The following is a 115,343-nucleotide window of genomic DNA, read 5'->3' as shown; positions in this document are numbered from 1 at the left end:
GGCCCGGCGGGCCAGACCGTCTATGGCGGGCTGCGCGGCGATATCTTCAGCATGATCGGCACCGCCATTCCGCAGTTCCTTCCGCCCTCGGCGTCCCGCTCGGTGGGGCTCAAGGAGACGGCCTGAGCCGCTGTCGGCTCCCCCTGGGGCATGCGCCGGCCACGGCGCAACTGCGCGCCTCCGCCGGCGAGCCGCCCGGCCGCCGCATATCGAGCCTCGGATTGCTTCGTTCCCGCCGCACCGGGGCTCGCGTACGCTCCTCGCAGTGACATCCTGGCCATGCCTCCGCAGCGGCGGTGGCTGACGCCCTTCCCTGCGGAGAACCCCATGAGCGTCGATTTCATCGGCATGATCCAGAGCCGCAAGCAGTCCGAGATCCACCCTGCCGCCGGCGCGGCGGTGGACCGCGATTATGTGCGGGCCTTCGCCCGGGCCCATGAGCAGGCCGGCTTCGACCGCATCCTCGTTCCCCATCATTCCACCGGCCCGTCCGCCACCCTGACGGTCTCGTATGCGGCCGCGGTCACCGAGCGCATCCATTTCATGCTGGCGCACCGGCCCGGCTTCACCGCCCCCACGCTCGCGGCGCGGCAGATCGCCACGCTCGACCAGTTCAGCGGCGGCCGGCTCGGCGTCCACTTCATCTCCGGCGGCTCCGACGACGAGCAGCAGCGCGATGGCGACTATCTCGGGCATGACGAACGCTATGCCCGCACCGACGAATACCTCGGCATCCTGCGCCGCATCTGGACCGAGGACCGGCCCTTCGACCATGAAGGCCGCTACTACCGCTTCCGCCAGGGCTTCTCGGAAGTCAAGCCGGCCCAGGCGCCACACGTTCCGGTCTATTTCGGCGGCGCCTCGGAGGCAGCCATCGCGGTCGCCGGCAAGCACGCCGACGTCTATGCCCTGTGGGGCGAATCGCTGGAACAGGTGCGCGAGCTGACCACGCGCGTGCGCCAGGCGGCCGCGCAGCATGGCCGCACGGTGCGTTTCTCGGTGTCCTTGCGGCCCGTGCTGGCGGCGACCGAGGCCAAGGCCTGGGCGCGTGCCGACAGCATTCTCGAACGCACCCGCGCGCTGCGCGCGCAACTGGGCCAGGGCCGCGGCGGCCCGCTGCAGAGCGAAGGCGCGCGCCGCCTGCTGGCGGCCGCCGAGCGGGGCGACCGTGTCGACCAGCGCCTGTGGACCGCGGTCGCGCGGGAGACCGGGGGCCGCTCCAACTCCACCGGCCTGGTCGGCACGCCCGAACAGGTGGCCGAGGCGCTGCTGGCCTACTACGACCTCGGCGTCACCACCTTCCTGATCCGCGGCTTCGATCCGCTGGAAGATGCCGTCGACTACGGGCGCGAACTGATTCCGCGCGTGCGCGAACTGGTGGCCCGGCGCGCCGGCGCCGCCCCGGCGGCGCGCGCCGCCTGAGCCGGCCCGAAGCCCAACGCGCTTGCCGAAGCCGACGGGATGCGCCAACACCAATCGCCAGGCACACGGTCTTGGCTCCCTCTCCCCGCACGGGGAGTGGGTTGGGGAGAGGGGTGGTTCAGCAAGGCGCCACACCCAAGCGAAGCCAACGGTGTAGTCCAGCACGCGAGCACAGAGACGAAGCCGATGGTGTGAATCCACCCGCCACGGTCAGCCAGCGCCTGCCCTCACCCCCCGGCCCCGCCGTACCCCTCGTCTACCCCTCGTCTACCGCTATTCGCCCGCGCTTCCTCCACCTCCGGCGGACTTGTCCGTCGCGCCTCGCTTGCCGGCCGGCATCAGCTGCGTGCGGAAGAAGCGCACCACCTCGGCGTTGAAGGCGCGGTGGAAGGCCGCGCGGTCGAAACCGGCGCCGTCGCGGCAGAGTTCCGGCATGGCCCCGGCCTGGGCAGGGGCGCACGGGGCGAGGAAGCTGAAGTGCCCGGAACCGGCGGCGAGATGGAACTCGGGCGCGGTCGGCAGGCCATCGCGGATGCCGGCCACGCCGGCCGGCGTCACGCCGTCGCCGCCCAGGGCCGAGGACCACAGCTGGATCGGCACCGTGACGCCGCGCAGCCCGGCCGGCGTGAACAGCGCGACCGGATCGACGATCACCGCGGCACGGATACGCCCGCCGGCATCGGGCGGCGCCGGCACGGGGCGCTCCATCTCCCGGCAGAACGGCAGGCCGGGGCGCTCGGCACAGAACGCCTGGCCGAGCCGGAAGTCCGGCACCGCACCCAGCGCCACCAGGCCGGTGTAGCCGCCGCGCGAAAAACCGAACAGGCCGAGCGCCGGCACATCGAGGCGGCCGCGCTCCTCCCACTGTCCGCTCAGGTAATCGATCAGCCGCCGCAGGTCCTGCGGACGCGTGAGGAAGGAAGACAGGCGGAGCTGCGCGCTGGTGTCCCGGTAGTTGTCGCCCGGATGATCGATGGCCGCCACCACGAAGCCGGCGTCGGCCAGCGCCGCGGCGGTGTCGTGGTGGCCGAGGCGGGAGCCACCGGTGCCGTGCGAGATGACGATCCAGGGCAGGTGCTCGCCGCGCAGCGGACAGTCCTTGACCGCCTGGATGACCAGCGGCGCCAGCGTCAGCGGCGCGGCGGGCTGCGCGCAGGGATACCACAGGGCACCCTGCAAGGCCGGGCCGGCGGCATCGGCGGGCACCTCGAACCAGCGCAGGCCGGCGGCGCGCGCCGGTGACGCGAGGACGCACAGCACGGCAAGGCCGAGGCAGAGGCGGAGAAGATGCCGGCGGATCGGGGACATGGGCATAGGCATGGACATGGCAGTCGAAGCGGAACTCACGGTCGGAGAAGACAAGAAGAAGCAAAGGCAAAGGCATCAGCGGGATCGGCGCCGCGGCGCTGCGTCAGGCGCCAGGCGTCATGCCAGCGCACGCAGCGGGATCATCAGCTCGGTCACGCGCGCCTGCGGCGGGGTGTCCTGCGGCCTCGACAGGTAGCGCTCCAGCGTCGGCCGGTGGTCGGGCTCATAGCCGCTGCCGGGCAGCCAGAGCCCGTACAGCGCGGTGATGGTGGCGTCGATCTGCGTGTAGGGGCCCACCAGCCGGTGCACCGCATAGAGGCCGCCCGGCAGCGCCAGCGCCTCGGTCGGTGCCGGCGGCGGTCCGGCGAGTCCGCCCGCGGCGACGTAGTAGCGGAAACCGGGCGGCGCCTCGGCGTCGCCATAGGACAGGCCCAGCCAGGCGGCCGCCTCGCGCGCGCCGAGCAGCCGGCGCAGGCGGCGGTGCGTGTGGGGGATGGTGGCGGGCGGGCCGTGGTGCGGCAGCGCGCACAGGTCCTGCGGCGCCACCGTCTCCAGGCGCACCGACGGCACCGTGCCGCCATAGCCGGCCAGCTTGTCGCGGAAGGCCCGCGGCGAGGTGCCGGCATAGCTGCGGAAAGCCCGCGAGAATGCCTGCGGGCTGTCGTAGCCTGCCTCCAGCGCCACCGCCGTGACCGGGCGCCGTCCCAGGCCGAGCGCGCGGGAGGCGCACGCCAGGCGCAGGCGGCGGATGGTGGCGGCGACGGTTTCGCCGGTCACGCTGCGGTAGATGCGGTGGAAATGGAACGGCGAGAAATGCGCCAGTGCAGCGAGGTCTTCGAGCCGATGCGGGTCCATCGGCGCGCGCACGATCGCGGCGAGCACGCGGGCGATGCGCTCGCGATAGACGTCTTCCGGGCGGGCTGGATTCATGGCGCCGAGTATGGCACGGCGGCCCGCACCGGACTTAGCCGGGCTTGCTGAGTTGCGGTGGTGGCAGCAGTTTCGCGAAGGCCGGGAGGGCGCCGCCCCGCCCTCCCCTGCCATGGTGCAGCCGTGGTACGGCCTGGGTGCCGCCGTCAGGCCACCGCTACGTCCCGGCCAGGCCGGCGTCAGTCCTGCCCTGGCTGCAGCCGGTTGTGCAGCCGGTTGAAGGCGCACAGCGTGGCCAGCACCGACGCCGTGGTAGTGCTCTCGTGGATGCCGACGCCGAAGCGGCTGCCGGCCACGTCCGGGCTCGCCATCTCCACGATGGCGATCGCGCGGGCATCGGCGCCCGAGCCGAGCGCATGCTGCTCGTAGTGGTCGATGCGCACCGGCGCCGGCAGCGCGGCCACGGCGGCGTCGATGGGGCCGTTGCCCTCGCCGGACAGGGCCACCGCCGGGCCATCTCCGCCCTCGGCGAGCCGCAGTTCGATGCGGTTGCCCGCCGGCGCGGCGTGCAGCGCGTGCGAGAGATAGCGGTAGGCGCCCTGCTCCAGCGGCGCCTGGTAGGTGGCCACGAACAGCTTCCAGATGTCCTCGCTGCTCAGCTCGGTCTCGCTGGCGTCCGCGTGGCGCTGCACCACGGCGCTGAACTCCACCTGCATGCGGCGCGGCATGGCGATGCCGCGGTCGCGCTCCAGCAGGTAGGCGATGCCGCCCTTGCCCGACTGGCTGTTGACGCGCACGATGCTGTCGTAGGTGCGGCCCAGGTCCTTGGGATCGATCGGCAGGTAGGGCACGCGCCAGATGCCGTGCGGATCCTGCGCGGCGAAGCCCTTGGCGATGGCGTCCTGGTGCGAGCCGGAGAAGGCGGTGAAGACCAGGTCGCCGACATAGGGGTGGCGCGGATGGATCGGCAGCGCGGTGCAGGCCTCGACGATGCGCGCCACCCCGGCGATATCCGAGAAGTCGAGCCCGGGCGGGACGCCCTGGGTGTACAGGTTGAGGGCCAGGGTGACAAGATCCAGGTTGCCGCTGCGCTCACCGTTGCCGAACAGGCAGCCCTCGACGCGGTCGGCGCCGGCCATCAGTGCCAGCTCCGCGCAGGCCACGCCGGTGCCGCGGTCGTTATGGGGGTGGACCGACAGCACGAGATGCTCGCGCCGGTCCAGGCGCCGGTGCATCCACTCGATCTGGTCGGCGAAGACGTTCGGCGTGGACACCTCGACCGTGGTCGGCAGGTTGATGATCATCGGCCGGCCGGGACCGGCGTCCCAGGCGGCGATGGCCGCATTGCAGACCTCCAGCGAGACCTCCAGTTCGGCCATGCAGAACGTTTCCGGCGAGTACTGCAGCACCCACTCGGTTTCCGGGTGCGCGGCGGTCAACGCCTTGAACAGGCGCACGTGGTGCTCCACCATGGCGACGATCTGCGGCACGCTCATGCCGAACACGATCTCGCGCCAGGCCGGCGCGATGGCGTTGTAGAAATGCACGATGGCCCGGCGCGCGCCGGCCACGCTGCGCACCGTCTCGCGGATCAGGTCCTCGCGCAGCTGCGTGATCACCATCGGCGTGACGTCGGCCGGAATGCGCCCGCCGTCGACCAGGCCGCGCACGATGTCGAAGTCGGTCTGCGAGGCCGCGGGGAAGCCGAGCTCGATCTCCTTGAAGCCGATGCGCACCAGTTCCTCGAACAGGCGCAGCTTGCGTTCGCGGTTCATCGGTTCGAACAGGGCCTGGTTGCCATCGCGCAGGTCGGTGGAGAGCCAGGCGGGGGCCCGGGTGATGGTGCGCGACGGCCACTGGCGGTCGCTCAGGTCGACGGCCGGGAACGGACGGTACTTGGTATGCGGTTGAGCAAGCATGGGGATCTCGAACAGGAAATGCAGGGAATGCAGGTTGGACGGGTCTGTCCTGATTCCCCTGCTTGCAGCAAGCTGTTCGAGATCGGGGTCAGGGGGAATCAGGACCGGTCATGGCGCGCACGTGCGCGCCCAGACCCCGATGTAGGGGCAGGTGCGGCAGCACATTGCGTAGTAGCCGGAAAGCGCGCATGACGGAAAAGGCAGGGTTCTGGAAAAGCGGATACGGCAAGTGTACGATGGCCGCCGCTGACTTTCTCCATCGAGAGCGACAATTGCTGTATGAAAATGGACAGTCCTGAACGGACCGACGCGACGGCATGACCGCAGCCGCCCCGAACCTCGCCGCCGTATCGTTCGATCCGGCCCTGTACGATGCGGCCTCCTCCCCGCTCACCGGGGTCGCGGCCGACTATCCGGCGGGCGCCGAGACGCCCTTCCACCGCCACGCCCGCTGCCAGCTGGTCTACGCGGTGGAAGGCGTGATGGTGGTGGAGGCCGCGACCGGCCGCTGGGTGGTGCCGCCCACCACGGCGGTCTGGCTGGGACCGGACGTCGAACACCGCTTGCTGATGCGCGGCCCGGTCCGCGTGCGCAGCGTCTTCGTCGCCGCCGATGCCGCCGGCGGCCTGCCCGCGGCGGAATGCGTGATCCACGTCTCGCCCTTGCTGCGGGAACTGATCTCGGAGATTGCCCACCTCGGCCTGGAGGTCTGCGCCACGCGGCGCGGCAGGTTGCTGGCGGCCCTGCTGCGGGAGGAACTGCGGCGCCCGCAGGCGCTGCCCTTCCACCTGCCGTGGCCGGCCGATGCGCGCATCGCCGCGATCTGCGCCGAGCTGAGCGGCAATCCGGCGCACCCTTTCCACGCCGCCGACTGGGCCGCCTCGCTGGCGATGAGCGAGAAGACCTTCCACCGCCATTTCCACAGGCACACCGGGCTGAGCTTCGGCCGCTGGCGGCAGCAGGCCCGGCTGCTGCTCGCGCTCGATCACCTGCTGCGCGGCGAGCCGATCCTGCCGGTCGCGCTGCGCTGCGGCTACGAGAGCCATAGCGCCTTCACGCTCGCTTTCCGCAAGCAGTTCGGCATGCCGCCTTCCAGGTTCCTGCCGGCCGGCTGAACGCCGGCCAGGGCTGCCCGCCCCGCCTGGACGGGCCTCGCGCCACATGCTGGCGCGGGGGAGACGCCGTCCGCCGCGTCATTCGAAACGCACCGGCGCCCGGCTGCGCTTGCGCCGGGGCAATCGACTACTCGCCGGTGCGCACCCGGAAGCCGAGCCCCGGCGATACCACCGTGGTGTCGCCGTCTTGCAGCGCGACCGTTTCGAGGCTGCCGTTCGCCATCGATTCGGCCGCGAACTCGGCAATATCGCGCAAGCGCGAGGCGGGGACGCCGCTGGCGCTGAGCCGCGCCTCCAGTTCCGCGGCATCGGCATCGGCGAGCACCGCCGACAGCGCGGCCTTCAGCGCCGCCGGGTCCAGCGAGCGCACGAAGGCAGGCAATGCGCCGCCGTCCAGCGGCGGGTTGAACAAGGCCGGATCCTTTGCCAGATGAGCCAGGCCCAGTGCCTCCAGCAAGGCCAGCAGCTGCCGTGGCGTGTTCGCGCCGATGGCGAGCCAGCCATCGCGCGTGCGGAAGAAGTCGGCGGAGGGGCTGCCCGAGTAGCCCTGGTTTCCCTGCCGGGGTGGCGTGGTGCCGTGCGTGAGCGCAGCGCAGGTCATGGGGTACATCAATTGCATGCCGGCGCCGGCCATGGAGATATCGAGCAGCATGCCGCGCCCGGTGCGCTCGCTTTCGCGCACGCCGGCGAGGATGGCAAAGGCGGCCAGCAGGCCGGTGGCGGAATCGATCACCGGGAAGCCGGTCTTGATCGGCGGATCGCCCTCGTTGCCCGCCATGAAGGCCATGCCGGTGGCGGCCTGCACCACATGATCGTAGGCGGGGCGCTTCTGCCATGCCTTCGCGCCGCGCCCGAAGCCGGAGATGCTGCAGTAGACCACGCGCGGGTTGCGTTCGCGCACGGCCTCGAAGCCCAGGCCGAAGCGTTCGAGCACGCCCGGCCGCAGGTTGTCGACAAAGACGTGGCAGGAGGCGGCCAGCTCGCGCGCCCGGCGCCGTCCGTCTTCGCTGGAGAGATCGAGGGCCAGCGAGGACTTGCCGGCGTTCAGCGCGACGAAGCCGTCGCGGCTGCCACCGGCGCGGCGCATGACGTCGCCGCCATTGGCGTTTTCGATCTTGGTGACATCGGCGCCGAGCCGGGACAGCAGGAAGGTGGCAAAAGGGCCGGCGATGACGTGCGAGAAATCGACGACGCGCAGGCCGGCGAGCGGCGCGAATGCCGAGGCTTCGGTGGACGGGGTAGCGCAGGTGTTTCGCATGGCAGCCTCATTCGATCGTGATGTGGTTCTTGTCGATCACCTGCCGCATCCTGGCGGTTTCCTCGGTGACCAGGCGGGAGAAGTCCTCCGGGGTCGGGCTCGGCTCGACGAGCGACCCCGTCTCGGCATAGAAGCGTCGCAGCCCGGGATCCGCGAGCGCCTTGAGCAAGGCGGCATGCAGGCGCGCCACCAAAGGCCTGGGCAGGTTCGGCGGAGCCCAGATGCCGCTCCATGCGTCCAGCGCCAGGCCGGTGCGGCCGAGCGCTTCATTCAGCGTGGGGACCTGGGGCAGCGTGGCCAGCCGCTGCGCCGAGGTCACGGCGAGCGCCCGCACCTTGCCATTGGCGATCTGCGGCAGCGCGGTGGTCGCCACGGGAAAGCCGAACTGGGTATCGCCCTTGATCAGCGACGGGACGATTTCCACCGAGCCCTTGTAAGGGATGTGCACCACGTCGATGCCGCTCGCCGACGCGAACGCCGCGCCCGAGATATGCGCAGCCGAGCCGATGCCGCCCGACGCGTAGTTGAGCGTGCCGGGGAAGCGCCGTGCGGCGGCCACCAGGTCGGCCACCTTGCGATATGGCGAATGGCTGCTGACCACGAGCACGGCCGGGGCGATACCGATGCGCGTCACATGGGTGAATGCGGCGGGATCGAACTTGACCCCCGGCTGCAACAGCTTCTGCGCGACGTGGGTCGAGGCGCCCAGCAGCAAGGTATAGCCGTCCGCCGGCTGCTGTGCCACGGATTCGGCGGCAAGGATCCCTCCCGCGCCGACCTTGTTCTCGACGACGACAGGCTGGCCCAGTTCCCTGCCCAGCACCTCGGCGAGCTTGCGCGCCTGGATATCCGGGCCGCCGCCGGGGGCGTAGGGAACCACCAGCCGGATCGGGCGGGTGGGATAGTCCTGCGCGGCCAGGGCAAAGGCCGGCAGGCCTGACGCTGCCGCGACGGGCAGCATCAGCAGGGTCCTCAGCATCCGGCGACGCGCACGGCGGGTCGATGCAGGCATCTCAGGTCTCCTCTATGGTTTCGCCCGATTGTCGCGTCGCCCGGATATTCAGGACAATTATCCAGTTCTGATGAATCCATCACAGCTGGTTATGGCAAAGACTTCGCCCACCGCCCTGCCTCAACGGCTCGACCGCCTGCGCATCCGCCATCTGCGGCTGCTGGACCTGGTGGCGCACACGGGTTCGCTGACCGCGGCCGCCGAGCGGATGCACATCAGCCAGCCGGCGGTGACCAAGATGCTCCAGGAGCTGGAACAGGCCTTCGCTTGCACGCTGATCGAACGCACCACCCGCGGCGGCCGCCTGAGCCCGGCTGGCGAGCGCGCCCTCGAGCGCCTGCGCATCGCGCTGGGCGCGCTGGATATCGCCAGGGAAGCACTGGCGGAGCGGCCGGAAGTCCCGCTGGTCAGGATGGGCGTACTGCCGCTGGTCGGGGTCAATGTCCTCCCGAAGCTGGTCGCCTCGCTGAGCCGGCAAGGCATCCTGCCGCGGCTGCAGCTGCGGGAACACACCGTCAGCGGACTGCTCGGCATGCTCGCCGGGGGCGAGCTCGACTGCGTGGTGGGGCGGCTGGAAGCCGGCCATGCCGGGCAGTCCCTGGAGCGGCTGCGCATCATGCCACTGTGGGACGAGCACCTGGCGATCGCCTGTGCCCCGGACCATCCGCTGGCCAGGCGCCGCGACGTGAGCCTGCCGGCGCTGCGTGACAGTCCATGGATACTGCCGCCGCGCGGCACCCATACGCGGGAAATATTCGAACAGCCGTTTCTCGACAGCGGACAGTTGCCGCCGGTGCCGCATATCGAATCGATTTCATTCCACAGCAGCCTGTCGATGGTGGCCGCGAGCGGCTTCCTGGCCGTGGCGCCGGACAGCGCCGTGTCGCACTACAGCGCGATGTCGCTGGTGTGCAAGGTACGCCTGCGCACACCATTCGCCTCCGGCCGCATGGTGTTCATCACCCACCGGGATCCGGCGGCATCCCCGGCCGTCACCTTGCTTGCCAAGGCACTGGCGGAAGTGGGAAGTCCCTGATCCCGGACCGCATGCCGCAGCAATCGGCCCCTCACTCCATACCCCACGCTCACGGCTGCTGAAGGCTGGCCCGGCGCCTCACGCCGGGCTCCTTTCCCATCACATCTCTTGCGCACACTCGGCAGCGGGCCGCATACCGGCATCGGCTGAGCGCCGACGCCTCCCGCAGCGCCTCTCAAGAAAGGCGCCGGCCGGCCGTAAATCGCTCCTGTCAGCAATGTATGGGAAAGAAGACCTGGGGCCAGGGCGGCGGCCGCGTCAGGGCACGGCCTGCGGCAGCAGCGCGGGCCATTTGTCGGCCCAGCAGCAGGTGTGCGTAGCGCCTTCCACGACCTCGACCGGCGGCCGCTTGCCGGCCGGGAAGCGCGCCGCGAAGGCGGCCGCGAGCTCGGGCGTGACGTTGCTGTCCTCGGCGCCAACCAGGTGGTATTGCGGGATGTCCTGCAGCGCGCGCCAGGCGTCGCCGGGATCGAGCGATCCCGTCAGCGGTGCCAGTTCGTGCTGCTGCGCCCACTGGCGTGGCGCGAGGTTGCCGGCAACGGTCACCAGGCGCACGACGTCGTGGCGGCGGGCGGCCACCAGCGCAGCCACGGCGCCGCCGCCGGAATAGCCGACCAGCACGAGACGGCGCGCCTGCAAGCGTTGCATCAAGGCATCGATAGCCTCGCTGGTAGCGGCGACCACGGCGTCGGCGAAACGCCGGTCCGTCCAGAAGGCGGGTTCGCAGCCTCGGCGCTCCGCTGCCTCGACGTACTGGCACGGCCGCGCCAGGTAGACGGCCGTGCCGCGGTCGTGCCGCAGCGCCAGTTCGAGCGCGAGCGGACGCAGCGGGGTCGGGTCGTCGGAAGGACGGGAGGGGCTGAGCCAGGCCAGGCCGTCCCCTTCGATATAGACGGCCAGGGTCTCGCCCGGCCGGGCCGGAGACGGGGCATAGGCCGCCAGCACGAACTCGCGCGTGGCCAGCCGCAGCGGGCGCCAGCCGTGCGCCAGCGCCATGGCGTCGGCGCTGGCGCGGCGGGCGTCGGGAGAGAAATTCGTACAAGCCAGCAGGGGGAGCGCAGCCAGCAGGACAAGGAACCGTATCCGGAAGCGAGACGCCGCCGCGCAGGTGCAGGCGGCCAGGCCGCGAAGAGTGCCATGCATCGTGAGGATTCCGCGCCGGAGCGGATGGTGACAGGGGACCAGCCCGACTGCTGAAAAACGACCAGGAACAACGAACAAGAACAAACCACAAGAACGAACCACAAGACCCGCGTCCGTGGCGGCAGCCCGCGGGACGCGGCCGCAGTGTAGCGCACCGACCTTGCGCCGAGCCAGGCGCGGCACGCGCATCCTACAGGACCCGCAAGCATGCGATCCCATCGCCATCGAATTCTGAACCTGCACCACAACCCGCAAACTGGCGCCCGCCCCCTCTCCGCACGGACGGCCGCCTCCCACCTGCCGCCTTCCGTGCCGCGCGCCACGACCACCGCCGTCCTGCTCGCCGTCGGTGCATGCGGCGCGCTCGCCGCGGCGCCGGCATCGGCCACCATCAGTTGCGTCCCGACCCTGTCGGGCACGTACAACAGTACCTGCTACGTCTATTCCGGCACCAGCCTCAGCGTGCTGGCTCCCGGCGGCCTGATCAGCGTCGCGGGCGGCCCCGCCGTGGTGGCCAGCCTGTCGCTGGGCCCGGCCGTGACCCTGATCGACAACCAGGGCACGATCCAGAGCACCGGCAGCGCGGTTGTCGGCGGTCCCGGCGGCGCCGCGGTGGGCATCAGCCTCAGCGGGCAAAGCGCGAGCATGCCCGTGGTGACCACCCTGACCAACGAAGCCGGCGGCGTGATCAGCGCGACCGGCGGCGCGGCTTTGCCCGCACCGATGCCGATCGGGTACGCCGGCGGCAACGCTACCGGCATCGCGCTGAGCAACGGGCACGTGGGAACCATGACCAACGGTGGCTCGATCTCCGCCACCGGCGGCGCCGGCGCGGCCGGCATCACCGGGGGCGGAGCGGGCGGGCAAGGCATCGGCATCGATATCCAGTCCGCCAGCGTCGACAGCCTGAGCAACCAGGGTGCCGCCAGCGCCATCTCGGCAAGCGGCGGCGCCGCCGCCCCGGCGATGGTGCCTGCCCCGGGCGGCCTTGCCGCCGGTATCCGTGTCGGCTCCGGCAGTACCGTCGGCTCGATCCAGAACGACGGCAGCATCACCGCGACCGGCGGGGCCGGCGCGGCAATCGTCCCTTTCCCGCCGACCAGCGGCACGGCCTACGGCATCGATATCGAGAACAGCACGGTCACGGGCGCCATCACCAACAACGGCACGATCTCCGCCTCGTCGGCCAACGGCCGCGCGGTCGGCATCAACCTGGTCGGCAGCACCGTGGACGCGATCTCGATCCCGGCCGGCGGCACCATCAATGCTGCCACCGCCATCTACATCGATCCGGCCAGCACCGTCACCCACGGCATCAACCTCGGCGGCACCCTGAACGGCGCCGTCGAACTCAACAATGCCACCCTGAACCTGCAAGGCAGCAGCGCCGCCATCAGCGGCGCGGTGCATGGCGCCAGCGCCTCGGTGGTCAACGTCCAGGGCACCTTCACCTCGGCCAACAGCTTCGACGTCGGCAGTTTCAACGTCGCCGGTGGCGCGACGTTCAACATGGCCAACCCGGTCACGGTGTCCGCCGGCCTCACCAACGCGGGCACGCTCGCGGTTGCACCCGGCACCACGGCGACCATCAACGGCAACTATGTGCAGGCCGCCAGCGGCGTGTTCCAGACCGGCATCGGCAACGACGGCTCCTACGGCAAGCTGGTGGTGACCGGCACCGCGGACCTGTCGGCCAGCAACAAGCTCCAGGTCAACGTGGCCGGCGCGCCGAGCCTGGTCGCCGGCACCACGGTGCAGCGCAGCGTGCTCTCGGCCGGCAGCCTGGTCGCCGGTCCCGCCCTGACGGTGTCCGACAACAGCGCCCTGTTCGACTTCCTCGCCACCCGTAACGGCAATGCGGTCGACCTGTGCGTCGTGCGCTCCGGCGCCGCCTCGTGCACCGACGCGCCGGCGGGCGGCGGCGATGCCACCCCGGACACGCCGGCCGCGCCCGGCCACGCCATCACGGTGGTGAGCAGTGTGCTCAGCAACCAGAACACGCCGGCGCTCGGGGCCGCGCGCGTGTTCGACGCCCTGATCGCCCAGGGCGCCGCGGCGCCCGCGGCGATGGCCTCGGTGATCACCGCGCTGGGCACGCTGCCGACCGAGCAGGCCGTGTCCGACGCCGTCAAGCAGACTCTGCCCCTGCTGACCGGCGGCATGGCCAGCGTCAATACGGCGGCCATGCACGCCACCAACCGGGTGATCCAGTCGCGCCAGGAAGCCAACCGCGGCCTCTCCTCCGGCGATGACTTCGTCACCGACAAGCAGCTCTGGTTCAAGCCGGTGGGTTCCTGGGCCAAGCAGGGCGACCGCGACGGCGTATCGGGCTACAGCGCCAGCACCTACGGCATGCTGCTCGGCGCCGACCGCTCGCTCGGCGACAAGACCCGCGTGGGCGCCGCCTTCTCCTACATGCACAGCCGCATCGACGGCAATTCGGCGGCGGCCAGCCAGAGCGGCAGTGTCGACGGCTACCGCCTGATCGGCTACGGCAGCTACAGCCTCGATGCCCGCACCGACGTCAGCGTGCAGGCGGACGTCGGCACCGGACACAACCAGGGCCAGCGCAGCATCGCCTTCGGCGGCCTGAACAACCGTGCCTCGTCCAGCTACGACAGCTGGAACACCCACTTCGGCATCGGCATCGGCCGCATCATCGACCTGGCCTCGAAGACCACCCTGACGCCCTCGCTGCGTGCCGACTACACCTTCTTCCAGGACGCCGCCTACACCGAATCGGGTGCCGACGCGCTGAACCTGGCGGTCGGCAGGAACTCGACGCGCGAGCTGATCCTGTCCACCGACTTCCGCCTGAACCAGGCCATCACCGACAAGGCCTCGTTCACCGCGAACCTGGGCCTCGGCTACGATGCGCTCGCCAGCCGGTCGTCGGTCACGGCGGCCTTCGTCGGCGGCGGCGGACAGTTCGTCACGCCCGGCCTGCCGCCGGCACGCTGGCTGATGCGGGGCGGCGTGGGCTTCCTGCTGGTCAACAGCAAGGCCATGGAGTTCAGTGTCCGCTACGATGCCGAGGTTCGCGACCGCTTCACCAACCAGACCGCCTCGCTCAAGCTGCGCATGCCGTTCTGATGCGAAGCGGATGACGCCATGACGACGACGCCATGACGTCGCGCCGGCACGCGCGGGGCAAGCGCAGGACCGCCCGGTTTCCTGCCACCGCCGCGCGCGTGCCGGCGAGCGATGCTGGCCTTGGCCAGAGCAATCCACCGACAATTCCACCCATGGCTGCTACTCCCGACAGCGCGGCGCCGGCGGGCACCGATCCCGGCGCGGCGCGCTTCGCCACCCTGTCCGCACGCTTGCGGCAAAGCGGACCGATCGCGCCCGACGATATCCGCCTCTGGTGCCAGCTCGGCCTCGAACTCGGCCACGCGGCCGAGGTACGGCACGCCTGCGAAAGCCTGCTGGCGGCACCGGCGGTCCACCCTGCCCTGCGCCCGTACTGGCTCCATTTCCTCGGCACCGCCCTGCTGCACCAGCAGCAGATCGAGGCCGGCGCCCAGGCGCAACGGCTGGCGCTCGATGCGCTGTGCGTGGCGCCCCTGGTCTACAACCCGCCGCCGGCGGCACGACGGCTGGAGGATCCGCGCGTCGAGGGCGTGCTGTGGGAGGCCCTGGCGCAACTCGCGGCGGGCGGCGTGCACGCCTTTGCCCACGCCGGCACCCTGCTCGGGCTGGTGCGCGAAGGCCGCCTGCTGCCTTTCGACAAGGATCTCGACCTGGGCCTGCCGGTGCAGGAGTTGCCGGCCGCGCGCGCGATCCTGCTGCGCCACGGCTGGCAGCCGGTGCCGCAGCGTTTCGCCATCGACAACCTGGCCAGCTACGCCCACCCGCGGCTGGAGGTGGTGCTGGACCTGTGCGGCCTGTGCGATGCGCCGGACGGCAACGGCCTGCTGGGCGGCTTCTGGACCGCGGGCGGATCGCCGCCCGCCCGGCAGCGCGTCACGCGCTTCCCCGGCCCGCTCCACCTCGTGCCGCACAAGGGTCCGGCCGGCCCGGTGTGGCGCCTGTCGCATGCGGAGTCCTGGCTGGCGGCGTTCTATGGCAAGGATTGGCGCACGCCGGACCCCGACTTCGACACCATCATCGGCGCGCACAACCTGCTCGGCTTCTCGGCCCTGACGCAGTGGTACGCCTACGCGCGCATCACCGGCGCCTGGCTCAATGGCTATTGGGAGAAGGCCTTGCGCCTGACCCGGCTGGTGCTGGAGCGCCATACCCCGGAAGACGGCCTGCTGCTGCACATCGCCGGTCACCTGCGGACGGCGCTGGCGGCCCTGCCCGCGCGCGCCTGAGCCTGCGGGCTGCCCGCCGCGAACCGCGAACCACGAACCTGCGATTTGCAGATTGCCGGCGGCGGCTAGCCGCCGCGTTGCGCGACGGCCTCGAGCAGGTCCAGGTAGCGCACCGCCGAATTCTCGTTATCGAAGCCCGCCGGCAGCACCAGGCGCCGTCCGTGCAGGCGCGCCAGCGGGCGCGACAGCACGGCGGACTCCGGCCGCAGCGCCAGCGCCGCTGTCGACGGCGTGCCGGCTTCGAGCGCGTACAGGCCGCGCAGCGGGCCGGTGCTGCAGGCCGCCTGCAAGGCATCCAGCAATGCCGCCGCCGCGGCCGGGCGCGCGAGTTCGAAGCGGAAGTCGATCAACGATGGTCCGGTGTACGGGATCAGCACATAGTCCACGTGAAAGCGCTCTGCCGCCAGGAAAGGCAACAGCCGCGGCCCCTCGGTCTGCAAGGTGCAGGGCCGCCGCACCGGGTGCGGGTGGCCCGCCAGCCGGTGCGGCGGCACATTGTGGATGACGCCGACCTCGGCCTCCGCCACGCCGTAGCGGGCATGCAGCCAGGCGGCCAGCGGCACGAAGGCGTTGACGGTGCAGGAGCCATAGGAGAGGACGGCGGCGCGGCGATCGAAGTGCTCGTGGTTGTAGCCGAACACCAGCGTCTGGTCGGCCCCCGGGCAGGTGGCCGAGACGATCACGCGGCGCGTCCGGCCGCGCAGGAAGGCGCGCGCCGCCTCGCCGCTGGCGAAATCGCCGGAGCATTCCAGCCACCAGTCGGCCCGGCCCAGCCAGGGCGAGCCGGCGGCCGGGCCATGCCAGTAGGCCAGGCGCAGCGGCTGGCGGCCGGGCAGGTCGAGGCGCAAGGCCCCGTCCTCGGCAGCGATGCGGCAATCGGCGAAGGAGACCTTGGCGTCCTGCTGCAGCAGGGCCGCGGCGGACGCCAGGCTGTGGTGGGCGTCCTGGATGGCGACGATGTCGATGCCGCCATCCGGCCGGTCGAGCCAGGCGCGCAGCAGATGCAGGCCGAAGCGGCCGAGTCCGTGCAGCACCGCCGACACGGGGCGCGAGGAAGTCCTGGCCAGCACCCTGCGCTCCGCCTAGGAATGCGAGCTTGCGCGGATGCGCTCGCGCAGCACCGTGGTGGAGACGGTTTCCGTGCGCGGGGTCCAGGTCAGGCCGATGCCCAGCGCGGCCAGGCGCGACGCCAGCCGCTGCCAGCGCGCCGAGTCGCGCCAGTCCTCGCCGATGAAGACATGGTCGACGCGCAGCGCGGTCAGCCACTGCACCGCGTCTTCGGTCTCGTCGAGGCTGCCCGGCTGCAGCGACACCTCGTCCAGCCAGCCAAGCCCGCGCAGGATCTCCATCCGCTCCAGTTCCGGCATCGCCGCCGGCCGGCCCTTCTTGGCCAGCACGGTGGCATCGCGCGTGACCAGTGCGGTCAGCGAACGGCAGCGCGCCCGCGCGAACTGCAGGTAGCGCAGGTGGCCGACGTGGAACAGGTCGAAGACGCCGACGGCCAGGCCGCGGGCGGGCAGTCCCTGGTCGGTGCTGACGGGGATCGAAGTGGCTGTCATATGGCTGGGCTGCGTGGCGCCGCCGGCCGCGCAGCGTGTGCGGGCCAGGTCGGGAGTCGGGTCGGCGCCGATTGTACGGCCGGGGACGGCCGTTCTACGGCCCGAATTGGCGGCAGGAAACCACGCTGACCGGGCGATTGGCCGCCCGGCATGCCATCCGGATCAGGCCAGCGCGGCGGCCGGCGCGCCGGCGGGGAGCGGATTCTCCGCTGCGGCGCCCGCGTCCAGCAGCGAGCGCACCGCCGCGTGCATCTGCTCGACACCGATCGTGTCGATGGCCGGCCCCGCATGCACGATGGCATGCGGCACCCCCAGCGGATGCCAGCGCTGGTACTTCTCGGGACGCGCCTCGAACATGGCCACGGTCGGGATGCGCAGTGCCGAAGCGAGGTGGACGGGCGCCGAGTCGGCCGAGATGACCAGGTCGAGGTGGCGCATGGCACCGATCAGTTCATCGACGCCGGCCGGCGCCAGCCAGCAGTGCGCGGACGCGGCCGGTTCGGCGCTGTGCGGGTCGGCCCGGTCGCGGAACAAGGTCACGTCGTAGTGCGGCTGCAGGCGGTCCGCCAGTTCCTGCCAGCGCTGCAGCGGCCAGCGCCGCTCCTGCGCCTTGTTGGAGACGAACATGCCGGCCTTCGGCTTCTGCCCTGCGGGCAGCCGGGCCCGCATGGCCTCGACCTGGGCCGGATCCGGATAGACCACGGGCCGCAGTTCACCAGCCGCCACCGGTCCCAGTTCCGGCAGCAGGGCGAAGCCGGACAGGGCTTCGTGCTGCAGGCGGACCTTGGCCAGGTCGCCGGGGCGGCGGTCATCGAAGCCCGTTTCCTTGGTGTGCCAGCGGCAGTCGCGGATGCCCAGCAGCCGGATGAACTTGATGGTGCTGGTGTGCTGGGCGCCGTTCGGCACGATGGCCAGGTCGAAGCGCTGGCGCCGGAGGCGATGGATCAGCGCCAGCCGGTCGACGATGGAGGCGAAGCGGCCGCTGCGCTCGTTCTGGCTGCGCTGGCGGCTGAAGACATAGGTGTGGACACGGCTGACGTCCGGATTGCGGTCCAGGACCTGGCGGTTGTAGCGGTTGGCCAGCACGTGGATCTCGGCCTGCGGCCATTTCTGCTTGAGGGCGCGCAGCAGAGGCGTGGTGCACACCATGTCGCCCAGGAAATCGAGCCTGGCGACCAGGATCTTCTTCATCGGAGAGAGTTCGCTTTGAGTTCTGGCGCATCATTGCCGCTGCGCGCTCGGCGGGAGGGACACCCAGGGTAACGGCAAATGCATCCGGAACCTGACAACGCGCGTTCGCGGCAAATGGCTGACATCTGACGAGGACTTGTCTGAATTACGGACGCCAGCAGCCTAACACGGCGGATGCCGGTTCTGCCGCAATGGCAGCGCAATCCGGCCGCCGATACCCTACGCCGGCAATGTGACAGCCGGAGGCACGCCGTGCCAGACGCCTGGCCGGGCGGGCGCCGCCCCGGAGTCGGCGCCGTCATCTTCAGTCAACTTCTCTGAAATTAAATGATTCAGACGGCTTTTTCGTCCATTCTCATTGCTCCGCCCGGCTCCGGGGTGCCGCCCGTGGACGGCGCTGCGCCGGCCGCGCCGGCCCTTGTTTCCCCGCCCGCTGCCGCATCGACCGGTTCCACCGTGACTCCCACCGTCAGTTGCTGGTCCGCGCCGCCGCCCAGCACCACCCCCCGCAGCGGAGCGACGTCGGCATAGTCGCGGCCCACCGACAGCATCACGTAGTCGTCGCCGGGGGCGCGGTCGTTGGTGGGATCGAGCTGCAGCCATCCGCCGTCTTCGGGCCAGGCCGGGTCGTAGACCTCGACCCAGGCATGCGAGGCGTCGGCGCCGATCAGGCGCGGCTGGCCGGGCGGCGGCTGGGTCAGCAGGTAGCCGCTGACATAGCGTGCGGCCAGGCCCAGCGAGCGCATCGCGCCGATCATCACATGGGCGAAGTCCTGGCATACCCCCTGGCGCAGCGCGAGGGCATCGAGCGCCGTCGTGTTGACGTTGGTGCTGTCGGGTTTGTAGGCGAAGTCGGCGTGGATGCGCCGCATCAGTTCCCATGCCGCCTGCACCAGCGGCCGCCCCGGGCTGAAGCTCGCCGCCGCATAGCGCGCCAGTTCCGCGTGGCAAGCCACATGGGGCGAGGCGAAGACGAACTCGCTGGCCGGGTCGTAGGGCTGCCCGGCGCGATAGCGGAAGCACTCGCGCACCTGCTCCCAGGTGCTCGCCTGCCCGGCCGCCGGCGCCGCCACGGCCGGCGGCGGCGCGCCGCGCTTGCCGGCCGCCAGCCGCGACGGGGTCACACGCACCACGCTGCGGCTGCGCACGAACAGCACGTCGTGCGGCTGGTTGAGCGCGAACGAGATGCGCTGGTTGCCGAAGCCGTCACGTTCCGTGCGCAGTCCCTCCGGCTTCGGCTCGACCTCCAGCGAGAACGATTCGGTGTGCTGGCGCGCGGTGTCCAGCGGCTGCAGGCGCGCCTGGTGCTGGGCCGATTCGACGCGGGCGGCGTATTGGTAGCGGGTGTCGTGAGTCACGCGCAGCAGGCGCGGCGCCGCTGCGGCCGCCGGCTCCTGCGCTGGCGCCCCCCCCTGCGTGCGCGCTCCCCCTTGCCGTCTGCCCCGCCGTGGCGTCTTGCCCGCCGTGCTGCCGTTCACCCCCATAGTGCCCTGCCCGCCTCCCTGACATGACTGAAATAGCGCTCCCCGATCCGGTTCGACAGCTCCCAGGCCGCCTCGCTGCTTTCGCGCAGGCGCGCCAGCAGGAAGGCGTGGCGTCCCTGCGCGTCGGTCTCGCACAGCGCCTGCAGCGGCCAGCCGCCGATTTCCGGAATGCCGTCGGCCAGTTCCGACAGCGCGTCGCGCTCGTTGCGGTCGACCTTCGACAGGCGCCCGCGCAGGGTCTGCTCGACCCAGGCCAGCGAACGCGGGTTGTCCTTGTCCAGCAGCACCAGCGACAGCAGCGGCGCGACGTCGAAACAGCGCTGGAAGCGCGAGCGGAAGGTGATCGCGCTGTCGAACAGCTCCAGCACCAGTTCGAAGGCATCCGGCTTTTCGATGGCGCCGTCCTCGAAGGCGAACAGCAGCACGCGGCTGAGGAACTCGATGCGGTCGATCTGCCGCCCGATCGACAGCAGCCGCCAGCCGTCGTCGCGCGTCATGTTGTCGACCTGCGCGCCGGTGATGGAAGACAGCAGCAGGTTGAGCCGCTCCAGCATCTGCAGCGCATCGGCGTCGCGCTCCTCGGCGGATTCCCCGGCGGTGGCGTGGGCTTCCAGCAGTTGCGCGGCGTCGTCGATCAGGCGCCACTGTTCGCGTGAGAGCCGCTCGCGGATCGCCGCCGCCGCGCTGCGCATGCCGGACAGGCAGGTGGCGATGCCGACGCCGCTGCCGGTGCCCAGCGTCAGCGCGTCGGACATGGCCTGCTCGAAGGCGTTCGGCGCCTCGGCGGCATGCGGAGTCTCGGGCGGCACCAGGCCGCTGTCGCGGCACAGCGCGTCGATCAGGTGCAGGTGGGCCGGGCTTTCGACGTCGTCCTCGCCACGCAGCCGCTCGAGCGCGGCCAGCCCCAGGCGCGTCAGGTTGGCCGCGCGTTCGGTGTAGCGGCCCAGCCAGAACAGGTTCTCGGCGGCGCGGCTGGAAATCGTGCGCTGCCGCTCGACCAGGTCCTCGGGGCCCAGATGGGTCTGCAGCAGCGTGGTCGGATCGACCACGCCGTCGGTCATGACCCAGGCGTCGACGGTGCTGCCGCCGCGCGGCATCGGCGCGTTGAACAGCGCCTCGCGGCTGCCGACGCGGGCCAGCCCGCCCGGCAGCACGCGCCAGGAGCCGGCGCCGTCGACCAGGGCGAACACGCGCAGCAGCAGCGGGCGCGGCACGATGCGCGCGCCGCCGTCCCCGCCCTGGGCGCGGCCGGCCCAGGTCGGCGCCTGCGACAGCGGCAGGTCGGCCTGGATGGTGTAGTGCGCCGGCTGCGCGGCGATGCGGGCGCGCCAGTCGGCGAGCTGCTGTGGCGTCAACCGCGCGCCGATGACCGGGTCGAAGCTGCCACCGGCCTGCACGCTGGCCGGATAGGTCGGCCGGATGATGCTGCGCCCGAGCAGGGGCAGCGCCTCGTTGCAGGCGGCCTGCTCGCCGCACCACCAGGAATGCACCGCCGGCAGCGCCAGCGTCTCGCCCAGCAGCGCCTGCGCCAGTCCGGGCAGGAAGCCCAGCACGCCGGGCGACTCCAGGAAGCCGGAACCGGGCACGTTGGCCAGCAGTACATTGCCGGCGCGCACCGCCTGCAGCAGGCCGGGCACGCCCAGCACGGAATCGGAGCGCAGCTCGAGCGGATCCAGCCAGTCGTCGTCGACGCGGCGCAGGATGCCGTGCACCGGCTCCAGGCCGCGCAGCGTCTTCAGGTAGACGTGGTTGTCGCGCGCGGTCAGGTCGCCGCCCTCGACCAGCGTCAGGCCCAGGTAGCGCGCCAGGTACGCATGCTCGAAATAGGTGGCGGCGTAGGGGCCGGGCGTGAGCAGCACGATGCGCGCGTTGCGCCCCGCCGGGGACATCTCCTGCAGGCTTTCCAGCAGCGCGCGGTAGCTGGCGGCAAGGCGCTGCACGCGCAGGCCGCGGAAGGCGCGCGGGAACAGCCGCGAGACGATCACGCGGTTCTCGAGCAGGTAGCCGAGGCCGGACGGGCCCTGGGTGTGCTGGGCCAGCAGGCACCACTGGCCGTCGGGGCCGCGCGCCAGGTCGAAGGCCGCCACGTGCAGCCAGGTGTCGCCGGCGACGCGGGCGCCGCACATGGGCCGCAGGTAGCCCGGATGGCCGGTGACCAGCGCCGGCGGCAGCAGGCCGCGGCGCAGCACCTCCTGCGGGCCGTAGACGTCACGCAGGACGGCGTTGAGCAGGCGCATGCGCTGCAGCACGCCGTGCTCGATCACGCTCCAGTCCTGCGCGCCGAGGATCAGCGGCAGCAGGTCGAGCGACCACGGCGGCGTGGCCGCGCCCTGCTTCTGCGTGTCATGGAGCTGGTAGGCCAGCGCGTTCTCGCGCATGCGCCGCTGCAGCGCGTCGGCGCGGCGGTCGAGGTCGGCGAAGCCGACACTGCCCAGCCAGTTGAAGAACTCGCGCCAGGCAGGCGCGAGCGCGGCCGATTGCAGCACGGCGGCGGCGCCGCGCATCTCGTCGTAGCGGCCCGCCACCGCGGGCGCCGCCAGCGCGGCGCCCAGTTCGGCGGCGTCGGCACCGCTGTCGAACAGCGTCGGCGGTGTCTGTGGCGAAGGCGGCGTCTGTGCGGCGTCACCCATGGCCGGGGAGTCTTGGGAAATAGGAATCACGATATCGCTTCTGCCCGGGGCGGCCGGCAGGCGCGCGGATCTGCGCCCGGCCCGCGCCGCCCCTCGCGCATCCTATCATCGGGCGGCCGCACCGGCGCCGCGCCGGGTGCGCCCGCCCACGCCGCGGTGCCGGTGGTGGCCGCCATCAGGTCCGCCGCAGGTCCAGGGTGAAGGGGAACTCCCGGCTCGGCTGGGCGCGCGCCACGCGCATCCGGCCCGGCGTGTGCCCGAGCGCGGCGAAGCGCGCCAGCCGGCGGCTCTCCGCTTCATAGGCATTGACCGGGAAGGTGTCGTAGTTGCGCCCGCCCGGATGCGCGACGTAGTAGCGGCAGCCGGCCAGCGAGCGCTCCATCCAGGTATCGACGATGTCGAAGGTCAGCGGGGCATGCACGCCGATGGTCGGATGCAGCGCCGAGGCCGGCGACCATGCCTTGTAGCGCACCCCGGCCACGTATTCGCCGACCGTGCCGGTCGGCTGCAGCGGCAGCGGCGCGCCGTTCACCGTGACCACGTGGCGGTTGTCGTTGAGACCGGTGACGTGGACCTCCAGCCGCTCCAGCGAGGAATCGACATAGCGCACCGTGCCGCCGGCCGCCCCCTCCTCGCCCATCACGTGCCACGGCTCCAGCGCGCCGCGCAGGGTCAGTTGCATGCCGCGTGCCGACACCTCGCCATAGCGCGGGAAGCGGAACTCGAAATGCGGGCCGAACCAGGCCGGGTCGAAGGCGAAGCCGGCCTCGCCCATTTCCTCCAGCACGTCGTCGAAATCCATGCGCAGGAAGGTGGGCAGCATGAAGCGGTCATGCAGCTCGGTGCCCCAGCGCGTCAGCGGCGTGGTGTAGGGGGCGTGCCAGAAACGCGCCACCAGCGCGCGCAGCAGCAACTGCTGCACGATGCTCATGCGCGCATGCGGGGGCATCTCGAAGGCCCGCAGTTCCAGCAGCCCCAGGCGGCCGGTGGCGGAATCCGGCGAGTAGAGCTTGTCGATGCAGAACTCGCTGCGGTGGGTGTTGCCGGTGACGTCGATCAGGATGTTGCGCAGTACCCGGTCGACCAGCCACGGTGGCATGTCCTGGCCGTACAGCAGCTTGTTGCGGTGGATCTCGGCGAAGGCCACGTCGAGCTCGTAGACCTGGTCGTTGCGCGCCTCGTCCACCCGCGGCGCCTGGCTGGTCGGGCCGATGAAGAGCCCGGAGAACAGGTAGGACAGCGAGGGATGGTTGTGCCAGTAGCCGATCAGGCTGGCCAGCAGGTCGGGCCGGCGCAGGAAGGGGCTGTCGGCCGGCGTGGCGCCGCCCAGCACGAAGTGGTTGCCGCCGCCGGTGCCGACATGGCGGCCGTCGACCATGAACTTCTCGCTCGACAGGCGCGACAGCCAGGCGGCGTCGTAGAGGAACTCGGTGTGCTGCACCAGCTCGGCGAAGTCGTGCGCCGGATGGATGTTGACCTCGATCACGCCCGGGTCGGGGGTGACCTGCAGCATCTTCAGGCGCGCGTCGCGCGGCGGCGGGTAGCCTTCCAGCACCAGCTTGACACCCTGCGCCGCGGCGGTCTGCTCGATCGCGCAGAGCAGGTCGAGGTAGTCGTCCAGCAGCGCCAGCGGCGGCATGAAGACATAGAGCACGCCTTGGCGCGCCTCCACGCACAAGGCAGTGCGGGTGATCCAGGCGGCCGACTCGAAGCGGTCGGGGAAGCGGTCGGCGGCCGCGTGCGACGGCGGCGCCGAGGCGGCCGCCCCGCCGCTGCCGTCGCGGCCGGGGGCCGCGCGCAGCCGCGGCGGCTGCAGCGCCAGCGGCGCCGGACCGCCGGCCGCCGCCGCATAGGCATAGGCGGGGAATGGATAGCCGGCCTGCGCGGCCACGCCGGCACCGGCATGGCGTGCACGCAGCGCGGCCGCGCTCGGCAGCGGCTCCGCCGGCGCAAAGGGATCGCGCTCGACCAGGTAGGGGTAGTCGGCCCGGCTGACCCACGGCAGCGAGTCGAGCGGCAGGCGGTAGCCCATCGGCGAGTCGCCCGGCATCAGGTACATGCGCTCGTCGCGGAAGAACCAGGGCCCGGTCTCCCAGCGGCTGCCGGCCAGCGCCGCGGCCCCCTCGCTGACCTTGATCGGCAGCACGTGCCCGACCACCGTGTCGAGCTTCTGCCCGAACACCTTGCGCAGCCGCGCGCGCTCCATTTCGTCGTCGAGGCGCGCGTCGAACGGGTCGACATTGACCGGCAGGCGGCGTTCCCGCCACAGGTAGTACCAGACATCCTCGTAGCCGGCCTGGATGTAATCGGTGGCCAGGCCGAGGCGCTGCGCCAGCGCGCGCAGGAAGCGCTCGCCGTCGGCGCTGGTGCAGGTGCCCGGCTCGCGCTCGTCGGCGAAGCGCGCGGGGTCGAGCCAGGCCGGCTCGCCGTCGGCACGCCAGAACACCGACAGCGCCCAGCGTGGCAGCTGTTCACCCGGATACCACTTGCCCTGGCCGAAATGCAGGAAGCCGCCGTCGCCGTACTCGGCGCGCAGCTTCTGCACCAGCGCGGTGGCATAGCCGCGCTTGGTGGGCCCGAGGGCGTCGGTGTTCCACTCGGCGCCTTCGCGGTCGTCGATCGAGACGAAGGTCGGCTCGCCGCCCTGGGTCAGGCGCACGTCGCCGCTCACCAGCGCCTCGTCGACCTGGCCACCGAGCTCCAGCACCTGCTGCCATTGTTCCTCGGTATAGGGCTTGGTGACGCGCGGCGACTCGTAGATGCGGGTGACGCGCATCTCGTGCTCGAACTCCACCTCGCATTCATCGATCAGCCCGTCCACCGGCGCCGCGCTGCTGGGATGCGGCGTACAGGCAAGCGGAATATGCCCCTCGCCCGCCAGCAGGCCCGAGGTGGGGTCGAGCCCGATCCAGCCGGCGCCCGGCAGGTAGACCTCGCACCAGGCATGCAGGTCGGTGAAGTCGACCTCGGTGCCGCTGGGACCGTCGAGCGACTTCACGTCCGGCGTGAGCTGGATCAGGTAGCCGGAGACGAAGCGGGCCGCCAGCCCGAGGTGGCGGCACAACTGCACCAGCAGCCAGCCGCTGTCCCGGCAGGAGCCGGAGGCGAGCTGCAGCGTCTGCTCCGGCGTCTGCACGCCCGGCTCCATCCGCACCAGGTAGCGGATGTCGTGCTGCAGCCGCTGGTTCAGCGCCACCAGGAAATCGATGGTGCGGGCGGGCTCGCGGTCGATGCTGTCGAGGTAGGCACGGAACGCTGGCGCCCCCCCCGTCGCGGAATCGCAGGCCAGGTACGGTGCCAGCTCCTGCCGCTGGGCCTCGTCGTAGCGGAACGGGAAGGTCTGCGCGCTCTCTTCGAGGAAGAAGTCGAAGGGGTTGTAGACGGACATCTCCGCCACCAGGTCGACGGTGATCTCCAGGCTGCGTGTCGGCTCCGGGAACACCAGCCGGGCCATGTAGTTGGCGAAGGGGTCCTGCTGCCAGTTGACGAAATGCTGCGCCGGCTCGACGCGCAGCGAGTACGACAGGATCGGCGTGCGGCAGTGCGGGGCGGGCCGCAGGCGCACGACCTGGGGCCCGAGGCGGACGGAGCGGTCGTAGCGGTAGCGGGTGACGTGGTGGAGCGCGACGTGAATGGGCATAGCGTGGCCGTGCGTTACGGAAGATCGGAAAGGCGGACGGTCAAACGTTCAAACTGGCAAACAGGTAAGCGGGTACGCAGGTAAAGGGTCGTTGGGGGCAAGCGGCCAGGCAAGGGGCCGGTCCCTCCGCCGTCCGCCGGAGCGGGCAGCGGAGCGCCGGCGGCTCAGACCAGTTCGGGCGCCGGGATCACACTGATCTCGACACCGACCGCCCGCGCGCCCGGCCCCATCACCGGCATGGCATCGCGGTAGTCGAGCCCGGCCGCGATGCGCACATAGCGCTCGTCGGGACAACGGTTCAGGAAGGGGTCGAAGCCGACCCAGCCCAGTCCTTCGACAAAGGCTTCCGCCCAGGCGTGGGCCGAGGGCGGCTGCGCCACCGCCGCCGCCGGCCGCTGCCGTGCGGGCGCCTCGCCGGCGGCATCCCGCGTGGCGGGCGGCGTGCCGCCCGTTTCCGCCTCGTCCTCATCCTCGACCGCGACCTCGCCGTCCTGCTCCGCCGGCTGCCGCCGGCCGGCCTCGGCGGCTGCTTCCAGCGCACCGGCGGGCAGCCGCAGGGATTCCGCCAGGCGGCGCGCCGGGCTGTCGGTCATCAGGTAGCCCGAGATGAAACGGGCCGGGATCTTGAGCGCGCGCGCCGCGGCGATGAACACGTGCGCGTAGTCGCGGCTCGAGCCTTCGCCGCTGGCCAGCGCCGCCTCGGCATCGGCCGGCGCCTCGGCGGCACGCTCCGGCGTGTAGGCAACGCGGCCGTGGATGGCCGTCATCAGCCAGTGCAGCACTTCGAGGCCCGGCGTTTCGCCCGGCACCTCGGCGGCCAGCGCGGCGACCGCGTCGCCGGCACGGGTCAGCTCGGTCTCGCGCTCGAACAGCCAGGGCGGGGCATAGGAATCGCCCTGCCCCAGCACGCCGGCGCAGTCGTGGGTCTCGACCACGCCGGCGGCGACGATCACGACCTCGGGCTTGTCGCCTTCGTGCCGCACCAGGTCGGTCTGGTTGCCCAGCCCGTCCGCATAGGTCAGCATCGGCTCGATGCCGTCGATGGTGACCTGCCACGCTCGCACCGTCTGGCCCGGGCCGCTCTGCGGCCGCAGGTGCAGGCGTTGCAGCGCGTAGGCTGCGTGGTCGTCGAGCTGGAAGCGCGAGATATGGCGGATGGCAAGGCGCATGATGGGATCTCAGTCGAAGTTGTACGCGTTGGCGATCTCGATGCCGAGGCTGTTGTTGCGGTGGATGAAGTCCGTCAGGAATTCATGCAGGCCGCTCTTGAAGATCCGTTCGACGGTGCTGTCGGCCAGCGTGCGCTGGATCCTGGCAGCCGTTTCATGACAAGCGTGCGTGAGGCCGTAGTCGTCGGCCAGGTGCTGCAGGCTGGTGACCACGCGGCCGCAGGCGAAGCGCAGGGAACGCGGCATGCGGCCGTTGAGGATGAGATAGTCGGCGATGTGGATGGGCTTGTACTGCACGTCATAGACCCAGCGGTAGGAACGGTGCGCGGCGACGGAGCGCAGGATGGCCTCCCACTGATAATTGTCGAGGATGGTGCCGACATGCGACACCGACGGCAGCAGCAGGTGGTACTTGACGTCGAGGATGCGCGCGGTGTTGTCGGCGCGCTCGATGAAGGCGCCGATCTGCGCGAAGTCGAAGATCTCGTTGCGCAGCATGGTGCTGTAGAAGCTGCCCACGATCAGCGCGGTCTCGCGCTTGATGCGGTCCAGCAGCGCCGGCAGCTCGCTCTGCACCAGCGGCTGGGCCAGCCCGCGCCTGAGCTCCAGCCAGGCGCAATTGATGCTCTCCCAGGTCTCCCGCGTCAGCGCCGTGCGCACCATGCGCGCATTGGCGCGTGCGTGCTCGATGCAAGACAGCACGCTGGAACCGTTGTCGCGGTCGCGCAGCAGGAAGTCGATCGCGCTCTCCACCGAGAACTGCTCGTACTTCTGCCGGTATCCTTCGTCGGCGCCGGAGCTGACCAGCACCGACGACCATTCCGCCGGTGCGTCGTCGGCGCGCGTAAGGGCCATGCGCAGGCCCACGTCGACGATGCGCGCTGTGTTCTCCGCGCGCTCGATGTAGCGGTACATCCAATAGAGTCCGCTTGCCGTCCGTCCAAGAAGCATATCTCTTCCATTCCGATCGTTATCGTTGGCGGGGCGCCGCGCGGGCGCCCGCACTCCTTGCGTGCGATGTGCGGTGCGATGTACGCCTGCGCTCAGTCGGCCAGGACCCAGGTGTCCTTGGTTCCTCCTCCCTGGCTGGAGTTGACCACCAGCGAGCCCTCCTTGAGCGCGACGCGCGTGAGGCCGCCGGGGGTGATGCGGATGCGGTCCGAGACCAGCACGAAGGGGCGCAGGTCGACGTGGCGCGGTGCCAGCCCCCGCTCGGTCAGGATGGGCGTGGTCGACAGCGCCAGCGTGGGCTGGGCGATGTAGTTCGACGGGCGCGCGCGCAGCTTGGCGGCGAAGGCCTCGCGCTCCGCGCGCGAGGCAGCCGGGCCGACCAGCATGCCGTAGCCGCCGGAGCCGTGCACTTCCTTGACCACCAGCTCTTCCAGGTGCTCCAGCACGTATTGCAGGCTGTCGGCCTCGGCGCAGCGCCAGGTCGGCACGTTTTCCAGCAGCGCGGCGCGTCCGGTATAGAACTCGACGATGTCCGGCATGTAGGAGTAGATCGCCTTGTCGTCGGCGATGCCGGTGCCCGGCGCGTTGGCGATGGTGATATTGCCGGCGCGGTACACGTCCATGATGCCGGGCACGCCGAGCACCGAGTCGGCGCGGAAGGTCAGCGGATCGAGGAAGGCATCGTCGAGGCGCCGGTAGAGCACGTCGATCGGCTGGAAGCCTTCGGTGGTGCGCATGGCGACGCGGCCGTCGATCACCTGCAGGTCGCGCCCCTCGACCAGGTGCACGCCCATCTGGTCGGCCAGGAAGGCATGCTCGTAGTAGGCGGAGTTATGGATGCCCGGCGTCAGCACCGCCACCGTCGGGTTGTCGGCATTGCCGCCCGGCGGGCAGACCGCGGCCAGCGACTGGCGCAGCATCTGCGGGTAGTTCTCCACCGAGCGCACCTTGACCTGCTGGAACAGCTCCGGGAAGAGCTGCATCATGGTCTCGCGGTTCTCCAGCATATAGGACACGCCAGAGGGCGTGCGCGCATTGTCTTCCAGCACGTAGAACTGGTTCTCGGCGGTGCGCACGATGTCGACGCCGATGATGTGCGTATAGACATTGCCAGGCGGCCGGAAGTCGATCATCTCCGGCAGGAAGGCACCGTTCTGCGCGATCAGGTGCTTCGGCACGATGCCGGCGCGCACGATCTCCTGCCGGTGGTAGATGTCGTCGAGGAAGGCATTGAGCGCCATCACGCGCTGCTCGATGCCCTGCGACAGCCGGGTCCACTCCTGCCCCGACAGGATGCGGGGCACGATATCGAACGGAATCAGCCGTTCGGCGGCTTCTTCATCGCCATAGACAGCGAAGGTGATACCCGTGCGGCGGAATACGTTCTCCGCCTCCAGGGCCTTGCTGGCGAGGCTCGCGGGATCCTGTACGTCGAGCCATCGCTTCAGGCGCTCGTAAGGCGCCCGCACCAAGTCGCCGGATTGCAGCATCTCATCGAATGGCTTCATTGCGTCTCTCCTTCTTATTGGACGCGGCATCGTCTGTGCCGGGCCGGCGTAAAGAGGCTTGAGCAAGGAGCATGCCTTGTCCGCCGCCCGCCGGCGCCGCCGACCGGCACCACGATGCTTCGCTGCGCACCAGATCCGTGCATCCGGGACGCGTCGACGCGGGCGCCTGGCGGCGGGCAAGCGCAGTGCCGGCGGGCATGGCTTCCGGGCGGTGGCGCGGGCGCGGCGGATGCACGCCTCGATGGGCGAGCTTAACGCGGAACCGTGACCATGCGATGGCAGCCCGTAATGCAGCCCGTATGCATCCCGCTATGCAGCCCGCTATCCCTCGGGTGGTGCAACAGGCACACATGGCGGGGCGCCGGCCTCGGCGGTGGCAGGCTGCGGCATGCAGCGGTTGCGTCCCAGTGCCTTGGCGCGGTAGAGCTGGGCGTCGGCCTCCGCGGCCAACGCCTCCATATAGGTATCGTCGCCGGGGCGCGGTGTGCCGGCGGCGCCACCGATGCTGACGGTCAGCATGCCGACAGGGCTGCGCGCGTGCGGAAGGGCCAGCGCCTGGATGGCACGGCGGATGTTCTCCGCCACCACGCCTGCGCTGGCGAGGTCGGTGTCGGGCAGCACCACGCAGAACTCCTCGCCGCCGTAGCGGGCGGCCAGGTCGCCCGGCCGGCGCACATTGGCGCGCACGCACTCGGCGACCGCGCGCAGGGCGCTGTCCCCGCGCAGGTGGCCGTAGTGGTCGTTGTAGGCCTTGAAATGGTCGACATCGACCATCAGCACGGCGATCGAGTGCTGCCCGCGCGCGGCGCGCCGCGTCTCCTGGGCCAGCCGCTCGTCGAGGGCGCGCCGGTTCGCCAGGCCGGTCAGCCCGTCCGTGGCCGCGAGCTCGGCATGCCGGCGCTGCTCCGCCAGCCGTCCTTCGAGCTGCCTGGCGAACAGACAGGCCGTCGCCAGCGTGGCGAGGTTGAACAGGACGCCGAGTACGCCGATCGCCCAGGCCCTGGCCTTCCAGCTGGCATAGATGTCCCCGGTGGCCGCCCCGACGGCGACGAACAGCGGGTAGGCGCCGATGCGGCGGTAGACGTAGAGGCGCTCGACGCCGTCGCGCACGGAGCGTCCGAGGTAGATCCCTTGCGTGTTCCTGGCCAGCATGTCCGCCTGCACGCTGCGCGTCGCGGCGGGACTGTCCAGCGGGATCGCCGGACGGCGCGCGACCACGCTGCCGTCGGCATACAGCAGCGCCACCGTGCCATGGGTGCCCAGGGACATGCGCGCGAACAGCCGGTCGAAATAGCTCAGGCGCAGGCCGCCGACCACCACGCCGGCGAACTGCCCGCCGGCATCCTTCAGACCCAGGCTGAGCGCGATGGCGGGGCCGAATCCGGTGCGCACCTGGAACGGCTTGCTGACGTAAAGGCCCTTGGCCTGCCCGCGCGCATGGACCAGGAAATAGTCGCGGTCGCCGAAATGGAGCGGGCGCGGCGGCTCCGCCCTGGAGTCCAGGATGGCCTGGCCCTGCCGGTCCGATACCAGGATGGACCCGAGATCCTCGGCGCGGATCATGCCGCCGAACAGCGCCATGCGGCGCACGTGGTCGGACAGCGTCGCCACCTCGGGATCCGCCAGCCGCTGTGCCACGGTCTCCAGCGCCGCGCTATAAAGGTCGAGATTGCGCGTGACGTCGTACTCGATGACTTCCGTCATGTTCGACGCCGCCTCCCGGGCCCGCTCGAAGGCATCCACACGCATTTCGTAGAGGGAGATGGCCGCCCCGGCCGTGACGGCGAGCGAGAAGGACAGGGCGACGCCGATCAGCCGCTTGGGCTTGTTGACAATCGGTTTCAGCATGCAGCTCGGGGGGGTTGGCACGACACGCGTCCGGCGAGGGCCGCGTCTGCCGGAGAGCTTACCACCGCACTCCGCGGCCCGGCCCCGCCGCCGGCGCCTCCCCCACCGAAGCAGGATGCCGCGAGTTCGGGGCGCAGGCCGGCGCACGGCATCGCGGACCTACGCACCAGGATCGATCTGCCCCGGCCCTCCGGCCGCGCTTCGGTGCATCGGCGCGCGCAGCACGGTGCGTGCCGGGCGGTGTCAGCGCCATGCCGCGGGACGTGCGCGCACCGTCCGCACGCCACGCCGGCTTGCCGCTTCTACACGCGCCCGCCGGGCGCAGCGGCAGGCGGCTCAAGGCCCTCCGGGGCGCTGGGACCAGTGCGAGGCGGCGTGCCCGGCATCGCACAGCCTCCTCCGCATCCTCTGCGTACCGCTGGCGGCACACGCCGCCGATCTCAATTTCGCCAGCTGGGGCGGTGCCTACCAGAATGCGATCCGCGCGGCATGGCTCAAGCCCTTCGCACAGGAAAGCGGCATCCATGTCCATGAGGACACCGCGATCCGCAGGTGGCCAAGATCCGCGCCATGATCGACACCAGGTCGGTGTCATGGGACGTGGTGACCGAGAACAGCGCGCGCCTGGCGCGCGGCATCAAGCAATGCCGGCGCTGCCCGCCGCCAGGGTTTCAGTGCGCGTACACCGCCTCCCAGTCGCGGAAGCCCTTGACCTCGATCGGGTTGCCGAAGGGATCGGTGAAGAACATGGTCCACTGTTCGCCCGGCTCGCCTTCGAAACGCACCTGCGGCGCGAGCACGAAGTCGGTGCCGGCCGCCTGCAGGCGCGCCGCCAGTGCCTGCCAGTCAGGCAGCAGCAGGATGATGCCGAAGTGCGGCATCGGCACCAGCGCGTCGCCGACGTGGCCGGTGCGCGCGGTCTGGAAAGGCTGGCCCAGGTGCAGCGAGATCTGGTGGCCGAAGAAGTCGAAGTCGACCCAGGTCTCGGTGCTGCGGCCTTCGCGGCAGCCCAGCACGTCACCGTAGAAGCGGCGTGCCTCGGTGAGATCGGTGACGTTGAAGGCGAGATGGAAGACGGATTGCATGCTGGAGGATCCTCGTTCTGGTTGTCGGATAGGTGATCGGATGGCTTGTCGACCGGTGGCCGGAACAATGGTCGGATGCGCTGCGGCCCGGGCGCGCCGCGTTTGGCATGGGATTATGGACGATGCGCGGCCCCGCCAGCATCGCCGAGCTGCGGCGCAAGACCCGCATGTTCTCGCTCAAGCGGCTGGAGCGCCGGCTGGAGCCGGTCTGCCGCGAACACCTCGCCATGATCGATGCGCTCTCGCGCGGCGACACCGCCGATGCCGCGGCGCGCACGGCCGGGCACGTCGACAATATCCGCGCTTCCAGCTTCCATCCTGGCCAAGCTGTCGCGCTGGTAGCCAGTCATCGGACGCCGGCAGCCGTCGCTGCGCCGGTCCCATCCATTGCATACCCCTCCAAACGGGGGTAAAACAAGCAATTTCGCGCCCGGCTCTTACCATCGTTTGCCATTCCTTACCGTTCCGGCGCCGAGGTGGTGCAACGGAAGTGGCACATGCCGCTAGAATGCCGTGCATGGCCGAGACCGGGCGGCACCGCGCACGTACCGGATCGACCTCTCGCCCGGCAGCCGCAAGCCGGGCGAGCAGAACAGACGCGCCAACGCGCGCACAAATACGGGTCAACGGAAATTCGGGAATACGGGGACGGGAGCCATCGTGTTGCTTTGCACCGGCCAGGCTCTGGCGCTCGGGAATCCAGCGGTCGCGCTGATCTTCTCCTCATGCTGTCTGGTGGCGTGGGCCTGCCAGCGCACGCACCGCTATCTGCTGTCGGTGTGCGCTGCCTTCTTCCTCTACGGACTGGCCGCCACCTCCCAGGTATTCTGGCCGCCGCGCGACTTCGCCTGGAACACCATGCCCGCGGGCCTGCTCTATGCCTGCAGCACGGTACTGCTGCAACGGGGCATGCTGTTGCGCGCCGGGGCACGCTTCGATGCGGTGCCGGTGCTGGCGGTGGCGCTGCTGCAGCTTGCCGCCCTGGCCTATTTCCACTTCATCGATCCCCACGTGGTGGCGCGCACCTACATCCACAACGGTGCCGCAGCCCTGGTCCTGCTGAGCGGCGCGGCCCGGCTCGGCAAGCTGCGCCATGGCCGTCAGGTCGACCGCGTGCTGTACTGGATCTTCCTGCTGTTCGCCTTCAGCTTCGTGCCGCGCCTGGTGCTGAACCTGTTGTCACCGATCGGGAAGGATCCCTGCGCCTTCAGCCAGGCGCCGTACTGGCTCTTCTTCCTGTTGGGCCAGGCTCTGCTCAATGTGGCGCTGTCATTGGCCATCTTCGCGGCAGCGGTGTCCGACGTCTTCGATGCGCTGCGCAGCGAGCGCGACACCGACGCCTTGACCCAACTGCGCAACCGCCGCGGCTTCGAGAACCTGGCGCGGCAGGCCATCCCGCCGCGCGGCGGCCGGCCGCTGAGCCTGGTGCTGGCCGACATCGATCACTTCAAGCGCATCAACGATGCCTACGGCCACACCGCCGGCGATGCCGTGCTGGCGGGCTTCGGCGCGGTCATCGCCCAATGCGTGCGCCAGCGCGACGTCGCCGCCCGCATCGGCGGAGAGGAGTTCGCCGTGCTGCTGGCGGACACCGACGCCGCGGGCGCCGGCAGCCTGGCCGAGCGGCTGCGCCGCGCGTTCGAAACCATGCCGTGGCCCATGCTGCCGGCGTCGGAGCGCGTGACGGCCAGCTTCGGCGTGGCCGCGCTCGAGGACGGCGAAGGACTGGATGCGCTGCTCAAGCGCACCGACGCCCTGCTCTACGCGGCCAAGCGCGGCGGCCGCAACGCTGTCGCCTCGACGCTCGATGCGGCGCCGGGCACCTTGGCTCACTCGAGCGGATAGACGCCCCGGTATTCGGGCATCGTCACGGGCCAGCCTAGTTCGTGTTCGATGCGCTGGCGCAGCGCATCGGCGCCATCCGGCTCGCCATGGACGATGAAGGTGCGCCGCGGTGCCCTGGCGAAGCCGCGCAGCCAGGCCAGGATCTCGTCGGCATCGGCATGCGCGGACAGGCTGGTCAACTGCTCGACATTGGCGTTGATGGGCACTTCCTTGCCGTGGATGCGCAGCAAGCGGGCGCCGCCGGCCAGCGCCGCCCCGCGCGTGCCGCCGGCCTGGAAGCCTGACAGCAGGATGCAGTTGCGCGGGTCCGGCCCGAAAGCCTCCAGGTGATGCAGGATGCGTCCGCCGGTCGCCATGCCGCTGCCGGCCAGGATGATCTTGGCGGCGCGATTCTCGTTCAGGCGGATCGACTCTTCCACGCTGCGCACATAGATGGGCAGCGAGCAGGCCGCATTGCATTCGGCCCGGCCGATGCGCAGTTCGTCCTGATGCAGCCAGAACACCTGGGTGGCGTCGCGCGCCATCGGGCTGTTCAGGTAGACCGGCACGTCGGGCAGGCGGCCCTGCACTTGCAGGCGGTGGAGGCAGTACAGCAGGCTCTGCGCGCGCCCGACCGCGAAGGTCGGGATCAGCAGCGTGCCGCCCTGGGCGGCGGTGCGCTCGACGATGCGCGAGATGGTGTCGAGCGGGTCCTCGGTACTGTGCTGGCGGTTGCCGTAGGTGGATTCGACCAGCAGGCAGTCGCCTTCGCCCACGGTCTCCGGCGCCTGCATCACCACGTCGTGCTGGCGGCCGAGGTCGCCGGAGAACACCAGGCGCCGGCCGTCGACGTGGAGCACGACGATGGCGGCGCCGATGATGTGGCCGGCATGGCGGAATTCCACCTCGATCCCCCGTGCGACGGGAAAGCGCGCGCCGAATCCGGTCGGCTGCAGATGCCGCAGCGCGCGCGCGGCGTCGGCCATACCATACAGTGCCAGCGCCGGCTTGTGCTTGGAGTAGCCGTGCCGGTTGGCGTCGTGCGCGTCTTCCTCGGCCAGCCGCGCACTGTCTGCCAGCAGGATCTCGCACAGCCGTGCCGTGCCTTCGGTGCAGTAGACACGTCCGCGGAAACCCCGGCGCACCAGCAACGGCAGGTAGCCGCTGTGGTCCAGGTGGGCATGGGTCAGCACCACCGCGTCCAGGCTCGCAGGGTCGAGCGGCAGCGGGTCCCAGTTGCGCAGGCGCAGCGCCTTGTAGCCCTGGAACAGGCCGCAGTCGATCATGACGCGGCGATCACCCGCTTCCAGCACATACTTCGAGCCGGTCACGGTATCGGTGGCACCGAGGAAGCGGAGTTGCATCGCCATCCGTGCGAAGGGAGGCCGCGGCGGTCAGGCCGGCGCCAGGCTCAGGCCTCGTGCGGCGACAGCCAGGCGCGCCGTGCGCCGCCGTCCGCCTGCGCGGCGGCCGCGATCTGGCCGACGAAGCCATCCAGCATCTCGCGCGCCTCGCCCGTCTGCACCTGGCGTTGCAGCAGGGCCAGCACCGGCTGCGGCACCTTGCCGCTCAGCCGCGCCACTTCCTCGATGGCGTTGAAAGCGCCGCGCGAGGCCATCAGGCAGACCACCGCGAGCCGTCCCTGCACGCGCCCCTGGTCGGCGAGGAAACTGCGCATCGGCGCGGCCAGCCGGCCGATCCAGATCGGCGTGAGCAGCACCACCTGGTCATAAGCCGCGAGCGGCCGGCCGTCGTAGGCGTAGGCGACATGGCGTTGCAGCAGGTTATCGACCACGCAGCGCACGTCTCCCGCCAGGCCGGCGCGGCTGCGCACGTCACGCACCTCATGGACCTCGGCGCCGAGTTGGGCCGCCAGCTGCTCGGCCACCTGGCGCGTGGTACCGGTGCGCGAGTAGAAGACGATGACGGTGTTTTCCATGTCTGTCCTGCCTTGCCGAAGCGTTGGATAAGTGGCCGCAACGCGGGTGGCTGCAACCGGCGCGCGGCCCGGGACGGGCGGAACCTTACCTGCGCGGCGCGCACCTTGCCGATAGTCTAGGCATTGCGCCCGGCACGAGCTTGATACACATCAAGCCGGCCGACGCCCCCGCACCTCGCCGCACCTTGCCGCGTAGCTTGTGGCATTCCCCTCTTTCTTCGGGCTGGCGGCGCCTTCTGCCGCGATCCGCGCCTTGCCACGCCGTGCGGTGCCGCTCCTTGGCAATGAAATTGATACGTATCAATCCGCCGCCGGCCACACTGCCTAGAATGAGTCATTCCTTACCACGCGGCCCGCGCCCTCCGGGGCATGCGGCCATGCGCCACGGCGGCATCGCCGCCGCGCAATGCCCCGTCCACGTCGCCAAGCCAACCAGGAGGCCTCCATGGCAAATCCCAACGACATTCCCTTGGAAGTATTCCGCACCGGCATGCAGGCTGCGCTACGCGGCACCCTGCTGATGCTGGAGCGCCAGCAGCGCCTGCTGGCGTTCCAGCTCAAGGCGGTCGACCAGGCCATCGCCGGCTCGAAGGAAATCGTCAACGAGGTATCGCACGCCGGCACCGTCGCCGACCTGGCGGCGCTGCCGGCGGCGCTGATGCGCCAGCAGACCGAGCAGTACACGCGCCTCTGCGAGGAATACACGGCGCTGGCCAGCCACAACCAGGCCGAACTGGCCGAGCATCTGCGCGAAGCCGGCGATAGCTGGCAGAAACTGCAGGGCAATGCCACCGCCGGCCCGCAGTTCGCGATGCCGATGCCCGCGCCGGTGCAGGAGTGGTTCGACCGCTTCGGCCAGTTCAATTCGGTGCTGACCAATGCCTTCCTGCAGCCGAACGCGGCGCATGGCAACGGCGCGGCCGGCCACGAAGCGGCGGCGCGCGCAAGGAGCCGCCGTGGCGAATGAGCGGAATGCGCGTATCGCCCTGGTGACGGGCGGCATGGGCGGCCTCGGCGAGGCCATCGCCGCCCGCCTGCATGCCGCCGGCCACCGCGTCATCGTGACCCACTCGCCCGGCAACGATCACGTGCAGGCGTGGCTGGACGGCCAGCGCGCGGAGGGCCGCGACTTCGCCGCCTTCGGTGTCGACGTGGCCGACTATGACGACTGCCAGCGCTGCGCCAGCGAGATCCTGGCGCGCTTCGGCACGGTCGACATCCTCGTCAACAATGCCGGCATCACGCGCGACCGGACCTTCAAGCGCATGGAGAAGGCGGAGTGGGACGACGTGCTGCGCACCGACCTGGATTCGGTCTTCCATATGACCAAGCCCTTCACCGACGGCATGAGCACACGCGGCTGGGGACGGATCATCAATATCTCTTCGGTCAACGGTTCCAAGGGTGCCTTCGGCCAGGCCAACTACGCCGCGGCCAAGGCGGGCATGCATGGCTTCACGAAATCCCTGGCGCTGGAACTGGCCGGCAAGGGGGTGACCGTCAACACGGTGTCACCGGGCTACCTGGCGACCAAGATGGTGACCGATGTGCCGGCCGAGATCCTGCAGGCCAAGATCCTGCCGCAGATCCCGGTCGGGCGCCTGGGGCGCCCGGACGAAGTGGCGGCGTTGATCGCCTACCTGTGCTCCGATGACGCCGGTTACGTGACCGGCGCCAATATCGCCATCAACGGCGGCCAGCATATGCAATGACCGCACGCGCCGGCATCTCGCCGGCGCAAGCGCTTGTCCGCCCGGGCGGGCCCCGCCGGTCTTGACGGGCATCAATGTGCCAGCCGCCCGATCACCTAACCTTGGGGCACGGGGATGCCCCGCCCCCAACAACCTGCCCGTTTCCTGGAGACTTGCCATGTACCAGCGCATCCTGCTTGCCGTCGACGGCAGCCGTTCCTCGGATCTGGCCCTGAGCCAGGCCATCACGGTCGCCAAGGCCACCGGCGCCGAGGTCGAGGCGATCTTCATCGCCGACAACAGCGATCTGTTCTTCGACGTCGGCTACTTCGACCCGTCCAAGATCATGGACAGCATCATGGCTGCCGGCAACGAAGCGCTGTCGGCTGCCGCGGCGCGCCTTGCCGCCGAGGGCGTGCGCCACAGCACCAGGCTGATCGACAAGCCGGTGGGTCCCGGCATGATTTCCGACACCATCATCCAGGAGGCTGTGCGCTGGGATGCCGACCTGCTGGTGCTCGGCACCCACGGCCGACGCGGCGTGAAGCGCCTGGTGATGGGCAGCGTGGCCGAAGGCGTACTGCACAAGAGCGGCAAGCCCGTGCTGCTGATCCGCAGCGAAGCCCCCGACTGAGCGCAGCGCGCCGGCGGCGGACAGTCCCGCGAGCCGGGGCCGGCCGCCGTTCGGCCGTCAGTTCGGAAAATCGCCCGGCTCGAGCCAGCGCGCGATATAGCGGCCCATGGCCTCGAGCAGCACATCCGAGGTCAGCCCCGACGCGCCCGCCAGCGCCGGACAGATCACCCAGGTGGTGCCGTCGGCCTCGAACAGGCGCAAGGTCTTGGCCAGGTCGGCGGGCTGCAGCACGTAGTCGCGTGCGCTGGCGCGCTCGAGGCCGAAGGCGCGCACATAATCCTCACGGTGCCGCTCGCCCAGGCAGACCACGAGCTTGGGCCGCCAGCGTCGCCGGATCTCGCTGATGAAGCGGAAACGCCCGCCGTTGCGGCAGCGCTCCAGGTAGCGCTGCTTGGGCACGAGTTCGGGCTGTCCGCGGAAGGCCTTCGACCAGGGCTGGTCGCCGACCAGATGAGCCGGCAACGGGAACAGGCTCAGCTTGAATTCGGCGCCACCCGGTGCATAGAGATGGTTGGCGTAGTAGTCCTGCCAACTGCTGATTTCTCGGGACGGGCCCAGGACCTGGGTGCGCGCGGCGCACATGATGCGCGCCACCTTCTGGTGCGACTGCCAGCGTTCCATGGCTTCGCGGTTAGTCGCGCGGAATGCGGCATCCCATGCGCCGGGATGCCGCCGTGGAATCAGCGGTGCCAGCAGCGATTCGGTCCAGGGATGCGGTGTGCTATCGCAAAACCAGATCGCCGCAGCGGGATTACCCCCTTCCATACCCACATAAGAAGCAAAATAAACATCCAATTGCTCACCAGAGAATATTATCTTCTGTTCTATTTCCATACCTTTTACCGCTTGGTGGAACTTGAGATGCCCTCGCATCGGAACCCAAGGCCCCGGCTGCGCCGCGGGCGGTGAGATACCCGCAAATGCATCGGCACAACAATGATGGGTAGAACGGCAACAAGAACAAGCAGCATTCGCTGGCAATCCCAAACTCCGCGATATCCGCAGTGCGCCCTGGCGGGGGCGGCGGCAGGCCGCGCCGGAAATCCCTTCGCCGATGGCGGGGAAAGCCTGGAACCAGTCGATCCGCATCGGTGAATCCCAGGGAGGACGGCGCCGGACCGCTGCCGGCGCGGGACCAGGATCCGAATCGACTGATCGCGTAACGGATCGCGTATGCGCGAAACACTTGCTAGGCGGTCGAAGATTCTGCGTGAGAATAGATTTCATCGCTCCCCTCTTTTGGGGGATCGATGCCCGCACCTTTTCCCTTCTCAAGCGGGGTAGGTCAGCGAGAGAATGCGCACGAGACAAGACGGCGTCGATCCGTGCCAATGCCGCCCGCAGCGCGTAGCGGCAGTCTTCCGCGCGGTCTTCGCGCACCAGGTGAGAAAGGTGCGATCACCGCGAAAAAAGAGGGTGTAGGCGCGGGGAGTGCCTACACCCTACCGGGAAGTAGCAAGGGGTCAACGCTTGCTGGTGTGGATTATTGAGTGCCGGGGAATCCGGCGTTACCCTGCTTCGGTAGGTGCCACGCTTTGGTGGGGAAAAGTTCTCGCGCGCGCACCCGTCGCGCCCGCGCTGCGGCGGGCCCGCCAGCCCGAGGGAGCGCGGGCCGCCGTCCCGGCACGCGGCACGGCAGCGGCCCTGCCCCTGTGCCTGTCACACGCCGGTCATGATGCGGGAGGCCAGACGCGCCTGCCCATCCGCAGGGGCGACGCCGATGATGGCGGTGGGACGCCGGTGCCCCGCATCATAAGTTCGTGGACCCCGGACGTCAGCCCCCGGCGATCTCGGCCAGCTCGCGCCCCAGCGCGCCGCCCGCGGGATCGGCGCACAGCGCCAGCATCTGCTCGTCGGTGTAGCCCCAATCGCGCGCATTCTCGAAGGCCAGCACGCTGTCGTTGCCGTCGATCAGCTCGATGCGCTCCGCCGGCAGCGGTGCCGCGTCGGCGATCGAGTGGAAGACGATGGCGCCCGGCTGCAGCGGTGCCGCGGGGTTCTGCTCACACACGACGGCCAGCCGGTTCGACGCCAGGCGCAGCACGGTGCCGACCGGATAGATGCCGACCGAGCGTGCAAAGGCCTGGAAGGCGGTACGGTCGAACAAGGTATCGACCCGCACCGCGATGTACTCCATCGCGCGGGCCGGAGACCAGGCCTGGTGGCCGGGATGGTTGGAGGTCAGCGAATCGTAGGTGTCGCAGACCGCGGCAATCTTGGCGTGCAGGCTGATCTCATGGGCGGCTAGGCCAAAAGGATAACCCCGGCCGTCGACCCGCTCGTGGTGATGGATGCAGACGTCGAGCGGGATGTGGGTGTAGAGCCGCGCCTCGTTGAGGATGCGGTAGCCTGCGGATGGATGGCGGCGCATGGTCTCCTCCTCGGCCGCCGTCATCGCCGCGGTCTTGTTCAGGATGGTGTCCGGCACGGCGACCTTGCCGATGTCGTGCACCAGTCCGCCCAGGCCGAGCTGGCGCACTTCGGCATCCGGCAGGCCCAGCGCGCGGCCGGTGGCGATCATCAGGGCGCAGACGGCGAAGGAGTGCAGATAGGTGTAGTCATGCCTGGTCTTGAGCCGGGCGAGCGCGATCAGCGCCTGCGCGTGGCGCGACAGCGAACTGGAGGCCGAATCGACCAGCAGCAGCGCGCCGCTCACTTCCATCACCTTGCCCATGCGCGCCGCGGCGAACATGGAGCCGACCACGGACTTGCCGTTGGCGACGATCTCGCGTGCCCGCGCCAGTTCGGCTTCCAGTGGCACCGCCCTGCTCTCGCCGCCCGTCACCGGCGCCGTCACCGGCGTCGGCGGTGGCGGTGGCGGTGCTTCGGCGGCCGTCACGTTGCGCCCCTTGAGGATATCGATCCAGACGTCCTGCACGCCCGCGCCGACGATCTGCTGGATCTGATCTTCCTCGGTGATCAGGAAGCGCGAGCGCCAGAATGGATGGTTGATCCACGGGCCGCCGAGCCTGGCGACGAACATCCCGACCCCCAACTGCTCCGCCCTGATCCGTTTCAGCATGCATGCTCCCCTAGGCTATCTGCTGGCAAACCGGCATTTCATGTGGTTTTCGCCGGTCTCGATTAACGGCAGGATGCATGCGGTCTTTAGCCTCGCAAGCGCGGCGGCGCGGTGGGGCGCGGCACTTCAAGCGGTAACGTGCCGCAGCGGCTCCAGCCGCGTCCGGCGGGCTCCGGCAGGATGCCCTGGCGCCGATGCCTGTCGGCGCCTTCGCCGAGCGCCAGCGCGCCGATCGCACGCACTACGGCGCCTTCATCCGCCAGGCCTGCGTCACGGTGGATGGAAGCGGCCTGAGAGGGCCCGCGCCGCCACCCCCGCTGCGGCGCCGACGGCACTCCGGTGCCGGAACGCCGCGCCGGCGCCTTGTCAAGGCGCTCTGCACAATGTCCGTTCGCCGGCCTCGGGCATTGGACCGGCAGGCGGCGGCGGCGCTACAATCGGCCGCCCTGAGATTGGATAGCCCGCTGACCCACCATGTCCGGAACCTATACGCTCGTCGGTATCGCCCGCGCCAAGGCCAACCGCCGGGAAGTGCTGGTCGACAAGCTGACCTCGATGCGCCAGCGCGGGGCCAGCGAACCCGGTTGCCTGCGCTACCACGTCGGCCAGGACGCGGAAGACCACGAAGTCTTCGTGCTCTACATGGTGTGGGATTCCAAGCGGGCGCTCGAATCCCACCTGAACAGCGAGTATGTGCGTGACTTCCACGCCATGCGCGACGACTACCTGGATGGCGACATCCATTTCCGCTGGCTGCAGGCCGCCTGAGGCAGGCCCGCCCGCCGCGCGCCGCCTTTCCTCCGCACGTCGTCTCTCCCAGGCACCCGCCCGCGCCACCTCGCCCTTGTCAAGGCCCGGTCCGCCGCCTATCACACACTGAGGACGGCGCGCATCGGGCGTGCCCGGGAGTGCATCATGGGCGTCAGGGACGGCTTCGTCGGCACCATCGGCAATACACCGCTGATCCGCTTGGCAAGCCTCAGCGCCGAGACCGGCTGCGATATCCTCGGCAAGGCGGAATTCCTCAATCCGGGCGGCTCGGTCAAGGACCGCGCCGCGCTCTACATCCTGCGCGACGCCGAGCACCGCGGCACGCTGCGCCCCGGCGGCACCGTGGTGGAAGGCACGGCCGGCAATACCGGCATCGGCCTGGCCCACCTCTGCGCGGCGCGCGGCTACCGCTGCATCGTGGTGATTCCCGACACCCAGTCGCCGGAGAAGATGGCGCGGCTGCGCCTGCTCGGCGCCGAGGTGCGGGCCGTGCCGGCCAAGCCCTATGCCGACCCCGACAACTACCAGAAGATCGCCGGGCGGCTCGCAGCGCAGATCGAGAACGCCATCTGGGCCAACCAGTTTGACAACCTGGCCAACCGCCAGGCCCACTACGAGACCACCGGTCCCGAGATCTGGCAGGCCACCGCCGGCCACCTGCACGCCTTTGTCTGCGCCACCGGCACCGGCGGCACCCTGGCCGGCGTGGCGCGCTACCTGAAGGAGCGCAGCCCGCATGTGCGCATCGTGCTGGCCGACCCCCATGGCAGCGGGCTCTACCACTACGTCAAGCACCACGAAATCAAGGTCGAAGGCAGCTCGATCACCGAGGGCATCGGCTCGAGCCGCGTCACCGCCAACCTGGAGGGCACGCCGATCGACGACGCCATCCGCGTCGACGACCGCGCCTGCGTGGACATGGTCTATCGGCTGCTGCGCGAGGAAGGCCTGTTCGTCGGCGGCTCGTCTGGCATCAATGTGGCGGCGGCGGTGGCGCTGGCGCGCCAGATGGGGCCCGGCCACACCATCGTGACCCTGCTGTGCGACCGTGGCGACCTGTACTTCGGCCGCCTGTTCAATGCCGAATGGCTGGCCGCGAAGGGCCTCGAGCCGCCGCCGGCCAGCGGGGCCGCGCCGGATTGGTGAGTCAGCGGTCCAGGCAGCCTAGGCAGCCTCGTCCGCCGGCGCGTCGCGCAGGCGGCGCCAGAGCGTGGTCGGGCTGATGCCGAGCAGGTGGCAGGCCTGCGTGCGATTGCCGCCGCACTGGGCCAGCACCTGGCGGATATGCTCGGCCTGGCTGGCGCGCGCCACGCCCGCCAGCGACTGCGGCGGCGCCTGCCGTTGACGCTCCACCCGCGCGGGCGCGGCGGGCGGCAGCGCCTCGACCGGCACGGCGGGCGCGGCGGCGCCGGACCGGGCGGCCACGTCCACCCCGGCGAACAGTTCGGGCACCGCGCCCTGCAGCTCATGCAACAGTTCGCCGGCCGCCAGGCGGCGGCCGCCGACCAGGACGGCGATGCGCTCGGTCACGTTCTCCAGCTCACGGATATTGCCCGGCCAGCCGTAGTGCGCCAGGCGCGCCCGCACCGGCGCGGGCAGCGCGCCCGGATGCGCCAGGCCCAGGCGCTCCTGGGCACGGCGGTACAGCAGTTCCGCCAGTTCGGGCAGGTCGCCGGCACGCGCGCGCAGCGGCGGCATCTCGATGCGCAGGATATTGAGCCGGTAGTACAAGTCCTGGCGGAAGCCCCCTTCCCGCACCATCGCGGCCAGGTCGCGGTGGGTGGCGGCGATCACCCGCACATTGACCGGCACCGGCTCCAGCCCGCCGATCGGCAGCACCTGCTTTTCCTGCAGCACGCGCAGCAGCCTCGTCTGCAGCGAAGGCGGCATGTCGCCCACCTCGTCCAGAAAGAGCGTGCCGTTGTGGGCCGACTCGAACAGGCCGGCCTTGCCGCCGCGCCGCGCGCCGGTGAAAGCGCCCTCCTCGTAGCCGAACAGCTCGCTTTCGAGCAAGGCTTCCGGAAAGGCCGCGCAGTTGACCGCGACGAAGGGAAAGGCACGGCGCGGGCTGGCATCGTGCATGCCTTGCGCCAGCACTTCCTTGCCGGTGCCGCTTTCGCCGCCGATCAGCACGGTGGAGTCGACCACCGCGTAGCGGCGCGCCAGCTCGCGCAGGTGCTGCATGGCGGCCGAGGCGCCGGCCAGGTCGTCAAGGCTGTAGCGCACGCCGACCGGCCGCGCGCGGTTGCGCGAGCGCAGGTTGCGGTCGACCCGCTGGATCGCATTGGCATCCTGGATGGTCAGCACCGCGCCGGTCACCCCGCCCTCGCCGGCGATGGGGATGCGGTTGACCACCACCATCTTGTCGCCGAGCTTGTGGATGGCCTCCAGCTCCTTTTCGCCGCTGTGCATCACACCGTCCAGCGACAAGCCCGGCGCCAGCAGCTGCAGCCGGCGTCCCACCGCGTTGCCGGCCGGCGTGCCGAGGAAACGCTCCATGGCCGGGTTGAAGGACTGGATGCGCCCTTCCGCGTCGACCGCGGCCACGCCTTCGTTCAGGTGCGCCAGGATGGTGTTGACATAGTCGCGACGGGCCGCCTCGATGCGGCGCAGCCGGGCAGCCTCGATGGCATCTTCCAGCGCACCGCGCACCGATACCCCCGAGTACAGGAACACGCCCACCAGGCCGTGCTTGTCAGCCAGGTCGGTGACCAGGCCGGGCCCCACCACCACCTTGATGCCTTCCTGGCGCAGGGCCTTGACGCGCGCCGTGGCGTCGTCTTCGGTCAGGTAGGTGTAGGCCGGGATCGAGAGCGAGAAGGCGCGCACGAACTCGTCGACCTCGGCGTAGGTCGAGGCATGCGTCACCAGCGCCACCTGGGGCGAGATGCGGCGGGCCGTGGCCAGCGCGCTCATCACATCGAATCCGGTCACCTTGACCAGCACCACCGGCACGTCGACGTGCTGGCGCAGGTAGGCGCCGTTGGAGCCGCCCGCCACCACCGCGTCGAGCCGGCCCTCGCGTGCCTCGCGGACGATGGCGCTGGCGGCGGCCTCGTAGCCCTTGCCGACGATGCGGAACTCGGCCCGGCCGGCATAGGCGGGGATCAGGTCGGCGAAGGCGCGCGACAGGCGGCTGATGCCGATGGCCCAGATGCGCGGGCGGGCGTTGGGGGGAAGGATGCTGCTCATGGCGGGTCCGGAAGGCGGCTGCATGCGGCCATTGTCCGCCTTGCCCTCCGGCATTTCAATATTGAAATGCAAATTTCCAGCTTGCAATGCCGGAGATGGCATCCGCGCTCGCCCGGAGCGTCCCGCGAGCCCACCCGCAATGGCGCCAACCCAGCACCGGCAAGGGCTGGCGGGTATTCCCGCAGCGCCGTGGACGGCCCTGGCACAGGCTTTGCGCTAGATGGGTGTCTCGCCGAGATTCGTACATATCGTTCCGTCCCAATAGGCAACCCAGGCAACCGCCCATGACTTTCACCGCTTCCGAACTGGCCCGCTCCGCCGGCGCCCGCTTCCGCCAGGCCCTGGCCGACGAGCAGCCGCTGCAGATCGTCGGCACCATCAATGCCAACCACGCCCTGCTGGCCAAGCGCGCCGGCTACCGCGCCATCTACCTGTCGGGCGGCGGCGTGGCCGCGGGCTCGCTGGGACTGCCCGATCTCGGCATTTCCGGCCTGGACGATGTGCTGACCGATGTGCGCCGCATCACCGATGTGTGCGATACGCCGCTGCTGGTCGACGTCGACACCGGCTTCGGCTCCTCGGCCTTCAACGTGGCGCGCACCACCCGCTCCCTGATCAAGGCGGGCGCCGGCGCCATGCACATCGAGGACCAGGTCGGCGCCAAGCGCTGCGGCCACCGTCCCAACAAGGAAATCGTCAGCCAGGGCGAGATGGTCGACCGCATCAAGGCCGCCGTCGACGCCCGCACCGACCCCAACTTCGTCATCATGGCCCGCACCGACGCGCTCGCCGTGGAAGGCCTGGACAAGGCCATCGAGCGCGCCGTGGCCTGCGTGGAAGCCGGCGCCGACGCCATCTTCCCGGAAGCCATGACCGAGCTGGGCATGTACCGGCAGTTCGTCGAGGCGGTGAAGGTGCCGGTGCTGGCCAACCTGACCGAGTTCGGCGCCACGCCGCTGTTCACCGTGGACGACCTGCGCGGCGTCGGCATCGCCATGGCGCTCTACCCGCTGTCGGCCTTCCGTGCCATGAACAAGGCCGCCGAGAACGTCTTCCTGGCCATCCGCCGCGACGGCACCCAGAAAAACGTGGTCGACACCATGCAGACGCGCGCTGAACTGTACGAGAGCATCGGCTACCATGCTTTCGAGCAGAAGCTCGACGCCCTGTTCGCCCAAGGCAAGGCCAAGTAAGCTCTCATATCCGCTTGTATCCGCTCCGGGGGGCCGGCGTGCCGCGCGATGGCGCGGCGGCGGTTCCCGGACGATTCCCGCACCAGACATTCCCGCACCAGGAAACCAAGGAGACCCACAACATGTCCGAAGCGCAACCGCAAGTCGCTCCGAAGCCCAAGAAGTCCGTGGCCCTGTCCGGCGTGACCGCCGGCAACACCGCGCTGTGCACGGTCGGCCGCAGCGGCAACGACCTGCACTACCGCGGCTACGACATCCTCGACATCGCCGATGCCTGCGAATTCGAGGAGATCGCCCACCTGCTGGTGCACGGCAAGCTGCCCACCAAGGCCGAGCTGCGCGCCTACAAGACCAAGCTCAAGGCCCTGCGCGGCCTGCCCGCCAACGTCAAGGCCGCCCTCGAATGGGTGCCCGCCAGCGCCCACCCGATGGACGTGATGCGCACCGGCGTGTCCGTGCTCGGCACCGTGCTGCCCGAGAAGGACGACCACAACTCCCCCGACGCGCGCGACATCGCCGACCGCCTGATGGCCAGCCTCGGCTCGATGCTGCTGTACTGGTACCACTACAGCCACAACGGCCGCCGCATCGAGGTCGAGACCGACGACGACTCCATCGGCGCCCACTTCCTGCACCTGCTGCACGGCGAGAAGCCCTCGGCCCTGTGGGAGCGCGCCATGCACACCTCGCTGATCCTGTACGCGGAGCACGAGTTCAACGCCTCGACCTTCACCGGCCGCGTCATCGCCGGCACCGGCTCGGACATGTACTCGTCGATCTGCGGCGCCATCGGCGCGCTGCGCGGCCCGAAGCACGGCGGCGCCAACGAAGTGGCCTTCGAGATCCAGAAGCGCTACGACACCCCCGACGAGGCCCAGGCCGACATCACGCGCCGCGTGGAGAACAAGGAAGTGGTGATCGGCTTCGGCCACCCGGTGTACACCATCGGCGACCCGCGCAACAAGGTCATCAAGGAAGTCGCGCGCAATCTGTCCAAGGACGCCGGCTCGATGAAGATGTTCGACATCGCCGAGCGCCTGGAGACCGTGATGTGGGACATCAAGAAGATGTTCCCCAACCTGGACTGGTTCAGCGCCGTCAGCTACCACATGATGGGCGTGCCCACCGCCATGTTCACCCCGCTGTTCGTCATCGCGCGCACCTCGGGCTGGGCCGCGCACATCATCGAGCAGCGCATCGACAACAAGATCATCCGCCCCAGCGCCAACTACACCGGGCCGGATAACCTCAAGTTCGTGCCGATCGAGAAGCGCTGATACGCAGCCAGGCCGACCCGGCGCCATGCCGGGCCGGCCCTCGGGCCACCGGTCACCGCACTGCACCCTCCCCACGCCATGAATACTGCAAACCGCAAACCTCTGCCGGGCACCAAGCTGGACTTCTTCGACGCGCGCGCCGCGGTCGAGGCAATCCAGCCGGGTGCCTACGACAAACTGCCCTACACCTCGCGCGTGCTGGCCGAGAACCTCGTGCGCCGCTGCGATCCGGCCACGTTGACCGATTCGCTGAAGCAGCTGATCGAGCGCCGCCGCGACCTCGATTTCCCCTGGTTCCCCGCCCGCGTGGTGTGCCATGACATCCTCGGCCAGACCGCGCTGGTCGACCTGGCCGGCCTGCGCGACGCCATCGCCGACCAGGGCGGCGATCCCGCCAAGGTCAACCCGGTGGTGCCGGTGCAGCTCATCGTCGACCACTCGCTGGCGGTGGAATGCGGCGGCTTCGACCCCGATGCCTTCGCCAAGAACCGCGCCATCGAGGACCGCCGCAACGAAGACCGCTTCGACTTCATCAACTGGACCAAGAAGGCCTTCCAGAACGTCGACGTGATCCCCCCGGGCAACGGCATCATGCACCAGATCAACCTGGAGAAGATGTCTCCGGTGATCCAGGCGCAGAACGGCGTGGCCTACCCCGACACCTGCGTCGGCACCGACAGCCACACCCCGCACGTGGACGCGCTGGGCGTGATCGCCATCGGCGTGGGCGGCCTGGAAGCCGAGAACGTGATGCTGGGCCGCGCCTCGTGGATGCGCCTGCCCGACATCGTCGGCGTCGAGCTGAGCGGCCGCCGCCAGCCCGGCATCACCGCCACCGACATCGTGCTGGCCCTGACCGAGTTCCTGCGCAAGGAAAAAGTGGTCGGCGCCTACCTCGAATTCCGCGGCGAAGGCGCCGCCAGCCTGACCCTGGGCGACCGCGCCACCATCTCCAACATGGCGCCCGAGTATGGCGCCACCGCCGCGATGTTCTTCATCGACGGCCAGACCCTCGACTACCTGCGCCTGACCGGCCGCGACGACGAACAGGTCAAGCTGGTCGAGACCTACGCCAGGACCGCCGGCCTGTGGGCCGACACGCTCAAGGACGCCGAGTACGAGCGCGTGCTCAAGTTCGACCTGTCGAGCGTGGTGCGCAACATGGCCGGCCCGTCCAATCCGCACAAGCGCCTGCCCACCTCCGACCTGGCCGCGCGCGGCATCGCCGGCAAGTGGGAGGAAGTGCCGGGGCAGATGCCCGACGGCGCCGTCATCATCGCCGCCATCACCAGCTGCACCAACACCAGCAACCCGCGCAACGTGATCGCCGCCGGCCTGCTGGCGCGCAATGCCAAGGCACGCGGCCTGGCGCGCAAGCCCTGGGTCAAGAGCTCGCTCGCGCCCGGCTCGAAGGCGGTGCAGCTCTACCTGGAAGAAGCCGACCTGCTGCCCGACCTGGAGGCGCTCGGCTTCGGCATCGTCGCCTTTGCCTGCACTACCTGCAACGGCATGTCGGGCGCGCTGGACCCCAAGATCCAGCAGGAGATCATCGAGCGCGACCTGTACGCCACCGCGGTGCTGTCCGGCAACCGCAACTTCGATGGCCGCATCCACCCGTATGCCAAGCAGGCCTTCCTGGCCTCGCCGCCGCTGGTGGTCGCCTACGCCATCGCCGGCACCATCCGCTTCGACATCGAGCAGGACGTGCTGGGCACCGACCAGGACGGCAAGCCGGTCTACCTGAAGGACATCTGGCCGAGCGACGAGGAAATCGACGCCATCGTCGCGCGCAGCGTCAAGCCGGAGCAGTTCCGCAAGGTCTACGACCCGATGTTCAGCTTCGCCGTCGAGTCCGGCCCGCAGACCAGCCCGCTGTACGACTGGCGCGCGCAGAGCACCTATATCCGCCGCCCCCCGTACTGGGAAGGCGCGCTGGCCGGCGAGCGCACGCTGCAGGGCCTGCGCCCGCTGGCGGTGCTGGGCGACAACATCACCACCGACCACCTGTCGCCGTCCAACGCCATCCTGGCCAACAGCGCGGCCGGCGAGTACCTGGCCAGGATGGGCCTGCCGGAGGAGGACTTCAACTCCTACGCGACCCACCGCGGCGACCACCTCACGGCACAGCGCGCGACCTTCGCCAACCCGACCCTGATCAATGAAATGGCCGTGGTCGACGGCCAGGTCAAGAAGGGTTCGCTGGCGCGCATCGAGCCGGAAGGCAAGGTGGTGCGCATGTGGGAGGCCATCGAGACCTACATGGACCGCAAGCAGCCGCTGATCATCATCGCCGGCGCGGACTATGGCCAGGGCTCCTCGCGCGACTGGGCCGCCAAGGGCGTGCGCCTGGCCGGCGTGGAAGCCATCGTGGCGGAAGGCTTCGAGCGCATCCACCGCACCAACCTGATCGGCATGGGCGTGCTGCCGCTGGAGTTCAAGCCGGGCGTGAACCGCCTGACGCTGGGCCTGGACGGCACCGAGACCTACGACGTGATCGGCGCGCGCAAGCCGCGCGCGGACCTGACCCTGGTCATCCACCGCAAGAACGGCGAGCGCGTCGAAGTGCCGGTGACCTGCCGCCTGGACAGCGACGAAGAAGTCTCGATCTACGAAGCCGGCGGCGTGCTGCAGCGCTTCGCGCAGGACTTCCTCGAGTCTTCCAAGGCCGCGGCCTGAGCATGCGCATGCGCCGGGACCGCGCCGGCGCGCAGGCGCCACTCCAGGCGCTGGCGCAGGCATCATTGCGCGCGTCATCCCAGGCGTAATCTATCGGGCGGTGCGGCAACGCACCGCCCGTTTTTCCAGGATACCCATTCCATGGCCCACGTACCCCAGATCAAGATTCCCGCCACCTACATCCGCGGCGGCACCAGCAAGGGCGTGTTCTTCCGCCTGCAGGACCTGCCCGAGGCAGCCCAGGTGCCCGGCCCGGCACGCGACAAACTGCTGATGCGCGTGATCGGCAGCCCCGATCCCTACGGCAAGCAGATCGACGGCATGGGCGCCGCCACCTCCAGCACCAGCAAGACGGTGATCATCGCCAAGAGCAGCCGGCCCGATCACGACGTCGACTACCTGTTCGGCCAGGTCGCCATCGACCAGCCCTTCGTCGACTGGAGCGGCAACTGCGGCAACCTGTCCGCCGCGGTCGGCCCCTTCGCCATCAGCGCCGGCCTGGTCGACCCTGCCCGCATCCCGCACAACGGCGTCGCCACCGTGCGCATCTGGCAGGCCAATATCGGCAAGACCATCATCGGCCACGTGCCCATCACCAATGGCGAAGTGCAGGAAACCGGCGACTTCGAACTCGACGGCGTGACCTTCCCCGCCGCCGAGGTGCAGCTCGAGTTCATGGACCCGGCCGCCGAGGAAGAAGGCGCCGGCGGCGCCATGTTCCCCACCGGCAAGCTGGTCGACGACCTCGAAGTGCCCGGCGTGGGCACCTTCAAGGCCACCATGATCAACGCCGGCATCCCGACCATCTTCCTCGAAGCCGAAGCGATCGGCTACCAGGGCACCGAGTTGCAGGACGACATCAACGGCGACGCCAAGGCACTGGCCCGCTTCGAGACCATCCGCGCCTGGGGCGCGGTGCGCATGGGCCTGATCCAGGACATCAGCGAAGCGGCCAAGCGCCAGCACACGCCCAAGGTCGCCTTCGTCTCCAAGCCCAAGGACTACACCGCCTCCAGCGGCAAGCGCGTGGCCGCCGGCGACGTCGACCTGCTGGTGCGCGCGCTGTCGATGGGCAAGCTGCACCACGCCATGATGGGCACCGCCGCCGTCGCCATCGGCACCGCTGCCGCCATCCCCGGCACGCTGGTCAACCTCGCCGCCGGCGGCGGCGAGCGCAACGCGGTGCGCTTCGGCCACCCCTCCGGCACGCTGCGCGTGGGCGCGGAAGCCAGCCAGGTCGACGGCGAATGGGTCGTGACCAAGGCCATCATGAGCCGCAGCGCGCGCGTGCTGATGGAAGGCTGGGTGCGCGTGCCGGGCGACGCGTTCTAAGCGATTGCCCATGGCGCACCGGCCCCTGTTGCGGGCCGGTGCCGCACCGCCCCTGCCCCGGGGCGGAATCGCGAGGCGCCAGAATCGAAGCTGCCGGCATGCAAGGTGCCGGCGGCTGGGGCGCCTTCGCTGCACCGGCATGTCTCGTATGCCCGCACAGCTTCCTTCCTCACCGTTGCCTCGGCATCACCGCCCCTCGCAAGACGAAACGTCTGCTGTCTCCCCCATTAAATCAGCAATCGATCCCGCCGCCCTGCGCTTCCCGGCACGTTGAGGCCAGACGGCACACTCTGTTGCAGAAAATCAGACGCAGCTGATTCACAGCCTCCCGGTTGCCCGCCTGTAATGACAGGCCAGTCAACCAGACAAGGGAGGTTCCGATGGGGTTTTCCTTCCCGCGCCTAGTTTCGGGGCGCAACGCACTGCTGCGCATCTTCGCCGTCCTCGCGCTTCTGATGGCCGTCACCGCTGCGCGTGCCGAGGACACCTGCTTTGCCCTCTATCCGCTCTCGGGCGCCATCCCGGGTTCGCGAAATTGTCCCCTGGACGTCGCCGGCAACACGCCGGTCGGGATGGGCAGCTACCATTGCCCGAACCGGCGGGAGCTCATCGACCAGTACTGCGGTGCGCCTGCGGCTGGCGACACGGAATCGAGCTGCCCCGTGGCCGACCCGGTCTATCCGGCCAGCGGGGTGGTCACGCTTACCGAAACAGACTTCACCAGCGGTAGCGACGTGCCGCTGCGGTTTACGCGCACCTTCCGCTCCGCGCCCTATGTCCGCCCGCAGAGCGGGTTCGGGCCGAACTGGATGCATCCGTGGCAGCGCCAGCTCGGGCTGTCAAGGGCAACGTCGAATCCCGCGCGAGTCCAAGCCTATCGGCCGGATGGCAAGCGCGCGACGTTCGAACAGGCCGGCGGCGCGTGGCGTACCAGCGGCGGGGAGCCGCTGACGCTCTCTCCGGCCGCGGGCGGAGGCGGCTGGTCACTGTACGACCGCATCAGCGGAGAGACCGAATCCTATACGGCCTCCGGCCGGCTTGAGTCGGTCACGGACGGCGCCGGGCGCACCACCACACTGCAGTACAGCAATACCTCGCCGGGCCTGTTGGTCGCCTTGACTGACGGGTTCGGCGTCACGCTGCAATTCACCTACGACGGCCAGAACCGGCTGGCACAGATGACCAGCCCTGGTGGCGCGGCCACGCGCTATGGCTATGACTCACGCGGCAATCTCGTCACGGTGACTTGGCCGGATGGCTATGTGCGGCGCTTCGAATATGGCGATGCCCGCTTCCCCTATGTGCTGACCGGCGTCATCGATGAGAGCGGCCTGCGCATCGCCAGCTATACGTACGACATGCAGGGCCGCGCCATCGCGGTCAGCCACCCGGACAGTGCTCGCAACGTCCAGTTCAGCTATGGCCATGGCACCACGACGCTGACCGACAGCCGCAGCAGCACGACGCTCCGCTTCAGCAAGATCGCCGGACAGCTGCGCCCGACCGGCAGCAGCGCAAGCAGCGGCGAAACCACCCGTACGGTGTACGACACGGCAGGCCGCATCACCAGCGAGACCGATGCCGGTGGCGCCCGCACTGACTACCAATACGATGCCCTCGGCCGTGTCATCACCCAGGTCTACACCAGCGCGACCGATGGAGCGCGGCGCACCAGCTTCCAGTACGCGCAGGCGGGCAGCGACCGTCCGGCGCTGATCGCCGCACCGGGCGCCTTGCGCGCCTATGCCTATGACGAGCAGGGTCGCCTGGGTGGCTTCAGCGACCTGGCGACGGATGATCCGACCGGGGCGAAGGGATTCGGCGCGCAGTCCACCGGGTCCAAGACGACGCTCGGATGGTCCTACGATGCCAACGGCCGCGTTTCATCCCAGCTAGACGCAGCTAACGACGCGTGGACCAAGTACTCCGTATTCCGGTACGACGAAGCAGGGAACCTGCGTCTACTGCATGAGCGCCAGCCTTCGGAATTCTGGCCCATCCGTGTCCTGTCCAGGGATGCGGCGCAGCGCATCACGCACCTGCTCAACGGCTTCGATGACGAAGTCCGCCTTGCCTACGATGCGCGTGGCCGCGTCAGCCAGTTCCAGTATTTCGGACTCGGCTACAAGCTGACGGTGGACTATGCGTTCGCACCGGATGGGCGCGTGGTGTCGCGTAAGGCGATGGTCTCCCTCAAGGGGGGGCCGCCGCAGCCCGTGTCGCGCGAGGCGCTGGATGGCTGGTTCTGGCAACCACTAGACGACCGGCATCCAGCCCGGGCGCCACCGCTCCTTCAACGGGACGGGCTGCAACGGGAGCGCCCGACGGAAGCCGGACTTGACCCGGTATGCCTCGAGTGCATGGTTCCAGGCCTGCGCCCGATCGTCGGCGCCGCCTGGGGCATCGCCGCAATGGCGGGCAGCAAGTGCAAGCCGGCGCCGAACAAGGGGTTCGAGGTCAATTGGGGGCGGAATGCCAATCAGATCAATCACACATACCGCCACCTTGATGCGAAAGGTATCCCCAGAGAACCGGTCAAGCGAGCGATCGAGAAAGACCTGGAGGAAAATGGACATCAGTTACCGATCGGCGGCGACGGGAAGACCTTCACGGTTTTAGTCGACGGCATTCCGATCGAGTATTCGTCGTATAGACCTTCAGCAGGTGAGATTCGTGTCGGATCGATACGACCACCGCGCCAATGAAGCTGACCTGATATGTCACAACCTAGACCTCTAGCTCCGCACGAATTTGCCTTACTGGACTTCCTGATCGAAGTCTGCGAGCCCTTATACGGAAAGCGAACGTTGCAATGGCGAGCACAGATCAAAACCTGCCGAGTACGTGAAATTGGAGATCCCTACTATCTTGCGGTCGTTCATGATGAAGCAACTGAGAAAAGCGGTTGCGACGCCATCACCCTCGGACGGGATCTGATTGCGGTGGATCAGGGCGTGCCAGTCCTCATCTATGCGACTCTGATGAAGACGCCAACCGACTACCTGATCGATGTCTTCGATATCGATCGAATGGACGGGCGCCCACTCACGGCCTATCCGAAGCCGGGCGATAGCCTGATGATCATGGAAGCGGGCAAGCGTGTCGGCGGGGCAGACTGGAGTCGCTTCTATCAGGACACTGTTCTCGCCCCACCCCGCAAGCTGCTTTGATTCAGACGTTGCCCGATTGACATGACAAGCCGTGGCAGACCACGCGGACGCACGCTCTTGCCGAGGAAGCCAGGGACCGCACCTCCGGAATCCCCGCGGGTCCGCGTCGGCTCTATCCGACTACCTCTGTCTCAGGAATCTGAATGGCACTTTCTCGCCCCCTGGCTCCCCACGAGCGCGCCCTGTTGGACTTCCTGATTGAAGTCTGCGAGCCCCTATACGGGAAGCGGACGCTGCAATGGCGAGCACCGATCAAAACCTGCCGAGTACGTGAAATTGGAGATTCCTACTATCTTGCGGTCGTTCATGATGAAGCAACTGAGAAAAGCGGCTGCGACGCCATCACGCTCGGACGGGATCTGATCGCCCTGGATCAGGGCATACCAGTCCTCATCTATGCGATCCTGATGAAGACGCCCACGGCCTACCTGATCGATATCTTTGATATCGATCGAATGGACGGGCGCCCACTCACTGCGTATCCGAAGCCTGGGAATACGCTCATGATCATGGAAGAGGGCAAGCGTGTTGGCGGGGCGGACTGGCGCCACGCTTATCCGGAGTACGATCGCCCTCCACCACGCAAGCTGATATGAAGGTGTTCAAGATTCGCCATCTCTGAAAGGACGGCCACGCAGCAAAGGTATGAGTTTTGGGAGATCCTTCCCGATGGCTCCCCCCGCGTATCCATCGAAAGCGTTCTCGAAGACTGGGAAGGATTTCGTCTGCTGCTGCGCAACCATGAGATCGACCGCATCCTGCGTCTTGCCTTCGCATCGCCCGCGGCCTATCAGCGACGTGACGAGAGCGATCTCGACGGCGAAGCCGCCCGGTCCACTGGACTCGGCCGCGGCTGCTTCTATCGCGTTCGACAATCTGAATATCTCGCTCGCTTCGCCGCGGATACCTGTCGGCAGTTCGACGGCTTGCAGCACTTCGCCGTCATCACCGAGACACTGTGTGTCGACGTGCTTGCTGTCGGCGAGCCGACGGTCGAGGCTCTTTGAGTCGCCGCAGGCGCCCACACGACTCTCTGGAATCAGACCTGCCGCCACCGCGAATCCTTCCACCACCTCCCTAGGCTCGACAGGACTGCTCGCTATTGGCCAGGAGTTGCGATAGATAGCCTTGGGCTCGGCTCGCTTTGACGAAGCCTCGCCCTGTCCTCATCGAAGCCCGTTGCCAGGTAAACCGGTGCGCGGTATCCCGCTGTGCGCCGCACAACAGCGGTTCGAGGCCGTCCGGCACGGCGAGGCGGAAGCAGGGATCGCTCATGGCGCGATGGGATCGAATGACGGGCCGCCGCCGACGCGACCGGCGCGCCGACAGTCGGCGCCGCGCCCACGGGCGCGACAATCCCCGCCGACATCTTTACGGGAAAACCCCGTGTTACCAAATGTCGACACATTTGCCCCTGCTCCCGTATAGTTCCGGCTCCGCGCGGACCGGCTCCTGTAAGACAGGCCGGAGTGCGGTTTGCCCAGACCGATAGTCGACGCGGACGGCCACCCACAAGGTGCCGCCGCGCATGCCTATACGAGGAGAATCATGAAGCGTTTTACCCGTTTCACCCGTCTCACCACCCTCAGCGCCCTGCTGCTGGCCGCCGGCCTGAACGCCGGCACCGCGCAGGCGCAACTGGCCCCGGCCGCTGCCACGACCGCGCCGGCCAGTGCGCAGAGCGAAGCCCGCAAGGCCAATATCGTCATCATCGGCACCGGCGGCACCATCGCCGGCGCCGGCGCCTCGGCCACCAATACCGCTGCCTACCAGTCGGCCGTGGTTCCGGTCGACAAGATCATCGCTTCGGTGCCGGAGATCAGCAAGGTCGCCAACGTGAAGGGCGAGCAGATCTTCCAGATCGGTTCGGAGAGCTTCAACAACGAGCGCCTGCTGAAGCTGGGCAAGCGCGTCTCCGAGCTGCTCAAGCAGCCGGACGTGGACGGTATCGTGATCACCCACGGCACCGACACCATCGAGGAGACCGCCTATTTCCTCAACCTGACGCTGAAGAGCGACAAGCCCGTGGTGGTGGTCGGCTCGATGCGCCCGGGCACGGCACTGGGCGCCGACGGCGCGCTCAACCTGTATGACGCGGTGCTGGTCGCTTCGAACCCGGATTCGCGCGGCAAGGGCACGCTGGTGGTGCTGAACGACGAGATCCATACCGGCCGCGACGTCACCAAGAGCAATACTTTCAAGACCGAGACCTTCCGCTCGCCGTTCGGCCCGCTGGGCTACGTGGTCGAGGGCCGCACCCTGTTCTTCCGCCTGCCGGCGCGTCCGCACACCATGCAGACCGAGTTCGACATCGACAAGCTGGACAAGCTGCCCGAAGTCGCCATCGTCTACGCCTACGGCAACGTGAACCCGGCCAGCGTCGACGCGGCCGTCAAGAACGGCGCCAAGGCCATCGTCTTCGCGGCCACCGGCAATGGCAGCGTGGGCGACTACATGGTCGAGCCGCTCAAGGCCGCGCGTGCCAAGGGCGTGCAGATCGTGCGCGCCTCGCGCACCGGCAGCGGCGTGGTGATCCGCAATGCCGAGCAGCCGGACGACAAGTACGACTGGATCGTCACCGACGACCAGCTGCCGCAGAAGGCCCGCATCCTGATGGCGCTGGCGCTGACCAAGACCAACGATCCGAAGGAACTGCAGAAGATCCTGTGGAAGTACTGATCGTAGCGGCCGCCCTCGCCTGCCTCGAGGGCGGCTGGCGGGCCTGAGGCCAGGCCCCGGCGCAGGCCGGACATGGCCGCGAACGCTTGCTGACTGATAGCCGTTCGCGGCCGACTGCCCCCATCCGGGACAGCCGGTGACGGCCACCGGCGCCATTCGCGCCCGGAGAGCGGCCGATGCCCGCTCTAACAGTGTCCCAACCTTCCCCAAGCTTCCCCAAAACCCGGCCTGATCCTGCCCTGCCTTGTCTGTGAGCCCCGGCGTAGCCGTTTCCGATGTGTTGAAAAAAGCCTGGCCGTTAATTGCTTAATATGCGAAATCGAGAGGCTCCGAGCGGTGGCCGCCGAGCGGAGGCCACGCGGGCGTCGGGTTAGAACAGCACGCTGCCCATCAGCGCCTTCGCCACCAGTTCGCCGTCGCTGCCGCCCGCATGGACCGTTATATCGGTGGCGACCTGCTTGCGGCCACGGCGCAGCACCCGCGCGATCGCCAGCAGGTCGGTGCCGCGCGCTGGCGCCAGGTACTGCAGCGCCAGCGAACTGGTCGCCCCGCCCTGCAGCGTCCCGGCATCGGCGCCGGAGCCGGCCGCGGCGGCGCCGCAGATGTCCACCAGCGTGGCGATCACGCCGCCGTGCACGGTATCGCCATGGGTGACGAGGTCGGCATGGAACGGCAGCAGCAGTTCCACGTGGTCGATTTCCAGCCGGTGCAGCCGCACGCCCAGGGCGCGCGCCACCGGCGAGCCCAGCAGGACGGTGTCGACCACGGAGCGGATGCGGTCGTCGACGGCTGGCGCGGCATCGATCGCGGCGGAATCGTGGGGCATGTGTGTCTCCAGGTTGGCTTGGCGGATGGCTACAGCCTAGGCCTGCCCCGAACTGCTCTCAATTACCCGCGAAGTCATCCCGCCGGACGGCGCGGACCGGTGCCCCTGGCCGCGCCTGGCTCGGGCTTGTCCTGCCCTGCGCGAGGCGGCCCCTGACGCCGGGGCACGTATAATGTGCCCCCGATCCACTCCGGCACCCGCCCTCCCCGTCTTCCGCATGCCGTCCGACTCACAAGATCTCCAGCCGCTTTCCCCCGTCGCTCCGCACGCCGCGGGTGACGAGCAGTTGTTCGACCGGCCGGACAGTCCGTGCATCGGCATCTGCTCGACCCTGTTCGACGAGATCTGCCAGGGCTGCGGACGGACCGCCGCCGAGGTCAGCAACTGGGTCTTCCTGAGCGACGGGGAAAAGCAGGTGGTGTGGGAGCGCATCACGCGTGAGGGCACCGCACGGCGCTTCCGCCCGCGCTGAGCCGGCTCCGTCGCCGCGCCCCCCTGCGCGCGGCGGCCCGGCCGGCGCCCAGCTGCGCGCTGGCACCGTCATCGTGCCGAAAACGGTATGCGCCACCGCCGGATGCGGCAGAATCCTGCCAGTGGGAAACGGCATAGACGCCGCCCGGTGGTGCCACCGGCGTCGACGCCGGCCGGCATGCGGGAGCGCCGTTCCGGCAGGGCCCGCGGCGCGCACCGCTTGTTGAACGCCCGCCGTTCCGTGCCAGCCGCCCACGCACCATGACCAAGCGGCACCGAGCGAGTGCCTGCCGGAGACCACGATGATCCAGCACCCTGCCGGCCCGGCCGTTGGTGAAACCTCGCGCGAGCTGCGGCTTGCCGCGAGTGTCAGCCGCCTGCTGCTGCCGCTCTACCGCCTGGCCCTGCACGAGCCGATCGGTGCCTTCGAACGGCAGGTGCTGGGCTTGTTGCGCGAGTTCATCGATTTCGACAGCGCCTGGCTGGGCTGTTCGACCCTCACGCCGGGCGGGCCGTCGCTGCACAGCAGCCAGACGCTGGACACCGCGCCGGACTTCGTGGCCGAGTGGGAGCAATGCAAGGCCGACGACCCGCTGGTCGCGCTCGCCGCAGGGCCTGGCGGGCATGCCGGACATGCCGGCCACGCGGTCGCGCTGTGCGTGCGCCACGCGCCCCTGCCGGCGCCGATGCGGATCCTGTGCGCGCGCCAACGCATCCGCCACGTGCTGTGCGGCGCGCAGGTCGCGCTGCCGGCGCGCCGCGCCACGCATCTGTCGCTCTACCGCGCGCCGGGCCGCCGGCCCTACGCCGAACGCGATGTGCGCCTGGTGGCTTGCGTGATCGGCCACCTGGACGCCGCGCTCGACCACAATCGCCAATGCCGCCTGCGTGCCATGCGCGCCGTGCACGATACGGCCGCGGTGCCACAGGCGGCAGCGCTGGCGGATGCCTGGGGCCGCATCCTGCATGCGGATGCCAGCTTCCTCGCGCAATTGCAGCAGGCGTGGCCGGGGTGGCACGGGGCCGCCCTGCCAGAGCCGCTGCGGCTGCGGTTGCAGCCGGGCACCGGCGGCCACCTGGCCAACGCGCGCATCCGGCTCAGCTGGGAGCCGGAAGGCGACCTGCTGCTGATGCGCGCCAGTCCACCGGCGCCCGGCGACCTGCTGGCACCGCGCGAGCTGGCGGTGGCGCGCCTGTTCGGCAGCGGGCTGTCGCACAAGGAAGTCGCGCGCCGGCTCGGCATCGCGCCGACCACGGTCAGGCACCACCTGCGCCAGGCCTACGCCAAGCTGGAGGTATCGGACAAGGGCGCCCTCGCCTCGCGCCTGCTGGGCTGACCGCCGCCGCTGCGCCGGCCGGGCCGGCCCTCCCTCCTCCAATTGAACGGTAGGCGCCCTCGCGCCGCGCTGCTTCAATGCCTGCGGCGGCCGCACCGGCCCGCTCACGACAACGACTGGAGGCGACACCCAATGCAAATCAGCGACTACGCAAGCCTGGACGCGACCGCGCTCGCGCAGCAGATCCGTGCCGGACATGTGTCCGCAAGCGAAGTCATGGAAGCGGCGCGGGCCGCGGCCCGGCAGCTCAATCCAGCGCTCAACGCCCTGATCGACATCTTCCCCGCCGCGCTGGAACATGCGAGCGAGGGCCCCTTCGCCGGCGTCCCCTTCCTGCTCAAGGACCTGGTGCTGCATGCGCGCGGCATTCCCTGCGACAGCGGTTCGCGCATGACGGGCGGGGGCATCGTCCCGGCCACCGATTCCGAGCTGATGGCGCGCTTCCGCCGCGCCGGCTTCGCTGCCTTCGCCCGCACCGCCACGCCGGAGTTCGGCTTCAATGCCACCACCGAATGCCGCTTGCACGGCCCCACCCGCAATCCTTGGGAACCCGGGCACAGCGCGGGCGGCTCCAGCGGTGGCGCGGCCGCCGCCGTGGCCGCCGGCATCGTCCCGGTGGCGCACGCCAATGACGGTGGCGGCTCGATCCGCATCCCGGCGGCCGCCTGCGGGCTGGTCGGTCTCAAACCCTCGCGCGGGCGCACGCCCGCCGGGCCCGACTACGGCCTGCCCCTGCTGGGCCTGGGCATCGAGTTCGTGCTGACGCGCACCGTGCGCGACTGCGCCGCGGTCCTCGATGCCGTGAGCGGACCTGACAGCGGCGCGCCGTTCCGCATCGAAGCACCGGCGCTGCCCTACGCGGACGCCATTGCCGCCCCGTTGCGGCGCCTGCGCGTCGCCGTCTCGACGCGCTTCCCGGGCAGCGCCGAAACCCACCCCGATTGCATTGCCGCCACGCTGCAAGCGGCGCGTACCCTGGAATCGATGGGCCACCACGTGGAGTTCGCCAGCCCGGAGTACTGTGCGGAATCACTGGCCAGCGCCAACCGGACGGCCTGGACGTCGTTCCTGGCCGCCGCGGCGCTAGGCACCGGCCAGGCCATCGGCCGGCCCTACGACGGCAGCGGCGTGGAAGCCTGCACGCGCGCCTGCATCGAGCACGGCCTGGCACTGAAGGCGCTCGACCTGGAACTGGCCCTGGCCGGCATGAACGCCGTTTCTCGCGCGCTCGGCGGCTTCTTCGAGCGCTACGACCTGCTGGTCACCCCCGTCACGCGCGTGCCGACCGTGCCGCTCGGCTACCTGGACCAGGACGATGCCACGCTCGATGCGCGCGGCTGGTGTGACAAGGTGTTCGACTACTGCCCCTTCACGCCCTTGTTCAATGTCACCGGCACGCCGGCGCTGTCGCTGCCGCTCGGCATGTCGGGCGGGCTGCCGCTCGGCGTGCAGTTTGCCGCGCCGATGTGCGATGAAGCCACGCTGCTGCAGGTGGCGGCCGCGCTGGAACAGGCGATGCCTTGGCGCGAGCGCCGTCCGCGCCTGTATGCCGCCTGAGCGCCGCCTGAGCGCTGCGCGAGCGCAGCCTGGGGCCGCCTGGGCGCCAGGCAATCGGCGCCAGGCAGGCCGCGGCGCGCACGCGCCAGGTCAGCGGCGCGCCTCCGGCTTGAGGATCAAGGTATCGAAGGCCGTGCTGCCGCGCTTGAACTGGCCGGGGTCCAGCGAGATGTACTGCACCGCTGCCCACTTGTCGGTCCAGTCGCGATAGTGCCGCGACAGCACATTGCCCGACTGGCCGGTCGAATCGATGAAACGCGCCGCGCCCAGGTCGGACAGGTCGTAGATGGCGCGCAGGCTCGCCGCGTGCACGCTCTCGAAGGGCGCAGCCTCGTTGCGCAGGCTGTGGCGGCCGACATTGACCGTATAGGTGTCGCCGCCGGTCGGCACCTTGATATCGAACAGGTCGGCCAGGTAGGGCACCTTGCCGAACGGCCGGTGTTCGGCGCGCGCCGTATGCGCGATGCCCCATTGCCAGCGCTCCGGCTTGTCGCCGTAGCGCCGGTCCAGATCGTCGATCGCGCGCTGCCAGGCGGTCGAGATCGCGTCGTCGCAGCTCTGCCTCTCGGGACTGGCGACGGCATCGCACCAGAACGCGCCCAGGCCTTCCGGATCGCGCAGGATATTGAGCGTGGCCTGCTGCACGTTGCGTTGCTCCCACAGGCGGCGGAACAGGGCCTGGCCTACCTTGTCCTCGAACAGCACGCGCGACAGCTCGCGCATCCAGGCCGTCGCCACCAGCGGCTCGGCACGGTCCGCCTGCATGTCGCCATCCCATTTGCGCAGCGCGTCCAGCAGCGCGCGTTCGCGCGGCACGCGCCAGGCATCGGTGGCCGCGCGCGAGGCCAGCAGCAGCGGCAGCGCATCGCGCACCGCCAGCGAGACCTGGTCCTTCTGGATCGCCGCGAAGCTGTCAGGCGTATGCCGCGCGGTGGCATCGAGCAGCGTGCGGATGCGCTGGGCGCGGTAGGGCACGGTCCATTCGCTGGTGATGAAGTACGGATAGTCCGGCTCGACGATCTTCTGGTTGGCGGTGACGATCACGCCCTCGGGCGGGTTGTAGCGCCGCGGCAGCTTGTCGAAGGGGATGAAGCCGACCCAGTCATAGCGCGGGTCCCATCCCGGTGCCGGCGCCAGCCCATGCAGGTCGTTGTCGGGCCGGCGGATCGGCACCCGTCCCGGCGCGATGAAGCCGATATTGCCGTCCACGTCGGCATAGACGATGTTCTGCTGCGGCGAGTGGAAGTCGCGCAGCGCATTGACGAAGCCGTTCCAGTCGCTGGCGGTATTGATGGCAAGGCCGGCCTGCAGCGTGCGGTCGTCCGGGCGCAGCGCGGTCCACTGCATGGCCACCACGAACTGAGCGCCCAGCGGCGCCGCGGCCGTGGCCAGCGGCTCGGCCACGTCGGAGATCACCGGGCCGTGGCGCGACGTGCGCACGGTCAGCACGACATCCGCCGCGCCCTTCACGTGGATCACTTCCTGCCGCTTGTCGAACTCGGCCCAGCCGGTCGGAGTCTGGTAGCGGCCCGGGTCCCCCGGCTGGACGTGTTCGATATAAAGGTCCTGCACGTCCGGCGCGGTATTGGTGAAGCCCCAGGCAATGCGCTGGTTGTGGCCCAGCACCACCACCGGGGCCCCGGGCAGCGTGGCCCCGCTGACGTCGAGGCCGGGCGCGCGCAGCTGGGCCAGGTACCACAGGGCGGGCGCCTGCAGGCCGAGATGCGGGTCATTGGCCAGCAGCGGCTTGCCCGAACGCGTGTGGGCGCCGGACACCACCCAGTTGTTCGATCCCATCCCCTCCACGAAGCCGGCCGGCGCGCGCGCGACCACCGACGCCATGGCGCTCTGCAGCGGCGCCAGGCGGCGGTACAGCGCACCGTAGTCGAGCGTGCGCAGCGGCGCCTCGCCGGGATAGGGGGCCAGCAGTTCATTGATGCGCGAGACCGGCAAGGCCTGCGACAGCCCCATGCGCAGGACTTCCTGCGTCCAGTTGGCGCCCAGGTCCCAGGCCATCATGGTCTGCCAGCCCAGGCTGTCGGCGGGCTCCCAGTGCTCCGGGCGGGTGCGCAGGATCAGGAACTCGGGCGGCAGCGGCCCTTTGCCGTGGTCGATGAACGCATTGACGCCATCGGCATAGGCCTGCAGCGCGGCGCGGGTGGGCGCGGAACTCTGCGCCAGGATGGCTTCCGCGTTGCGGCGCACGCCCAGCGTGCGCAGGAAGCGGTCCGTATCCAGCGCCGACGGGCCCAGCACCTCGGCCAGCCGGCCGGCCACGATGCGTTTGCTCATCTGCATCTGCCACAGGCGGTCCTGCGCATGGGCGTAGCCCAGCCCGAAGTAGGCATCGAGGGAATCGGCGGCCTCGATATGGGGCACGCCATGGCGATCGCGCACGATGCTGACGGTGTCGCGCAGGCCGGGCAGGCGCAGCGTGCCCGCCACCTGCGGCTGCGAGGCCTGCCGGTACCAGACATAGGCGCACAGCGCCCCGACCAGGCCCAGCACCACCATCGCCAGCATCAGCCAGCCCAGCCGTCTCCACCAGCGCATCGATCGCCCTCCCCTTGCGGACCTGTTCGATGTCCTGAATCACAAGTTCGTTGACGAATTGCAGAATCGGGACACTATTTCTCGTCCGCGCATTATCGCCCAGGCCCGGTCCAGGAAAAATGCCCGGACAAGCCGGGCATCGGAGCGGGAGGGGCACGGCGGACGCGCCGCCGGGGCGGCACACCCGCGTCCCCGGGGCGGGACTCAGGCCGCCGGCTTCTTGAATTGCAGCGACTTGTACTCGAGGAACTCCTCCAGGCCATACTTGCCGGCCTCGCGGCCGTTGCCCGACTGCTTGTAGCCGCCGAACGGCGCCGACATATTGAAGGGGCCGCCGTTGATGTCGACCTGGCCGGTACGGATGCGGCGCGCCACGCGCACGGCGCGCGCTTCGTCACCCGACCACACGCCGCCGCCCAGGCCGTAGATGCTGTCGTTGGCGATGCGCACGGCCTCTTCCTCGGTGTCGTAGCAGATGATCGACAGCACCGGTCCGAAGATTTCCTCCTGTGCCACGGTCGCGCGCGGATCGACGTTGCCCAGGACCGTCGGCTTGACGTAGAAGCCCTTGTCCAGGCCCGCCGGCGCATCCGGACCGCCGGTCACCAGTTCGGCACCTTCGTTGACGCCGCGGCGGATGTAGCCGGTCACGCGCTCGCGCTGCGTGGCGGAGATCAGCGGTCCGAGCTTGGTGCTTTCCTGCAGCGGATCCCCCACGGTGAAGGCTTCGGCCACCTGCTTGGCGATGGTCTTGGCCTCTTCGTAGCGGGCGCGCGGCACCAGCATGCGGGTGTGGGCCGAACAGGTCTGGCCGGAGTTCAGGAAGCAGGCGCTGACGCTGCCCTTGACCGCGGCCGCCAGGTCGGCATCGTCCAGGATCACCGAGGCCGACTTGCCACCCAGCTCCAGCGCGACCCGCTTGACCGTCTGCGAGGCCAGTTCCGACACGCGCTTGCCGGCGCGGGTGGAACCGGTGAAGGACACCATGTCGACTTCCGGGTGGCTGGCCAGCACCTCGCCGACCACCGGACCGAAGCCGGTCACCAGGTTGAACACGCCCGGCGGCAGGCCGGCGGCCTCGATCACCTCGGCCAGCACGAAGGCGTTGAGCGGCGCCACCTCGGACGGCTTCAGCACCACCGTGCAGCCCGCCGCCAGCGCCGGTGCGACCTTCAGCGTGATCTGGTTGAGCGGGTAGTTCCACGGCGTGATCGCCGCCACCACACCGACCGGCTCGCGCACCACCAGGGAATTGCCGACCTCCTCCTCGAAGTGGAAGTTCTCTAGCAGCTTGGCCGCCTGGCCCCAGTTGTAGACCGGGCCGCCGACCTGGATCGCGCGCGCCATCTTGATCGGCATGCCCACCTCGCCGGCGATCAGCTGCGCCAGTTCCTCGCTGCGGGCCTTCAGGCCCTCGGCAATCTTGCGGATGTACTCGGCGCGCACCGCCGCCGGCGTGGCGGCCCAGCCATCGAACGCGGCACGGGCCGCCAGGATGGCGTCCTCGGCATCACGGGTGCTGCCTTCGGGAATCCGGCCCATCACCGCCTCGGTGGCGGAATGGATGACATCGATGTGGCCCGCGCCGTGCGGGGCCACCCATTTACCATTGATGAAGAGTTTGTCTCGTTGTTGCATGGCCACAGTTCTCAGGTAAGTGAATCGGCGATCGCAATCTTTGTTACTTTTATGGAGCACCTCATTGTAGAGCGGAAAGCCGTTCGGATTTTCCGGCGCGCCAGCCCCATAAGATAATCAAAAAGCACTCCGACGTGCGCAGGCAGCCGGTTATCGAACAACAGAATTCCGCCCCCGGATGGCACGGCAAGCCCGGGCTTGCCCGCACCGCCCGGCGAGGCCGCCAGACTCAACGCCGAAGGAGACGCCGGCATGGATGATCCGGTCTACCTCAAGACCGCCGCGGGGCACGACGAGATCCGTACCAGGGAGCGCCGGCTGGAGCACAGGCTGCGCGCGCTGCTGCTGCTGGTCAACGGCCAGCGGCCGCGCAGCGAACTGCTGGCACAGCTGGGCAGCCTCGGCATCGATGCCGGCGCCCTCGCCGCGCTGCTCGAAGCCGGCCTGATCGCGCCCGCCGCGCCGGACCCCGCCCCGGACCCTGCCCCTGACATCCCGCCCGCGAACCCGCCGGTCCCCGGAGTCGCCGCGGCCAGGCCCGCGGCGCATGCCGGCAGCGAACCGGCCGCCGCCGACGGCTATCGCCGCCTCTACCGCTTCTACACCGAGACCATCGGCCAGCAACTGGGCCTGCGCGGCTATCTGCTGCAGGTCAAGGTGGAGAAGGCGGCCAACCTGCAGGAACTGGCCGCCCTGCGCGAGCCGTTCCACGTCGCGCTGGAGAAGGCGCGCGGCGCGCCGGCCGCGCTGGCACTGATGGCGGAGCTGGACCGCCTGCTGGCCGTCGGCGTGGCGCCGCCATCCGGCGGCTAGCGCCGGCCCCTCGGCAAGGCAGCGCAGGCCGCGCTGCCACGGACGGGGTGGCGGGCGTGTCCGCGATTGTAGCGAAGCCATGAAAAAAGGGCCGCCCGAGGCGACCCTTCTTCTTGCGGCGGCGATCCGCCGGACCAGCGGCAGATCGTGCGGCCCCGCGCTCAGCCGTTGATACCCTGCGACTCCAGGTACTCGTCATACGTACCCAGGTAGTCGGTCAGCGTGCCGTCGGTGCGCACTTCGATCACGCGCGTGGCCAGGCCGCTGACGAATTCGCGGTCGTGCGAGACGAAGATCAGCGTGCCCTGGAACTTGTCCAGCGCGATCTGCATCGACTCGATCGATTCCATGTCCATGTGGTTGGTCGGCTCGTCCAGCGCCAGCACATTGTGGCGGCCCAGCATCAGCTTGCCCCAGATCATGCGGCCCTTCTCGCCACCGGACAGCACCTTGACCGACTTCTTGATGTCGTCGGCCGAGAACAGCAGGCGGCCGAGCGTGCCGCGCAGCGAGGTTTCGTCGTCGCCGGCCTGCGTCCACTGGCTCATCCAGTCCATCACGTCGCGGTCCTCGGGGAATTCCTCGTAGGTGTCCTGCGGCATGTAGCCCACATTGGCGTTCTCGGCCCACTTGACCGCGCCACGATCGACTTCGACGCCACGCTGCACACCGGTCTGGACGGCGCCGTTCAGCAGGCTGCGCAGCAGCGTGGTCTTGCCCGCGCCGTTTTCGCCGATGATGGCCACGCGCTCGCCGGCCTGGATCGCCATCGACAGGTTGTCGATGATCTTGCGATCGTAGGACTTGGTGATGCCTTCCACCTCCACTGCCAGGTTGTGCAGCTTCTTCTCGAACTCGAAGCGGATGAAGGGGTTCTGGCGCGACGACGGCTTGATGTCCTCGACCTTGATCTTCTCGATCTGCTTGGCACGCGAGGTCGCCTGGCGCGCCTTGGACTTGTTGGCCGAGAAGCGGCGCACGAAGTCCTGCAGTTCGCTGATGCGCTCCTTGGCGCGCGCGTTGGCGGCCATCTGGCGCTCGCGGGCCTGCATCGACGCTTCCATGTAGTCGTCGTAGTTGCCCGGGTAGACCTTGAGCGTGCCGTAGTCCATGTCGGCCATGTGGGTGCAGACCGAGTTCAGGAAGTGGCGATCGTGGGAGATGATGATCATGGTGGAGTTGCGCTCGTTGAGCACGGTCTCCAGCCAGCGGATCGTGTTGATATCCAGGTTGTTGGTCGGTTCGTCGAGCAGCAGCACGTCCGGGTTCGAGAACAGGGCCTGTGCCAGCAGCACGCGCAGCTTCCAGCCCGGCGCGACCCCGCTCATCTTGCCCTGGTGCTGCTCGGTCGGGATGCCGACGCCCAGCAGCAGCTCGCCCGCACGCGCTTCGGCCGTGTAGCCGTCATACTCGGCATACTTGGCTTCCAGCTCGGCGGCCTTCATGTAGTCTTCGTCGGTGGCTTCCGGATTGGCGTAGATGGCGTCGCGCTCCTGCGCGGCGGCCCACATCTCGGTATGGCCCATCATCACCACGTCCAGTACGCGCATGTCTTCATAGGCGAACTGGTCCTGGCGCAGCTTGCCCAGGCGCACGCCCGGCTCGAGCATGACGTTGCCCGAGCTGGGTTCGAGGTCGCCGCCCAGGATCTTCATGAAGGTGGACTTGCCGCAACCGTTCGCGCCGATCAGGCCGTATCGGTTGCCTTCGCCGAACTTGACCGAGATATTCTCGAACAGCGGCTTGGGGCCGAACTGCATGGTGATGTTTGCGGTAGAGAGCACGTCTGGAACCTTGTAGGGAGAGATGGCGCGCGGCGCCTGGTTTGCCTGGCCTGCCGGAATGGGCGGTGCGCGCGTCGCACCGCCGGCGGCCACGCCGATCGGACGGCCGGTTCAGCAACCTGGCGCGCCGGATAGCGGCATATGAAGAACAACCTGTAATTCTACCATTGCCGGACGCGGGACGCAGGTGTCCGGCGGCCAATGGCGAGCAGTGGCGGGCGGCGGCGGGAACCGGAACGCTGCCCGTGCCGAGCGCTCAGGCCCGCGGCGCCAGGGTCGGATAGTCCGACAGCGACAGGGTGAAGCCCTCGGCACCCGCCTCCAGCGTCGCCTGCCCGCCGACCGGCAGGGTCAGCTTGCGCGCGCAGTGACCGAAGGGCAATCCGGTCAGTACCGGCAGCGCCAGCTGCTCACGCAGGTAGGACACCACGGCGGGCATGTCGTAGCCGTTATCGTAGTCGGTCACGCGATAGTTGGAGAAGTCGCCCAGCAGCACGGCCCGCTGGGCCCCCAGCACGCCGGCCTGCATCAGCTGGATCAGCATGCGCTCGACGCGGTAAGGCGGTTCGTTCACATCCTCCAGGAACAGGATGCCGCCTTGCACCGCCGGCATGTAGGGCGTGCCGAGCAGGCTGCACAGCATGGCGAGGTTGCCGCCCCACAGCATGCCCGACACGCTGCCGGTGAAGGCCTGGCCCTGGGGCTGATGCTGGGGCGCGGCCACCTCGATGCGATAGGCCGGGTCGTGCAGCACGCCCTCGAAGTGGCGCCACATGAAGGGGTCGACCTGCTCGCCGCCGAAATCGGCCAGCAGCATCGGGCCGGCGAAGGTCACGCCGCCGGTGCGGGCCAGGTAGGCCAGCTGGAATGCGGTGAAGTCGCTGTGGCCGACGATGGGCGTGCCGCTGGCGCCCGCCTGCGCGGCGATGCGGGTGAAATCGACGCGGTCGAGCAGACGCGCGATGCCGTAGCCGCCGCGCACCGCCAGCGTCAGTTCACCGGCGGCGCCGGTGCCGATCGCGTGCAGGTCTGCCAGACGCTCCTCGTCGGTGCCGCCGAAACGCAGGTAGCGGCGCGCCAGGATATCGGGATTGCCGACATGGTAGCCGTGCGCCTTGAGCCAGGCGCAGCCGCGCGCGGCGATGGCCACGTCGTGCGGATATCCCGAGGAGGCGATCAGTCTGACTTCAGTATGCGGCGTGATGTCGGGCATGCTCATGCGTCGGTAGCGTCGGTAGCGTCGGTGGTGTCGTTGGGGATGCGTGGGACGTGGCCGCGTGCGCGCGAGGGCTCAGGGCTCAGGGCTCAGGCGGCGCCTCGGCAGCATCCGGCGCAGCGCAATGTGCACACGGCTGCGGCACGGACCCGCCGCCGGCTTCCGGCGCGCCCTGCCCCGCGGCCGCCTGGGCGGCCTTCTGCGCCGCTTTCTGCGCAGCCTTCTGGGCACGCCGGCGCGCCCCGAAGAAGTCCTTCAGCATGCCGCCGCACTCCTCGGCCAGCACGCCTCCGGTCACAGTGGTCTGGTGGTTCAGCAGCGCCTGCTCGAACAGGTTGACCACGCTGCCGGCCGCGCCGGTCTTGGGATCGCTGGCGCCGAACACCACGTGGCGCAGGCGCGCGTGCAGGATGGCGCCGCTGCACATGGCGCAGGGCTCGAGCGTGACATAAAGCTCGCACTCGGGCAGCCGATAGTTGTCGAGCACCTTGGCGGCTGCACGCAGCGCCTGCATCTCGGCGTGCGCGGAGGGATCGACCGAACGGATCGGCAGGTTGTGGCCGCGCGCGATGATGGTGTCGTTCCACACCACCACGGCGCCCACCGGCACCTCGCCGGCCGCTTCGGCCAGGCGCGCTTCTTCCAGCGCGGCACGCATATAGTGGCGGTCGCGCTCGGCATCGGCTTGCGGCCCTTGCGGGCTGCTGCTCAGGGCCGCCTCATCCATGACCGGGCCGCCTCAGTCCTGCGCCGGCAGGCTGATCGCCGCGGTCACCTCGGCCCAGCAGTTCGGCGTCTCGAACAGGACCAGGCGCGTCAGCTGCAGGTGATGGCCGAAGCAGTCCTTGAACACCGGGGCGAGCATGTCGAAGGCGATCTGGGCCAGGTTCTCCACGGTCGGGATGGCGTCCAGCACCACGGTCTTGTGGCCTTCCATCGACTGCAGGAAATTCAGCAGGGCCGTGTCGCCGCGGTAGATCAGGAAGGCGTGGTCCCATTGAGACACCAGATGCTCGTTGGCCAGCGTCTTGATGTCGCCGAAATCCAGGATCATGCCGTCGTCCGACGCGCCTTCACGATGCAGGACCTCGCCCGACAGCGTGAGGTCGAGGCGATAGCGGTGCCCGTGGATGTTGCGGCATTGCCCGCAGTGGTTGGGAATGCGGTGGCCGGAATCGAATTCCAGCCGGCGGGTGATCGAGACTTGCTTGTTCATGGGTTCCTGGGACTTGGCCGCGACCCGGTCGCGGCGCGGCCCGCGCCAGCGATCCAGGGGCGGCGCTCAGCGGATGCCGAGCAGCTTATGCGTTTGCAGCGACAGGCGCCAGCGCGGATGCCGCTGGCAGAACGCCACCGCGGCGGCCGTATTCTCTCTCGCCAGCGGGCCGTCCATCGGCTGCACCAGATAATGCTGGAAATCCAGCCGCTCGTATGCCGCGAAATCCTGGCCGTCCTGGGGGATCACCACCTTGAGTTCGTGGCCGCGCGTGACGACCAGTTCCGAACCCATCTTGGGGCTGACGCAAACCCAGTCGATACCGTCCGGCACGGCGATGGTGCCATTGGTCTCGATGGCGATCTCGAAGCCCTGCGCATGCAGCGCGGCGATCAGCGGCGCGTCCAGCTGCAGCAGCGGCTCGCCGCCGGTGCAGACGACCAGCGGCCGCCCGCCTTTGCCCTGCGGCCATTCGGAGGCGACGGCCGCGGCCAGCGCTGCGGCATCGCGGTACTTGCCGCCGAGCGTGCCGTCGGTGCCGACGAAATCGGTGTCGCAGAACTGGCAGACGGCGCTGCCGCGGTCCTCTTCACGGCCGCTCCAGAGATTGCAGCCCGCGAAACGGCAGAACACCGCCGCGCGGCCCGCATTGGCGCCTTCGCCCTGCAGCGTATAGAAGATTTCCTTGACAGCGTAGGTCATGCTTAGCGGCCCGCAGGGCCGTCACGTGTTGTCGGCGACCGGCGCCAGGGCGGCGGTCCTCGGTGATCGTCGGAGAATGGCAGCGCGGCACGCCAGGGCCTTGCCGTGGGGCGTTTCCTCGGCATGCGCCGGTCGCCTCCGATCGCTGCGAAGGCAGAGAGTATACCAGAGGGGCCGGTAAGGCGCCTGTGCCGGCGGGGCTTCGCCGGCACAGGCGCCGCGTACGCCACGCGCGGTTGATGCCGCCCAGACTACTGCAGCCCGAGATAATCGCGCTTGCCGAGCGGCACGCCCCGGTGGCGCAGGATGTCGTAGGCCGTGGTCAGGTGGAAATAGAAGTTCGGCAGCGCGAACTCCAGCAGATAGGCCTTGCCGCTGAAACGCACCGGCTCGGGGCGCAGCTTCAGTTCGATGATGCGCTCCTCGCTGCCCTCCAGCTGCATCGGCGTCACGCTTTCGAGGAAGGCGACCGTCTTGTCGATGCGCGCGTGCAGATCGTGCAGGCTCGCTTCGTTGTCGGCAAAGGCCGGCGCCTCGATGCCCGCCAGCCGCGCGGCGCATCCCTTGGCGGTATCGCTGGCACGCTGCACCTGCCCGACCAGCGGATACATATCGACGTAGAGCCGGGCCTGCAGCAGTTCCGCGGGATTGAATCCGGTCGATTCCGCATGCGCCACGCCCTTGTCGAGCACGGCGCGCAGGTTGCGGAAGCCGCGCAGGAAGGCCGGGATGGAAACGTCGTACATCGGCAGAGACATGGCTGATCCTCCTCTTGCCTGTCGTGGCCGGCGCCTCCCTGCCGGGAAGGATGCCGGGACGGCCAGCGGCCGCCCCCGAAGCATAGACCCTGGCGCGCCGGTGCGTCAGGCCGTGCGGGCGGGAGCGCGGCTCAGGCCGCCTTGGCTGCCTGGTAGCCAGCGTAAAGGCGGGCGAATACCGGGCCGGGCACGCCCGCCCCGACCGTCTTGCCATCGATGGAGACCACCGGCAGGATCTCCTTGCTCGCCGATGACAGCAGCACCTCGTCCGCAGCAAAGACTTCCTCGCGCGCGATGCGCCGGGACACCAGGGGAATGTCCGCCGCCGCGCACAGCTCCTCGATCAGGCCATAGCGGATGCCCTCCAGGATCAGCGCATCCTTGGGCGGCGCGCTGACCGTGCCATCCTTGACGATCCAGACGTTGGACGAGGAAGCCTCGGTCAGCCAGCCGTCGCGGAACTGGATCGCCTCGGTGACTTCCTGCTCGGCGGCATACTGCGCCGCCAGCACATTGCCCAGCAGCGAGGTCGACTTGATGTGGCAGTGCAGCCAGCGCCGGTCTTCCATCGTCACGCAGGCCACGCCGCGTTCACGCGCCTGGGCCGGCGGCAGCGCCATCGGACTGCTCATGATGAACACGGTGGGCTCGGCCTCGCGCGGAAAGGCATGGGTGCGCTTGGCCACGCCGCGCGTCACCTGCAGGTAGATCATCTGGTCGGCGCGCGCGCCGTTGGCCTCGGCCACCCGTCCGATCAGCGCCATCCAGCCGGCCTCGTCATGCGGATTGCGCATGCCGATCGCCTCCAGGCTGCGCGCCAGCCGCGCCAGGTGCTGCGCGGCACGGAACGGCTTGCCGCCGTAAAGGGGAATGACTTCGTAGATGCCATCGCCGAAGATGAAGCCGCGGTCGAGGACGGAGATACGGGCTTCGGACAACGGCGTGAATTCGCCGTTCAGGTAAACGGTAGCGTCTTGCATGGTGGCTGGGGCTGCGCTCGGGAGCGGAAACGTGGGGTGGCGGTGCCGCCCCAAAAAAAAGAGGATGGCGCCGCGGCCTCAGCCGCTTGTGCCATCCTCGTCATTCTTTCACAGCCTGGCGCGCGGCCTCATGCAAATTCGGCATGAAGCCGCTTGCCCGGCGGCCCTCGCCGCCGCCCGGGATCGGCGATCAGTGCCCGGAAACCATGCCCGCCCCCGCCGGTGCATCGCCGTCCTCGTCCGCCCGCGGCCGGCCGGCCTCGCCCAGGTGCTTGACGACCAGCGCCACCGCGGCCACCAGCGCGGGCACCGCCAGCAAGGTGAAGATGGCGTCGAAGCTCAGGTGGCGGCGCATCAGCTCGGCGCCCAGCAACGCGCCGGCGATGCCGCCGAAGCGGCCGATGCCCAGCATCCAGGCCACCCCGGTGGCGCGCCCCCGGGTCGGGTAGAAGCCCGCGGCCAGCGAGGGCATCGACGACTGCGCACCGTTCATCGCCGTGCCGGCGAGGAAGATCAGCACGCCCAGCAGCAGCAGCGGGCCGCCGCTGCCCCGCCCCACGGCATAGACCAGCACGCCGGTCAGCGCATAGGTGAAGGCGATCACCTTGTTGGGATTCATGCGGTCCATCAGCCAGCCGGCCAGGATGGTGCCGACGCCGCCGCCGAGCGGGAACAGTGCGGTCAGGAAGGCGGCGCGCTCGATGCTGAAGCCGGCGTCCTTCATCAGCGTGGGCATCCAGCTGGTCAGCAGGTAGAAGATCACCAGGCCCATGAAGTAGGTCAGCCACAGCATGGCCGAGCCCAGGCGGTAGCGTCGCGACAGCACCGTGCCGATGGCCGAGCCCGCGCGCGGCGCCGCCTCGTCCAGCGTGAAGCGCAGCGCCGGGTCGATGACCGAGCCGGTCAGGCGGGCCAGCACCCGGCGGATCCGCCCGGCCGGCTGGCCGCGCATCACCATATAGCGCACCGACTCCGGCAGCAGCAGCACCAGCAGCACCGCCAGCACCAGCGGCACCACGCCGCCGAGCACGAGCACGCTGTGCCAGCCGTAGTGCGGGATCATCCAGCCGGCCACGAAGCCACCGGCGGCGGAGCCCAGCGGGAACCCGCAGAACATGGTGTTGACCAGCACCGCGCGGCGCCGCGCCGGGGCGAACTCGGACATCAGCGTGACCGCGTTGGGCATGGCCGCGCCCAGGCCCAGGCCGGTCAGGAAACGCATCACCGTCAGCGATTCGAGCGAGCCGGCGAAGGCGGTGGCCAGGCTCCAGGCGCCGAAGAAGAACACCGACAGCACCAGCACCGCCTTGCGGCCGACCCGGTCGGCCAGCGGCCCGGCAAAGATAGCGCCGCCAGCGAGGCCGAACAGCGCCGCGCTCATGACCGGGCCGAGCGTGGCCTTGTCGATGCCCCAGTCCTGCACCAGCGCGGGAGCGATATAGCCGATCGCCGCGGTATCGAAGCCGTCGATCGCCACGATCAGGAAGCACAGCAGCAGGATCAGCCACTGGTAAGCGGAAAAACGCTGGCCGTCGATAAAGGCCTGGACGTCGACGACGCGGGTTGCTGCGGGATCTTGCATGCTGTCTCCTGCCGGTTTGCGCCGAGGCCGGATCATCCTGCTGCCGGCCCGATTGTTCGCCATAAGAACTCACGTTCTCCTAAGGAACAGATAATAAGGAGGTGACAAGGTGCTCGACATCGGCGTAAACCCGGCCGGCCTCCGGCCGCGCCGGCCGGGCGAAGGCGGCGCCGCCTGGTTTATGATTGCCGGCAGCGCCACGCATCCCGCGCCGGACGCGCCCGCCCCCTCCACGACATGAACGCCCCACCGTTCCCGATCCGCACCGGCTGCCCGCCCGGCGCCTGCATCTGCGGCCGCGATGCGCTGCTGGAGGATCCGCGGGCCGACCTGCGCATCCTGCGGCTGACACGGGAAGAGGAAAAGCGGCTGATCGCCCGCCTCGAAAGCCTGGCCAGCCTGGAAGACCTGCGGCGCATGGAACAGCGCATGTTCGAACAACTGGGCATCGTGCTGACCGTCACGCCCAGTGCCAACGAGGTGCGCACCACGCGCGGCATCGCCATCCAGGTGGCGGAGCAGCCGGGCCTGTGCCGCAAGACACGGCAGGCCATCCCGGCCGCGATCCGGCGCAGCATGGAAACCCGGCCCGAGATCGCCTATGCGCTGCTGAACGCGCGCGACCTGCTGTCCGGCACCTGACGACCGCTTTCGGTGGTTCCAGGATTCAGCGCTTCAGGGCCAGCGCTTCGGGCCGCCAGGCCGCTAGGCCGCGAGCCGATGGGCGAAATGCAGCGGCGCGCGGTCGTCGAGGATGGCCTGCTGCGCGGCCAGGTCGTGGGGATCCGGCTGGAGCCAGGCGTCGAGATGCCCGGGACGCAGGGGAATGATGCAACGGTCGTGGCCGGCGGCCGCGACCTCGGGCGGCGGCTCGTCGGTGATGGCCGCGAACGAGTAGAGCCCGGGCCCGCCGCCCTCGCCCGGGCTGTATGACCACAGGCAGGCCAGCAGCATGTCGGCCGGCGGCTGCGGACTGAACTCCAGCACCACATTCTCCTCGGCCTCCCCCGCAGGCAGCGGCCGGTGCTCCAGCTTGTGGCGCGCCACGTTCTCGAAGAAGGCCGTCACCACCAGCACGCCGTGCTGGTGGCCGAACAGCTTGCGCCAGGCATGCCCCAGGTTGTCGCGCCGGGCATTGTAGGTACCGGGCCGCCTGCGCTCGTCCGCTTCGCTCCAGCCCGGCAGCCGGCACTGGTAGCGCATCGGCACCAGTACGCGGCCCCCGTCCTGCCAGATGATCAGCGGCGCATAGTGGCCGGGAAAGATGCGGGCGTCGCGCTGCATCAGGTGGCTGCGCTGCAGGTCCGCCAGGTTGCGCTGGGCGCGTGCGATCTTGTCGGTGGCGATGCGCTGCTCATCCTCCGCCTTGCGGCTGGCGCGCACAGCCAGCGCGCGCTCGGCCTCCGCCAGCCGCGCCTTCTGACGGAACAGCTCGGCCTCGAGGATACGGGCCTGCTCCCCGTCGGCGGCGGCGGCGAGTTCTGCCAGCTCCCGTTCAGCCGGCGTGCGTGCCTCGGCGAAATCGGCGCGCATCGCCTTGGGGATGCGCAGCCAGCCGCCATCGCGGCGCTTTTCCCAGAACAGTTCGACATAGCGCCGCAGGCTCACCTGCACGCCGTACTCCCTCTCGTAGCGGCGGTGTTCGGATCGGATCATGGCGGAATAGCACATCGCGGCCCCTCGGCGTGGCTGGCTCGGCTGCCCGGTGGCGCCAGCTCCAGCAGGCAGGCGCCCGGCCCTGCTTCCACCATAGGCGCTGGCACGCCACCCTGCCGCGGCCTCGCGCTGCCGGGTGCGGCCGGGTGCGGCCGGCATCAGCCATCGGGATGTCAGCCGTCGGGAGGATGGTGGCCCGCCGGCACCCGCCGTAGCATGGGTACCGGGGCTCTCACCTTGCCCCACATTCCCAAATCAACCGCCCCAGTCCACCACCGGGGCGTCTTTTTTTCCCCCGCTCCGGCGGTTCTGCCGGCCCGGCCGCCCGCGCTCAGGGCAGCCGTGCCGGCGGCGCCGCCTCGAACGCCGGCGCGGCGAACAGATTGCCCTGGAACAGGTGCACGCCGGCGTTGCGCAGCCAGCGGTATTGCTCCAGGGTCTCGACGCACTCCGCGATGACGGCGATGCCGAGATTGCGGCAGAGCTGGACCGCCTGCGGCACGAAGCGCTGCTGGCGCCCGTCCTTGCCCACGCCGTGCACGGTCTTGCGGCTCAGCTTGACGATATCGGGCCGGATGGCCGCCACCAGGTTCAGGCCGGCCGAACTGGCGCCGATCTCGCTGAGCGCCAGCTTGAGCCCCTGGTCGCGCAGCGGCTGCATGCGCGCGGCGTAGGCCTCGGGGCGGTCGATGATCTCGTCGGCCTTGTTTTCCAGGACCAGGCGGCCGCGCTGGTAGCCGAGCCGGAGAGCCGCCGCCGCCGTCTGCTCGAGCGAGAGCTGGGTTTCCGCCTGTTCCGGCAGGAAGCAGTTGACGTGCAGGCGATGGCGGATGCCGAGCCGCTCTGCCACGGTCATTGCCGCAACGCGGCATTCATCGTCGAAGCGATGGATGGCATCGGTCGGCAAGGCACGCATCAGGTGGGCGGACGAACGGTCGCCACGCCGGCGCGCGAACGCCTCGTAGGCCACCACCGCGCCGCGCTCGACGTCGACGATAGGCTGGAAGGCAAAGGAATAATCCGGAATCCCGGCCTCCGGCTGCCGCGGCGCGGGGACAGCGGCGGCGGCAGGCGCTGCCGGGGCGGCGGCGCCGGTGGTACCGTTCGCCGCCAACGGCAGCCCGGCCGCGACCGCGCGACGGCCATAGACGGCCGCCAGCCCGATGCGGGTCAGGATCAGGTCGATATTGCCATGCTCGTCCACCGGACCATGGCGCAGCAGCCGCATCTCCAGCAGGCGCTCGACCTTGCTGCCGGGAATCAGCTGGTGGCCGTCGGGAGCCGTCTCGTCGCGCAGCAGCGCGCCCTGGACACGTGAACCCCAGGGCGTGGAAGTCAGGTAGAGACGCGCGCCCTGCGCCAGGCGCTTGAGTAGTTCGTCGCGTTGCATGGGTTCGGGCTGCGGGTGGTCGGCCAAGTCCAAGTATTGCTTCGGCGATGCTACAGCACATCGCGCGCGTAAAGCTGACAAATCCTGACATCCCCTCGCCGTGGCGGGAAAACGGGCCGCGCTGGGCTATAGTCTTGCCCTCTGCTGCCCCCGATTGGCTCCTATCGCCCCCTATGCCGACGGCCGCCTCCGATGCGGCACGTGCCGGCCTGGCTCTTTTCTCCCGTTTACGGTGATGTCGCGGATCCTGTGCATTGTCTTGTTTTGCCTCTGCCAATGGCCCGCGGCGTGGGCCGAGGTGCGCCTGCCGGCGTCGGGCGAGGTGGCCTTGGGCCACGACTGGGCGCTGTTGCGCGACCCGGGCGATACCCTGACGATCGAGCAGGTCGCGCGGCCCGACATGGCCGCTGCCTTCCATCAGCAGCACACCCCGCCCGCGCTGGGCTACGTCGACGGCACGGCCTGGCTGCGGCTCACCCTGAGGCGCCCGGCGGCGGCCGAGCCGATCTGGCTGCTGGACCTGCGCTCGGCGCTGCTCGATGACGTCACGCTGTACCTGCCGCGCGCCGGGGGCGGCTTCGAGCGGCGCGTGGCAGGCGACCGCCAGCCGGTGGCGGGGCGCGACATCGCCTACCGCAGCCCGGTGTTCCGGCTCTCCCTGCCGCCGGACCAGCCGGTCACGGTCTACGTGCGGGTGCGCAGCACCAGCACCATGACCTTCCCGCTGCTGCTATGGTCGCCGGATGCCTTTATTTCCTTCATGGGCACCGAACTGTTCCTGTTCGGCCTGTTCTATGCGGCGCACATCGTGCTGCTGCTGACCAGCGGCTGGTTCTACTGGGTCACGCGCAACCGCTCCTTCCTGCTGTTCAGCCTGACGGTGCTGGCCAACCTGTTCACCTCGCTGTCCGCCGAAGGCTTCACCTACCAGTACCTGCTGCCCCAGCATCCGCTTGCCAGCGATGCCGTCTACATGGTCAGCTGGCTGTGCGCGATCCCGCTCGGCGTGCTGTTCATGGCGAACTACCTCGACCTGTTCGACTCGCCATGGCGCCGCTGGGCCATCCGTTTCTCGGCGCTGAACTGGGCCGTCTCGCTGCTGTGCGCGCCCTGGCTGCTGCTGTCGGTCGCACGCTGGCTGCGGCCGTTCTACCTGCTGTGGAGCGTGCTGACCCTCGCCATCCTGATGGGCGTGGCCGCGGTGATGAGCTGGCGGGGACAGAAGGCCGCGCGCGTGCTCTTCCTCGTGCTGCTGCTCCTGCTCGGCGGAACGGCGGCGCGCCTGGCACGCAACGTGGGATGGATCGACCCCGGCCCCATCGTCGACAATGGCAACTATCTCGGCATGGTCGCCTTCCTGCTGATCATGAACTCGGCGATCAGCTGGCGCTATACGGATATGCGGGCGGAAAAGGAAGCCGCGCAGGCCGAAGCCCTGCGCGTGGCGCGCCAGGCCGAGCGCGACCTGGAAGCCAAGGTGGCACGCCGCACCCGGGCGCTGCGCGAGGCCATGGCCCAGGTGGAGGCCTCGCTCTCGCTGGAACGGCGGGCCCAGGAGGAACAGCGCCAGTTCCTGGCCACGGTCTCGCACGAGCTGCGCACACCGCTGGCGGTCATCGACGCGACCGCCCAGAACCTGGAACTGGACGATGAACAGGACGATCCCCGCACCTCGGCACGCTACCGCAAGATCCTGCGCGCCACCCAGCGCCTGACCATGCTGATCAACGAGTCGCTGCACGAAGACGGCTTCGAGCTGCTGCGCCACGGCTCGCGCCCCGGCCCGGTCGACCTGGCGGCCCTGCTGCACGACGCCGCCGCCGCCGCCCGCCTGTTATCGGAGGCACATCGTCTCGACGTCGACGGCAGCCGCCTGCCGCCCGCCTTCGATTGCGACGGCAGCCTGCTGCGCCTGGCCCTGCGTACGCTGGCCGATAACGCGGTGAAGTACACGCCCGCCGGCACCCGCGTGCTGCTGCGCGGCCGCCTGGTGCAGCACGGCGTCGTACTGGAGGTGGAGGACAACGGGCCGGGTATCGCGCCGGCCGACCTGCCGCGCGTCTTCGAGCGCTACTACCGCGGACAGGGCGTCGGGCGCGTGCCCGGCACCGGGCTCGGGCTGTCGCTCGCGCTGCGCATGGTCGAGATGCAAGGCGGCACGCTGACGCTGGACAGCCAGCCCGGCCAGGGCTGCCGGGCCGTCATCTTCCTGCCGGCGCAGCCGCCGGGCGCCCTGCCCGGGGCTCAAGCCGGTGTTCCAGCCGGCGTTCCAGCCAACCACCAGGAGGCCGGCAACCCGGCCGGAACTCAAGCCAAAGACAGCGACGCCGCGAACACGTAGCCGACGCCGTGGGCGGCACGCAGCGGCAGTTCGCTGGCGGTCTCGCCGCGCCAGCGCTGGCGCAGCCGGCTGACCAGGGTTTCGAGGCGGCGCTCGTCGTAGTGCCGCCAGTCCTCGCCGAAGCTCTCGACGATCTCGCGGCGGCTCGCCGGCTGGCCGGGATGGCGCGCCAGCAGCTCGAGCAGGCTGCCTTCGTTGACGGACACGGCGATGGCGGCGCCGTCCGGCGAGCTGAGCCGGCCGGCCTGCCGGTCCAGCCGCCAGCTGGTGGCGACGCGCCGGCTCAAGGCACGCAGCACCGCATCGAACTCCAGCAGCTTGACCGGCTTGACCAGGTAATGGTCGGCGCCGCCGTCGAAGCCCTGCAGCTTGTCGTGGGTCTCGCCGCGCGCCGTCAGCATGACGATGCCGCAACCGGGCCGCTGGCGGCGCAAGGCCCGCACCGCGTCGAAGCCGGAGCCATCGGGCAGCATGGCATCGATCACCGCGATGTCGGCCTGTTCGCACAAGGGCGCGAATTCGGCCAGGCTGCCCGCCTGCAGCACCGCCCACTGCCGTTTCTGCAGGAAGGCGGCGATTTCGTCGCGCAATTCGCTCTCATCCTCGAGCAAGAGGATTGTCCGCATACCTGGATCCTGGAAGGACAAAGACCGGCCCGTCCCGGACCCGTGGGCATCAGGGCGGCGCGGCCGTACGCACCCGGGCCGGCCGGGCGGCGTACCGCGCGCGGCGGCTCCGGCGCCCCTGCCGCCCGTTCCGTCAGGGCGGCATTGTAATCCCGGGCCGGCACCGCCGCGCGCGCCACGCTCAGCAGAACACCCCGACCGCCTCCGCCAGCCGGTTCGCCTGCTGCCGCAGCGCCTGCGCGGCCTGCGCGCCCTGCCCGACCAGTTCGGCATTCTGCTGGGTGACCTGGTCGATCTCGCCGATCGCCTGGCCAACCCGGCCTACCCCGCTCGACTGTTCGGCCGTGGAGGCGCTGATCTCCGCGATCAGGTCGGAGACGCGCTGCACCTGCCTGACCAGATCGTCCATGGTCGCGCCGGCATCGTGCACGATGCGGGTGCCTTGCTCGACCTTGCCGGCGCTGGCATCGATCAGGGCCTTGATTTCCTTGGCCGCCCCGGCGCTGCGCTGCGCCAGCCGGCGCACCTCGTCCGCCACCACCGCGAAGCCGCGCCCCTGCTCGCCGGCGCGCGCGGCCTCCACCGCGGCATTCAAGGCCAGGATATTGGTCTGGAAGGCAATGCCGTCGATCACGCCGATGATGTCCGCGATACGGTGCGAGCTGCCCGAGATCTCGTCCATCGTCGCCACCACCTCGGACATGGCCTGCCCGCCCTTGGCCGCCGCCTGGCTGACGTCGCCCGAGATGGCATTGGCCTGGGCCGCCGTCTCGGCATTGTTGCGGACCGCCTCGGTCACCTGCGTCATCGACGACACCGTGTCCTGCACGCTCGCCGCGGCGCGCCCGGTGCGCGCGCTCATGTCGCTGTTGCGCTGGGCGATCTCCCCGCTCGCGCTCTGCACGCTCAGCACCTGCTCGCTGACGTCGTCGATCAGCCAGCGGAACATCAGGCCGAGCTGGCTGATGGTGCGCAGCGCCATGCCGATCTCATCGACACGGTCCATGTGCTCGACCTTCTGGCTCTCGCCCGAGGCCACGCGCAGCGCCTGCGTCAGCATGCGCTCGAGCGGCCGCGAGACCTGCGCCTCCAGCCACAGCGAAGCCAGCCCCAGCGCGCCGGCGAGCACCGCGCCGCCGCCCCAGAGCGTTGTGCCGCCGGCGCCCAGCGCCAGCGCGCCGGCCAGCGACACGGGCAGCACGCCGGCCAGGCCGAGCCGGATGCGCCAGCGCACCGGCAGGGTGCGCGGCAGCGACAGGCAGCCCAGCCAGCCCGCGCGCAGCACCAGTCCCTTGTGGAAGCGCCAGCCCTTGGCACGGCCTTCGCGGAAATCGCGGTAGCAGGCCTCGGCGGCGCCGATCTCCTCGCGCGAGGCCTTGGTGCGCACCGACAGGTAGCCCACCGGCCGGCCATCGCGCACCACCGGCATCGCATTGGCGCGCACCCAGTAGTAGTCGCCGTCCTTGCGCCGGTTCTTGACCAGCGCGGTCCACGGCTCGCCGCGCTTGAGCGTGGCCCACATGTCGGCGAAGGCCTCCGTGGGCATGTCGGGATGGCGCACGATATTGTGCGGCTGGCCCTGCAGCTCTTCGCGGGTAAAACCGCTCACCTCGACGAACGCGGCATTGGCGTAGGCAATGTGGCTGTGGGCGTCCGTGGTCGACATCAGGGTCGCGTTGTCCGGCAACTCGTACTCGTGCTGCGTCACTGGCTGGTTATTGCGCATGCGCTTCTCCCTTCCCTGGATGAATGGTCGCTACGAGGTAGCTTGGGGCGCGCTAACGGCAGGCCTGCCCCAGCCCTCACCCCACCAATGAGGGGGATGCGGAAAAAAGACGATGATGTGTAAAGAACGACGCACATTCAGCGCATTTTGCGAGCAGTTTCACACTCCCATTGTCTCTCGATGAATACATTGAGTTATCACAGTATGTGCATGCGATGCCATGCTGATGATCACTCGATTTGACAAGCGCATTCGCACTGAACTTGCAATGAACTCGCAATGAACGCAGCCGGTGCGCGGCGCCGGCACGACCCGGCCCAGGGAACGAAGAGAATGCAAGAGTCGAAATAGTGGGAAACATCACATCTGTTTCGCGCAACTATTCCCCTCGCGAGATGATGAAATACCGGTGCAGTAACCGCTGCCATTCCCAAGCGCATTTGCGCGGGGCCGACCGGCGTCACCCGGTCGGCTCTTTTCTTTCGGGACAGGGCTGGCGCCCGTCGGCGGCGCGTGGCCGTCCGCGCTCTCGCGCCCTCAGCGGGCCGGCAGGCCACCCTGCGCCGCCGCCGGCACCGGATCCGCCATCACCACGCCGCCCCCGCCGTTGCGCTTGGCCCGGTAGCAGGCGGCATCCGCGTCGCGCAGCACCTGCTTGACATCGCTGCCGGGCCTGAACAGTGCCATGCCGGCGCTCGCCTTGACCGAGAAGACCCGGCCGTCGCGGCCGATGCGGACCGCGTCAATGCCGGCCAGGATCCGCTCGATGATGGCGCGCGCCTCAGCCACCGCCTCGGCACCCAGCAGCAAGCCGAACTCGTCGCCGCCCAGCCGGGCCGGCAGCACATGCCGCCCTTCCGCTGCCAGCAGGACCCTGCCGACCTCCGCCAGCAGCGCATCGCCGGCGCCATGCCCGCCGACGTCGTTGACCTGCTTGAAACCGTCGAGGTCGATCAGGCAGATCGCATGCGCCCTGGCATCGCCGCCGGCGGGCGCATCGAGGGCATCGAGGTCTTCGAGCGCCTCGTCGAAGCGGGCGCGGTTGGCCAGCCCGGTCAGCGCGTCATGGAAAGCCATGTACTCCAGGCGCACCAGCAGTTGGTCGCGTTCGGCTTCTGCGCGCTTGCGGGCGCGGATGTCCTGCACCTGGACAATGGCGGCGATGCCTTCGATCGAAGGGGTTTGCAGCGGCGCCATCGAGCTCAAGGCCCAGATAAACGTGCCGTCCACGGCACGGAAACGGCCTTCGTGCTCGAAGGTCGCCTGCTCGCCCGCCGCGATCGCCTCCAGGGCCCGCCGCGCCGGCTGCAGGTCATCTTCGTGCAGGTAGCGGAACAAGGTATCGCCGCCCAGGATCGCCGCGCTGGTGCCCAGCATCGACGCCAGCAGCCGGTTGGCCTCGAGGATGCGGCCGTAGCGGTCGACGATCATGACGCCGGACGGCGACTGCTCGATGACGGCGTGCAGGCGCGCTTCGCGATCGCGCGCGGTGCGCTCGGAGGCGATCAGGCTGGCCTGCTGCTGCTTGAACACCGTGATGTCGAAATGGGCCGACTTGATCCATCCATTGCCGGCCCGTTCGTCGATCACGCGCACCCAGCGCCCGTGCGGCAAGGCAATCTCATAGGGCGCGCCCGCGAAGCGTTTCCACTCCCGGATCAGTTCGGCCTCCTCGCCCGGCCCGTGGCGCCGGGAAGCCTGCGCCCGCCACGCCGCGGTGACGATCTCCTCGAGCGTGCGGCCCTCCACCTCCGCCCCCGCGGGCAGCCCGTAGATACCGCGGAACCGGCTGTTTGCCTGCAGCAGCCGGCCCGCCGCGTCCTCGATCGAGAAACCGTCGGGCAGTTCTTCGATCCAGCCGCCGTGGTCACCCTGGGGAGGGTCGGTGCGGTAGCACGTGCCGGAGTCCACTTCCCGCCAGAGGCGTGCCCGGCCGACATCCGGAATCGACTGGGCCACCACCTTGAGCACGCGCCCGCGGTGCTCGAACTGGAATGGGCGCGTCTGCGACTGGTGGCGCAGGATGCCGCGTTCCACGTAGAGGTCGACCTTGTCGAGTTCGCTTGCGTCGAGACGGGCCGAGTAGAAGCGGCGCAGATTCTGCCGGTAATGCTCGCCGGCGAAGATCTTGCCGTCGTGTTCGGGAAAGAAGCGCAGGAAGGTCCGGTTCCAGCCCCGCGTCACGTCCTGGGAGTCGAACAGGCAGAAGGCGATGTCCAACTCGTCGAGCAGGTCGGCGAACGATTGCAGGCTGTGCAGGGGCATGGCGCGCTCGAGTCGAGTTGAGGCCGGTCGGATCGGAACATGTCACCAGGAGGAGACATTATTGACCAAGCCAGCGGATTCTTCCACGAATCCGTGCCCCACCCCGGGGAGCCTGCCCCCTCTCCTGCGGCGCCGCTTCGGCTCCATCGCCCAGGGACGGCCGCTCCGGCCGGGCCACGGACGGGGCGCCGGCGGCAGGCCCGCCAGGCGCCAGGGCGGTTCAGCGGGTATCGATCCGGGAGTCGATGCGGGCGTCGCGCCGGATCGCCTGCGGCGGCATGCCGAATCCCCGCATGAAGGCCTCGCGCAGATGGCGGCGATCGCGGAATCCGGTCTCCCGCGCGACCACCTCGAGAGCATGGCGGCTCTGTTCGATCATCAGCCGGGCTGCCTCCAGGCGCAGCCGCTCCACGGCCTTGGCCGGCGACTGGCCGGTCTCCAGCGTGAAGACACGGCTGAACTGGCGCGGACTCAAGTGAACGCTGGAGGCCAGCGCCTCCACCGTGAGCGGACGGTGCAGGTTGCGGCGCGCGTAGTCCAGCGCGCTCTGGATGCGGTCTGACTTGGGCGCCAGCTCGAGCATCTCGGAATGCTGCGACTGCCCGCCCGCGCGGCGTTGCGGCATCACGAGCTTGTGTGCGACGGAGCGGGCCACGTCCGCACCCAGGTCCTTTTCCACCATTGCCAGCGCCAGGTCGAGCCCCGCCGTCATGCCGGCCGAGGTCCAGATCGGACCGTCGACGATATAGATCCGGTCCGGCTCCACATGGATGTCCGGAAAGCGCTGCTGCAATGCCCGCCCGAACGCCCAATGCGTGGTGGCGCGGCGCTGCGCCAGCAAACCCGCCTCGGCCAGCACGAAGCCGCCGGTACAGATCCCCGCGACACGCCTGGCCCGATGAACCGCCTTGCGCAGGAAATCGAGGATCTTCTGCGGCGCCGGGGATTGGAGCGGGTCGTTCACCCCCGCCAGCATCCATGTATCGACTTCCACGCGCCCACGCAGCGAGCGGGTCCCCACCGCTACGCCGAGCGACGACGGCACCGCGCCGCCGGCAACCGAGAAATTCTCCAGCGCATAGAACGGCTCGCCCGCGACGATGTTCGCGTACTCGAACACCGACTGCGGGGCCAGCGCCATGATCTGGAAGCCCTCGCTGACCAGGAATCCGATCCGATGCATGCCCACCTCCGCCAAGCCATGGCCTGAATCCTACCTATATACGTCATTTCGGTCTCTCCTGCCGGCGTCCACAATGCCCTCACACCGTCTTCACCTTCATCCACCACACCACGGAGTGACGTCATGACCCAAGCACATCCCGGCACCGCCCTCATCACCGGCGCCTCGTCCGGCATCGGCGCCGTCTATGCGGACCGGCTGGCCCGTCGCGGCTACGACCTGATCCTGGTTGCGCGCAAGCGCGACCGCCTGCTGGCTCTCGCCGACCGCATCACCGACCAGACGCGCCGCAGCGTCGAAATCCTCGACGCCGACCTCAACGACCGCGCCGCGCTGGCCCGCATCGAGGCCAAGCTCAGGCAGGACGCCAGCCTGACCCTGCTGGTCAACAATGCCGGCGTCGGCACGCATACGCCGCTGCTCGACAGCGATGCCGATGCCATGAGCCGCATGATCGACCTGAACGTCACCGCCCTCACACGCCTCACCTACGCCGCCGTACCGGCCTTCGTCGCGCGCGGCAGGGGCGCCGTCATCAATATCGCCTCCATCGTCGCGATCGCGCCGGAGACGCTCAATGGTGTCTACGGCGGCACCAAGGCCTTTGTCCTCGCATTCAGCCAGTCGCTGCACCACGAACTCGCCGACAAGGGCGTGCGGGTCCAGGCCGTGCTCCCCGGCGCCACGGCCACCGACTTCTGGGAGACCGGGGGCCTGCCGCTGGCGCACCTGCCCAAGGAGATCGTCATGTCGGCCTCTGACCTGGTCGACGCGGCCTTGACGGGATTCGACCGCGGCGAGCTGGTCACGATCCCGTCGCTGCATGCGGTCGAACAGTGGGAGGCCTATGAAGCCGCGCGCCGCTCGATGTCGACGCACCTGTCCAGCGACGTCCCGGCGGACAGGTATCGCGAAACGCGTTGAGCCGGGCACTGCCGCGCCACGCCCGGGCCGGGCCGCATCTCCGGCCCGCAAGCGGCATCCCTGCACATGGCCGGGGTGCCCCGCGGCAGAGCGATCGATTCCCGGGAGCGCCCCGGGATCACATCAGGACCATCCGCCCCCCAGCGCCCGGAATGCCGCGACCGCCGCGCGCGCGTTGTCCGCCTTCACCTTGGCCAGCTGGTCGCGCGAGGCGAGCAGCTGGCGGTCCTCGTCGAGCACCTCGTAGAGGCTGACCGCTCCCCCCTTGTAGGCTTCCTCCGACGCGTCACGCGCGCGCTGGTGCGCGCCGACCTCCCGGTCCAGTTCCCGGCTCTGCGCCTCGAGCTGGGTCAGCGCGATCAGGGCGTCCTCGACATCCGACGTCGCCTGCAGCATCGACTTCCGATAGTTGGCCAGGGCTTCGGCATAGGCGCCCTTGGCGCTCGCCACCTCGGCGTCGACACGGCCGAAGTCGAACAGGCGCCAGCGCAGCCCGGCCGTGGCCGCCGGCTGGAACGCCTGCGCCGTCAGCAGCTTGCCGGCCGACAGGCTCTCGAAGCCCAGCAGGGCCGACAGGGAGACCTTGGGGTAGTACTCGGCGACCGCTGCGCCGATGCGCGCGCTCGAGGCGGCCAGGCGGCGCTCCGCGGCGATCACGTCGGGACGGCGCTGCAGCAGGTTGGCCGGCCCCTGGGCCAGGGCCAGCTGCGGCACCACCGGGTCGCCCGGCGACGCCTGCAGTTCCGCCGCGTAGGTCCCCGGCTGCGCGGCCATCAGGACGTCGAGGCGGTTGAGCTGCGTCTCCAGCTCCCTCTGCAGGGGCGGGATGGTCACGCGGGTCTGTGCCAGCCGGGCCTCGGCCTGCGCCTGCTCGCGCTCGGCACCGATGCCATCGGCCAGGCGCAGCCGCACCAGCTCCAGCAGCCGCTCGTCGGTCTTGACCTGCGCCTGGGCGATGGCGATACGGTTCTGCGCGCCGCGCACGCGGAAGTAGGCATCCGCCGCTTCGGCGGCGACCAGGATACGCACGCCGAGGTGGTTCGCCTCGGCGGCCTCGCGCTCCGCATCCGCGGCCTCGGCACCGCGCCGCAGCCCGCCGGCGATATCGATCTCCCACGTCGCGGCGGCACCCAGCGAATAAAGCGACTGGCCGCGCTGGTAGCCCGGCAGCGCGCTGCCGATCTTGCCCAGCGGGCTTTCCAGCGACTGTCGCTGCTTGCTGGCATCGCCGTACGCACTCCCCTGCGGCAGCAGCGCCGCCCCCGCGAACCGGGCGGCCGCGCGTGCCTGCTCGACCCGGGCCACCGAGGCGGCCAGGTCGAGGTTCTGCGCCAGGGCGCGCTGCACGATGGCCGACAGCGCGCGGTCGTTGAAGCCGTCCCACCAGGTATCGAGCGCAACCGGCGCGCGCGCGGCATTGATCGGCGCCAGCGCGGCCGCGTGCGCATAGGCCGCCGGCATGGCGGCCTGGGGCGCATGGTAGTCCGGGCCCACGGCGCACGCCGCCAGGCCAAGCGCCGCCAGCATCGCCGCGGCGACCGTCACGGCACGGCGGACCGGTACAGGAAAAGCAGGGTTCGACATCTCGGTTCCTTTCGTGATGGCTCATGCAAGACGCTGGCAGGTCTTGCCCAACATTTACTTGCACGATGCTAGTTACTAGCCTAGACTAACTTTCATGTTGATAGCAACCTCTTTTTAACGAGGAGCAACATGCAAAGAAAGTCACACCGGAATGCCGTGTGTCCCGTGGCGCGCAGCATGGAGCGCGTCGGCGACGCATGGAGCGTGCTGATCCTGCGCGAGGCCTTCTATGGCGCCACCCGCTTCGATGCCTTCCAGAAGGCGCTGGGCATCGCGCCCAATATGCTGACGCGCCGGCTGAACGCCCTGGTCGACGACGGGCTGATGGTCCGGCGCCCCTACAGCACCCATCCGCCACGCGACGACTATGTGCTCACCGAGCTCGGGCGCGATTTCCGCCCGGTCCTGCTGACACTGCTGGCCTGGGGAAACCGGCACTTTCCCGGCGCCGGGGAAACCATGCGGCTGGTCGAGCTCAGCAGCGGGCGGCCCGTGCGCGTCGCGCTGATCGATGCCGACACCGGCGAACGGATCACCGAAGCCAGGCACCGCATCGCGCCCGGTCCGGCGGCCAGCGAGGCACCGCCCGCGCGTCTCGCCGCGCCGGCCACGGCGCCGCTGCCGGCATCCGGCCGCGCGGCGGCGCACGCACAAGCCCATGAAGTCAACCCTGCGGCGTCCGCGACGGACGCCCTCTAATCTCGGAGCAATGCCATGAGCAACACCACCAGCGTCGCCGACACAGCCAGCCGCGCCCCCTCGGAGGGCACCGTGTCCAGGCCCCGGCTCGGCCGCAAGGCTGCGGCGGTCCGTGCCGGCGGCGCGCTGATCGCCTTGGCCGCGGCGGCATACGGCTACCACTGGTGGACGCATGCGCGCTTCGTCGAAGACACCGACGACGCCTATGTGGGCGGCGACGTCACCCTGCTCGCCGCCAAGGTGCCCGGCTACCTGGCGGCGGTACTGGTGACCGACAACCAGCAGGTCCATGCCGGCGACCTGCTGGCCCGTATCGACGATCGCGACTACCGCGCCGCGCTGGCCAAGGCCGAAGGTGCCGTGGCCTCCGAGCAGGCGCTGCTCGCCAACCTGGATGCGCGCGCCAGGCTGCAGGAGGCCGTGATCGCCGAAGCCAGGGCCGGCGTGGCCGCCGCCGACGCCGAGACGGCCCGCTCGCGCGACGACCAGGCGCGCTATGCCAGCCTGGTGGCGAAATCGGCGGTGTCGGTGCAGAGCTCGCAGAAGGCCGACGCCGACTACAAGCAGTCGCTGGCCAACAGCCAGAAGGCCAAGGCCAGCGTCGAAGCCGCGCAGCGGCAGCTGGAGGTGATCGCCACGCAGAAGCAGCAGGCGCAAGCCGCGCTGGCACAGGCCGCAGCCGAACGCGACCTGGCGCGCCTCAACCTCCAGTACACGGAACTGCGCGCCCCCATCGACGGCACCATCGGCAACCGCCGCGCGCGCGTCGGCGCCTATGCCGCCAGCGGCAGCCAGCTGTTGTCGATCGTCCCGGCCAGGGGCCTGTGGATCGACGCCAACTTCAAGGAAGGACAACTCGCCCGCATGCGCCCCGGCATGCGCGCCACCATCGTCGCCGACGTGATGCCCGGCAAGGTCTTCCACGGCCACGTCGAGAGCCTGGCGCCGGCCACCGGCGCCCAGTTCAGCGTGCTTCCGCCCGAGAACGCCACCGGCAACTTCACCAAGATCGTGCAGCGCGTTCCGGTGCGCATCGTGCTCGACGATGCGGATGCCAGGCTCGGTCTGCTGCGCCCCGGCCTGTCGGTCGTGGCGGAAATCGACACCCAGGCCGCCAAGGAGGCGGACCAATCATGAGCGCCGCCGTCACCGCCGGGCCGGCCGACCCCAGCGCGGCGGCCTCCGTGCCGCCCACCGCGCCGACCCGCCCGCCGGCCCCCTTGCCCGCCCATTCGCCAGCGCAGATGCCGCTGAGCGCCAGGGTGCTGGCCTTCGCCACCATGTGCGTCGGCATGTTCATCGCCCTGCTCGACATCCAGATCGTGTCCGCGTCGCTGCGCGACATCGGCGGCGGCCTGTCGGCGGGCACCGACGAAACCGTGTGGGTGCAGACCGCCTACCTGATCGCCGAGATCATCGTCATCCCGCTGTCCGGCTGGCTGGCCCGGGTCATGTCCACGCGCTGGCTGTTCGCCGCGTCCGCGGCGGGCTTCACGCTGACCAGCCTGCTGTGCGGCATCGCCTGGAACATCCAGAGCATGATCGCCTTCCGCGCCGCCCAGGGCTTCCTCGGCGGCTCGATGATCCCGATGGTCTTCACCACCGCCTTTGCCTTCTTCGAAGAACGCCAGCGCGTCGCCGCGGCCGCCATCATCGGCGGGCTGGCCTCGCTCGCGCCGACGCTCGGGCCCACCGTCGGCGGCTGGATCACCGACCACTACTCCTGGCACTGGCTGTTCTTCATCAACCTGGTGCCCGGCGTCTTCGTCACCATCGTGGTACCGCTGCTGGTCAAGATCGACCAGCCCGACTGGTCCCTGCTCAAGGGTGCCGACTACCTCGGCATCGTGCTGATGGCGCTCTTCCTCGGCTGCCTCGAATACACCCTGGAGGAAGGCCCGCGCTGGGACTGGTTCGGCGACCGCGCCATCCTGGCCACGGCGTGGATCTCGGGGCTGGCCGGCATCGGCTTCCTGTGGCGCTCGCTGACCTACGCGAATCCGGTGGTCGACCTGCGCGCGCTGAAGGAGCGCAATTTCGCCCTGGGCTGCTTCTTCTCCTTCGTCACCGGCATCGGCATCTTCGCCACCATCTACCTGACGCCGCTCTTCCTCGGGCAGGTGCGCGGCTTCAGCGCCCTGCAGACCGGGCTCGCCATCTTCTCCACCGGCCTGTTCCAGGTGATGTCGATCCCCTTCTACGCCTTTCTCGCCAACCGCGTCGACCTGCGCTGGCTGCTGATGGGCGGGCTCGCGCTGTTTGCCCTGTCGATGTGGAACTTCGCGCCCATCACCCACGACTGGGGCGGCGCGCAACTGCTGCTGCCGCAGGCCCTGCGCGGCATGGCCCAGCAGTTCGCGGTGGCGCCGACGGTCACTCTCACGCTGGGCGCGCTGCCGCCTTCGCGCCTCAAGCAGGCCTCCGGCCTGTTCAATCTGATGCGCAACCTCGGCGGCGCGATCGGCATCGCGGCCTGCGCCACCATCCTCAACGACCGCACCAACCTGCATTTCCTGCGCCTGGCCGAACACCTGAACCTCGGCAACGAGGCCATGGCCCGGTTCCTGCACGAATCGGCGGCCCGCCTGGCCACGCTGAGCGACCAGGTGCTCGACGACAACGCTGCCGCCGCCAGGCAGCTGTGGGCCCTGACCATGCGCGAGGCGCGCACCCTGACCTTCTCCGATGCCTTTCTCGCCATCTGCCTGTGCTTCGTCATCGCGACCCTGCTGGTCCCGCTGATGCACAAGGTCGCGCCGCCGAAGGCACCGTCGGCGGATGCCCATTGACCGTGCATGGAGGCCATCATGCCTGCAACCCATCGCCCGCATCGTTCCCGTCGCTCTCATCGTTCTCTTTTCCTGGCCGTCGCCATGGCGCTCGCGTCGGCCGGCGCACCGCCGCCGGCCCGCGCCGCCACCCAGCCGCCGCGCGACGGCGCCACCGCCTGCGCGCGCACCGGCAACGGCTACTGCCATCTTCCCGCGCCGGGCCAGGGCCTCCGCCTGGACAGCGAACTCGCCCTGACCACGGCTTCCCGCTCCGCACCTCTACTACCGTGAGGACACCATGCGCCACCCTGACGTCGTACTCTGCCACCCGGTCCGCACACCGATCGGCGCCTTCAACGGCTCCCTGAAGGGCATCCCGGCCACTGAACTCGGCACCCTGGCCATCCGCGCGGCCATCGAGCGCGCCGGGCTCGATCCCGCGCGGGTCGGCACGGTCACCTTCGGCAATGTCATCCAGGCCGGCAACCGCATGAATCCGGCACGCCAGGCCGCGCTCAACGCCGGCATTCCCGACAGCGTCCCGGCACTGACGGTCAACCGCGTGTGCGGATCCGGCGCCCAGGCGATCGCCTCCGCCGCCGACGAGGTCCGCCTCGGCTATGTCGACATCGCCATCGCCGGCGGCATGGAGAACATGGACCGCGCCCCCTACCTGCTGCCGTCCGGCCGCTGGGGCCAGCGCATGGGCGACAGCGTGCTGCACGACAGCGTGCTGATGGACGGCCTCGTCGATGCCTTCTCCGGACAGCACTCGGGCTGGCATACCGAGGACCTCGCGGCACGCTACCGGCTCGACCGGGAGGCGCAGGACCGCTGGGCGGAACGCTCGCAGCAGGCCTTTTCCCGGGCACAGGCACAAGGCCGCTTCGCCGCCGAGATCGTTCCCGTGCCCTTGGCCAGCAAGGGAGGCACGACCGCCTTCGCGCAGGACGAGGCGAATCGTCCGGACACGACGCTGGCGGGCCTGGCCAGGCTCAAGCCCGCCTTCCGCGCCGACGGCACCATCACCGCCGGCAACGCGCCCGGCATCAACAGCGGCGCGGCCGCCGTGATCGTGGCCGACCGTGCCGCCGCCGAGGCGAACGGGCTCCAGCCGCTCGGAAGGCTGGTCGCCTACGGACTGGGCGCGGTGGCGCCGGGCCTGTTCGGACTCGGCCCCGTGCCCGCGGTCAGGCAGGCGCTGGCACGCGCGGACTGGTCGCTGGGCGAGGTGGAACGCTTCGAGATCAACGAAGCCTTCGCCGCCGTGCCCCTGGCGGTGGCGGCCGAACTGGGCCTGCCGCACGACCTCATCAACGTCGACGGCGGCGCGATCGCCCACGGCCACCCGATCGGCGCGACCGGCGCCATCCTGGCCACCCGCCTGCTGCACAGCATGCGCGCCGACGGCATCCGGCGCGGCATCGTCACGCTGTGCATCGGCGGCGGCCAGGGCATCGCGCTGGCGCTCGAGAGCCTCGGCTGAGCAGGGGCCGCCACCGCCGGGGCCTCGCCCCCCGCTTCCTCGCCACCAACCGCCACCAACCGCCGCAAAATGCGGCGGCGACGCTGCCGCGCGATGCGGCAGCGCCGGCACAGGCCCCCCCGTCGCGGAACCGAACGCGCCAGCCGTTCGATTCCACGACGCAACGGCGGCTGCGCCGCCCTGCCCTCATACCCTCCATTCCGCCGCTTCGCCTTGCTGCGCGCGGCTTGCGCGCCTTCCGACGGCATTCCGCCGCGCGCTGGCATGCCGATTGCGACTGACGATCCCGACCGCTGCGCCGGACGGCGCCGCGAGTCGCCAACCAAGATCGGAAGGAGACAAGGACATGCAAGTCCAATCCAAAGTCCAGGTGATGGGCATCGATGCCGGTGGCACGATGACCGATACCTTCTTCGTGCGCGAAGATGGCCGCTTCGTCGTCGGCAAGGCCCAGAGCAACCCCGAGGATGAGTCGCTGGCCATCTTCAATTCGTCGCAGGATGCGCTGGCGCACTGGCAGCGCGACGTCGACGAGGTCTATCCGGAACTGCTGACCTGCGTCTACTCCGGCACCGCGATGCTCAACCGCGTGGTGCAGCGCAAGGGCCTCGACGTCGGCCTGCTGGTCAACAAAGGCTTCGAGCATGTGCACTCGATGGGCCGCGCCATCCAGAGCTACCTGGGCTATGCGCTGGAGGAGCGCATCCACCTGAACACCCACCGCTACGACGAGCCGCTGGTGCCGCTGTCGCGCACGCGCGGCGTGACCGAGCGCACCGACGTCCAGGGCGAGATCGTCATCCCGCTGCGCGAGGCCGAGGTGCGCCAGGCCACGCGCGAACTGGTGGCGGCGGGCGCCAAGGCCATCGTGATCTGCCTGCTGCAGTCGCACAAGAACGGCACCAGCGAACAGCAGGCGCGCGACATCGTGCGCGACGAACTCAAGCGGCTGGCGGCCGAGGTGCCAGTGTTCGCCTCGGTGGACTACTACCCGCAGCGCAAGGAAAGCCACCGCATGAACACCACGGTGCTGGAGGCCTACGCGGCAGAGCCATCGCGCCAGACATTGAAGAAGGTCAGCGACCGCTTCCGCAAGCACGGCGCGAAGTTCGACCTGCGCGTGATGGCCACCCATGGCGGCACTATCAGCTGGAAAGCCAAGGAACTGGCGCGCACCATCGTCTCGGGGCCGATCGGCGGCGTGATCGGCTCCAAGCTGCTGGGCGAGGCGCTGGGCTACGAGAACATCGCCTGCTCCGACATCGGCGGCACCTCCTTCGACATGGCGCTGATCACCCGCGGCAACTTCGCCATCGCCGCCGATCCCGACATGGCGCGCCTGGTGCTGTCGCTGCCGCTGGTGACCATGGACTCGGTCGGCGCGGGCGCCGGCAGCTTCGTGCGCCTCGATCCCTACAGCGGCGCGATCAAGCTGGGGCCCGACAGCGCGGGCTACCGCGTCGGTACCTGCTGGCCGCAGAGCGGCCTCGACACCGTCTCGGTGTCGGACTGCCACGTGGTGCTGGGCTACCTGAATCCCGACAACTTCCTCGGCGGCGCCATCAAGCTGGACGTGGAGCGCGCCCGCGCCCATATCAAGGCGCAGATCGCCGACCCGCTCGGCCTGACGGTAGAGGACGCGGCCGCCGGCGTGATCGAACTGCTCGACCTGCAACTGCGCGAGTACCTGCGCGCCAACGTCAGTGCCAAGGGCTACAACCCGACCGAGTTCGTCTGCTTCTCGTACGGCGGCGCGGGGCCGGTGCATACCTATGGCTACACCGAGGGCCTCGGCTTCAAGGACGTCGTGGTGCCGGCCTGGGCTGCAGGCTTCTCGGCCTTCGGCTGCGCCTGCGCCGATTTCGAGTACCGCTACGACAAGAGCGTGGACCTGGCGCTGCCGCAGCACGCCGCCGAGCAGGACAAGGCGCAGGCGGCGCAGACCATCCAGAAGGCCTGGTCGGAGCTGGGCGCCAAGGTCATCGAGGAGTTCAAGATCAACGGCTTCCAGGCCGAGGACGTGATCCTGCGCCCTGGCTACCGCATGCAGTACATGGGGCAGCTCAACGACCTGGAGATCAGCTCGCCGATCGGCCAGGCCAGCAGCGCCGCCGACTGGGACCGCATCGTCGAAGCCTTCGAGGAGACCTACGGGCGCGTCTACGCCAGCTCGGCGCGCTCGCCGGAACTGGGCTTCTCCGTGACCGGCGCCATCATGCGCGGCATGGTGGTGACGCAGAAACCCGTGCTGCCGGAAGATCCCGAGGGCGGCCCGACGCCGCCGAAGGAAGCGCGGCTCGGCACGCGTCCGCTGTACCGCAAGAAGACCTGGCATGAAGCGGTGCTGTGGAAGATGGAAGCGCTCAAGCCCGGCAACGTGATCCACGGGCCGGCCATCATCGAATCGGACGCCACCACCTTCGTGGTGCCGGACGGCTTCGTCACCACGCTCGACAAGCACCGCCTCTTCCATCTCAAGGAAGTGAAATAAGCACAGACCAGGAGACACGCCATGAACATGATGTCCAACAAGGAGCTCGGCCTTGCCGACCTGCTCAAGACCGGCCAGACCCTCAAGCAGTTCCGCGACGGCGTGCTGGCGCGCACGCAGCAGACCGGCCACTACAACGGCCTCACGCGGCTGGAACTGCGCGAGAGCGATCCGATCCGCTACGAGAAGATGTTCTCCAAGCTGCGTGGCGGACTGGTGCACGCACGCGAGACCGCCAAGAAGATCGCCGCCAGCCCCATCGTCGAACAGGAAGGCGAGCTGTGCTTCACGCTCTACAACGCCGCCGGCGACTGCGTGCTGACCTCGACCGGCATCATCATCCACGTCGGCACCATGGGCGCCGCCATCAAATACATGATGGAGAACAACTGGGAGGCCAACCCCGGCATCCATCCGGGCGACATGTTCACCAACAACGACTGCGCCATCGGTAACGTGCACCCCTGCGATATCGCCACCATCGTGCCGATCTTCGCGCACGGCAAGCTCGTCGGCTGGGTGGGCGGCGTGACGCACGTGATCGACACCGGCGCGGTCACGCCGGGCTCGATGTCCACCGGCCAGGTGCAGCGCTTCGGCGACGGCTACATGATCACCTGCCGCAAGACCGGCGTGAACGACACGCCCCTGCGCGACTGGCTGCACGAGAGCCAGCGCTCGGTGCGCACGCCGAAGTACTGGATCCTCGACGAGCGCACCCGCATCGCCGGCTGCCACATGATCCGCGACCTGATCGAGGAAGTGATCGAGGAAGAGGGCCTGGAGGCCTACGAGAAGTTCGCCTACGAGGTGATCGAGGAAGGCCGGCGCGGGCTGCAGACGCGCATCAAGGCGATGACGCTGCCGGGCAAGTACCGCAAGGTGGCCTTCGTCGACGTCCCCTACAACCACCCGGATGTGCAGACGTCGTCGGCCTTCGCCAAGCTCGACTCGATCATGCACTCGCCGGTGGAAATGGAGATCCGCAAGGACGGCTCGTGGCGGCTCGACTTCGAGGGCGCGAGCCGCTGGGGCTGGCATTCCTACAACGCGCACCAGGTCGCGTTCACCAGCGGCATCTGGGTGATGATGACCCAGACCCTGGTGCCGACGCAGCGGATCAACGACGGCGCCTACTACGGCACCGAGTTCCGCCTGCCCAAGGGGGCGTGGATGAACCCCGACGACCGCCGCACCGGCCATGCCTATGCCTGGCACTTCCTGGTGTCGGGATGGAGCGCGATGTGGCGCGGACTGTCGCAGGCCTACTTCAGCCGCGGCTACCTGGAGGAAGTCAACTCCGGCAATGCCAACACCTCGAACTGGCTGCAGGGCGGCGGCATCAACCAGGAAGGCGAGATCCATGCGGTCAACAGCTTCGAGGCCTCCTCCTGCGGCACCGGCGCCAGCGCCATCAAGGATGGCCTGAACCATGCCGCCGCGATCTGGAACCCGGAAGGCGACATGGGCGACATCGAGATCTGGGAGATGGCCGAGCCGCTGCTCTACCTGGGGCGCAACGTCAAGGCCAACTCCGGCGGCTACGGCAAGTACCGCGGCGGCTGCGGCTTCGAGACGCTGCGCATGGTGTGGAAGGCCCAGGACTGGACCATGTTCTTCATGGGCAATGGCTACATGAACAGCGACTGGGGCCTGATGGGCGGCTATCCGGCGGCCACCGGCTACCGCTTCGAGGCGCACAAGACCGGCCTCAAGGAGCGCATCGCGCTGGGCGAAAGCCTGCCGCTGGGCGGCGACACCAACCCGGATGTGCCCGACTACGAGAACCACCTCAACGCCGGCGCGGTGGTCAAGCGCGACCAGCAGTGCATGACCACCGAGGACTGCTACGACAACTACGACCTGTACCTGAACTACCTGCGCGGCGGCCCCGGCTTCGGTGACCCGCTCGACCGCGAGCCCGAAGCCATCGAGCGCGACCTCAACAGCGCACTGCTGCTGCCTGAGTATGCGCAGAGGGTGTATGGCGCGGTGGCCACGCGCGACGCCAACGGCATATGGAGGGTGGATGCCAAGCAGACCGCGCTGCTGCGCATCGAGATCCGCAACCAGCGCCTGGCGCGCTCGCAGCCGACGCAGGAGTGGATGAAGGGTGAGCGCGAGCGCATCCTGGTCAAGCACGCCTCCACCCAGGTGCAGCACATGTTCGCCACCAGCTTCGGCCTGTCGCGGAAATTCGAACAGGAGTTCCGCCGCTTCTGGGACCTGCCCGAAACGTGGACGCTGAAGGAGGAGGAGCTGAACGTTCCGACCTACGGCGCGAAGTTCCGCATGGACCTGTCCCGCATGCCCGACGTCAATACGGTGGTGCTGGTCGAGGAATGAAGGCGGCCGGCGGCGGCGGCCGCCGGCACGAACCGAAGCGACGAACGGATACGACGAACGGAAACGACGAAAAGGAACACGCATCATGTCTACCTACACCAAGGAACAGATCAAGAACCTGGTCGACGGCAAGCTCGACTGGGACACCACGCTGCGCATGCTGTCGATGCCCAAGGACGCCGAGCGCTTCCAGATGTACGTGGAGGCCCTCCAGCGCAAGCTGGACTGGGCGGACCGCATCGTGCTGCCGTTGAGCCCTCATATGTTCATCGTGCAGCAGGCCAAGACCAGGAAATGGGTCACCCAGTGCGACTGCGGCCATGTGTTCTGCGACTACCGGGAGAACTGGAAGCTGCACGCGAATATCTATGTGCGCGAGAGCGCCGAGGCCATGGCCGAGGTCTACCCGCACCTGATGGCGCCGGACACCAACTGGCAGGTTTACCGCGAGTACTACTGCCCCGAATGCGGCACCATGCACGACGTCGAGGCGCCGACACCGTGGTACCCGGTGATCCATGACTTCGAGCCGGACATCGAAGCCTTCTATGGCGACTGGCTGGGCCTGCCCGTGCCGCAACGGGCGGACTGAAGGCAGGGGGCCGACGAGCGGCCCCGGTGCTGCTCCGGCCGTCCGGATTCCGGACGGCCGTCTCGTTTTCGAACGGTCGGAGCGGCGCATGCGCCGCGCCAGGCGCCGCCGATGTCTCCCGCGCGCCGCCTGCGCGCGCCGGCGCGCATCTTGCTTCTTGCCAGCTGGCCACCTTGCGCGCCGGACGCGTTAGGATGTGGCGATCGGCGGGGCTCGACCTGCCGCAAAAGATGACCGCGCCAAGCGGCACGACAGGAGACACCCCAATGCAAAAGGTCACGGCGCCGATGGACTGGTTCTCCAGTCCGGAACAGGATGCGCGCATCATGTCCGCCTGGGAACACCTGCTGGATGGCGGCAAATCCCTGCCAGGCCACCTGCGCGGCGTCATCGACGAGTCGTGGCGGCGCTGCCTGGACGGCCGCGTGGACCCCGCCGCGCACCGCGCGCCACCGCCGCTGGACAAGTCCGGCCTGGCGCGCTGGCGTTCCTGCAACGCACGCCTGGTCAGCGCCAGCCTGCCCTTGATGCAGCAGACGCGCGATTTTCTCGAACAGACCGGCACCATCCTGCTGCTGACCGATCCCGAGGGCATCATCCTGCAACAGGAAGGCGATATGCACATCGTCGAGCCGGCCAGCGAGGCCGGTCTGATGCCGGGCTACAACTGGACCGAGCTGAACTGCGGCACCAACGCCATCGGCACCGCGCTGGCGCTCGGCCGGCCGGTGCAGATCCATGGCGCCGAGCACTTCTGCGCCGGCATCAAGCGCTGGACCTGCTCCGCCACCGTCATCCGCGATCCCGTCGACAGTGCGGTGCTGGGCGTCATCGACGTGTCCGGCCTGGCCGCCACCTACAGCCGCCACAGCCTGGCCCTGACGGTGGCCCTGGCCGGCCGCATCGAAAGCCGCCTGGCCAAGCTGTCGATGGAGCGGCGCCTCCAGCTGCTCGATCATTGCATGGCTCATTTCGCGCCCGGGCGCAGCGACGGTGTGCTGGCGCTCGACGAGCGCTGCCGCCTGCTCAAGGCCAATCCGCAGGCTGCCGCCGCGCTGGCGCGCCACGGCGTCAGCACGCCGCTGTCGAGCAGCTTCGCGCTGCCCGGCGTGGACACCGCGGCGCGCGGCGGCAGCGCGGCACCCGGCTGGCTGGCGCACACGCGGATCGAAACCGTGCGCGACGGCGACGAGGTGCTGGGCTACCTGGTCGTGATTCCTGCCGCGGGAGCGGCCGGCGGGCGCAGGACGATGTCCGCCACGCAGGCGGATGCAGGCGGCCGCGCCGAAGCGGCGGGCGCCACCGTGCCGGGCACAGGCGGCCCGCGTGGCGCCGCCGCCTTCGCGCGCATCGTCGGCAGCGGCGCCACGCTGCGCGCCGCGGTGGCCAAGGCCGGCCAGCTCGCGGCCTCGAGCGTGCCGGTGCTGCTGGCGGGCGAGACCGGGGTCGGCAAGGAACTGTTCGCCCAGGGCCTCCACCTGGCCAGCCCCCGCGCGAACGGCCCCTTCGTCGCCCTCAACTGCGGCGGGCTGTCGCGCGACCTGCTCGCCAGCGAGCTGTTCGGCTATGCGGAAGGCGCGTTCACCGGGGCGCGCAAGTCGGGCGCCGCGGGCAAGATCGAGGCCGCCAACGGCGGCACGCTGTTCCTCGACGAGATCGGCGAGATGCCGCTGGAGATCCAGCCGCACCTGCTGCGCGTGCTGGAGGAAGGGGAAATCTACCGTCTCGGCGAGAACACGCCGCGCAAGGTCGATTTCCGCCTGGTGGCGGCCACGCACCGCAACCTGCGCGACGAGATCGCGCAGGGCCGCTTCCGCATGGACCTGTTCTACCGCATCGCGGTCACCACCGTGGCCATCCCGCCGCTGCGCGAGCGCCGCGATGACATGCCGGTGCTGATCGACCACTGGCTCGCGCGCCTGTGCGCGCGCGACGGCCTGCCCAGGCCGGTGTTCGACGACGCGGCCTATGCCAGCCTGCTCGCCTACGACTGGCCGGGCAATGTGCGCGAGCTGCGCAATGTGCTCGAGAGCTCCCTGCTGATGGCGCGCGACGGCGTGATCACGCTGGAACAGTTGCCGCCGGAGATCGCCTGCGGCGCGGTGGCGGACGGGCGCGCCAGCGCTGTGGCCGGTACGGTGGCCGGCGCCGGGCCCATCCCGGCATGTGCGCAGGCGCAGGGTTCGCTGGAGGCGGTCGAGCTCGATTCGATCCGGCTGGCGCTGGTGCGCCACGGCGGCAACCTGACGCAGGCGGCCCGCCAGCTCGGCATCGCCAAGAGCACCCTGTACCAGAAGATCCGCAAGCACGGCCTGCTGTCCACGGTCAGGCAGACGCGCGTCGATGCGGCCTGAGACCGCAAGCGGCGCGGCGGCTGCGCTCTGGTGACTGCGCTAAGGCGCGCCCGGCGCGCGGACGCCGGCGCGACTCACAGCAGGGACTTCTGCTGGGCGCGCGCCAGCGCGCTGGTGCGGTTCTTCACCCCGAGCTTGGCGAAGATATTGTGCAGGTGCCATTTCACGGTCGCCTCCGAGACGAAGAGGCTCTGCGCCAGTTCCCGGTTGCCCAGACCGCTCTTGAGCAAGCGCAGGATCCTGAGTTCGCGCTCGGTCAGGCGCTCGGTCAGGCGCTCGCCCAGCCGCTCGCCCGACCGTTCCACCTGGGCCGACTCGGCACCGGCGCCCGGCGCACCGGACAGGCTTGGCTGGAGCCTTCTGCCTCCAGCAGACAGCAGGCGCTCCAGGTAAGCATCGGGCGCTTGTCCCCGGCCCTCGACATGCCGCTCTCCGCGGTTGGCCCGGATGGCCTCGATCATGTCCAGCACCACCGGATCGCCGTCGACCACGCTGCGCAGCAGGCCGCAGCACGCGGCATGGTCGAGCGCCTCGTCCAGCGTGCGCAGGGCCTGCGCCCCTTCCTGCGCGCGCTGCTGGTTCACCGCCTTGAGCACCTGCAGGCGCGCCACCTGGGCGCGATGATGGTCGCGCAGGGCCCGCCGCAGCGCATCGTTGAGGGCACCGCTCACAGCGCCGCCGCCACCCGGCTCGGCGGCCGCCATGCGCAGGCGCAGCTGAACCAGGTGGACGCTGTCCTCCTCGTTCGGTGCCGCCTGGACCTGCATGCCCGCACCGTAGCCAAGCAGGCCATAGGAACGCGCGAGCTTCTGTGCTTCCTCGATCGAACCGGCCTGCAGGCGCAGCGCGCAGCGCTCGGCGGAAAGCATCAGCGCGAGCCGCGGCAGCTTGAGCCGGTGCCCGAGCGACTCGCCCTCGAGCAGGCAGCCATCGGCCTGCGCCATCTCCCCTCGCAGCCTGAGCAGGCGCGCCCGCGTGAGGTATCCCGCGGTCGTCATCTCGATCAGTCCGTGGTCGTCGATATAGGGCAGGCCCACGTCCAGGAAGGCCTGGGCAGCAGCCAGGTCGTCCTGCTCGTAGCAGACCTCGGCCGCCAGCAGTGCCAGCATCGACCCTGCGTAGGAAGCCAGCCCCAGGCTGCGCTCGACCACGGCCATGCCGCTCCGGGCCCGTGCCATCGCCTCGTGGTAGTCGCCGCGCCGCATCGCCAGCATCACCCCTAGCGCGGCCACCCAGGCGAGGCCGTAGTCGGCCTGCGTCTCGCCGAAGGAACGGCGCGCGATGGCCAAGGCCTGCTCGCCCTCGTCGAAGGCGTCGGTGACGCAACAGCCGCTGGCAAGCACATTGGCCACCACGCCGGTGCAGAAGGCATCCGCGCGCGGCCAGGATTTGAGCCACAGTTCGCTGCTGGCCTTGGCCTGCAAGGGCTCGCCGACGTGGGCCCAGTACACGCAGCGGATCATGTCGACCATGCTGCGCAGTTCGTCGTCGCCGCTGTCCTGACAGGCATGCTCCAGCGCGCGCAACTCATACTCGGCCTCCGGATAGCGGCGCGTCAGCACCAGCGACCACGCGTGGCCGACGCGGATCTTCGGCCGCGCATGCACCAGCTGCTGCGGCAGTCGCGCCAGCCAGCCGAGCAGGGTCGCGTGTTCGCCGCGGTGCTGCACCAGTTCGGCTGAGAACGCGGCCACCAGGTCGGCCGCGCGCTCGAGATCCTGGCCATCGAAGGCATAGCGGATCGCCTCGCGCAGCAGCCCATGGCGCTGGAACCAGGCGCTGGCGCGCAGGCTGATGATGCGGTTCCCCTCCGCCGGGCGCTCGCGGCTGCGCCCGCGCAGATAGTCGGCGAACAGGTGATGGTAGCGAAACCAGGTGCGGCTTCGATCGAGGCCCGACAGGAAAAGATTGCGGGCCTGCACCTCGGCCAGCATGGCCCGGCTGTCGCTGCGGGACAGCACCTCATCGCACAGCTCGGCGGAGAAGCGTTCGAGCCCCGCGGTATCGAGCAGGAAGTCGCGCAGCCCGGGCTGCAGGCTGTCGAGCACGTGCTCGCCCAGGTAGTCGGTGATATCGCGATCGGTGCCGGAGAAATCGCGCAGGAAGGCGCCCCGGTCGCCGCTTTCGCGCAGCGCCAGCGAGGCCAGCTGCAGGCCCGCGATCCAGCCCTCGGTACGGCTGTGCAACGTCTCGACCTGCGCGCGGTCGAGCGGCGCGCCGCTGACGAGGCCGACGAAGTCGGCAGCCTCGTCGAAGCCCAGGCCGAAGTGAGCGGCATCGAGTTCGAGCAGCTGGTTGCGCACCCGCCAGGAGCTGAGCGACAAGGGCAGGCGCGTACGGCTCGCGATCGCCACGCCGATATTGGGCGGGAGATGGGCCACGAGCCATTCCACCTGCCGGTGCAAACCCTCATGCCGCAACACATGGAAGTCGTCGAGCACCAGCAGCAGGCGGCCGTCCACGCCGCCCAGGTCGCTGAGCAGGGATGCCACGATGGCGTCGGTCGATGCCAGGCTGCCACCGGCGGTCTGCGCCAGCACGCTTCGGCCCAGCCGCGCATCGGCATGGTGCAGCGCGGCAGCAAGATAGCGGAAGAAGATCAGCGGATCGTTGTCCTCTTCTTCCAGGCTGAGCCAGGCGGCCATGACGCCGAGCTGCCCGGCTTGTGCCACGAACTGCGCCAGCGCGGTGGTCTTGCCGTAGCCCGCCGGCGCCGTGACGCTCAACAGCCGTTTTCCCAGGCCGGTATGCAGCAGCGCGGACAAGCCGGGACGCGCGAGCAGCACGGCCGAAAGCTGCGGCGGCGCGAGGCGCGACTCCACCAGCACGGCAGCCGGCGCCGTGGCGGCGCCCGACGATCGATTGGACCTGGCCATCCCTGTCTCCGCCCTCCACGCTGCCTTCTTCTCGGCGCCCGGCGCGATCCGGCCGGGCGGGCATGACGGTGCATGCGCCACCGGGACCGGGTCGGACGGCGGGCCCGGCCGCGTGCCCCGCGCTGGTTCGCCCATACCTAGTCATCCTTGCCGAGTAGCGTAGCACGTACCTCCTTCTTGATCACCTTGCCCACCTTGGAGCGTGGCAGGTCGGTCCAGAACTCCACCTGCTTGGGCGCCTTGACGCTGCCGATGCGCGATTTGACGAAGGCGATGACTTCCTCCGCAGCCAGCGTGCAGCCCGGACGCGGCTGCAGCACCGCCACCACGCGCTCACCCCACTTGTCGTCGGGCAGGCCGATCACCGCACTGTCCTGCACCCCCGGGTGCTCCATCAGCACGGCTTCAACCTCCACGGAGTAGACGTTGAAGCCGCCGGTGATGATCATGTCCTTGGCGCGATCGACGATATAGAGGTAGCCGTCCTCGTCCAGGTAGCCGATATCGCCGGTGTGGTGCCAGCCGAAGCGGGACGCCTCCGCCGTGGCCGCCGGATCCTTGTAGTAGCCGGCCATCACCAGCGACGAACGCACCACGATCTCGCCGCGCTCGCCCGCAGGCAGCAACTCGCCGGCGTCGTTCATCGTGGCCACCTGGACCAGCGGACCGGGCCGGCCGGCCGACGACAGGCGCCGGCGCGCCACCGTGCCGTCCGCGTGGAAATGCTCGCGCGGCGGCATCATCGAGATCATCATCGGTGCCTCGGTCTGGCCGAACAGCTGGGCCATCACCGGGCCGATCTTCTCCAGCGCCTCCTCCAGCCGGGCCGCCGCGATGGGCGCCGCGCCATACCAGAAGCACTGCAGCGAATCGAGCCGCGTAGTGGCCAGTTTCTCGTGCTCCAGCAGCATGTAGATCAGCGTGGGCGGCAGGAAGGTGTGCGTGACCCGGTAGCGCTCGATCAGCGCCAGGAATTCGCCCAGGTCCGGCTTGGGCATGATCACGATGCGGCCGCCCAGTGTCATCACCGGCAGGCACAGCACGCCGGCCGCGTGGGTGAGCGGTGCCAGCGCGAGGTAGCACGGCCGCGCCGGGAAGGGATAGCCCATCAGCGTGAGTGCCGACATGGTCTCCAGGTTGCGGCCGGAGAGCATTACCCCCTTGGGCCGGCCGGTGGTGCCGCCCGTGCCCGCGATCATCGCCAGATCGTCCGGCGGTGCGACGTCGAACGGCTGCTCGTCCAGCCCGTCCAGCCATTCCCCCAACGATGGCGCGAACGGCTGTGGCCGGTCCAGGCAGACGAGCACGCGCAGCTTGGAAAGCTGCGCGCGCATCTGCTCGACCATGGGGGCATAGCTGCCGTGGAACACCAGGCAGGCACAATCGAAGGCATCGAGCACGAAGGCATTTTCACCCGCCTCATTGCGTGGATTGACAGGACACCACACACAGCCCGCGCGCGAGATGCCGAACACCGCCGAGAAGGCGTAAGCGTCATTGCCGGACAACACCGCCACCTTGTCGCCCGGCCGGATGCCGGCGCGCTGCAGGCCACGCGCCACGCGCCAGCTGATGCGCTGTACCTGCGCGTAGCTCAGCTCGGTCTCCCCCATCGTGAGACAGGGCGCGTCGGCGCCCAGCTGGGCGCCCTTGTCGAGATAGTCGACCAGTCGCATGGCTCAGCCCATGCGCGTGATGACGGGCTCCTGCACCAGCCCGAAGCTGCGCAGCGTACCAAGCAACTCGCGGTGCCCGAATGCCTGGCAGCCGGAGGCAAGCCCCGCGCGGCGCGGCGCCTGCTGCAGCAGCGAAGCCGCCGCATGGGCCTGCAACAAGCCGGTCTGCTTGTAGTTGCAGTTGCCGAAGATCACGCAGTGCACACGCCCCAGCGGACCGGAAGCATGCACCGAGTCGACCGACTTGTTGATACGGGGATTCTCGCGCGGCGGCATGGTGTTCATCACGCTGGAGGCGGTCTTGACCAGCGCCGCATGGCGCTCGTCGTCGGCCATGCCTTCCGTGGCCTGGATGGCCGCCGCCACGATCTGCGGCACGCCCTGCATCAGGGCCTTGTTGAAGACGCCGCCCAGCACCTTGACGTTCGCCACGCGCGGATCGCGCTTGAACCACACCGGATGCGAGGTCCCTCCCCAGGGCAGGGCAAGCGCCGCCTCGTGCTGGCCGGGGATCGACAGGTGGTACAGGCCCGCATCCGGCTGCCATTCCACGTACCGGTTCTGTTCCAGGTAGAAGGCCTTGGAGGTGGCCGCATTGACCAGGATGGTCTGGGTGGAGGCGATGGTCGGGCTGCCGCCCCAGAACACCGCGATGTCGAGCGTGTCCAGTCCCGGCGTCTCCAGGCACAACTGCGCGGCGATCTCACCGGTGGTGTACATCTGCGCCAGGCCGGGCGAGAGCAGCAGGCCGGCGGCCTCGAACCTGGCGCCGAAGCGCTCGTCGAGCGTGATCAGCCAGTCCTGCTCGCCGGTGGTGTCGGTGTAGTGGCAGCCGGCCGCGAGGCAGGCCTCGACCACCTCGGTGCCGAACCTGGCGAACGGCCCCACGGTGTTGAGCACGACCGCAGCGCCGCGGAAGAGCTCGGTCAGCGCGGGCACGGTATGGGCCACCTCCGCCACCTCATAGCTGGCGGTCTCGATGCCGGGCACATGGGACTTCATGGCCGCCTCGATCCTCTCGGCGCTGCGCCCCGCGGCGATGAAGGGTATCTGGTACTCCCGCAGGTATTCGCATACCAGGCGCCCGGTGTAGCCGGAGGCGCCATAGACGACGACAGGCTTCTTGCTCATATTGAATGTCTCCTGGATAGCGATGGTTCAGAGCAGCGACGAGCTGACGCCGCCGTCCAGCACGAAGCCGCTGCCATTGGAAAAGCTCGAGCGATCCGAGGCAAGGAAGACCGCCAGAGCGGCCACCTCCTCCACCCTGCCGTAGCGGCCCTGCCGCTGCCTCACCACCGCGCCGAAGTCGGGCAGCTTGAGCTGCGCCTCGAATTCGGCGATGTGCGAGGTCACCAGCTCGGTGTCGATGAAGCCGGGCAGGATCGCATTGACGCGCACGTTGTGGGCGCGCAGTTCCACCGCCGCCGTCTGCGTGAGAGACACCACGCCCGCCTTGGCCGCCGCATAGCTGCCGATCAGCGCGCAGGCCGCCTTGGCCGTCACCGACGCCATATTGATGATGCTTCCACCGCCCGCGGCGATGATGGCCGGCGCCGCATACCGGATGCACAGGAACACGCCGTCCAGGTTGACCGAGGTGACCTCGCGCCAGTCGGCGTAGCTGGTGGCGACCAGCGGCGCGACCCGGGCAATGCCGGCATTGGGGACCATGATGTCGAGGCGGCCGTGCAGCCGCACGGCTTCCGCCACCAGCGCCTCCACCTGTGCGGGCACGCGCACGTCGCAGGGCACCGCGACGGCACCCGCCAGCGAATCGGCCACCTGGCGCGCCGCCTGCGCATCGATGTCGGAAACCACCACCCTGGCGCCCTCCGCCGCATAGGCCCGTGCCACGGCCTCGCCCAGCCCGCGCCCGGCACCGGTGACGATGGCGACCTTGTCCTGCAGCAGCTTCCTGTTCATAGCAATCCAGCGGACAAGCCGCCGTCCAGAATGTAGTGGGAGCCAGTCGTCCAGCTGGCGGCGTCGGAGGCGAGGAAGGCCGTCATCTCGGCAACCTCCTGTGCGGTGCCCAGGCGGCCTTGCTTGGCCGCCACCAGGGCGTCGAACGGAACCCCCACGGCAGCCTCGACCTTGGGGATCAGGCGATCGACCATGGCGGTGTTGACGAAACCCGGGCACACGGCATTGACGCGCACGCCAGCCTGCTTGAGTTCGGCGGCGGCGGTACGGGTGAGTTGCAGCACGGCCGCCTTCGACGCCGCATAGAGGCCGAACAGGGGCACGCCATTGATGCCGGCCAGTGAAGAGATATTGACCACCGAGCCGCGCCCCGACGCCACCAGCGCACCGAGCGAGTGCCTCATGCCGAGAAACACGCCCAGCACGTTGATACTCATCATCCGGTGGAACTCTTCCTCGGTGTGGTCGAGCAGCGGCTTGACGATCTCGATGCCGGCGTTGTTGACCAGCGTATCCATGCCGCCGAAAGCCTGCGTGGCGGCCTCGACGGCGGCGCTGAAGTCAGCCGCGCAGGTCACGTCGCAGCGCACCGCGCGGGCATGGGCGCCGAGTTCGTCCGCGGCCCGGGCGGCTCCGGCTTCGTCGATGTCGGCAAGCATGACCTGCGCGCCACGCTCGACGAACAGGCGGGCAATGGCCAAACCCAGGCCTTGCGCGGCACCCGTCACTAGGGCTCTTCGGCCCTGCAGCTCGTTCATAGCTTTGTCTCCTGTTCGCGCGCGGCTCGCGCGCCAGGAGAATTTGAGCAGGCGGACCCGCCACGACCACCCCGACAAAAGGTTGGTTTCTTCTGCTGCGGTGCGGCGACACGGCAGGCAAGCGCTCGCGGCCCCAAGGGAAAACCCTTGGCCAGGATGGATCGCAAGGAGCACCTTGCCCGGTTCGCGCCAGGTTCGGGCCGGCTCGGATCGTGGTGTTCGTGCAGATCCCGCTGGCCCGGGGGTAGCGCCCATCCGCGCCCCCCCCCCCGGGTCAGCCATCCGCCGCATGACGCCGGCGCGTCAGTGGAGGGGTGGTTCCGCTGCCATCAGCAAGATCTTCGGTTCCAGGCAGGCATCTATCTATCCCCCACTTTCCCATTTCGCGCCCGAGCCCCGAATTCATCCCCATAGGGAATGATGGTCAGCACGGGCCCGAAGACCTCTTCGCGCGCGATGCGCATCTGGTTCGCCTCTCGCCCCTTGCCAGGACTAGGACGCCGCTGTCGGAGCCGCCGCGGAGCGAGCCTGCGCGGTCAATGCGTTCCACGCCGCCAGGGAGTCCATGTAGTCTCTCCAGTGCGCGATCTTCCGGTTCTCGATCTCGATGATGGAGCAGAACCGGTTGTCGTATGTCGCGCCGGTCGCCAGGATGGTCCCGTGGACCTCGTATTCGATGACGACGACGCGCGCCCCTTCCGTCCGGTGGACAAGCAGCCGGTCCGCGGATTGCAGGGCGATGTTGTCGACATAGCCCCTGAACGCTGCCATCAGGTCGGTCCGCCCCCGAATGACGCGAGGCCAACCGGGGAAGTCATAGCGCACCTCGTAGACGGTGCCGTCGGTGACGACATCGAAGAAGTGCTCGCCATCGACAAGATCCCCCAGCGCCCCTCGGACGAGATCGAAGTATGGGGCGGCGGGCTTGTAGGCGGCGTATTTCGTCTTGGACATGCGAGACTCCCTTCGCGCACGGCGCAGTGGCTGACAAACGAGCGTCGAATATAAGCGGAAATCGTCTCCTGAAGAAGATCCGCCGAGCAGCGGATGGCAGATCTCGTGGCTGTTCAAGGAAGGCGGCCATGAGAAGGAAATCTTCTCCACGGGGCACCCCATGCGCACGGAGGGGAACAGCGCTTGCGCCACGCATAGCGTGCTGGTCAACGAGCCGAAGCCGAAGGTGGCCGAAACCGGCGACAGTACCTCTGCATGGTCGGCAAGCGGGCCTGACGCGAGCGACACTCCAAGTTTCCGGGGGCACATCTCGCATTGCGCTTTTGCAATCGGAGCTTGCCATCCGGCCTATTCTGATTTCGCTAGTGCACGACTACAGTCGTCCCATCTGCCACCCGCCTCGAACCACACCATGGACGCATCGGTACCTTCCGCCACGCAGATCGGCCTCCCGGAACCGCGCGCAAGCCTCGCCGATGCGCGGCGCGCGGCGCCGGACCTGGTGCTGGTGTCGCACGCCTTGTGTCCCTACGTCCAGCGCGCGGCCATCGTGCTGGCGGAAAAGGGCGTGGCGTTCGAGCGCCGGGACATCAACCTGGCGGACAAGCCGGACTGGTTCAGGAACATCTCGCCATTGGGCAAGACACCGGTGCTGCTGGTGGGCGACGAGGCGATCTTCGAGTCTGCCGTCATCTGCGAGTACCTCGACGAGACGGCACTGCCCCGCCTGCACCCGACGAACGCTCTGCAGCGGGCGCAACATCGATCGTGGATGGAGTTCGGCTCGGCGCTGCTGAATTCGATCGGGGCGTTCTACAACGCCACTGACGAACCCGTGTTGATCGCGCGCGCGGGCGAAATCCAAGCCCGCTTCGCGCAGATCGAGGCCGCGCTCAGCGACGGGCCGTACTTCGCAGGCGAGCCCTTCAGCATCGTCGATGCGGTCTTCGGACCTGTGTTCCGGTATTTCGACGTATTCGATGCGATCGGCGACTTCGGTTTCCTGGAGGGCTTGCCGAAGGCGCGGAACTGGCGCCGCGCCTTGGCGATGCGGCCATCGGTCGTCGAGGCGGTACGCGCGGACTATCCGATGCTGCTCCGCGCGTTTCTGTTGGGCCGCCGCTCAGCGCTGTCGCGACGCATGGCGCCGTCGCTCACAGCTGGCCTCCAGGTATAACCAGCGCAACGCATAGCCATCACGTTGCGGGAGCCGCCGTCCGCGAAGGCTTTCTCTGCGTGGGCATAGCAGGCCATGGCCCGCAAGTTCGCGGGCCGCCGCCCCTTCCATGGCGCGTTCGATCGCAGCCTCCAGCCTCATGTCGTGTCCCCAGCCGAAAGCGTGCAAGGAACGCGCACCGGAACTGCTGCGCTTTCTGCGCATGGACCTTGGGCATGATCCATCAGCCCGAAAGCAAAGACCTCTCGGCATTAATTCAAATGAGACGTATTTGCATTTGTTGAGGTATATTAGTGCATAGAGCCTCACACTCAGTTTGAACATGTCTTTGACTCCGCCGTACCCGCGCAGCTTGATTGCACGCCATTTCTGTCACGTCAGCTTGCTTCTTCTTCCCATATCGGACTTCGCATACGCCGATGCTGACGCCCTTCCAGACTCCGAATTGCCCGAGGTAAGGGTCGCCGCGAGCGCTGCATCGAAGTACGTCCCGACAGAAGCCGGAGGTGCCACGCGCACTGAAACACCCTTGCGCGAGGTGCCGCAGTCCGTTCGCGTGGTCACGTCAGCGCTCATCGAAGACCTTGGCGCAACCCGCCTGTCTGACACTGTGGACTATGTGAGCGGTATCGCCAGGCAAAACGATTTCGGCGGGACGTGGGACAACTATGCCATTCGGGGCTTCAGCAGCACCGATATGGGCTACCTGGTAAATGGTTTTCCAGGATCCCGCGGTTATAGTCCCATGCGGGATACGGCTACTGTAGAGCGCTTCGAATTTCTGAAAGGTCCGGCAGCGGCGCTGTACGGCAGTAGTGAGCCCGGAGGAACGATCAACATCGTCACCAAGAAGCCGAAGTTCACGCGGTCGACGACGGCTGAGGTCAGTGGCGGCACGCTTGGCTTCGCGCGCGCAACCGTAGACACGACCGGGCCAGTCAACGACAAGTTTGCCTACCGTCTGAACATGATGGCAGAAGACGGTGCCAGCCGCAGTTCGCTCATCGACAACCACAAGTACCTGATCGCCCCTGCGCTGGCCTGGGCCATAGACAATGACACGCTGCTCCAGTACGAGGGAGAGTTCATGCGTGTGCAAACACCGTTGGACCGCGGCGTTATCAACGTGAACGGCAAACTCGTGCTGCCACGTGACCGATACTTGCAAGAGCCGAACGACCCTAACCTCCATCTCTCAAGCAACACGCACCAACTGACACTCGAGCGGGACCTCGCCCCTGGTTGGCGCACGCGGTTCGGCGTGAGCTACAAGGAATCCGGTTTCGAAGGCAACGCAGCCGAGTTCGGAAGCCTGCTGGCAGACGGCCGCACGCTGACGCGGCGCAATAGCTGGCGCTCGTTGCCGTCGCGCGATACGTCTGTCCAAGCCGAAGTGGAAGGTAACTTCAACACCGGCGGAATCGGCCATCGCATGATGGTTGGTCTCGATGTGTCACGGCTGTACATGGGCATGGACATCGCGTACTCGAATCCCTCGATGAATCGGTATGCAATCGATATCTACAACCCTGTCTACGGGCAAGCGAAGCCGCCGGTAACTCTGAGTACATCCACGCGAGAGAACCAGCGAAACTTCGGTGCATACATGCAAGACGAGATCTCGCTTGGGGAGAAGTGGAAGCTGCTGGGCGGAGTACGGTTTGATAGCTATCAGCAGTCAGTCGACAACCTCATCACTGCGAAGACAAGCAGTCAGAATCAAACGGCCGTGTCGCCACGCGTAGGACTCACCTGGCTGCCGACCGCCGAGATTTCGACATACCTGTCGTTCGGGAAATCGTTCCGGCCGAACACCGGTGTGGACGAATCCGGCAACGCCTTCAGTCCCCAGCACGGCCGTGCAGTGGAGGCTGGTGTGAAATGGCAGTCCAGCGATGCCAGGCTCGGTGCAACGCTGTCTGTGTACGACATTCAGAAGCGCAACGTGCTCACCCGCAGCCCGACCAACCCGAACTTCAACATTGCAGCCGGCGAAGCCACGAGCCGTGGCGTTGAGATTGATGCCTTTGGTCAAGTGGACCAGAACTGGCGCATCAGCACAAGTTTCTCGCTGATTGATGCAAAGGTCACCGAAGACAACGCCATCGCAGCTGGGACACGCCTTACCAACATCCCCAAGGTAAGCGCGAGCTTGCTGGCAATCCGCGAAGACGCCATGCCATGGGTCGGTGGCCGCTATGGCGTTGGTGCGGGCGTTGTCTATGCTGGTTCGCGCTCCGGCAACGCGACGGACACCTACTCGCTGCCGGCATACGCAACCGTAAAGCTGGTCTCGTACTGGCAGATTGACCGCCGTACCAAGGTCTATCTCGACATCCACAACCTGTTCGACAAGACCTACTATCCTGCCTCATGGGGCAACCTTGCAGTCATTCCCGGTCTCGGCAGACAGTTCGTCGCCGGCTTGCGATATCAATTCTGACTACCGGCGCGTGAGGCGTGCGCAGATCATGGGAATATCGGGTCCGCTCTCCCAATTATCCGGCGCCTTGGCATGGACGGAGCCCGCCCCCCCAGAAAGGCAACTTGGCCTGCCTGACAGCCTACGCGATCATCTCTGCCTGCTGGCGGGCGCGGGGCTGGGCATCGCCAATACTCCTGCGACCAACTCACGCGGTCACGCGCGCGGTCCGTTGCTGGCGATCTCCCGCAGGAATCGGATCGAAGCCTGTTCCAGTTGCGCGATACCTGGCGCCTCCACTGGAAAGTGGCCGCAGTTTTCCAGCATCACCAATCTCTTCTCGCCCTTGATGCGGTCGAAGAACTGCCGGCTCGATTCGAAGCCCGTCCAGCGATCGTTTGCGGGATGTGCCAGCAGGAGAGGACAGTGGTCGAAGTCCTCGGGCTCGACTTCCGGCCGCACGGCGAAAATCGACTGCATGAAATTGACCGGCACACGTACGCCGCCGCCGTAAGGATCCTCGGCAACGAGCCGGTTCAGCGATGGATCGTTCGACATCGCGTCCATCTTGGTAAACCACTTCACGGGCAGCCTCAGTCTGCCGATCAGAGGCGCGCAGCAGGGCAACAGGGGCATCATGACGTGGCGCACCAGCGCGTTGCGCGCAAACTGCTGTTTCACCAGCGGCGTCCGCGGATCCGCAAGGGTTGTGGCGATCACGCCAGCAATGGGGCCGTCTCCCATCCGTGCCGCGCACAGGTAAGCCAGATAGCCACCAAGGCTTCCGCCGCACAAGACCACGCGTCGCCCGGTGTGCCGGTACTCGATGGTTGCCAGATCGCATAGCAAGTCGGACCACGCCTCATAAGAGACCAGTGAAGGAGGCGCCTGACTCAACCCATACCCCGGTAGATCCGGAGCGACGACCTCGTAGCCTGCGCTGTGCAATAGCTTGCCAATCGGCGCGAACAACCGGCCGTATCCCCCTCCTCCATGCACGACGATCACGGTCAGCGGCGACGCTGCGCAGGGAAATCGATCAACATGGATCGATGCTCCTTTCCAGGGGAGCCACTCTTCATTCGGGCCGCTGGCCGTGGTGACTCGCGCATGTGCGGGAAAAAAGGATTGGTACTGTTTCCAATAGGTTTCCGTCTTGTAGCTTGCCTGGGGCATCGGTAGATTGTGTGCGGAACGCGTTATCCAGGGCGATCCCTCAACTGTTGGGGGGCGTGGAAGGTCAGCATCGATCCGCGTTGCGCAGACCTTCTTTAACGCAGGGGCGACATACAGCCCATGCGAGGCGTCGCTATTTCCTGGACTCGCATGCCATCCGTACCGCCAGACCTGTCAGAACGCTTCCCATCAGCCAGCGCTGCACCAATAGCCACGACGGGCGTCCCGACAGGAAGATCGATATCGATCCGGCTGTCACGACGATCAGTGCGTTGACGGCAAGGCTGATCGAAATCTGAACGCTGCCAAGCGCCAGCGATTGCGCAAGAACACTGCCATGTCCTGGCGTAATGAACTGGGGCAGCAGCGACAGATACATGATGGCGATTTTTGGATTCGCCAGGTTAGTGATAAACCCCATGCCAAAGAGCTTCATTGGAGTATCGACCGGCAGGTCACGCACGGCAAATGCGGATCGTCCGCCTGGCCTGACCGCTTGCCAGGCAAGATACAAAAGATATAAAGCACCACCAAAGCGAAGCGCATCGTATGCGTAAGGCACTGCAAATACAAAGGCCGTAATTCCGAATGCCGCACAGAGCATGTAGAATACAAAGCCCAGCGCAACACCCCCCAACGAAATG

87 protein-coding genes and 3 pseudogenes (2 of these 90 only partly in view) are annotated in these 115,343 nt (G+C 69.1%); 39 read left to right on the top strand and 51 right to left on the bottom strand.

Annotated elements, in window-relative coordinates:
* On the top strand, window positions 1–126 hold the 3' portion of the coding sequence (locus BKK80_RS10755; protein WP_071069373.1) for a hypothetical protein. Its footprint begins 711 nt before the window's first position; only the last 126 of its 837 coding nucleotides appear in the window; its start codon lies off the left edge, out of view; its stop codon occupies window positions 124–126.
* A gap of 201 nt (window positions 127–327) precedes the next feature.
* Window positions 328–1,422, top strand: a complete 1,095-nt coding sequence (locus BKK80_RS10750; RefSeq protein ID WP_071069371.1) for an LLM class flavin-dependent oxidoreductase — start codon at window positions 328–330, stop codon at window positions 1,420–1,422.
* Window positions 1,423–1,695: 273 nt separating this feature from the next.
* Here the strand turns inward: BKK80_RS10750 and BKK80_RS10745 are convergent, their stop codons facing one another.
* From BKK80_RS10745 to BKK80_RS10735, 3 genes are all read right to left on the bottom strand, one after another.
* Window positions 1,696–2,730 carry an alpha/beta hydrolase family protein gene (locus BKK80_RS10745; protein ID WP_071069369.1) on the bottom strand — a complete coding sequence of 345 codons (1,035 nt, stop codon included), beginning with the start codon at window positions 2,728–2,730 and terminating at the stop codon, window positions 1,696–1,698.
* Between the two features lie 117 nt (window positions 2,731–2,847).
* Window positions 2,848–3,660: an AraC family transcriptional regulator gene (locus BKK80_RS10740; RefSeq protein ID WP_071069367.1), complete on the bottom strand. Its 813-nt coding sequence runs from the start codon at window positions 3,658–3,660 to the stop codon at window positions 2,848–2,850.
* A gap of 179 nt (window positions 3,661–3,839) precedes the next feature.
* Window positions 3,840–5,519, bottom strand: coding sequence for a 2-isopropylmalate synthase (locus tag BKK80_RS10735; protein WP_071069365.1), 1,680 nt, complete (start codon window positions 5,517–5,519; stop codon window positions 3,840–3,842).
* A gap of 317 nt (window positions 5,520–5,836) precedes the next feature.
* On the opposite strand from BKK80_RS10735, the gene BKK80_RS10730 reads away from it, so the two are divergent.
* Window positions 5,837–6,634, top strand: coding sequence for an AraC family transcriptional regulator (locus tag BKK80_RS10730; protein ID WP_071069363.1), 798 nt, complete (start codon window positions 5,837–5,839; stop codon window positions 6,632–6,634).
* 127 nt (window positions 6,635–6,761) lie between these two features.
* Here BKK80_RS10730 and BKK80_RS10725 read toward each other — a convergent pair whose 3' ends face one another.
* Window positions 6,762–7,892 carry a CoA transferase gene (locus tag BKK80_RS10725; RefSeq protein ID WP_071069361.1) on the bottom strand — a complete coding sequence of 377 codons (1,131 nt, stop codon included), beginning with the start codon at window positions 7,890–7,892 and terminating at the stop codon, window positions 6,762–6,764.
* A gap of 7 nt (window positions 7,893–7,899) precedes the next feature.
* Window positions 7,900–8,904, bottom strand: coding sequence for a Bug family tripartite tricarboxylate transporter substrate binding protein (locus BKK80_RS10720; RefSeq protein ID WP_071069359.1), 1,005 nt, complete (start codon window positions 8,902–8,904; stop codon window positions 7,900–7,902).
* Window positions 8,905–8,995: 91 nt separating this feature from the next.
* On the opposite strand from BKK80_RS10720, the gene BKK80_RS10715 reads away from it, so the two are divergent.
* Window positions 8,996–9,940: a LysR family transcriptional regulator gene (locus tag BKK80_RS10715; RefSeq protein ID WP_231907897.1), complete on the top strand. Its 945-nt coding sequence runs from the start codon at window positions 8,996–8,998 to the stop codon at window positions 9,938–9,940.
* Window positions 9,941–10,198: 258 nt separating this feature from the next.
* Here the strand turns inward: BKK80_RS10715 and BKK80_RS10710 are convergent, their stop codons facing one another.
* Window positions 10,199–11,083 carry a PIN domain-containing protein gene (locus tag BKK80_RS10710; protein ID WP_236903660.1) on the bottom strand — a complete coding sequence of 295 codons (885 nt, stop codon included), beginning with the start codon at window positions 11,081–11,083 and terminating at the stop codon, window positions 10,199–10,201.
* A gap of 309 nt (window positions 11,084–11,392) precedes the next feature.
* On the opposite strand from BKK80_RS10710, the gene BKK80_RS10705 reads away from it, so the two are divergent.
* Together BKK80_RS10705 and BKK80_RS10700 are read left to right on the top strand one after the other, a co-directional pair.
* Window positions 11,393–14,176: an autotransporter outer membrane beta-barrel domain-containing protein gene (locus BKK80_RS10705; RefSeq protein WP_236903659.1), complete on the top strand. Its 2,784-nt coding sequence runs from the start codon at window positions 11,393–11,395 to the stop codon at window positions 14,174–14,176.
* 152 nt (window positions 14,177–14,328) lie between these two features.
* The gene (locus BKK80_RS10700; RefSeq protein WP_071069356.1) at window positions 14,329–15,402 is read left to right on the top strand and encodes a hypothetical protein; all 1,074 of its coding nucleotides are present in this window, start codon (window positions 14,329–14,331) and stop codon (window positions 15,400–15,402) included.
* A 65-nt stretch (window positions 15,403–15,467) separates the two neighbouring features.
* On the opposite strand, the gene BKK80_RS10695 is transcribed toward BKK80_RS10700, so the two are convergent.
* The 12 genes and pseudogenes from BKK80_RS10695 to BKK80_RS10645 form a co-directional block, all read right to left on the bottom strand.
* Window positions 15,468–16,472, bottom strand: a complete 1,005-nt coding sequence (locus tag BKK80_RS10695; protein WP_157903201.1) for a hypothetical protein — start codon at window positions 16,470–16,472, stop codon at window positions 15,468–15,470.
* Between the two features lie 12 nt (window positions 16,473–16,484).
* Window positions 16,485–16,961, bottom strand: coding sequence for an FAD synthase family protein (locus BKK80_RS10690; protein WP_071069352.1), 477 nt, complete (start codon window positions 16,959–16,961; stop codon window positions 16,485–16,487).
* 162 nt (window positions 16,962–17,123) lie between these two features.
* Window positions 17,124–18,152, bottom strand: a complete 1,029-nt coding sequence (locus tag BKK80_RS10685) for a glycosyltransferase family 9 protein (protein WP_071012598.1) — start codon at window positions 18,150–18,152, stop codon at window positions 17,124–17,126.
* 332 nt (window positions 18,153–18,484) lie between these two features.
* Window positions 18,485–19,636, bottom strand: a complete 1,152-nt coding sequence (locus BKK80_RS10680; protein ID WP_084545546.1) for a transglutaminase family protein — start codon at window positions 19,634–19,636, stop codon at window positions 18,485–18,487.
* The gene (locus BKK80_RS10675) at window positions 19,627–22,266 is read right to left on the bottom strand and encodes a circularly permuted type 2 ATP-grasp protein (protein WP_071069350.1); all 2,640 of its coding nucleotides are present in this window, start codon (window positions 22,264–22,266) and stop codon (window positions 19,627–19,629) included. The genes BKK80_RS10680 and BKK80_RS10675 overlap by 10 nt, the downstream gene beginning before the upstream one ends.
* 175 nt (window positions 22,267–22,441) lie before the next feature.
* Complete coding sequence (locus BKK80_RS10670; protein WP_071069348.1) at window positions 22,442–25,906, bottom strand: transglutaminase family protein; 3,465 nt, start codon at window positions 25,904–25,906, stop codon at window positions 22,442–22,444.
* 164 nt (window positions 25,907–26,070) lie between these two features.
* Window positions 26,071–26,280, bottom strand: a pseudogene (locus tag BKK80_RS37965) (transglutaminase family protein); the annotation flags it as partial.
* Window positions 26,272–27,075: pseudogene (locus BKK80_RS10665) on the bottom strand (transglutaminase family protein); the annotation flags it as partial. The pseudogenes BKK80_RS10665 and BKK80_RS37965, both read right to left, overlap by 9 nt.
* A gap of 9 nt (window positions 27,076–27,084) precedes the next feature.
* Window positions 27,085–28,026: an alpha-E domain-containing protein gene (locus tag BKK80_RS10660; RefSeq protein WP_071037016.1), complete on the bottom strand. Its 942-nt coding sequence runs from the start codon at window positions 28,024–28,026 to the stop codon at window positions 27,085–27,087.
* A gap of 92 nt (window positions 28,027–28,118) precedes the next feature.
* Complete coding sequence (locus BKK80_RS10655) at window positions 28,119–29,534, bottom strand: circularly permuted type 2 ATP-grasp protein (RefSeq protein ID WP_071012588.1); 1,416 nt, start codon at window positions 29,532–29,534, stop codon at window positions 28,119–28,121.
* Window positions 29,535–29,855: 321 nt separating this feature from the next.
* Window positions 29,856–31,382: a diguanylate cyclase gene (locus BKK80_RS10650; RefSeq protein WP_071069346.1), complete on the bottom strand. Its 1,527-nt coding sequence runs from the start codon at window positions 31,380–31,382 to the stop codon at window positions 29,856–29,858.
* Between the two features lie 671 nt (window positions 31,383–32,053).
* Complete coding sequence (locus tag BKK80_RS10645; RefSeq protein WP_071012584.1) at window positions 32,054–32,467, bottom strand: VOC family protein; 414 nt, start codon at window positions 32,465–32,467, stop codon at window positions 32,054–32,056.
* Between the two features lie 122 nt (window positions 32,468–32,589).
* Between BKK80_RS10645 and BKK80_RS37370 the strand changes: the two genes are divergently transcribed.
* Window positions 32,590–32,880 carry a hypothetical protein gene (locus BKK80_RS37370; RefSeq protein ID WP_071069342.1) on the top strand — a complete coding sequence of 97 codons (291 nt, stop codon included), beginning with the start codon at window positions 32,590–32,592 and terminating at the stop codon, window positions 32,878–32,880.
* A 247-nt stretch (window positions 32,881–33,127) separates the two neighbouring features.
* Window positions 33,128–34,312 (top strand): GGDEF domain-containing protein, encoded by a 1,185-nt coding sequence (locus BKK80_RS10635; protein ID WP_071012581.1) that lies wholly within the window; start codon window positions 33,128–33,130, stop codon window positions 34,310–34,312.
* On the opposite strand, the gene BKK80_RS10630 is transcribed toward BKK80_RS10635, so the two are convergent.
* Window positions 34,297–35,655 (bottom strand): MBL fold metallo-hydrolase RNA specificity domain-containing protein, encoded by a 1,359-nt coding sequence (locus BKK80_RS10630; RefSeq protein WP_071016306.1) that lies wholly within the window; start codon window positions 35,653–35,655, stop codon window positions 34,297–34,299. The genes BKK80_RS10635 and BKK80_RS10630 overlap by 16 nt on opposite strands.
* Before the next feature lie 47 nt (window positions 35,656–35,702).
* The gene (locus BKK80_RS10625) at window positions 35,703–36,230 is read right to left on the bottom strand and encodes a flavodoxin family protein (RefSeq protein WP_071037019.1); all 528 of its coding nucleotides are present in this window, start codon (window positions 36,228–36,230) and stop codon (window positions 35,703–35,705) included.
* A 445-nt stretch (window positions 36,231–36,675) separates the two neighbouring features.
* Between BKK80_RS10625 and BKK80_RS10620 the strand changes: the two genes are divergently transcribed.
* The 3 genes from BKK80_RS10620 (at window position 36,676) to BKK80_RS10610 (ending at window position 38,555) form a co-directional block, all read left to right on the top strand.
* Window positions 36,676–37,197 carry a phasin family protein gene (locus BKK80_RS10620; protein ID WP_071012578.1) on the top strand — a complete coding sequence of 174 codons (522 nt, stop codon included), beginning with the start codon at window positions 36,676–36,678 and terminating at the stop codon, window positions 37,195–37,197.
* A gap of 34 nt (window positions 37,198–37,231) precedes the next feature.
* Window positions 37,232–37,942: an acetoacetyl-CoA reductase gene (gene phbB, locus BKK80_RS10615; RefSeq protein ID WP_071038402.1), complete on the top strand. Its 711-nt coding sequence runs from the start codon at window positions 37,232–37,234 to the stop codon at window positions 37,940–37,942.
* Between the two features lie 157 nt (window positions 37,943–38,099).
* Window positions 38,100–38,555 (top strand): universal stress protein, encoded by a 456-nt coding sequence (locus BKK80_RS10610; RefSeq protein WP_071012576.1) that lies wholly within the window; start codon window positions 38,100–38,102, stop codon window positions 38,553–38,555.
* 57 nt (window positions 38,556–38,612) lie between these two features.
* Here the strand turns inward: BKK80_RS10610 and BKK80_RS10605 are convergent, their stop codons facing one another.
* On the bottom strand, window positions 38,613–39,389 hold the full coding sequence (locus tag BKK80_RS10605; protein WP_071012574.1) for an XpsR family transcriptional regulator: 777 nt from the start codon (window positions 39,387–39,389) through the stop codon (window positions 38,613–38,615).
* A gap of 940 nt (window positions 39,390–40,329) precedes the next feature.
* Window positions 40,330–41,577, bottom strand: a complete 1,248-nt coding sequence (locus BKK80_RS10600; protein ID WP_071069340.1) for an HD-GYP domain-containing protein — start codon at window positions 41,575–41,577, stop codon at window positions 40,330–40,332.
* Window positions 41,578–42,051: 474 nt separating this feature from the next.
* Between BKK80_RS10600 and BKK80_RS10595 the strand changes: the two genes are divergently transcribed.
* Together BKK80_RS10595 and BKK80_RS10590 are read left to right on the top strand one after the other, a co-directional pair.
* The gene (locus BKK80_RS10595) at window positions 42,052–42,345 is read left to right on the top strand and encodes a putative quinol monooxygenase (RefSeq protein ID WP_071012571.1); all 294 of its coding nucleotides are present in this window, start codon (window positions 42,052–42,054) and stop codon (window positions 42,343–42,345) included.
* Window positions 42,346–42,492: 147 nt separating this feature from the next.
* Window positions 42,493–43,494 (top strand): cysteine synthase A, encoded by a 1,002-nt coding sequence (locus BKK80_RS10590; RefSeq protein ID WP_071069338.1) that lies wholly within the window; start codon window positions 42,493–42,495, stop codon window positions 43,492–43,494.
* An 18-nt stretch (window positions 43,495–43,512) separates the two neighbouring features.
* Here the strand turns inward: BKK80_RS10590 and prpR are convergent, their stop codons facing one another.
* Window positions 43,513–45,540 carry a propionate catabolism operon regulatory protein PrpR gene (gene prpR / locus BKK80_RS10585; protein WP_084545637.1) on the bottom strand — a complete coding sequence of 676 codons (2,028 nt, stop codon included), beginning with the start codon at window positions 45,538–45,540 and terminating at the stop codon, window positions 43,513–43,515.
* A gap of 284 nt (window positions 45,541–45,824) precedes the next feature.
* Here prpR and prpB point away from each other — a divergent pair, with 284 nt between their 5' ends.
* From prpB to BKK80_RS10550, 7 genes are all read left to right on the top strand, one after another.
* A complete protein-coding gene (gene prpB / locus BKK80_RS10580) occupies window positions 45,825–46,733 on the top strand; it encodes a methylisocitrate lyase (RefSeq protein WP_071012567.1) in 909 nt (302 codons plus the stop codon).
* 122 nt (window positions 46,734–46,855) lie between these two features.
* Window positions 46,856–48,010, top strand: a complete 1,155-nt coding sequence (prpC, locus tag BKK80_RS10575) for a bifunctional 2-methylcitrate synthase/citrate synthase (protein WP_071069336.1) — start codon at window positions 46,856–46,858, stop codon at window positions 48,008–48,010.
* A gap of 78 nt (window positions 48,011–48,088) precedes the next feature.
* A complete protein-coding gene (acnD, locus tag BKK80_RS10570) occupies window positions 48,089–50,686 on the top strand; it encodes a Fe/S-dependent 2-methylisocitrate dehydratase AcnD (protein WP_071012566.1) in 2,598 nt (865 codons plus the stop codon).
* Between the two features lie 141 nt (window positions 50,687–50,827).
* Entirely contained in the window at window positions 50,828–52,018 is a 1,191-nt protein-coding gene (gene prpF, locus BKK80_RS10565) for a 2-methylaconitate cis-trans isomerase PrpF (protein ID WP_071069333.1), read from the top strand.
* A 380-nt stretch (window positions 52,019–52,398) separates the two neighbouring features.
* Window positions 52,399–54,723, top strand: coding sequence for a DUF6531 domain-containing protein (locus BKK80_RS10560; RefSeq protein WP_071069331.1), 2,325 nt, complete (start codon window positions 52,399–52,401; stop codon window positions 54,721–54,723).
* A gap of 12 nt (window positions 54,724–54,735) precedes the next feature.
* Window positions 54,736–55,188 carry a hypothetical protein gene (locus BKK80_RS36355; protein ID WP_156811197.1) on the top strand — a complete coding sequence of 151 codons (453 nt, stop codon included), beginning with the start codon at window positions 54,736–54,738 and terminating at the stop codon, window positions 55,186–55,188.
* Window positions 55,189–55,331: 143 nt separating this feature from the next.
* Entirely contained in the window at window positions 55,332–55,784 is a 453-nt protein-coding gene (locus BKK80_RS10550; protein ID WP_071069327.1) for a hypothetical protein, read from the top strand.
* A gap of 6 nt (window positions 55,785–55,790) precedes the next feature.
* Here the strand turns inward: BKK80_RS10550 and BKK80_RS10545 are convergent, their stop codons facing one another.
* Window positions 55,791–56,261, bottom strand: coding sequence for a hypothetical protein (locus BKK80_RS10545; RefSeq protein WP_157903200.1), 471 nt, complete (start codon window positions 56,259–56,261; stop codon window positions 55,791–55,793).
* Window positions 56,262–56,736: 475 nt separating this feature from the next.
* Between BKK80_RS10545 and BKK80_RS10540 the strand changes: the two genes are divergently transcribed.
* The gene (locus BKK80_RS10540; RefSeq protein ID WP_071012554.1) at window positions 56,737–57,867 is read left to right on the top strand and encodes an asparaginase; all 1,131 of its coding nucleotides are present in this window, start codon (window positions 56,737–56,739) and stop codon (window positions 57,865–57,867) included.
* A 370-nt stretch (window positions 57,868–58,237) separates the two neighbouring features.
* On the opposite strand, the gene BKK80_RS10535 is transcribed toward BKK80_RS10540, so the two are convergent.
* Complete coding sequence (locus BKK80_RS10535) at window positions 58,238–58,693, bottom strand: PaaI family thioesterase (protein ID WP_071012552.1); 456 nt, start codon at window positions 58,691–58,693, stop codon at window positions 58,238–58,240.
* A 217-nt stretch (window positions 58,694–58,910) separates the two neighbouring features.
* On the opposite strand from BKK80_RS10535, the gene BKK80_RS10530 reads away from it, so the two are divergent.
* From BKK80_RS10530 to BKK80_RS10520, 3 genes are all read left to right on the top strand, one after another.
* Entirely contained in the window at window positions 58,911–59,165 is a 255-nt protein-coding gene (locus tag BKK80_RS10530; RefSeq protein WP_071012550.1) for a DUF1289 domain-containing protein, read from the top strand.
* 301 nt (window positions 59,166–59,466) lie between these two features.
* Window positions 59,467–60,501, top strand: a complete 1,035-nt coding sequence (locus BKK80_RS10525) for a helix-turn-helix transcriptional regulator (RefSeq protein WP_071069323.1) — start codon at window positions 59,467–59,469, stop codon at window positions 60,499–60,501.
* Between the two features lie 132 nt (window positions 60,502–60,633).
* A complete protein-coding gene (locus BKK80_RS10520) occupies window positions 60,634–62,058 on the top strand; it encodes an amidase (protein WP_071069321.1) in 1,425 nt (474 codons plus the stop codon).
* A 90-nt stretch (window positions 62,059–62,148) separates the two neighbouring features.
* Here BKK80_RS10520 and BKK80_RS10515 read toward each other — a convergent pair whose 3' ends face one another.
* Both BKK80_RS10515 and BKK80_RS10510 read right to left on the bottom strand, forming a co-directional pair.
* Window positions 62,149–64,611, bottom strand: a complete 2,463-nt coding sequence (locus BKK80_RS10515) for a penicillin acylase family protein (RefSeq protein ID WP_071037027.1) — start codon at window positions 64,609–64,611, stop codon at window positions 62,149–62,151.
* A gap of 204 nt (window positions 64,612–64,815) precedes the next feature.
* Window positions 64,816–66,249 carry an aldehyde dehydrogenase family protein gene (locus BKK80_RS10510; RefSeq protein ID WP_071012543.1) on the bottom strand — a complete coding sequence of 478 codons (1,434 nt, stop codon included), beginning with the start codon at window positions 66,247–66,249 and terminating at the stop codon, window positions 64,816–64,818.
* Between the two features lie 252 nt (window positions 66,250–66,501).
* On the opposite strand from BKK80_RS10510, the gene BKK80_RS10505 reads away from it, so the two are divergent.
* The gene (locus BKK80_RS10505) at window positions 66,502–67,062 is read left to right on the top strand and encodes a hypothetical protein (RefSeq protein ID WP_071012542.1); all 561 of its coding nucleotides are present in this window, start codon (window positions 66,502–66,504) and stop codon (window positions 67,060–67,062) included.
* A gap of 161 nt (window positions 67,063–67,223) precedes the next feature.
* On the opposite strand, the gene BKK80_RS10500 is transcribed toward BKK80_RS10505, so the two are convergent.
* The 8 genes from BKK80_RS10500 to BKK80_RS10465 form a co-directional block, all read right to left on the bottom strand.
* On the bottom strand, window positions 67,224–68,846 hold the full coding sequence (locus BKK80_RS10500; RefSeq protein ID WP_071016300.1) for an ABC-F family ATPase: 1,623 nt from the start codon (window positions 68,844–68,846) through the stop codon (window positions 67,224–67,226).
* Window positions 68,847–69,102: 256 nt separating this feature from the next.
* Window positions 69,103–70,065, bottom strand: a complete 963-nt coding sequence (gene ldcA, locus BKK80_RS10495; RefSeq protein ID WP_071069319.1) for a muramoyltetrapeptide carboxypeptidase — start codon at window positions 70,063–70,065, stop codon at window positions 69,103–69,105.
* Between the two features lie 79 nt (window positions 70,066–70,144).
* Entirely contained in the window at window positions 70,145–70,789 is a 645-nt protein-coding gene (gene tadA / locus BKK80_RS10490; protein ID WP_083384038.1) for a tRNA adenosine(34) deaminase TadA, read from the bottom strand.
* 12 nt (window positions 70,790–70,801) lie between these two features.
* The gene (locus BKK80_RS10485; RefSeq protein ID WP_071012539.1) at window positions 70,802–71,278 is read right to left on the bottom strand and encodes a 6-pyruvoyl trahydropterin synthase family protein; all 477 of its coding nucleotides are present in this window, start codon (window positions 71,276–71,278) and stop codon (window positions 70,802–70,804) included.
* A gap of 66 nt (window positions 71,279–71,344) precedes the next feature.
* The gene (queE, locus tag BKK80_RS10480; RefSeq protein WP_071012537.1) at window positions 71,345–71,980 is read right to left on the bottom strand and encodes a 7-carboxy-7-deazaguanine synthase; all 636 of its coding nucleotides are present in this window, start codon (window positions 71,978–71,980) and stop codon (window positions 71,345–71,347) included.
* Between the two features lie 251 nt (window positions 71,981–72,231).
* The gene (locus BKK80_RS10475; protein WP_071012535.1) at window positions 72,232–72,738 is read right to left on the bottom strand and encodes a DUF1993 domain-containing protein; all 507 of its coding nucleotides are present in this window, start codon (window positions 72,736–72,738) and stop codon (window positions 72,232–72,234) included.
* A gap of 131 nt (window positions 72,739–72,869) precedes the next feature.
* Window positions 72,870–73,718, bottom strand: coding sequence for a D-amino acid aminotransferase (locus BKK80_RS10470; RefSeq protein ID WP_071012534.1), 849 nt, complete (start codon window positions 73,716–73,718; stop codon window positions 72,870–72,872).
* A gap of 190 nt (window positions 73,719–73,908) precedes the next feature.
* Window positions 73,909–75,300 (bottom strand): MFS transporter, encoded by a 1,392-nt coding sequence (locus BKK80_RS10465; protein WP_071012532.1) that lies wholly within the window; start codon window positions 75,298–75,300, stop codon window positions 73,909–73,911.
* A gap of 237 nt (window positions 75,301–75,537) precedes the next feature.
* On the opposite strand from BKK80_RS10465, the gene BKK80_RS10460 reads away from it, so the two are divergent.
* Window positions 75,538–75,942: a hypothetical protein gene (locus BKK80_RS10460; RefSeq protein ID WP_071069317.1), complete on the top strand. Its 405-nt coding sequence runs from the start codon at window positions 75,538–75,540 to the stop codon at window positions 75,940–75,942.
* A gap of 63 nt (window positions 75,943–76,005) precedes the next feature.
* Here BKK80_RS10460 and BKK80_RS10455 read toward each other — a convergent pair whose 3' ends face one another.
* The gene (locus BKK80_RS10455) at window positions 76,006–76,971 is read right to left on the bottom strand and encodes an SOS response-associated peptidase family protein (RefSeq protein ID WP_071069314.1); all 966 of its coding nucleotides are present in this window, start codon (window positions 76,969–76,971) and stop codon (window positions 76,006–76,008) included.
* 316 nt (window positions 76,972–77,287) lie between these two features.
* Window positions 77,288–78,346 carry an EAL domain-containing protein gene (locus BKK80_RS35465; protein ID WP_156811195.1) on the bottom strand — a complete coding sequence of 353 codons (1,059 nt, stop codon included), beginning with the start codon at window positions 78,344–78,346 and terminating at the stop codon, window positions 77,288–77,290.
* Between the two features lie 298 nt (window positions 78,347–78,644).
* Between BKK80_RS35465 and BKK80_RS10445 the strand changes: the two genes are divergently transcribed.
* Complete coding sequence (locus tag BKK80_RS10445; RefSeq protein ID WP_232346262.1) at window positions 78,645–80,687, top strand: sensor histidine kinase; 2,043 nt, start codon at window positions 78,645–78,647, stop codon at window positions 80,685–80,687.
* On the opposite strand, the gene BKK80_RS10440 is transcribed toward BKK80_RS10445, so the two are convergent.
* From BKK80_RS10440 to BKK80_RS10425, 4 genes are all read right to left on the bottom strand, one after another.
* A complete protein-coding gene (locus BKK80_RS10440) occupies window positions 80,654–81,313 on the bottom strand; it encodes a response regulator transcription factor (protein ID WP_071012527.1) in 660 nt (219 codons plus the stop codon). The genes BKK80_RS10445 and BKK80_RS10440 overlap by 34 nt on opposite strands.
* A 181-nt stretch (window positions 81,314–81,494) precedes the next feature.
* Window positions 81,495–83,039, bottom strand: a complete 1,545-nt coding sequence (locus tag BKK80_RS10435; RefSeq protein ID WP_071012525.1) for a methyl-accepting chemotaxis protein — start codon at window positions 83,037–83,039, stop codon at window positions 81,495–81,497.
* Between the two features lie 537 nt (window positions 83,040–83,576).
* Window positions 83,577–85,304 (bottom strand): diguanylate cyclase domain-containing protein, encoded by a 1,728-nt coding sequence (locus tag BKK80_RS10430; RefSeq protein WP_071069311.1) that lies wholly within the window; start codon window positions 85,302–85,304, stop codon window positions 83,577–83,579.
* Window positions 85,305–85,524: 220 nt separating this feature from the next.
* A complete protein-coding gene (locus tag BKK80_RS10425; RefSeq protein WP_071069309.1) occupies window positions 85,525–86,487 on the bottom strand; it encodes a GlxA family transcriptional regulator in 963 nt (320 codons plus the stop codon).
* A gap of 123 nt (window positions 86,488–86,610) precedes the next feature.
* Here BKK80_RS10425 and BKK80_RS10420 point away from each other — a divergent pair, with 123 nt between their 5' ends.
* Window positions 86,611–87,411 (top strand): SDR family NAD(P)-dependent oxidoreductase, encoded by an 801-nt coding sequence (locus tag BKK80_RS10420; RefSeq protein WP_071069307.1) that lies wholly within the window; start codon window positions 86,611–86,613, stop codon window positions 87,409–87,411.
* A gap of 123 nt (window positions 87,412–87,534) precedes the next feature.
* Here BKK80_RS10420 and BKK80_RS10415 read toward each other — a convergent pair whose 3' ends face one another.
* On the bottom strand, window positions 87,535–88,995 hold the full coding sequence (locus tag BKK80_RS10415; RefSeq protein ID WP_071012520.1) for an efflux transporter outer membrane subunit: 1,461 nt from the start codon (window positions 88,993–88,995) through the stop codon (window positions 87,535–87,537).
* 129 nt (window positions 88,996–89,124) lie between these two features.
* Between BKK80_RS10415 and BKK80_RS10410 the strand changes: the two genes are divergently transcribed.
* The 9 genes from BKK80_RS10410 (at window position 89,125) to BKK80_RS10370 (ending at window position 101,734) form a co-directional block, all read left to right on the top strand.
* Complete coding sequence (locus BKK80_RS10410; protein WP_071012518.1) at window positions 89,125–89,694, top strand: winged helix-turn-helix transcriptional regulator; 570 nt, start codon at window positions 89,125–89,127, stop codon at window positions 89,692–89,694.
* 15 nt (window positions 89,695–89,709) lie between these two features.
* Window positions 89,710–90,831 (top strand): HlyD family secretion protein, encoded by a 1,122-nt coding sequence (locus BKK80_RS10405; RefSeq protein ID WP_071069305.1) that lies wholly within the window; start codon window positions 89,710–89,712, stop codon window positions 90,829–90,831.
* Window positions 90,828–92,483, top strand: a complete 1,656-nt coding sequence (locus tag BKK80_RS10400) for a DHA2 family efflux MFS transporter permease subunit (RefSeq protein ID WP_084545544.1) — start codon at window positions 90,828–90,830, stop codon at window positions 92,481–92,483. The genes BKK80_RS10405 and BKK80_RS10400 overlap by 4 nt, the downstream gene beginning before the upstream one ends.
* Window positions 92,484–92,501: 18 nt before the next feature.
* Window positions 92,502–92,756 carry a hypothetical protein gene (locus BKK80_RS10395; RefSeq protein ID WP_162287346.1) on the top strand — a complete coding sequence of 85 codons (255 nt, stop codon included), beginning with the start codon at window positions 92,502–92,504 and terminating at the stop codon, window positions 92,754–92,756.
* Window positions 92,757–92,763: 7 nt separating this feature from the next.
* Window positions 92,764–93,951 (top strand): thiolase family protein, encoded by a 1,188-nt coding sequence (locus tag BKK80_RS10390; RefSeq protein WP_071037036.1) that lies wholly within the window; start codon window positions 92,764–92,766, stop codon window positions 93,949–93,951.
* A 346-nt stretch (window positions 93,952–94,297) separates the two neighbouring features.
* Window positions 94,298–96,442 (top strand): hydantoinase/oxoprolinase family protein, encoded by a 2,145-nt coding sequence (locus BKK80_RS10385; protein WP_071069301.1) that lies wholly within the window; start codon window positions 94,298–94,300, stop codon window positions 96,440–96,442.
* 21 nt (window positions 96,443–96,463) lie between these two features.
* Window positions 96,464–98,788: a hydantoinase B/oxoprolinase family protein gene (locus BKK80_RS10380; RefSeq protein ID WP_071069298.1), complete on the top strand. Its 2,325-nt coding sequence runs from the start codon at window positions 96,464–96,466 to the stop codon at window positions 98,786–98,788.
* Window positions 98,789–98,873: 85 nt separating this feature from the next.
* Complete coding sequence (locus BKK80_RS10375) at window positions 98,874–99,380, top strand: acetone carboxylase subunit gamma (RefSeq protein WP_071037037.1); 507 nt, start codon at window positions 98,874–98,876, stop codon at window positions 99,378–99,380.
* Window positions 99,381–99,646: 266 nt separating this feature from the next.
* The gene (locus tag BKK80_RS10370; protein WP_232346263.1) at window positions 99,647–101,734 is read left to right on the top strand and encodes a sigma-54-dependent Fis family transcriptional regulator; all 2,088 of its coding nucleotides are present in this window, start codon (window positions 99,647–99,649) and stop codon (window positions 101,732–101,734) included.
* Window positions 101,735–101,808: 74 nt separating this feature from the next.
* On the opposite strand, the gene BKK80_RS10365 is transcribed toward BKK80_RS10370, so the two are convergent.
* The 7 genes and pseudogenes from BKK80_RS10365 to BKK80_RS10340 all read right to left on the bottom strand — a co-directional run bounded on the left by BKK80_RS10365 (window position 101,809) and on the right by BKK80_RS10340 (window position 109,924).
* Window positions 101,809–104,610 (bottom strand): winged helix-turn-helix domain-containing protein, encoded by a 2,802-nt coding sequence (locus BKK80_RS10365; protein WP_071069296.1) that lies wholly within the window; start codon window positions 104,608–104,610, stop codon window positions 101,809–101,811.
* A 137-nt stretch (window positions 104,611–104,747) separates the two neighbouring features.
* The gene (locus BKK80_RS10360) at window positions 104,748–106,286 is read right to left on the bottom strand and encodes an acyl-CoA synthetase (protein WP_071069294.1); all 1,539 of its coding nucleotides are present in this window, start codon (window positions 106,284–106,286) and stop codon (window positions 104,748–104,750) included.
* A gap of 3 nt (window positions 106,287–106,289) precedes the next feature.
* Window positions 106,290–107,417 carry a DUF5938 domain-containing protein gene (locus tag BKK80_RS10355; RefSeq protein ID WP_071069292.1) on the bottom strand — a complete coding sequence of 376 codons (1,128 nt, stop codon included), beginning with the start codon at window positions 107,415–107,417 and terminating at the stop codon, window positions 106,290–106,292.
* 27 nt (window positions 107,418–107,444) lie between these two features.
* The gene (locus BKK80_RS10350; protein ID WP_071012499.1) at window positions 107,445–108,212 is read right to left on the bottom strand and encodes an SDR family NAD(P)-dependent oxidoreductase; all 768 of its coding nucleotides are present in this window, start codon (window positions 108,210–108,212) and stop codon (window positions 107,445–107,447) included.
* A complete protein-coding gene (locus tag BKK80_RS10345) occupies window positions 108,209–108,970 on the bottom strand; it encodes an SDR family NAD(P)-dependent oxidoreductase (protein WP_071012497.1) in 762 nt (253 codons plus the stop codon). The genes BKK80_RS10350 and BKK80_RS10345 overlap by 4 nt, the downstream gene beginning before the upstream one ends.
* Before the next feature lie 386 nt (window positions 108,971–109,356).
* Window positions 109,357–109,443 (bottom strand): annotated as a pseudogene (locus tag BKK80_RS37365) (aldehyde dehydrogenase family protein); the annotation flags it as partial.
* Window positions 109,444–109,462: 19 nt separating this feature from the next.
* Window positions 109,463–109,924: a nuclear transport factor 2 family protein gene (locus BKK80_RS10340; RefSeq protein ID WP_071069290.1), complete on the bottom strand. Its 462-nt coding sequence runs from the start codon at window positions 109,922–109,924 to the stop codon at window positions 109,463–109,465.
* A 412-nt stretch (window positions 109,925–110,336) separates the two neighbouring features.
* Here BKK80_RS10340 and BKK80_RS10335 point away from each other — a divergent pair, with 412 nt between their 5' ends.
* Together BKK80_RS10335 and BKK80_RS10330 are read left to right on the top strand one after the other, a co-directional pair.
* Window positions 110,337–111,101: a glutathione S-transferase family protein gene (locus BKK80_RS10335; RefSeq protein ID WP_084545542.1), complete on the top strand. Its 765-nt coding sequence runs from the start codon at window positions 110,337–110,339 to the stop codon at window positions 111,099–111,101.
* A gap of 322 nt (window positions 111,102–111,423) precedes the next feature.
* Window positions 111,424–113,544: a TonB-dependent siderophore receptor gene (locus BKK80_RS10330; RefSeq protein ID WP_071069288.1), complete on the top strand. Its 2,121-nt coding sequence runs from the start codon at window positions 111,424–111,426 to the stop codon at window positions 113,542–113,544.
* A 195-nt stretch (window positions 113,545–113,739) separates the two neighbouring features.
* Here BKK80_RS10330 and BKK80_RS10325 read toward each other — a convergent pair whose 3' ends face one another.
* Window positions 113,740–114,699: an alpha/beta hydrolase gene (locus tag BKK80_RS10325; RefSeq protein WP_071012492.1), complete on the bottom strand. Its 960-nt coding sequence runs from the start codon at window positions 114,697–114,699 to the stop codon at window positions 113,740–113,742.
* Between the two features lie 133 nt (window positions 114,700–114,832).
* Window positions 114,833–115,343 carry the 3' portion of a LysE family translocator gene (locus tag BKK80_RS10320; RefSeq protein WP_071012491.1) on the bottom strand. It continues 122 nt past the right edge of the window, so only the last 511 of its 633 coding nucleotides appear in the window; its start codon lies beyond the right edge, outside the window — the gene reads right to left on this strand; its stop codon occupies window positions 114,833–114,835.

This window comes from Cupriavidus malaysiensis (genome assembly GCF_001854325.1).
Taxonomy (GTDB): Bacteria; Pseudomonadota; Gammaproteobacteria; order Burkholderiales; family Burkholderiaceae; genus Cupriavidus; species Cupriavidus malaysiensis.
This window is presented reverse-complemented; position numbering and strand designations above follow the sequence as displayed.

Bases quoted from the DNA above. Each gene is read 5' to 3' on its own strand.
- BKK80_RS10730 (WP_071069363.1), top strand. From the start codon at position 5,837: ATGACCGCAGCCGCCCCGAACCTCGCCGCCGTATCGTTCGATCCGGCC.
- BKK80_RS10685 (WP_071012598.1), bottom strand. From the start codon at position 18,152: ATGAAGAAGATCCTGGTCGCCAGGCTCGATTTCCTGGGCGACATGGTG.
- BKK80_RS10715 (WP_231907897.1), top strand. From the start codon at position 8,996: ATGGCAAAGACTTCGCCCACCGCCCTGCCTCAACGGCTCGACCGCCTG.
- BKK80_RS10325 (WP_071012492.1), bottom strand. From the start codon at position 114,699: ATGCCCCAGGCAAGCTACAAGACGGAAACCTATTGGAAACAGTACCAA.
- prpR (WP_084545637.1), bottom strand. From the start codon at position 45,540: ATGAGCAGCATCCTTCCCCCCAACGCCCGCCCGCGCATCTGGGCCATC.
- prpC (WP_071069336.1), top strand. From the start codon at position 46,856: ATGTCCGAAGCGCAACCGCAAGTCGCTCCGAAGCCCAAGAAGTCCGTG.
- BKK80_RS10345 (WP_071012497.1), bottom strand. From the start codon at position 108,970: ATGAACGAGCTGCAGGGCCGAAGAGCCCTAGTGACGGGTGCCGCGCAA.
- BKK80_RS10620 (WP_071012578.1), top strand. From the start codon at position 36,676: ATGGCAAATCCCAACGACATTCCCTTGGAAGTATTCCGCACCGGCATG.
- BKK80_RS10525 (WP_071069323.1), top strand. From the start codon at position 59,467: ATGATCCAGCACCCTGCCGGCCCGGCCGTTGGTGAAACCTCGCGCGAG.
- BKK80_RS10460 (WP_071069317.1), top strand. From the start codon at position 75,538: ATGAACGCCCCACCGTTCCCGATCCGCACCGGCTGCCCGCCCGGCGCC.
- BKK80_RS10655 (WP_071012588.1), bottom strand. From the start codon at position 29,534: ATGAAGCCATTCGATGAGATGCTGCAATCCGGCGACTTGGTGCGGGCG.
- BKK80_RS10465 (WP_071012532.1), bottom strand. From the start codon at position 75,300: ATGCAAGATCCCGCAGCAACCCGCGTCGTCGACGTCCAGGCCTTTATC.
- BKK80_RS10725 (WP_071069361.1), bottom strand. From the start codon at position 7,892: ATGCGAAACACCTGCGCTACCCCGTCCACCGAAGCCTCGGCATTCGCG.
- BKK80_RS10400 (WP_084545544.1), top strand. From the start codon at position 90,828: ATGAGCGCCGCCGTCACCGCCGGGCCGGCCGACCCCAGCGCGGCGGCC.
- BKK80_RS10660 (WP_071037016.1), bottom strand. From the start codon at position 28,026: ATGCTTCTTGGACGGACGGCAAGCGGACTCTATTGGATGTACCGCTAC.
- ldcA (WP_071069319.1), bottom strand. From the start codon at position 70,065: ATGAGCATGCCCGACATCACGCCGCATACTGAAGTCAGACTGATCGCC.
- BKK80_RS10515 (WP_071037027.1), bottom strand. From the start codon at position 64,611: ATGCGCTGGTGGAGACGGCTGGGCTGGCTGATGCTGGCGATGGTGGTG.
- BKK80_RS10370 (WP_232346263.1), top strand. From the start codon at position 99,647: ATGCAAAAGGTCACGGCGCCGATGGACTGGTTCTCCAGTCCGGAACAG.
- BKK80_RS10505 (WP_071012542.1), top strand. From the start codon at position 66,502: ATGGATGATCCGGTCTACCTCAAGACCGCCGCGGGGCACGACGAGATC.
- tadA (WP_083384038.1), bottom strand. From the start codon at position 70,789: ATGGATGAGGCGGCCCTGAGCAGCAGCCCGCAAGGGCCGCAAGCCGAT.
- BKK80_RS10470 (WP_071012534.1), bottom strand. From the start codon at position 73,718: ATGCAAGACGCTACCGTTTACCTGAACGGCGAATTCACGCCGTTGTCC.
- BKK80_RS10405 (WP_071069305.1), top strand. From the start codon at position 89,710: ATGAGCAACACCACCAGCGTCGCCGACACAGCCAGCCGCGCCCCCTCG.
- BKK80_RS10740 (WP_071069367.1), bottom strand. From the start codon at position 3,660: ATGAATCCAGCCCGCCCGGAAGACGTCTATCGCGAGCGCATCGCCCGC.
- BKK80_RS10340 (WP_071069290.1), bottom strand. From the start codon at position 109,924: ATGTCCAAGACGAAATACGCCGCCTACAAGCCCGCCGCCCCATACTTC.
- BKK80_RS10375 (WP_071037037.1), top strand. From the start codon at position 98,874: ATGTCTACCTACACCAAGGAACAGATCAAGAACCTGGTCGACGGCAAG.
- BKK80_RS10645 (WP_071012584.1), bottom strand. From the start codon at position 32,467: ATGCAATCCGTCTTCCATCTCGCCTTCAACGTCACCGATCTCACCGAG.
- BKK80_RS10410 (WP_071012518.1), top strand. From the start codon at position 89,125: ATGCAAAGAAAGTCACACCGGAATGCCGTGTGTCCCGTGGCGCGCAGC.
- BKK80_RS10750 (WP_071069371.1), top strand. From the start codon at position 328: ATGAGCGTCGATTTCATCGGCATGATCCAGAGCCGCAAGCAGTCCGAG.
- BKK80_RS36355 (WP_156811197.1), top strand. From the start codon at position 54,736: ATGTCACAACCTAGACCTCTAGCTCCGCACGAATTTGCCTTACTGGAC.
- BKK80_RS10680 (WP_084545546.1), bottom strand. From the start codon at position 19,636: ATGGGGGTGAACGGCAGCACGGCGGGCAAGACGCCACGGCGGGGCAGA.
- BKK80_RS35465 (WP_156811195.1), bottom strand. From the start codon at position 78,346: ATGCAACGCGACGAACTACTCAAGCGCCTGGCGCAGGGCGCGCGTCTC.
- BKK80_RS10540 (WP_071012554.1), top strand. From the start codon at position 56,737: ATGAAGCGTTTTACCCGTTTCACCCGTCTCACCACCCTCAGCGCCCTG.
- prpF (WP_071069333.1), top strand. From the start codon at position 50,828: ATGGCCCACGTACCCCAGATCAAGATTCCCGCCACCTACATCCGCGGC.
- BKK80_RS10595 (WP_071012571.1), top strand. From the start codon at position 42,052: ATGTCCGGAACCTATACGCTCGTCGGTATCGCCCGCGCCAAGGCCAAC.
- BKK80_RS10550 (WP_071069327.1), top strand. From the start codon at position 55,332: ATGGCACTTTCTCGCCCCCTGGCTCCCCACGAGCGCGCCCTGTTGGAC.
- BKK80_RS10710 (WP_236903660.1), bottom strand. From the start codon at position 11,083: ATGCATGGCACTCTTCGCGGCCTGGCCGCCTGCACCTGCGCGGCGGCG.
- BKK80_RS10485 (WP_071012539.1), bottom strand. From the start codon at position 71,278: ATGAACAAGCAAGTCTCGATCACCCGCCGGCTGGAATTCGATTCCGGC.
- BKK80_RS10605 (WP_071012574.1), bottom strand. From the start codon at position 39,389: ATGGAAATAGAACAGAAGATAATATTCTCTGGTGAGCAATTGGATGTT.
- BKK80_RS10455 (WP_071069314.1), bottom strand. From the start codon at position 76,971: ATGTGCTATTCCGCCATGATCCGATCCGAACACCGCCGCTACGAGAGG.
- BKK80_RS10330 (WP_071069288.1), top strand. From the start codon at position 111,424: ATGTCTTTGACTCCGCCGTACCCGCGCAGCTTGATTGCACGCCATTTC.
- phbB (WP_071038402.1), top strand. From the start codon at position 37,232: ATGGGCGGCCTCGGCGAGGCCATCGCCGCCCGCCTGCATGCCGCCGGC.
- BKK80_RS10510 (WP_071012543.1), bottom strand. From the start codon at position 66,249: ATGCAACAACGAGACAAACTCTTCATCAATGGTAAATGGGTGGCCCCG.
- BKK80_RS10600 (WP_071069340.1), bottom strand. From the start codon at position 41,577: ATGCTGAAACGGATCAGGGCGGAGCAGTTGGGGGTCGGGATGTTCGTC.
- BKK80_RS10430 (WP_071069311.1), bottom strand. From the start codon at position 85,304: ATGCCCCTGCACAGCCTGCAATCGTTCGCCGACCTGCTCGACGAGTTG.
- BKK80_RS10520 (WP_071069321.1), top strand. From the start codon at position 60,634: ATGCAAATCAGCGACTACGCAAGCCTGGACGCGACCGCGCTCGCGCAG.
- BKK80_RS10395 (WP_162287346.1), top strand. From the start codon at position 92,502: ATGCCTGCAACCCATCGCCCGCATCGTTCCCGTCGCTCTCATCGTTCT.
- BKK80_RS10735 (WP_071069365.1), bottom strand. From the start codon at position 5,519: ATGCTTGCTCAACCGCATACCAAGTACCGTCCGTTCCCGGCCGTCGAC.
- BKK80_RS10670 (WP_071069348.1), bottom strand. From the start codon at position 25,906: ATGCCCATTCACGTCGCGCTCCACCACGTCACCCGCTACCGCTACGAC.
- BKK80_RS10385 (WP_071069301.1), top strand. From the start codon at position 94,298: ATGCAAGTCCAATCCAAAGTCCAGGTGATGGGCATCGATGCCGGTGGC.
- BKK80_RS10360 (WP_071069294.1), bottom strand. From the start codon at position 106,286: ATGCGACTGGTCGACTATCTCGACAAGGGCGCCCAGCTGGGCGCCGAC.
- BKK80_RS10365 (WP_071069296.1), bottom strand. From the start codon at position 104,610: ATGGCCAGGTCCAATCGATCGTCGGGCGCCGCCACGGCGCCGGCTGCC.
- BKK80_RS10440 (WP_071012527.1), bottom strand. From the start codon at position 81,313: ATGCGGACAATCCTCTTGCTCGAGGATGAGAGCGAATTGCGCGACGAA.
- prpB (WP_071012567.1), top strand. From the start codon at position 45,825: ATGACTTTCACCGCTTCCGAACTGGCCCGCTCCGCCGGCGCCCGCTTC.
- BKK80_RS10700 (WP_071069356.1), top strand. From the start codon at position 14,329: ATGGCTGCTACTCCCGACAGCGCGGCGCCGGCGGGCACCGATCCCGGC.
- BKK80_RS10335 (WP_084545542.1), top strand. From the start codon at position 110,337: ATGGACGCATCGGTACCTTCCGCCACGCAGATCGGCCTCCCGGAACCG.
- BKK80_RS10475 (WP_071012535.1), bottom strand. From the start codon at position 72,738: ATGTCTCTGCCGATGTACGACGTTTCCATCCCGGCCTTCCTGCGCGGC.
- queE (WP_071012537.1), bottom strand. From the start codon at position 71,980: ATGACCTACGCTGTCAAGGAAATCTTCTATACGCTGCAGGGCGAAGGC.
- BKK80_RS10720 (WP_071069359.1), bottom strand. From the start codon at position 8,904: ATGCCTGCATCGACCCGCCGTGCGCGTCGCCGGATGCTGAGGACCCTG.
- BKK80_RS10610 (WP_071012576.1), top strand. From the start codon at position 38,100: ATGTACCAGCGCATCCTGCTTGCCGTCGACGGCAGCCGTTCCTCGGAT.
- BKK80_RS10630 (WP_071016306.1), bottom strand. From the start codon at position 35,655: ATGCAACTCCGCTTCCTCGGTGCCACCGATACCGTGACCGGCTCGAAG.
- BKK80_RS37370 (WP_071069342.1), top strand. From the start codon at position 32,590: ATGCGCGGCCCCGCCAGCATCGCCGAGCTGCGGCGCAAGACCCGCATG.
- BKK80_RS10355 (WP_071069292.1), bottom strand. From the start codon at position 107,417: ATGAGCAAGAAGCCTGTCGTCGTCTATGGCGCCTCCGGCTACACCGGG.
- BKK80_RS10535 (WP_071012552.1), bottom strand. From the start codon at position 58,693: ATGCCCCACGATTCCGCCGCGATCGATGCCGCGCCAGCCGTCGACGAC.
- BKK80_RS10350 (WP_071012499.1), bottom strand. From the start codon at position 108,212: ATGAACAGGAAGCTGCTGCAGGACAAGGTCGCCATCGTCACCGGTGCC.
- BKK80_RS10420 (WP_071069307.1), top strand. From the start codon at position 86,611: ATGACCCAAGCACATCCCGGCACCGCCCTCATCACCGGCGCCTCGTCC.
- BKK80_RS10390 (WP_071037036.1), top strand. From the start codon at position 92,764: ATGCGCCACCCTGACGTCGTACTCTGCCACCCGGTCCGCACACCGATC.
- BKK80_RS10380 (WP_071069298.1), top strand. From the start codon at position 96,464: ATGAACATGATGTCCAACAAGGAGCTCGGCCTTGCCGACCTGCTCAAG.
- acnD (WP_071012566.1), top strand. From the start codon at position 48,089: ATGAATACTGCAAACCGCAAACCTCTGCCGGGCACCAAGCTGGACTTC.
- BKK80_RS10530 (WP_071012550.1), top strand. From the start codon at position 58,911: ATGCCGTCCGACTCACAAGATCTCCAGCCGCTTTCCCCCGTCGCTCCG.
- BKK80_RS10590 (WP_071069338.1), top strand. From the start codon at position 42,493: ATGGGCGTCAGGGACGGCTTCGTCGGCACCATCGGCAATACACCGCTG.
- BKK80_RS10690 (WP_071069352.1), bottom strand. From the start codon at position 16,961: ATGACAGCCACTTCGATCCCCGTCAGCACCGACCAGGGACTGCCCGCC.
- BKK80_RS10435 (WP_071012525.1), bottom strand. From the start codon at position 83,039: ATGCGCAATAACCAGCCAGTGACGCAGCACGAGTACGAGTTGCCGGAC.
- BKK80_RS10560 (WP_071069331.1), top strand. From the start codon at position 52,399: ATGGGGTTTTCCTTCCCGCGCCTAGTTTCGGGGCGCAACGCACTGCTG.
- BKK80_RS10425 (WP_071069309.1), bottom strand. From the start codon at position 86,487: ATGCATCGGATCGGATTCCTGGTCAGCGAGGGCTTCCAGATCATGGCG.
- BKK80_RS10650 (WP_071069346.1), bottom strand. From the start codon at position 31,382: ATGCTGAAACCGATTGTCAACAAGCCCAAGCGGCTGATCGGCGTCGCC.
- BKK80_RS10415 (WP_071012520.1), bottom strand. From the start codon at position 88,995: ATGTCGAACCCTGCTTTTCCTGTACCGGTCCGCCGTGCCGTGACGGTC.
- BKK80_RS10675 (WP_071069350.1), bottom strand. From the start codon at position 22,266: ATGGGTGACGCCGCACAGACGCCGCCTTCGCCACAGACACCGCCGACG.
- BKK80_RS10745 (WP_071069369.1), bottom strand. From the start codon at position 2,730: ATGTCCCCGATCCGCCGGCATCTTCTCCGCCTCTGCCTCGGCCTTGCC.
- BKK80_RS10625 (WP_071037019.1), bottom strand. From the start codon at position 36,230: ATGGAAAACACCGTCATCGTCTTCTACTCGCGCACCGGTACCACGCGC.